Annotated in this window: 99 protein-coding genes (2 of these 99 only partly in view); 60 read left to right on the top strand and 39 right to left on the bottom strand. The window is 65.6% G+C overall.

Going from position 1 to position 115,343, the window contains the following annotated elements; genetic code table 11:
- The 7 genes from CKW37_RS16475 to CKW37_RS16445 all read right to left on the bottom strand — a co-directional run.
- Window positions 1–1,471 carry the 5' portion of a hydantoinase B/oxoprolinase family protein gene (locus tag CKW37_RS16475; RefSeq protein WP_095156761.1) on the bottom strand. It extends 218 nt beyond the left edge of the window, so 1,471 of the gene's 1,689 nt are visible here — the first part of the coding sequence; it begins with the start codon at window positions 1,469–1,471; the stop codon falls past the left edge of the window.
- Window positions 1,468–3,519 (bottom strand): hydantoinase/oxoprolinase family protein, encoded by a 2,052-nt coding sequence (locus tag CKW37_RS16470; protein ID WP_095156760.1) that lies wholly within the window; start codon window positions 3,517–3,519, stop codon window positions 1,468–1,470. The genes CKW37_RS16475 and CKW37_RS16470 overlap by 4 nt, the downstream gene beginning before the upstream one ends.
- 55 nt (window positions 3,520–3,574) lie before the next feature.
- A complete protein-coding gene (locus CKW37_RS16465; protein ID WP_159985264.1) occupies window positions 3,575–4,288 on the bottom strand; it encodes a TorF family putative porin in 714 nt (237 codons plus the stop codon).
- Between the two features lie 156 nt (window positions 4,289–4,444).
- A complete protein-coding gene (locus CKW37_RS16460) occupies window positions 4,445–5,740 on the bottom strand; it encodes a cytosine permease (RefSeq protein WP_095156758.1) in 1,296 nt (431 codons plus the stop codon).
- Between the two features lie 152 nt (window positions 5,741–5,892).
- Window positions 5,893–7,668, bottom strand: a complete 1,776-nt coding sequence (locus CKW37_RS16455) for an aminopeptidase P family protein (RefSeq protein ID WP_095156757.1) — start codon at window positions 7,666–7,668, stop codon at window positions 5,893–5,895.
- Window positions 7,668–8,207: a peptidylprolyl isomerase gene (locus CKW37_RS16450; RefSeq protein WP_095156756.1), complete on the bottom strand. Its 540-nt coding sequence runs from the start codon at window positions 8,205–8,207 to the stop codon at window positions 7,668–7,670. The genes CKW37_RS16455 and CKW37_RS16450 overlap by 1 nt, the downstream gene beginning before the upstream one ends.
- A gap of 133 nt (window positions 8,208–8,340) precedes the next feature.
- Entirely contained in the window at window positions 8,341–8,829 is a 489-nt protein-coding gene (locus CKW37_RS16445) for an Lrp/AsnC family transcriptional regulator (protein ID WP_095156755.1), read from the bottom strand.
- Between the two features lie 543 nt (window positions 8,830–9,372).
- Here CKW37_RS16445 and speB point away from each other — a divergent pair.
- Genes speB through CKW37_RS16415 form a run of 6 tightly spaced genes read left to right on the top strand, consistent with a single transcriptional unit; the run spans window position 9,373 to window position 15,226 of the window.
- Entirely contained in the window at window positions 9,373–10,329 is a 957-nt protein-coding gene (speB, locus tag CKW37_RS16440; RefSeq protein WP_095156754.1) for an agmatinase, read from the top strand.
- Window positions 10,330–10,346: 17 nt separating this feature from the next.
- Complete coding sequence (locus CKW37_RS16435; protein WP_095156753.1) at window positions 10,347–11,771, top strand: APC family permease; 1,425 nt, start codon at window positions 10,347–10,349, stop codon at window positions 11,769–11,771.
- Complete coding sequence (locus tag CKW37_RS16430; protein ID WP_095156752.1) at window positions 11,768–12,598, top strand: polysaccharide deacetylase; 831 nt, start codon at window positions 11,768–11,770, stop codon at window positions 12,596–12,598. The genes CKW37_RS16435 and CKW37_RS16430 overlap by 4 nt, the downstream gene beginning before the upstream one ends.
- Before the next feature lie 11 nt (window positions 12,599–12,609).
- A complete protein-coding gene (locus tag CKW37_RS16425) occupies window positions 12,610–13,527 on the top strand; it encodes an NAD(P)-dependent oxidoreductase (protein WP_095156751.1) in 918 nt (305 codons plus the stop codon).
- A 15-nt stretch (window positions 13,528–13,542) separates the two neighbouring features.
- Complete coding sequence (locus CKW37_RS16420; RefSeq protein ID WP_095156750.1) at window positions 13,543–14,268, top strand: SDR family oxidoreductase; 726 nt, start codon at window positions 13,543–13,545, stop codon at window positions 14,266–14,268.
- A gap of 58 nt (window positions 14,269–14,326) precedes the next feature.
- Complete coding sequence (locus CKW37_RS16415) at window positions 14,327–15,226, top strand: LysR family transcriptional regulator (protein WP_095156749.1); 900 nt, start codon at window positions 14,327–14,329, stop codon at window positions 15,224–15,226.
- Here the strand turns inward: CKW37_RS16415 and CKW37_RS16410 are convergent.
- From CKW37_RS16410 to CKW37_RS16400, 3 genes are all read right to left on the bottom strand, one after another.
- Complete coding sequence (locus CKW37_RS16410) at window positions 15,223–16,266, bottom strand: ABC transporter substrate-binding protein (RefSeq protein ID WP_095156748.1); 1,044 nt, start codon at window positions 16,264–16,266, stop codon at window positions 15,223–15,225. The genes CKW37_RS16415 and CKW37_RS16410 overlap by 4 nt on opposite strands.
- Window positions 16,267–16,688: 422 nt before the next feature.
- Window positions 16,689–17,639, bottom strand: coding sequence for a PDR/VanB family oxidoreductase (locus CKW37_RS16405; protein ID WP_095156747.1), 951 nt, complete (start codon window positions 17,637–17,639; stop codon window positions 16,689–16,691).
- Window positions 17,636–18,697 carry an aromatic ring-hydroxylating dioxygenase subunit alpha gene (locus CKW37_RS16400; RefSeq protein ID WP_095156746.1) on the bottom strand — a complete coding sequence of 354 codons (1,062 nt, stop codon included), beginning with the start codon at window positions 18,695–18,697 and terminating at the stop codon, window positions 17,636–17,638. The genes CKW37_RS16405 and CKW37_RS16400 overlap by 4 nt, the downstream gene beginning before the upstream one ends.
- A 194-nt stretch (window positions 18,698–18,891) precedes the next feature.
- Between CKW37_RS16400 and CKW37_RS16395 the strand changes: the two genes are divergently transcribed.
- The 3 genes from CKW37_RS16395 to CKW37_RS16385 all read left to right on the top strand — a co-directional run bounded on the left by CKW37_RS16395 (window position 18,892) and on the right by CKW37_RS16385 (window position 22,022).
- Window positions 18,892–19,593, top strand: a complete 702-nt coding sequence (locus tag CKW37_RS16395; protein WP_095156745.1) for a GntR family transcriptional regulator — start codon at window positions 18,892–18,894, stop codon at window positions 19,591–19,593.
- A gap of 134 nt (window positions 19,594–19,727) precedes the next feature.
- Entirely contained in the window at window positions 19,728–20,549 is an 822-nt protein-coding gene (locus tag CKW37_RS16390) for an NADPH-dependent oxidoreductase (RefSeq protein ID WP_095156744.1), read from the top strand.
- Window positions 20,550–20,690: 141 nt separating this feature from the next.
- Window positions 20,691–22,022 (top strand): MFS transporter, encoded by a 1,332-nt coding sequence (locus tag CKW37_RS16385; RefSeq protein ID WP_095156743.1) that lies wholly within the window; start codon window positions 20,691–20,693, stop codon window positions 22,020–22,022.
- 6 nt (window positions 22,023–22,028) lie between these two features.
- Here CKW37_RS16385 and CKW37_RS16380 read toward each other — a convergent pair whose 3' ends face one another.
- The 5 genes from CKW37_RS16380 to CKW37_RS16360 form a co-directional block, all read right to left on the bottom strand.
- Window positions 22,029–22,868: an alpha/beta hydrolase gene (locus tag CKW37_RS16380; protein ID WP_256587783.1), complete on the bottom strand. Its 840-nt coding sequence runs from the start codon at window positions 22,866–22,868 to the stop codon at window positions 22,029–22,031.
- Between the two features lie 14 nt (window positions 22,869–22,882).
- Window positions 22,883–25,252, bottom strand: coding sequence for a TonB-dependent siderophore receptor (locus tag CKW37_RS16375; protein ID WP_095156742.1), 2,370 nt, complete (start codon window positions 25,250–25,252; stop codon window positions 22,883–22,885).
- 75 nt (window positions 25,253–25,327) lie between these two features.
- Entirely contained in the window at window positions 25,328–26,248 is a 921-nt protein-coding gene (locus CKW37_RS16370; protein ID WP_095156741.1) for a DUF4880 domain-containing protein, read from the bottom strand.
- Complete coding sequence (locus CKW37_RS16365) at window positions 26,245–26,763, bottom strand: sigma-70 family RNA polymerase sigma factor (protein ID WP_095156740.1); 519 nt, start codon at window positions 26,761–26,763, stop codon at window positions 26,245–26,247. Before CKW37_RS16365 ends, CKW37_RS16370 begins: the two co-directional genes overlap by 4 nt.
- Window positions 26,764–26,918: 155 nt before the next feature.
- Complete coding sequence (locus tag CKW37_RS16360) at window positions 26,919–28,472, bottom strand: alkaline phosphatase D family protein (RefSeq protein WP_095156739.1); 1,554 nt, start codon at window positions 28,470–28,472, stop codon at window positions 26,919–26,921.
- Between the two features lie 254 nt (window positions 28,473–28,726).
- Between CKW37_RS16360 and CKW37_RS16355 the strand changes: the two genes are divergently transcribed.
- On the top strand, window positions 28,727–30,055 hold the full coding sequence (locus tag CKW37_RS16355) for an OprD family porin (protein ID WP_095156738.1): 1,329 nt from the start codon (window positions 28,727–28,729) through the stop codon (window positions 30,053–30,055).
- A gap of 84 nt (window positions 30,056–30,139) precedes the next feature.
- Here CKW37_RS16355 and CKW37_RS16350 read toward each other — a convergent pair whose 3' ends face one another.
- The 5 genes from CKW37_RS16350 to CKW37_RS16330 form a co-directional block, all read right to left on the bottom strand.
- Entirely contained in the window at window positions 30,140–31,654 is a 1,515-nt protein-coding gene (locus tag CKW37_RS16350) for an amidase (RefSeq protein ID WP_095156737.1), read from the bottom strand.
- Window positions 31,655–31,738: 84 nt separating this feature from the next.
- The gene (locus tag CKW37_RS16345) at window positions 31,739–32,371 is read right to left on the bottom strand and encodes an SH3-like domain-containing protein (protein ID WP_095156736.1); all 633 of its coding nucleotides are present in this window, start codon (window positions 32,369–32,371) and stop codon (window positions 31,739–31,741) included.
- A 1-nt stretch (window position 32,372) separates the two neighbouring features.
- Window positions 32,373–32,999, bottom strand: a complete 627-nt coding sequence (gene nthA / locus CKW37_RS16340) for a nitrile hydratase subunit alpha (protein WP_095156735.1) — start codon at window positions 32,997–32,999, stop codon at window positions 32,373–32,375.
- A 20-nt stretch (window positions 33,000–33,019) separates the two neighbouring features.
- Window positions 33,020–34,060: a phenylacetaldoxime dehydratase family protein gene (locus CKW37_RS16335; protein ID WP_095156734.1), complete on the bottom strand. Its 1,041-nt coding sequence runs from the start codon at window positions 34,058–34,060 to the stop codon at window positions 33,020–33,022.
- Between the two features lie 52 nt (window positions 34,061–34,112).
- Window positions 34,113–34,925 (bottom strand): transporter, encoded by an 813-nt coding sequence (locus tag CKW37_RS16330; RefSeq protein WP_256587789.1) that lies wholly within the window; start codon window positions 34,923–34,925, stop codon window positions 34,113–34,115.
- 419 nt (window positions 34,926–35,344) lie between these two features.
- Here CKW37_RS16330 and CKW37_RS16325 point away from each other — a divergent pair, with 419 nt between their 5' ends.
- The 3 genes from CKW37_RS16325 (at window position 35,345) to CKW37_RS16315 (ending at window position 39,045) form a co-directional block, all read left to right on the top strand.
- Window positions 35,345–36,349, top strand: a complete 1,005-nt coding sequence (locus CKW37_RS16325) for a helix-turn-helix domain-containing protein (RefSeq protein ID WP_256587782.1) — start codon at window positions 35,345–35,347, stop codon at window positions 36,347–36,349.
- Window positions 36,350–36,423: 74 nt separating this feature from the next.
- Window positions 36,424–36,819: a DUF2946 family protein gene (locus CKW37_RS16320; RefSeq protein ID WP_095156732.1), complete on the top strand. Its 396-nt coding sequence runs from the start codon at window positions 36,424–36,426 to the stop codon at window positions 36,817–36,819.
- 72 nt (window positions 36,820–36,891) lie between these two features.
- Complete coding sequence (locus CKW37_RS16315; protein WP_095156731.1) at window positions 36,892–39,045, top strand: TonB-dependent siderophore receptor; 2,154 nt, start codon at window positions 36,892–36,894, stop codon at window positions 39,043–39,045.
- A 6-nt stretch (window positions 39,046–39,051) separates the two neighbouring features.
- Here CKW37_RS16315 and CKW37_RS16310 read toward each other — a convergent pair whose 3' ends face one another.
- Window positions 39,052–39,954: a LysR family transcriptional regulator gene (locus tag CKW37_RS16310; protein WP_095156730.1), complete on the bottom strand. Its 903-nt coding sequence runs from the start codon at window positions 39,952–39,954 to the stop codon at window positions 39,052–39,054.
- 128 nt (window positions 39,955–40,082) lie between these two features.
- Here CKW37_RS16310 and CKW37_RS16305 point away from each other — a divergent pair, with 128 nt between their 5' ends.
- A complete protein-coding gene (locus tag CKW37_RS16305) occupies window positions 40,083–41,153 on the top strand; it encodes an AbrB family transcriptional regulator (RefSeq protein ID WP_095156729.1) in 1,071 nt (356 codons plus the stop codon).
- Window positions 41,154–41,778: 625 nt separating this feature from the next.
- Here CKW37_RS16305 and CKW37_RS16295 read toward each other — a convergent pair.
- The 4 genes from CKW37_RS16295 to CKW37_RS16280 all read right to left on the bottom strand — a co-directional run bounded on the left by CKW37_RS16295 (window position 41,779) and on the right by CKW37_RS16280 (window position 47,341).
- Window positions 41,779–44,271, bottom strand: a complete 2,493-nt coding sequence (locus CKW37_RS16295) for a TonB-dependent receptor (protein ID WP_095156728.1) — start codon at window positions 44,269–44,271, stop codon at window positions 41,779–41,781.
- A 96-nt stretch (window positions 44,272–44,367) separates the two neighbouring features.
- Window positions 44,368–45,366 carry a FecR domain-containing protein gene (locus CKW37_RS16290; protein WP_095156727.1) on the bottom strand — a complete coding sequence of 333 codons (999 nt, stop codon included), beginning with the start codon at window positions 45,364–45,366 and terminating at the stop codon, window positions 44,368–44,370.
- 5 nt (window positions 45,367–45,371) lie between these two features.
- On the bottom strand, window positions 45,372–45,881 hold the full coding sequence (locus tag CKW37_RS16285) for a sigma-70 family RNA polymerase sigma factor (protein ID WP_095156726.1): 510 nt from the start codon (window positions 45,879–45,881) through the stop codon (window positions 45,372–45,374).
- Between the two features lie 71 nt (window positions 45,882–45,952).
- Window positions 45,953–47,341 (bottom strand): PLP-dependent aminotransferase family protein, encoded by a 1,389-nt coding sequence (locus tag CKW37_RS16280; RefSeq protein WP_095156725.1) that lies wholly within the window; start codon window positions 47,339–47,341, stop codon window positions 45,953–45,955.
- A gap of 147 nt (window positions 47,342–47,488) precedes the next feature.
- On the opposite strand from CKW37_RS16280, the gene CKW37_RS16275 reads away from it, so the two are divergent.
- The 9 genes from CKW37_RS16275 to CKW37_RS16235 all read left to right on the top strand — a co-directional run bounded on the left by CKW37_RS16275 (window position 47,489) and on the right by CKW37_RS16235 (window position 57,728).
- Complete coding sequence (locus tag CKW37_RS16275) at window positions 47,489–48,775, top strand: hydroxymethylglutaryl-CoA reductase, degradative (RefSeq protein WP_095156724.1); 1,287 nt, start codon at window positions 47,489–47,491, stop codon at window positions 48,773–48,775.
- A 2-nt stretch (window positions 48,776–48,777) separates the two neighbouring features.
- Window positions 48,778–49,692: a hydroxymethylglutaryl-CoA lyase gene (locus tag CKW37_RS16270; protein WP_095156723.1), complete on the top strand. Its 915-nt coding sequence runs from the start codon at window positions 48,778–48,780 to the stop codon at window positions 49,690–49,692.
- Between the two features lie 100 nt (window positions 49,693–49,792).
- Window positions 49,793–50,251, top strand: coding sequence for a hypothetical protein (locus tag CKW37_RS16265; protein WP_095156722.1), 459 nt, complete (start codon window positions 49,793–49,795; stop codon window positions 50,249–50,251).
- Window positions 50,251–51,633, top strand: a complete 1,383-nt coding sequence (locus CKW37_RS16260; RefSeq protein WP_175650427.1) for a tripartite tricarboxylate transporter permease — start codon at window positions 50,251–50,253, stop codon at window positions 51,631–51,633. Before CKW37_RS16265 ends, CKW37_RS16260 begins: the two co-directional genes overlap by 1 nt.
- Window positions 51,634–51,710: 77 nt before the next feature.
- Window positions 51,711–52,961, top strand: coding sequence for an OprD family porin (locus CKW37_RS16255; RefSeq protein ID WP_095156720.1), 1,251 nt, complete (start codon window positions 51,711–51,713; stop codon window positions 52,959–52,961).
- 456 nt (window positions 52,962–53,417) lie between these two features.
- On the top strand, window positions 53,418–54,395 hold the full coding sequence (locus CKW37_RS16250; protein ID WP_095156719.1) for a helix-turn-helix transcriptional regulator: 978 nt from the start codon (window positions 53,418–53,420) through the stop codon (window positions 54,393–54,395).
- Window positions 54,396–54,528: 133 nt separating this feature from the next.
- The gene (locus CKW37_RS16245) at window positions 54,529–55,401 is read left to right on the top strand and encodes a transporter (protein WP_095156718.1); all 873 of its coding nucleotides are present in this window, start codon (window positions 54,529–54,531) and stop codon (window positions 55,399–55,401) included.
- Between the two features lie 22 nt (window positions 55,402–55,423).
- Window positions 55,424–56,587 carry an MFS transporter gene (locus CKW37_RS16240; protein ID WP_095156717.1) on the top strand — a complete coding sequence of 388 codons (1,164 nt, stop codon included), beginning with the start codon at window positions 55,424–55,426 and terminating at the stop codon, window positions 56,585–56,587.
- A 34-nt stretch (window positions 56,588–56,621) separates the two neighbouring features.
- On the top strand, window positions 56,622–57,728 hold the full coding sequence (locus CKW37_RS16235) for a class II histone deacetylase (protein ID WP_095156794.1): 1,107 nt from the start codon (window positions 56,622–56,624) through the stop codon (window positions 57,726–57,728).
- A gap of 2 nt (window positions 57,729–57,730) precedes the next feature.
- Here CKW37_RS16235 and CKW37_RS16230 read toward each other — a convergent pair whose 3' ends face one another.
- Window positions 57,731–58,378: a TetR/AcrR family transcriptional regulator gene (locus tag CKW37_RS16230; protein WP_095156716.1), complete on the bottom strand. Its 648-nt coding sequence runs from the start codon at window positions 58,376–58,378 to the stop codon at window positions 57,731–57,733.
- 129 nt (window positions 58,379–58,507) lie between these two features.
- Between CKW37_RS16230 and CKW37_RS16225 the strand changes: the two genes are divergently transcribed.
- Window positions 58,508–59,725, top strand: a complete 1,218-nt coding sequence (locus CKW37_RS16225) for an MFS transporter (RefSeq protein ID WP_095156715.1) — start codon at window positions 58,508–58,510, stop codon at window positions 59,723–59,725.
- 64 nt (window positions 59,726–59,789) lie between these two features.
- Here CKW37_RS16225 and CKW37_RS16220 read toward each other — a convergent pair whose 3' ends face one another.
- A complete protein-coding gene (locus tag CKW37_RS16220; protein ID WP_095156714.1) occupies window positions 59,790–60,269 on the bottom strand; it encodes an isochorismatase family protein in 480 nt (159 codons plus the stop codon).
- A gap of 140 nt (window positions 60,270–60,409) precedes the next feature.
- On the opposite strand from CKW37_RS16220, the gene CKW37_RS16215 reads away from it, so the two are divergent.
- The 3 genes from CKW37_RS16215 (at window position 60,410) to CKW37_RS16205 (ending at window position 63,251) form a co-directional block, all read left to right on the top strand.
- Window positions 60,410–61,027, top strand: a complete 618-nt coding sequence (locus CKW37_RS16215; RefSeq protein ID WP_095156713.1) for a LysE family transporter — start codon at window positions 60,410–60,412, stop codon at window positions 61,025–61,027.
- Between the two features lie 74 nt (window positions 61,028–61,101).
- On the top strand, window positions 61,102–61,632 hold the full coding sequence (locus CKW37_RS16210) for an AAA family ATPase (protein WP_095156712.1): 531 nt from the start codon (window positions 61,102–61,104) through the stop codon (window positions 61,630–61,632).
- Between the two features lie 29 nt (window positions 61,633–61,661).
- Complete coding sequence (locus tag CKW37_RS16205) at window positions 61,662–63,251, top strand: hypothetical protein (RefSeq protein ID WP_095156711.1); 1,590 nt, start codon at window positions 61,662–61,664, stop codon at window positions 63,249–63,251.
- 115 nt (window positions 63,252–63,366) lie between these two features.
- Here the strand turns inward: CKW37_RS16205 and CKW37_RS16200 are convergent, their stop codons facing one another.
- The gene (locus tag CKW37_RS16200) at window positions 63,367–64,062 is read right to left on the bottom strand and encodes a tRNA (adenine(22)-N(1))-methyltransferase TrmK (RefSeq protein WP_305885284.1); all 696 of its coding nucleotides are present in this window, start codon (window positions 64,060–64,062) and stop codon (window positions 63,367–63,369) included.
- A 265-nt stretch (window positions 64,063–64,327) separates the two neighbouring features.
- On the opposite strand from CKW37_RS16200, the gene CKW37_RS16195 reads away from it, so the two are divergent.
- From CKW37_RS16195 to CKW37_RS16170, 6 genes are all read left to right on the top strand, one after another.
- Window positions 64,328–65,191: a GGDEF domain-containing protein gene (locus CKW37_RS16195; protein WP_095156710.1), complete on the top strand. Its 864-nt coding sequence runs from the start codon at window positions 64,328–64,330 to the stop codon at window positions 65,189–65,191.
- Between the two features lie 1,625 nt (window positions 65,192–66,816).
- The gene (locus CKW37_RS16190; RefSeq protein ID WP_095156709.1) at window positions 66,817–68,412 is read left to right on the top strand and encodes a ShlB/FhaC/HecB family hemolysin secretion/activation protein; all 1,596 of its coding nucleotides are present in this window, start codon (window positions 66,817–66,819) and stop codon (window positions 68,410–68,412) included.
- Window positions 68,413–68,451: 39 nt separating this feature from the next.
- Complete coding sequence (locus CKW37_RS16185) at window positions 68,452–77,928, top strand: filamentous hemagglutinin N-terminal domain-containing protein (protein ID WP_095156708.1); 9,477 nt, start codon at window positions 68,452–68,454, stop codon at window positions 77,926–77,928.
- 290 nt (window positions 77,929–78,218) lie between these two features.
- Window positions 78,219–78,482 (top strand): hypothetical protein, encoded by a 264-nt coding sequence (locus CKW37_RS16180; RefSeq protein WP_095156707.1) that lies wholly within the window; start codon window positions 78,219–78,221, stop codon window positions 78,480–78,482.
- A 48-nt stretch (window positions 78,483–78,530) separates the two neighbouring features.
- The gene (locus CKW37_RS16175) at window positions 78,531–80,171 is read left to right on the top strand and encodes a hypothetical protein (protein ID WP_095156706.1); all 1,641 of its coding nucleotides are present in this window, start codon (window positions 78,531–78,533) and stop codon (window positions 80,169–80,171) included.
- Window positions 80,171–81,145: an endonuclease/exonuclease/phosphatase family protein gene (locus CKW37_RS16170; RefSeq protein WP_095156705.1), complete on the top strand. Its 975-nt coding sequence runs from the start codon at window positions 80,171–80,173 to the stop codon at window positions 81,143–81,145. Before CKW37_RS16175 ends, CKW37_RS16170 begins: the two co-directional genes overlap by 1 nt.
- 1 nt (window position 81,146) lies before the next feature.
- Here the strand turns inward: CKW37_RS16170 and CKW37_RS16165 are convergent, their stop codons facing one another.
- The 8 genes from CKW37_RS16165 to CKW37_RS16130 form a co-directional block, all read right to left on the bottom strand.
- A complete protein-coding gene (locus CKW37_RS16165; RefSeq protein ID WP_095156704.1) occupies window positions 81,147–81,623 on the bottom strand; it encodes a hypothetical protein in 477 nt (158 codons plus the stop codon).
- Window positions 81,620–81,988, bottom strand: coding sequence for a hypothetical protein (locus tag CKW37_RS16160; protein WP_095156703.1), 369 nt, complete (start codon window positions 81,986–81,988; stop codon window positions 81,620–81,622). Before CKW37_RS16160 ends, CKW37_RS16165 begins: the two co-directional genes overlap by 4 nt.
- Window positions 81,972–82,532, bottom strand: coding sequence for a DUF4123 domain-containing protein (locus CKW37_RS16155; protein WP_095156702.1), 561 nt, complete (start codon window positions 82,530–82,532; stop codon window positions 81,972–81,974). Before CKW37_RS16155 ends, CKW37_RS16160 begins: the two co-directional genes overlap by 17 nt.
- Window positions 82,529–83,374: a hypothetical protein gene (locus CKW37_RS16150; RefSeq protein ID WP_143502010.1), complete on the bottom strand. Its 846-nt coding sequence runs from the start codon at window positions 83,372–83,374 to the stop codon at window positions 82,529–82,531. Before CKW37_RS16150 ends, CKW37_RS16155 begins: the two co-directional genes overlap by 4 nt.
- A 103-nt stretch (window positions 83,375–83,477) precedes the next feature.
- Window positions 83,478–84,848 (bottom strand): APC family permease, encoded by a 1,371-nt coding sequence (locus CKW37_RS16145; RefSeq protein ID WP_095156700.1) that lies wholly within the window; start codon window positions 84,846–84,848, stop codon window positions 83,478–83,480.
- Window positions 84,849–84,972: 124 nt separating this feature from the next.
- Entirely contained in the window at window positions 84,973–86,355 is a 1,383-nt protein-coding gene (locus CKW37_RS16140) for an aspartate aminotransferase family protein (protein WP_095156699.1), read from the bottom strand.
- 38 nt (window positions 86,356–86,393) lie between these two features.
- Window positions 86,394–87,191, bottom strand: a complete 798-nt coding sequence (locus CKW37_RS16135; protein ID WP_095156792.1) for a response regulator transcription factor — start codon at window positions 87,189–87,191, stop codon at window positions 86,394–86,396.
- Between the two features lie 298 nt (window positions 87,192–87,489).
- A complete protein-coding gene (locus tag CKW37_RS16130) occupies window positions 87,490–88,980 on the bottom strand; it encodes an aldehyde dehydrogenase (protein WP_095156698.1) in 1,491 nt (496 codons plus the stop codon).
- A gap of 244 nt (window positions 88,981–89,224) precedes the next feature.
- Between CKW37_RS16130 and CKW37_RS16125 the strand changes: the two genes are divergently transcribed.
- The 26 genes from CKW37_RS16125 (at window position 89,225) to CKW37_RS16000 (ending at window position 112,497) form a co-directional block, all read left to right on the top strand.
- On the top strand, window positions 89,225–90,691 hold the full coding sequence (locus CKW37_RS16125) for a sigma-54 dependent transcriptional regulator (protein WP_177454432.1): 1,467 nt from the start codon (window positions 89,225–89,227) through the stop codon (window positions 90,689–90,691).
- The gene (locus tag CKW37_RS16120) at window positions 90,688–91,692 is read left to right on the top strand and encodes a HupU protein (protein WP_095156697.1); all 1,005 of its coding nucleotides are present in this window, start codon (window positions 90,688–90,690) and stop codon (window positions 91,690–91,692) included. Before CKW37_RS16125 ends, CKW37_RS16120 begins: the two co-directional genes overlap by 4 nt.
- A 12-nt stretch (window positions 91,693–91,704) precedes the next feature.
- A complete protein-coding gene (locus CKW37_RS16115) occupies window positions 91,705–93,162 on the top strand; it encodes a nickel-dependent hydrogenase large subunit (RefSeq protein ID WP_095156696.1) in 1,458 nt (485 codons plus the stop codon).
- Window positions 93,163–93,175: 13 nt separating this feature from the next.
- On the top strand, window positions 93,176–93,625 hold the full coding sequence (gene nikR, locus CKW37_RS16110; RefSeq protein ID WP_095156695.1) for a nickel-responsive transcriptional regulator NikR: 450 nt from the start codon (window positions 93,176–93,178) through the stop codon (window positions 93,623–93,625).
- A 5-nt stretch (window positions 93,626–93,630) separates the two neighbouring features.
- Window positions 93,631–94,965, top strand: a complete 1,335-nt coding sequence (locus tag CKW37_RS16105; RefSeq protein ID WP_095156694.1) for an ATP-binding protein — start codon at window positions 93,631–93,633, stop codon at window positions 94,963–94,965.
- A 176-nt stretch (window positions 94,966–95,141) separates the two neighbouring features.
- The gene (locus tag CKW37_RS16100) at window positions 95,142–96,161 is read left to right on the top strand and encodes a HoxN/HupN/NixA family nickel/cobalt transporter (protein ID WP_095156693.1); all 1,020 of its coding nucleotides are present in this window, start codon (window positions 95,142–95,144) and stop codon (window positions 96,159–96,161) included.
- 221 nt (window positions 96,162–96,382) lie between these two features.
- A complete protein-coding gene (locus CKW37_RS16095; protein ID WP_095156692.1) occupies window positions 96,383–97,465 on the top strand; it encodes a hydrogenase small subunit in 1,083 nt (360 codons plus the stop codon).
- Window positions 97,466–97,489: 24 nt separating this feature from the next.
- Complete coding sequence (locus CKW37_RS16090; protein ID WP_095156691.1) at window positions 97,490–99,346, top strand: nickel-dependent hydrogenase large subunit; 1,857 nt, start codon at window positions 97,490–97,492, stop codon at window positions 99,344–99,346.
- Window positions 99,347–99,405: 59 nt separating this feature from the next.
- Window positions 99,406–100,089, top strand: a complete 684-nt coding sequence (gene cybH / locus CKW37_RS16085) for a Ni/Fe-hydrogenase, b-type cytochrome subunit (RefSeq protein WP_095156690.1) — start codon at window positions 99,406–99,408, stop codon at window positions 100,087–100,089.
- A complete protein-coding gene (locus CKW37_RS16080; protein ID WP_095156689.1) occupies window positions 100,086–100,718 on the top strand; it encodes a HyaD/HybD family hydrogenase maturation endopeptidase in 633 nt (210 codons plus the stop codon). Before cybH ends, CKW37_RS16080 begins: the two co-directional genes overlap by 4 nt.
- Before the next feature lies 1 nt (window position 100,719).
- On the top strand, window positions 100,720–101,046 hold the full coding sequence (gene hypC, locus CKW37_RS16075; protein ID WP_095156688.1) for a HypC/HybG/HupF family hydrogenase formation chaperone: 327 nt from the start codon (window positions 100,720–100,722) through the stop codon (window positions 101,044–101,046).
- Entirely contained in the window at window positions 101,043–101,525 is a 483-nt protein-coding gene (locus tag CKW37_RS16070; protein ID WP_095156687.1) for a hydrogenase, read from the top strand. The genes hypC and CKW37_RS16070 overlap by 4 nt, the downstream gene beginning before the upstream one ends.
- Window positions 101,522–102,403 carry a hydrogenase expression/formation protein gene (locus CKW37_RS16065; protein ID WP_256587780.1) on the top strand — a complete coding sequence of 294 codons (882 nt, stop codon included), beginning with the start codon at window positions 101,522–101,524 and terminating at the stop codon, window positions 102,401–102,403. The genes CKW37_RS16070 and CKW37_RS16065 overlap by 4 nt, the downstream gene beginning before the upstream one ends.
- The gene (locus tag CKW37_RS16060; RefSeq protein WP_095156686.1) at window positions 102,400–102,624 is read left to right on the top strand and encodes a rubredoxin; all 225 of its coding nucleotides are present in this window, start codon (window positions 102,400–102,402) and stop codon (window positions 102,622–102,624) included. Before CKW37_RS16065 ends, CKW37_RS16060 begins: the two co-directional genes overlap by 4 nt.
- Complete coding sequence (hybE, locus tag CKW37_RS16055) at window positions 102,617–103,093, top strand: [NiFe]-hydrogenase assembly chaperone HybE (protein WP_095156685.1); 477 nt, start codon at window positions 102,617–102,619, stop codon at window positions 103,091–103,093. The genes CKW37_RS16060 and hybE overlap by 8 nt, the downstream gene beginning before the upstream one ends.
- Window positions 103,090–104,172, top strand: a complete 1,083-nt coding sequence (locus tag CKW37_RS16050; protein ID WP_095156684.1) for a HoxV — start codon at window positions 103,090–103,092, stop codon at window positions 104,170–104,172. Before hybE ends, CKW37_RS16050 begins: the two co-directional genes overlap by 4 nt.
- Window positions 104,165–104,512 (top strand): hydrogenase maturation nickel metallochaperone HypA, encoded by a 348-nt coding sequence (locus CKW37_RS16045; protein ID WP_095156683.1) that lies wholly within the window; start codon window positions 104,165–104,167, stop codon window positions 104,510–104,512. The genes CKW37_RS16050 and CKW37_RS16045 overlap by 8 nt, the downstream gene beginning before the upstream one ends.
- Window positions 104,513–104,533: 21 nt before the next feature.
- Window positions 104,534–105,442, top strand: a complete 909-nt coding sequence (gene hypB / locus CKW37_RS16040) for a hydrogenase nickel incorporation protein HypB (protein WP_095156682.1) — start codon at window positions 104,534–104,536, stop codon at window positions 105,440–105,442.
- Window positions 105,435–106,607 carry a hydrogenase maturation protein HypF gene (locus CKW37_RS16035; RefSeq protein WP_095156681.1) on the top strand — a complete coding sequence of 391 codons (1,173 nt, stop codon included), beginning with the start codon at window positions 105,435–105,437 and terminating at the stop codon, window positions 106,605–106,607. The genes hypB and CKW37_RS16035 overlap by 8 nt, the downstream gene beginning before the upstream one ends.
- A complete protein-coding gene (locus CKW37_RS16030; protein WP_095156680.1) occupies window positions 106,598–106,825 on the top strand; it encodes a HypC/HybG/HupF family hydrogenase formation chaperone in 228 nt (75 codons plus the stop codon). Before CKW37_RS16035 ends, CKW37_RS16030 begins: the two co-directional genes overlap by 10 nt.
- A complete protein-coding gene (hypD, locus tag CKW37_RS16025) occupies window positions 106,822–107,952 on the top strand; it encodes a hydrogenase formation protein HypD (protein ID WP_095156679.1) in 1,131 nt (376 codons plus the stop codon). Before CKW37_RS16030 ends, hypD begins: the two co-directional genes overlap by 4 nt.
- A complete protein-coding gene (hypE, locus tag CKW37_RS16020) occupies window positions 107,949–109,016 on the top strand; it encodes a hydrogenase expression/formation protein HypE (RefSeq protein ID WP_095156678.1) in 1,068 nt (355 codons plus the stop codon). The genes hypD and hypE overlap by 4 nt, the downstream gene beginning before the upstream one ends.
- A gap of 174 nt (window positions 109,017–109,190) precedes the next feature.
- Complete coding sequence (locus CKW37_RS16015; RefSeq protein ID WP_095156677.1) at window positions 109,191–109,676, top strand: Hcp family type VI secretion system effector; 486 nt, start codon at window positions 109,191–109,193, stop codon at window positions 109,674–109,676.
- A complete protein-coding gene (locus CKW37_RS16010; RefSeq protein ID WP_256587778.1) occupies window positions 109,676–110,377 on the top strand; it encodes a DUF4225 domain-containing protein in 702 nt (233 codons plus the stop codon). The genes CKW37_RS16015 and CKW37_RS16010 overlap by 1 nt, the downstream gene beginning before the upstream one ends.
- A 585-nt stretch (window positions 110,378–110,962) precedes the next feature.
- Entirely contained in the window at window positions 110,963–111,652 is a 690-nt protein-coding gene (locus tag CKW37_RS16005; protein ID WP_095156676.1) for a histidine phosphatase family protein, read from the top strand.
- A gap of 2 nt (window positions 111,653–111,654) precedes the next feature.
- Window positions 111,655–112,497, top strand: coding sequence for a phosphatase PAP2 family protein (locus CKW37_RS16000; protein WP_095156675.1), 843 nt, complete (start codon window positions 111,655–111,657; stop codon window positions 112,495–112,497).
- Between the two features lies 1 nt (window position 112,498).
- Here the strand turns inward: CKW37_RS16000 and CKW37_RS15995 are convergent, their stop codons facing one another.
- Complete coding sequence (locus CKW37_RS15995) at window positions 112,499–113,599, bottom strand: P1 family peptidase (protein ID WP_095156674.1); 1,101 nt, start codon at window positions 113,597–113,599, stop codon at window positions 112,499–112,501.
- 79 nt (window positions 113,600–113,678) lie between these two features.
- Window positions 113,679–114,719: a hypothetical protein gene (locus tag CKW37_RS15990; protein WP_218241290.1), complete on the bottom strand. Its 1,041-nt coding sequence runs from the start codon at window positions 114,717–114,719 to the stop codon at window positions 113,679–113,681.
- A gap of 128 nt (window positions 114,720–114,847) precedes the next feature.
- Between CKW37_RS15990 and CKW37_RS15985 the strand changes: the two genes are divergently transcribed.
- Window positions 114,848–115,162, top strand: coding sequence for a hypothetical protein (locus tag CKW37_RS15985; protein ID WP_095156673.1), 315 nt, complete (start codon window positions 114,848–114,850; stop codon window positions 115,160–115,162).
- Between the two features lie 26 nt (window positions 115,163–115,188).
- Here CKW37_RS15985 and CKW37_RS15980 read toward each other — a convergent pair whose 3' ends face one another.
- On the bottom strand, window positions 115,189–115,343 hold the end of the coding sequence (locus tag CKW37_RS15980; RefSeq protein WP_095156672.1) for a DUF4880 domain-containing protein. 268 nt of this gene lie beyond the right edge of the window; the window shows 155 of its 423 coding nt (coding positions 269–423); the start codon falls outside the window, past its right edge; the stop codon is at window positions 115,189–115,191.

The following is a 115,343-nucleotide window of genomic DNA, read 5'->3' as shown; positions in this document are numbered from 1 at the left end:
TGATTTCGGCGAAGTTGCACGATCCCTCGCCCCCGCCATCGATCCCCCACGGCGGGGTGATGCCGCGGCCGAAGAAGGTCGAGATCCAGGCTTTGCGCGAGAGGATCCGGTAGTCCAGCCGCACGCCGCGCCCGCCGGTGTGGCGCCCGGCGCCGCCGTCCTGGTCGTGGAAACCGTAGTGCTCCACCAGCACTTCGTAGCAGCGCTCGGTCAGTTCCACCGGGATGTTGCTGGTTTCGCCATTGCCCACGCAGAACTGGCCGCTCTCGCCGTCCTTGTCGTTACCCGCGCCCCAACCACCCACCAGCGGCTGCACCAGCAGGTATTCCTCGTTGGTGTGTGAATCGCGGCCGTTCAGCACCATCGAGCACACCGAGCCGAGCTGTCCGGCGATCAGCCGGTCCGGCAGCGCCAGGGCCAGCGCGCGGCGCACCACGTCGGCGGCGGTGACCATGGATTCGAAGTACGCCGACACCGGCGCCGGGCGCTGCGCGGTGCAGATGGTCCCCGGCGGGCAGATCACTTCGATGGGCCGGAAGCAGCCGGCATTGGCCGGGATGCCGGGGCGCACGACGCCCATGAACACTTCGCGTACCGCCGACTGCAAGCCGCACAGGGTGTTGTTGATCGGCCCCTGGGCTTGCAGGCTGGAACCGGTGAAGTCGGCGACGAAGCGCCCTTCGCCAATCTCGACCCGCACTTTCACGGTGAACGGCCCATTGCCCAAGCCATCTTCGTCGATCACGTCCTCGGCATGGAACACGCCCTTGGGCAAGCCCTCGAATGCCGCCAGCACCATGGATTCGCCGTGTTCAAGCAGGCGTTCGATGGCCTCCAGCGTGGTGGTTTCGCCGTACTTGCCGACGATGGACAACAGGCGCCGTTCGCCCACCCGCAAGGCGGCGGCGCAGGCGTGCAGGTCGCCGAGGGTCATCTGCGGCAGGCGCACGTTGGCGGCGATGATGTCCACCAGCGCCTGGTTGATGCGGCCCTGATCGTAGATGCGCACGGTGGGAAACTGCAGGCCCTCCTGGTAGATCTCCGAGGCGTCGGCGCTGAAGCTGCCGGGGTCCTTGCCGCCGACTTCGGTCCAGTGCGCCTTGTTCGCGGTCCAGGCCAGCAGGCGGCCTTCGTGGAACACCGGCATGATCATCGACACATCCGACAGGTGCGTGCCGCCACCGGCATACGGGTCGTTGGTGATGAACATGTCGCCGGGACGGATCTCGGTCAGCGGGAATTTGTCGAGCACGCTGCGCACGGCGCCATCGAGGGTGCCGATGAAACCGGGGATGCCGTTGCCCTGAGAGATCAACTGGCCGCGAGCGTCGGTCAGGCCGATGCCGTAGTCCAGCGCCTCGTAGATGATCGGGCTCATGCTGGTGCGCTTGAGCGCGAGGAACATTTCTTCGCCAATGGCCACCAGGGCGTTCTTGATGATTTCGCGGGTGAACGGATTGGCCGTGCTCATGGCGCCAGCTCCTGGACGTTGATGTGGATGTGAAGACCGCCGTAGGCATCGACTTCCAGCCGCTCGGCCGGGCCCATCACGGTGGTGGTGGTGGCTTCTTCGATGATTGCCGGGCCGTCGATGCGCATGCCGTGGAGCAAAGCCGAGCGCCGATACAGCGGCGTCTCCAGCGGTTGCCCCGGCTCGAGCTCGACGCGGCGATGACCGAACAGCGCCACGGCGGCCGACGGCTCGTCGGTGCGGCCAATGGGGTTCATCGGCGACTTCGGCACCGCGCCGAACGCCACCAGGTGCAGGTTGACCACTTCGATCGGCAGGTCGAGGCGGAAGGTGTAGGCCTGTTCGTGTTGGGTGTGGAAGCGTTCGAGGATCGCCTCCAGTTCAAGGCCGTCGAGCATCACCTTGACCGTGTGTTCCTGGCCGCTGTAGCGGGCGTCGATATGCCATTCGAAACGCAGGGTGTCGCGGGCCATGCCATCTTTGCCGAACTCGGCCACGGCCTCGCCCTGAAGGCGTTCGAAGGCGTCGGCGAGGCCGGCCAGGCGGGCTTCGTCGAGGCCTTGCAGGTAGGTCTGGATATAGTCGCGGCGGGCGTCGAGCATCAGCATGCCCCAGGCCGAGAACACCCCGGCGAACGGCGGGATGATCACCTTCGGAATGCCCAGTTCGGTGGCGAGGGCGCAGGCATGCAGCGCGCCGCCGCCGCCGAAGGCCATCAGCGCAAAGTCGCGGGGATCGTGACCACGGTTGACGGAAATCAGCTTCAGCGCGTTGACCATGTTGGCGTTGGCGATCTGCAGCACGCCATGGGCCAGCAGGCCCGGCGACACGCCGATCTGCTCGCCCAGCCGGGCGAAGGCCCGCTCCACGGCGTCGAGGTCGGGGGTGATATGGCCGCCGGCGAAGTCGTCCGGGTTGATCCGTCCGGTGTAGAGGTTGGCGTCGGTGGTGGTCGGCGCCTGGCCGCCACGGCCGTAAGCCACCGGGCCGGGCCGCGAACCGGCGCTTTGCGGGCCGACCCGTAGGCTGCCGGCGGCGTCGATCCAGGCCTGGCTACCGCCGCCATTGCCGATTTCAACGATGTCGACCACCGGGGTCATGATCGGGTAGCCGGCGCTGACCGCGTCTTTCTCGATCACGTAGTCATTGCTGATCTCCACCTTGCCCTGGTGGATCAACGAGCACTTGGCCGTGGTGCCACCGATGTCCAGCGCCAGCAATTGGCGCTCGCCAATCAACTCGCCATAGGCCTGGGCGCCGAGCATGCCGCCGACCGGACCGGATTCCACCAGGCTGATCGGGTCCTGGCGCGCGGCGCGGACCGGCGAGATACCGCCGTTGGATTTCATGATGAACGGCTCGGGCTGCAGGCCGCGCTCGCCGAGGTGCCGGGACAGGTTGTCGAGGTAGTCGCGGGTGGCCGGCATCACATAGGCCGAGAGCACGGTGGTGTTGGTTCGCTCGTATTCACGCAGCGCGCGGCTGACCTGGTGCGAAGCGATCACGGCCACCTGCGGCCAGTGCGCCTGCACCGCGGCCATCAGTTGCTGCTCGTGTTTCGGGTTGCAGTAGGCGTGCAGGAGACAAATGGCGATGGCCTCGACGCCCTCCTCGCGCAGGCGGTCGAGCATGGCCGGCAGCGGATCGAGGTCCAGCGGCGTGAGCACGTCGCCGTGATGGTTGAGGCGCTCGCTGACTTCGAGGCGCAGGTGGCGCGGCACGAAGGGCGGCGGCTTCTGGTAACGGGTGTTGAAAATGTCCGGGGTATTGCCGCGGGCGATCTCCAGCACATCACGGAAACCGCGGGTGGTGATGAGCGCGGTCTTGACGCCCTTGCGCTCGGTCAGGGTGTTGATCACCACGGTGGAGCCGTGGGCGAAGAAACTGATGTCGCGGTAGTCCACCCCGCTCTTGGCCACCGCATCGAGCAGGCCCTGTTCGAACTGCGGCGCGGTGGTGTCGGCCTTGACGGCGTTGATCACGCCGTCCTGCAGGTACACCAGGTCAGTGAAGGTGCCACCGATATCGGTAGCCACACGGATTGTCATAAGTCCTCCGGCAGTGCTGCAAAAGCCGGCAGCCCACGGGCCGCCGGGGCTGTTCTCAGAATGTGTGGGAAACCGCGAAGATCAGGCGGCCGTCGTTGCGCAGGTATTCACCGTCGTTGTAGAAGCGCCCGGACAGGTCGGTGTCGACCCAGCTCAGCTTGGTGTCGATGGGGCCGAAACTGCGCTTGAGAGCGACTTCCCAGGTGGTGTATTCGTGGCCGCCAGTCTCGTCGCGGCGGCGGTAGTAATCGCCATAGGCGTGCCCGGCGAGGAAGGTCAGGTTCACGTCCAGCGGCAGGTTGAAGGTGTAGTCGGCGGCGAGGTAGCGCGAGGCGCGGGACGAGCTGATCAGGTCGGGGGTGTAGTAGAAATAGCTGTTGAAATTGCCGTAGCCGAGGCTGGCGCCGACCTCGGTGTAGTTGATGTTGTAGTTCGTCGAGGGGAACGAGTAGTAGTAGCCGATCACCCCATAGCGCAGGCCGTTCTCCAGTTGGCCGTTGTAGCCACCGTAGAAATCCCATTCGATTTTGGCGCCGTCATCGTAGGGATCGCCGCTCTTGAAACTGTCGGTGCTCGACGCCCAGGAGCCAACGAAGGCGCCGCTGTCGCCGGTCCAGTCCAGGCTCAGGCTCAAGGCGGGTTTGTTGCCGGAGTAGCCGATGCCGCGGGTCTGGTATTCGCTGGTCAGGGCCAGGGTGCTGGAGATGTCGGCATGGGCCAGGCCGGCACATCCGAGGGTGCTCAGCAAGACGAAGGAAATGCGTTTCAAAGGATCTGCTCCTGAACTTCTTGAGGTTGTTATTGGCGTTGGGTTGGCAGAAAAAAGGTCGAATCAGGCCGCTAAACGTTGTTATGGGTATCTCGCGGGCATGGCTTCGCCCGCCGGGGAAAAATCCCCGGAATCAGCACGCTTGCAGGTCGGGTGTCAGCGGCTCGGGTGCGAGGCCGGCGCCAGGTTCACGGGAGCGAAGCGGTACAGCAGCAGGTAGGCGAGCAGCGCCACCAGCAGCGAATCCACGGTGGGTTGCGAGGTCAAGGTCCAGCCCTCGAACGAGGTCATCCAGGCGATCCCGCTGGCCAGCGCCCAGCTCGCCAGCGCCGGCCAGCCGAAGGCTTTCGAACGGGCCAGCTCATCGAGGTCATAACGCTGCCGGCGCACCACGAAGAAGTCGGCCACGTAGATGCTCGCCAGCGGTGGAATGACGATGCTCAGGGTCATGATGAAATCGAGGAAGTGACTCATGAAGCCGCCCACCGCCAGCGCCGTCGCCACCAGGCTGCCGGCCAGGGTGAGCTTCCAGCTCGCGGCGCGGTTGACCGTGGCCAGGGTCAGGGTCGCCGAATACAGGTTGGCGGTGTTGGTGATCCAGGTGGAGAACACCAGTACCGCGAGGGCCGGCAGCAGCACGCCGAGGGCCGCCATGACCAGCATGATTTCCGACTGGCCGGTGATGATCGACAGCACCCCGCCGACGCTCAGCACGAACGGAAAGCCCAGGGCCATGCCGAGAATGGCGATCAGCGCGTCCTTTTCTGTGCGCGCATAGCGGGTGAAGTCGGGCATCAGCACCGGGGTCAGGATCACCATGCCGATGGTGCTGGCGATCACCAGTGCCAGGCTGTCGCCCGCGCCGGCGAAGCCCGTCAGTTGCCCCGGCGCGGTACGCTGCAGGCCCAGGTACAAGGCGAACAACATGAACGCCGCCATCAGCGGCACCGACCAGATCGACAGCCGGTCCAGGCCGCGCAAGCCATAAATGGCCATCAGCGTCATCAGCACGCTGCCCCAGACGCAGTGCAACCAGGCCGGCGTGACAATGCCCCAGGCGCTTTGCAGTGCGCTGGCCACCGTGCTGCCGAAGATATCCGCGGTGGCGGCGTAGAAGCCCAGCAGGGTCACCGCCATGGTCAGGTTGATCAGCTTGGCGCCGTGGCGACCGAAGGAAAACTGCAACACCATGTAGGTGCTCAGGCGAGTCCGCACGCCCACCAGCGCCGTCAGCGCGCAGAGCACCCCGAGCAGCCCGCACACACCGATGAACACCGCCAGCGCGGCGGAAAAGCCGACTTTCTGGGTCACGTCCGCGCCCAGCCAGAACACCGGCAGGGTCATGCCGATGCCCAGGGTAATCAGCGCCAGCCCGACCCCGGAGACGGTTTCGGACTGGGGGACGGGCCGTCGATCGTAGCCCTCGGGAATCACTTCTTCATTGCTGCTCATGCTCGCCTCTAGACCGGCTGTGGTTCTCTCCCGAGTACGGGATGAACCGATTATTGGAATTGTGTCAGGCGCTCGCGAACGCAGGAAACATGTTGCCAGCCCGGCGGCGCGCTAACTGCGCTTTTGCCGGGCCGTGGAAAAACAATCGGCGGTTATCGGCCCTCAAACGGCAAATTGTTCACGCCGGTCTGCCGCGCCAGCCAGGCGCCGACCTCGGGCTCCAGCAACGGGCTCAGGCTGGCATGGACCTGGCGGTGATAGTCGTCCAGCCACTGCGCCTCGGCCTGCGTGAGCATGGCGCGATCGACCAGCTCGACGGCCAGCGGCGCCAGGGTCAGCACCCGGAACGCCAGGAATCCCGGATGCGCCTCGCACTCGACCACCTCGTAGAGGTTTTCGATGCGGATGCCCAACTCACCGTCCAGATAAACCCCGGGCTCGATCGAGGTGACCATGCCGACCTGCAAGGCCACGTCGCTGGCGTGGGGCGCGATGCGCTGCGGGCCTTCGTGAACATGGAGATAACTGCCGACCCCATGTCCGGTGCCATGGGCATAATCCAGGCCCTCGCGCCACAACGCCTGGCGCGCCACGCTGTCCAGGCGCTGGCCGCTGGTGCCGGCGGGAAAGCGGCAACTGGCCAAGGCAATATGCGCCTTCAACACCGTGGTGTAGAGAAAGCATTGCCGACCGCTGGGCGGACTGCACGCCAGCACCCGCGTCACGTCAGTAGTGCCCTGCAGGTACTGGCCACCGGAATCGATCAGCAGCAGTTCGCCCCAGGCCAGCTTCGCCGCCCTCCCCGGCTTCGGCAGGTAATGCGGCAGCGCGCCATTGGCGCCGGCGGCGGCAATGGTGTCGAAGCTCACGCCACGGTAGTCGGCATGCAATGAGCGCCAGCGCTCCAGCGATTCCACCACCGACAGCTCGCTCTGCCCGCGAAAACGCTCGCAACGGCAGTGGAACTCATAGAGAAACCGGCACAGCGCCACGCCATCGATGCGGTGCGCCTCGCGCATGCCGCGCAGTTCGGCGGGCTGCTTGCAGGCGCGCTGGAGCAACAGCGGGTTCGGCGCCTCATGAAGAACGCAGTCCGCCTGCTGGAACTGGCGGTACACGGCGGCGGTGCAGGATTGCCGGTCGATCCACAGCTTTTGCCCGGCGCGCCGGGCAATGGCCGGGTACAGACTGTCCGGCGACTGCACACTCACCGTCGCCGGCAAACCGTTGTCCGGCAGTTGCAGGCGCTCGGGCTCGATGAACCATTCCAGCCGACCCTCGGCGTCAAGCACGCCGCAACTGAACGGCAGCGGCGCGATGGCGATGTCCTGTCCACGGACGTTGAGCAGCCAGGCCAGCATGTCCGGCGCCGGCAGCCACAAAGCGTCGCAACCGGCCTCGCGAAGGGCGACCGCCAACCGCTCCAGCTTGGCCTCGGCGGTCATCCCCGCGTGTTCAAGCGCCCAGGCGACCACCGGGCTGTCGGGCGCTGCGGGCCGATAACGCCAGCACGCCTCCACGGGGTTTTCCGTCAGTTCCTGCCAGTGCAAGCCGGCCTGCCGTGCCAGCGCCTGCCAGCGCGTGCATTCGTCGATGCTGTGCAAGCGCGCATCACACGCGACGCGCGCCCCCGCCGCCAATTGTCCGCGCAACCAGGCAAACAGCTCGCCATCGTCCAGCGCAATCACCTCGAAGTGCTTGCCACATTCCTCTCGCGCCTGGCGGGTGTAGCGACCGTCCACCAGCAGCGCCGCCGCGGAAGCAGTAACCACCGCCAGCCCGACGCTGCCGGTAAAACCGCTCAACCAGTGCAGACGCTCATCGGCGGGGGCCAGGTCTTCATTGAGGAACGCATCGCTGCGCGGCACCAGAAAGGCGTCGATACGCCGCCGGGCCAAGTCGCCGCGCAACAGCTCAAGGCGCTCCATCACAAGCTCCGCGTCTGGCGGAACGCCCGAAGAATGGCGATTTCCTCGTCGGCCGCGAGATATTCCCGCGCCCCCGCGCTCGCCCAGATCGCCGCCACCACGTCCATCCCTGCGCACACCTGGCCGAACGCGGCGAAGCCCAGCCCATCGGGATGACGCGCGCCGCCGTGATCGAAATGCGGCTGATCGCCGATGCACACGAAGAAGTCGCCCTCGGCGCTGTCAGCAGCCTCCCGCCCCAGCGACAACGTGCCGTGACGGTGGCTCAAACCCGTCTGCACGGTGGTTTCCAGGGCGATCATCGGCAGGTTGTCCGCCGCCAGCGGCCGCGTGCCGCCATGGATCACGCTGATTCGCACCGGATCCTCGGCCTGCTGGTTGTCCGGGTTGACGATGCGGAAAATGCTGCTGCCGTCGTAGCGCCCACTGTCCACATAGGCCAGGAAGTTCGCCACGGAGAGCGGCGCACACTCAGCGAACAACTCGACGGTAAAGGCCCCGAGGGCGGTTTCCAGGGTGACGAACACAGAGGCGGACATCGCGGTTCTCCTTTGGGAAAAGACCGCTATTGTCCGTAGCCGCGACAATGCAAAAGGTCGAGTTGCCGCCCGTGGACGGCAGTTGCTGCGGGATATGCGCGGGTTTAGCGCAGATTGTGCAGGCGCAGCGAACTCACTCGCGCCAGATCAGGTTCTCCAGCGGGTAGCCGGCAAACCACTTGGTCTTGTCGAGGATGATGTTGCTGCTGATCTTGAGGATGTTGGGGTTCTCGTCCAACAGTTGCTCGCAGAGGGTGTTGAAATCCGCCACGGTGGAACAGGTCGCCAGCGCGATGTAGTCGTACTCGCCATCGACCTTCAGGCAGTCCACCAGCTCGCGGCGCTTGGCGACGAACCGCTCGAACTGCACACGCAGGTGCCCGGCGTGGTCGCGCAGGCTGAACATCACGTAGGCCATGACATTGATGCAAATGGCGTCGAGGTCGATGGAGGCCATGTAGGCCCGGATGTAACCGGCATCTTCCAGCGCCTTTGTCCGTTGCAGACAAGCGCTGGGCGACAGGTTGACCTTCTCCGCCAGCTCCAGGTTGCTGATGCGTGCGTTGTTCTGCAGGTTTTCCAGGATCGCCCGGTTGATGCGATCCAGCTTCACTTTTTTCATGCTGCCCCTGTGGTCATTCCAGGTTACCCCGGCGGGCGGGGTAAGAATTTGTGTCAGATTGGCACAGGGGCGGGGTTCTGAACAGATTGCGATTGGCGGCTCGGCCCAGCGTCCGTGTCGTTGCAAGCCCCCTCCGGGGCTTGCTATCGCGGCGGCGCCCCACACTTCCCCTTTTCCAAAACCCAACTTGCGCAATCCGGGATTTATCCCCGCCTCGTCTGTTCTTACTCTGGCGCCAGGCAATCCAAGAACAACAACAAGGTCCGATGCCATGCACTGCTCTCGCCGAGACCGCGTTCCATAAGCGCGGCTTGCTGACAGGCCGCCCCGCGCTAATGCCTGTCAGTCAAATCAATTGCGGCCCTTCGCGAGCAAGCTCGCTCCTACAGGCGCGTCGTTTTTGTAGGAGCGAGCTTGCTCGCGAAGCGCCCCAAGAGGTTTAACTGACTGGCATTACCCCGCGCGCTGTCTTTTCCCACTGCCCTCCCGAACGACAACCCTGACGATGTCGGCCCTTCCCTGCGGCCGATGCGGAGACTTGCGATGAGTACTGATAATCCTCAACCGATCGATGCAGCCGTGGTCCCACGCTTTGCCGGAATCCCGACGTTCATGCGCCTGCCGGCGTTCGAGGACCCGGCGCAGGTGCGCATTGGTCTGGTCGGCGTGCCCTGGGATGGCGGCACCACCAACCGGGCCGGCGCCCGGCACGGGCCGCGGGAGGTGCGCAATATGTCGAGCCTGATGCGCAAGGTGCACCATGTGAGCCGGATCGCGCCCTATGACTTGGTGCGGGTCGGCGACCTGGGCGATGCGCCGGTCAATCCGATCGACCTGCTGGATTCGTTGAAGCAGATCGAGGGCTTTTTCAGCAAGCTGCATCAGGCAGGCGTGGTGCCGTTGTCGGTGGGCGGCGACCATCTGGTGACGCTGCCGATCTTTCGCGCGCTGGCCCGTCATCGGCCGATCGGCATGGTGCATTTCGATGCGCACTCGGACACCAACGACCGTTACTTCGGCAACAACCCCTACACCCACGGCACGCCGTTTCGGCGGGCGATCGAAGAGGGTCTGCTGGACCCGCGCCGTACCGTGCAGATCGGTATCCGCGGCTCGATCTATTCCGCCGAGGATGAAGCCTTCGCCGAGGAATGCGGGATCCGGGTGATTCATATGGAGGAGTTCAACGACCTCGGCGTGGCCGGCACCCTGGCCGAGGTGCGTCGGGTGGTGGGCGACGAACCGACCTACATCACCTTCGATGTGGATGTGCTCGACCCGGCTTTCGCCCCCGGCACCGGCACCCCGGAAATCGGTGGCATGACCACCCTGGACGCCCAGCACCTGATCCGTGGCCTGCGCGGCCTGAACCTGGTGGGCGCCGATGTGGTGGAAGTCTCGCCGCCGTTCGACTTCGGCGGCGCCACCGCGCTGGTGGGCGCGACCATGATGTTCGAGCTGCTGTGCATCCTCGCCGACGCGCTGGCCGAACGCCGCTGAACCCAGGAGAAGCCATCATGCGATTCAGCGAATTCATCGGTTACGACCGCCACGGCGACGTGCGCGAAATCGACACCACCCTGTCCAAGGGCCGCCTCGGCACCCTCAATGTCTGCGCCAACACCCTGGCGTTCAACGGCCCGGCGTGGGTGGGGGTGTCGTCCATGCCGCTGCTCTATACCCTGTCCGGCGAGCTGGCGCCGCTGTCGATCCTGGTGGCGTATTTCTTCCCGATGATGGTCATCGCCTTCAGCCTGATCTACCTGGTCCGCCGCGCCCCGGCGGCAGGCGGCGTGTTTGTGTTCAGCAAACGCTACCTGCACCCGGGCGCCGCGACCATCCTCGGCTGGACCTACGTGATCATGTGTTTCAGCGTCACCGCCATGTGCGCGCTGGTCGGGGCGCAGTACGCGCAGAACCTGTTGGGGCTGGACAGTTCGCCGGCCACCGGCCAAGTGGTCGCCAGCGTCCTCTTGCTGGTGTTCATGGTGCTCAACCTGCGCGGTGTTGAGGCCACGGCCAAGGTTGCCGTGTGCCTGCTGGCGCTGGAGTTGACGGTGCTGCTGGGCCTCGGCCTGGCCGGGATCATCGATCCAAAGGTGCCGGACGTGGGCATTCTCAGTTCCTACCTGCCGACCTCCCTGGACAGCTTCTGGACGGCCATCGGCCCGGGCATGCTGTTCGGCATGTGGATGCTTGCCCAGTTCGATTCCTCGATCAATTTCATCGAGGAAGCCCGCACCCCGGTGCGCACCATCCAGCGCTCGTTCCTGCTCACGCTGACGGCGATGCTGGTGATCTATTCGATCGCCGCGATCGGCTGGAAGATGGCGGTGCCCGCCAGCACCCTGGCCGGTCTGTTCGCCGACAGCGCCCAGGCGATCGGCAGCATCGCCCGGCTGTACCTGCCGGAATGGCTGCTGTGGCTGCCGGTACTGGTGATCATCACCTCGGCCTGCAACTGCCTGAACATCTCGCTGAATGCCGGGGTCCGCGCCGGTTACCGGATGAGCCGCGAAGGTGATCTGCCGGCGCCGCTGGAACGCCTCAATCGGCGCCAGGTGCCGGCGCGGCTGACCATCATCGGCACCCTGTGCGGGCTGGCGATGGTCTGGGCGAAACCGGTCAGCGAGCTGCAGTGGTACTACGACGTGGTGTCGATCACCATGATGATTTCCTACGCCACCCTGCTGCTCTCGTTCATCCGCGCCGTGTTCCGCGAACAGGCCTTCAGCCGCGCCGTGCTGATGTCCGCCCTGCCGGCCCTGGCCCTGCTGACCCTGCTCTACATCGCCTGGACCGCCGGCACCCAGCCCGCCGACCCGGCCTACCTCTATCACGTCTGGTATTGCGGCGCGGTGATCATCGCCAGCGGCGCCGCCGTGCTGCTCTACAACCGCCTGCGTCGCCGGACGCCTTCGACGAGGATTGTTTCCCCATGATCATGTGGCCCGATCGCAAACGCTTCGCCGTCACCCTGAGTTTCGACCTCGACGCCGAAACCGCCTGGGATACCTCCAGCCTCGATGGGCGGCGCCTGACCCTGCTGTCGATGGGCGCCTACTGCCGCCGCGTGGGGGTGCCGCGCATTCTCGAACTGCTCGCCCGTCACGATATCCGCGCGCAGTTCTACATCCCCGCGCGGGTGGCCGAGATGGACCCCAACGTGGTGCGCGGCATCGCCGATGCCGGTCACGGCATCGGCTGCCACGGTTACTTCCACGAGCGCACCGACCAACAGACGCCCGCGCAAAACCGGCAAATCCTCGAAGACAGCAAGCGCTTGCTGGAACGCACCATCGGCCGCGAAGTGAGCCACTACCGCGCACCGACCTGGGAAATCACCCCGGATGTGGTCGAGGCGCTGGTGGAGCTTGGCTTCAAGAGCGACAGCAGCCTGATGGGCGACGACCGTCCTTATCTGGTGGGCGGCGAGCCTGGCCAGTTGCTGGAACTGCCGGTGAGCTGGGTGCTGGATGACTGGGAGCAGTTCGCCTATTCCGCCGAGCCGGCCATGGGCGGCGTGATCGAGACGCCGGACAAGGTCTTCGAGCTGTGGCGCGCCGAAGTCGACGGCATGCGCGCCTACGGCGGGCATTTCATGTTGACCATGCACCCGCAACTGATCGGCCGGCCCTCGCGAATGCTCATGCTGGAACGGCTGATCGAGTACATCAAAGGCTTCGACGACGCCTGGTGGTGCACACCGGACGACGTCCACGGCCAGTGGCGCAGCGGCGCACTCGACCTTCCCCTTTACCCTTATTGAGAGGCAACGCCATGCACGTTCTCGTCACCGGCAGCAACGGGTTTCTCGGCCAGGAAGTGGTGCGCCAGTTGCTGGAGCAAGGCCACAGCATCAGCGGTTTCGACCGCAGTGCCCCGCGCGAGGCACCCGACCATCCATTCCACCAGGGCGACCTGGTGGAGCTCGCCAACCTGATCGACACCGGCAACGCCACGCGCTTCGACGCAATCATCCACACCGCGGCGATCTCCCACCCGGTGGACTCCCGCGACATTCCGCTGCAGACCGTACTGACCAACGCCCTGGGCACCACCCATGTGCTGGAGATGGCGCGGCTGTTCGGCATTCCCCGGGTGGTCAACCTCAGTTCCGAGTGCGCCTACGGGCACAACCAGGACATGGGCGTGATCGACGAATCGGCGCCGCTGAACCCGACCACGCCTTACGGCTGCACCAAGGTCTTCACCGAAAAACTCGGCCAGGTCTACAGCGACCTCTACGGCGTCAGCGTGGTGTCGCTGCGTCCGGGCTGGATCTACGGCCCCGGCCAGTTCATGCAGTGCTACCTGAAAAGCCTGCTGCGCGCGGCCATCGATGGCGAGCCGCTGCAGGAGATCACGGGCGGTGACTACCGCCTGCAATACGTGCATGTCAGCGATGTCGCAGCCGCTTGCCTGCTGGCGATGACGGTCGACGACAGCCAGCTCGAACAGCGCGTGTTCAACGTCACCGCTGGCGAGCAGGAGCGTTATGCCGATGTCGCCGAGCGCGTGCGCCGGCTCTATCCCGCCGCGCGAATCAACATCGGCGCAGGCGGCATCGACGTTCTCGACGACAACGCCCAGTTCGATATCGGCGCCGCCCGCCGGCAACTCGGCTACCGCCCCGCCTACCTGCTGAGCGACGGCCTTGCCACCTACGCGCAATGGCTGGAAAACCACCCTTACTGATCCGGAGCCTCACGCATGAAGACTTTTCTGGTAACCGGTGCCGCCAACGGCATCGGCCGAGCGGTTGTCCTGGCCCTGGCTGAACAGGGTGACCTCGCGCTGCTCAATGACCTCGGCGACAGCCCGGCGCTGGCCGCGCTGGTGACGCACCTGCAAGCGGCCGGTGTCGAAACGCGGGTGGTGCTCGGCGATGTCTCGGCGCCGGAGACGGCGCGCAACGCGTTCAGCGGCCTTGAGCGCCTGGACGTACTGGTCAACAACGCCGGCATCCTCAACGAAGCGCCAATCACCGAGATGACCTTCGAACAGTGGGACCAGATGATCCGCGTCCACCTCTATGGCAGCTTTCTCTTCGCCCAGCAGGCGGCGCGGCTGATGACCCGGCAAGGCAGCGGCGCCATCGTCAATATCGCCTCCGACCTCGGCCAGCTCGGTTGCGCCAATCTTTGCCATTACTCGGCGGCAAAGGGTGGCATCATCGCCTTCACCAAGGCCCTGGCGAGGGAGCTGGCGGCGCACGGCGTGCGGGTCAACGCGGTGGCGCCGGGCGGCACGCTGACGCCGATGGTGGAACGGCTCGGGCCGGACTACATTCGCGAGGAATCCGCGCGCTACCCCTTGCAGCGCCTGGGCACGGCCGAGGAAATTGCCGCGACCGTGGCCTTCCTGGCCTCGGCGCAGGCCAGTTTCACCACCGGCCAGGTGCTCGGGGTCAACGGTGGTGGTGTGATGAACGGCTGAGGCGTCGCGGCAAGGCTGCCCGGCGCCGCCAGTGCAATCCGACAGTGACGAGGCAGCCATGCTGGGAAACCTGAACGACATCGACCTGCGCATGCTGCGCACCTTCTGCACCATCGTTGAGGCGGGCGGCTTCACCGCCGCCCAGGTCAGGCTGAACATGAGCCTGCCGCGCCTCAGCGTGGTGGTCCGCGACCTGGAAATCCGCGTCGGCTACTCGCTGTGCAAGCGCGGCAAAGCCGGCTTCCAACTTACCGACGAGGGCCTGGCCACCTACAGCGCGGCCCAGGAACTGTTCGCCGACATCGAGCGCTTCCGGCAGACGACCGTCGAAGTCAACGGCCGCACCCAGGAGCACCTGCGCATCGGCACCGTCGACAGCCTCGCGAGCATGCCCGACAGCCCGCTGCCCGCCGCCATCGCCCGGTTTCGCCCGGACAACGCGCGGGTGCGCCTGCAATTGCACGTGATGCGCCCGGACGAGCTGGAACAGGCGGTGCTGGAAGAGCGCCTGCACCTCGCCATCGGCGCCTTCCACCATCGGCTGTCGGGGCTGGATTACCGCGACCTGTTCGAAGAAGAACAGAACCTTTATTGCAGCCGCGAACACCCGTTCTTCAACCGCGCCGACGACAGCCTGGGCATCGAGGAAATCAGCAGCGCCGACTACGTCGACCGCGGCTACGTCGCGGAAAACCGTCGCCCTTACGAGCTGCGTTTCAGCAACATGATCAGCGCCTTCTCCATGGAAGCCATCGCCCTGCTGGTGTTTTCCGGCACCTACATCGGCTACTTGCCGACCCATTACGCCCGGCAATGGGTGGACCAGGGCCGGCTGCGGGCGATCCTGCCGCAGCGGCTGTCTTACGCCTCGGCGTTCCATTGCATCACCCGCCAGGGGCTGGAGATTCCGCCGGGCCTGGGCAACTTCCTCAAGGCGATGAAGCTGCCCGGTGCTTAACGGGCGGCCCAGGCGTTGAAACGCTCTTCAAGCTCCTCGCCGTGATCCACCCAGAAGGTCGAGTCCACCAGCAGGCCTTTGTCCATATTGGCCGGCGCGGTCGGCAACTGGGTCTGAATGGCCTCCGGCAGGTGCGACACCGTCTGTTTGTTCACCGGGCCATAAGGGATGTTCATCGAGAAGGTTTTCTGGTTGTCGGCCTGGCTGGCGAAGACGATGAAGCGCTCGGCCAGGGCCTTGTTCGGCGAGCCGCGGACGATGGCCCAGTGGTCCGGGTCATACAGCCCGCCGTTCCAGACGATGCCGAGGTTGGTGCCCTCTTTCTGCGCCACGGCGATGCGGCCGTTGTAGGCGGCGGACATCACCACGTCATTGGCTGCCAGCCATTGCGGCGGCTGGGCGCCGGCTTCCCACCACTGGATGTAGGGCTTGAGCTGATCGAGCTTGGCGAAGGCGCGGGCCACGCCGGCGGGGGTAGAGAGGACTTTATAGAGATCGTCGCGGGCGACACCGTCGGCCAGGAGCGCGGCTTCCAGGGTGTATTTGGCGCCCTTGCGCAGGCCGCGTTTTCCGGGGAAGCGCTGCACGTCCCAGAAGTCCGCCCAGGACGCCGGCGGGGTGTCGAGCTTGGTCGCGTTGTAGGCCAGCACCATCGACCACACGTAGCTGGCGACGCCGCATTCGCTGACGGTATTGGCGATGTAATTGTCGCTGCTACCCAACAGGGCCGGATCGAGCCGCTCGAACAGCCCTTCCTCGCAACCGCGCAGCAGTTCCGGGCTTTCCACCTCGACGATGTCCCAGGAAATCTGCCCGACGCTGACCATGGCTTTGACCTTGGACAGCTCGCCGTTGTAGTCGCCGGCCACCACCTTGCCCGCCCCGCTCTGCTCGAACGGTTTGAAATAGGCCTGGTCCTGCGCCGCCTTGGTGGCGCCGCCGAAGGAAATGATGGTCAGCCGGTCGGACGCCGCCATGGCCTGGTTTCCCGCCAGCAACGCTACCGCTGCGACGATGCACGCACGCAAATTCAAAGACATTGAAACACCCTCCCTACGCTCAAGATTAATGCCGGGGGCCGGTGTGAAATCCCGTGCGCACGCCGGCGGCGTTCGCGGGTTTCATGACCCCGACACGGTTGCAACACGACAGTCTTAAAAGGGCAGTAAGGCGGGTGCGCGATCGTTCTTGTGCATGCGGTCGTGGGATTGCCGCGAAGTTCGACACCTGCCGGAGAGCGAATCAGTTGGCCGCTCATTGTCGATCGCCGAAGCGATCATTTGTTATTGGCTTGACCCGATAATGCGTCAGTTGGGCCGGCAGGCAAATTATGAAAATTGTTATCGCTGGGCATGAAAAAGCTTTGCAGGCAAATGCCGTGGTGATGCGCAAGTCTGTAGGAGCGGCTTTAGCCGCTCCTACAGGTTCATCCGCGTCGGCTGTCAGATGTGTTCGGCGGGCATTACAGATCAAGCACCAGGCAGCCACTTCTGGCGCGTGAACAGCACGGCGTGAACTGGTCGTTACGCGCCCGTTCCTCGGCGGTGAGGAACTGGTCGCGGTGGTCCGGCTCGCCGTCGAGCACGCGGGTCAGGCAGGTGCCGCAGATGCCTTGCTCGCATGCCACCGGGATGATAATCCCGGCCTCGTCCAGCACGCGGGTGATCGACTGGTCCGCAGGCACCGCAAACACTTGCCCGGTGCTGTGGATGCGCACCTCGAAGGCGTCATCCTCGCCCTTGACCACCGGCGCGGCGCCGAAATACTCGCGGTGCAGCCGCGCCTCATACCAGCCCGCCGCCCGCGCGCCGGACAGCACATGTTCCATGAAGCCGCCCGGGCCGCAGACATACAACTGGCTGTCGCCGGGCTCCGCTTCCAGCACAGTCTGCAGATTCAATCGCTGTGCCGCCGCGCCGTCATCGAAGTGCAGTTGCACCTGCGCGGCGAACGGCATAGCCCGCAGCCGCTCGACGAACGCCGCGCTGTCCGGCGAGCGGGCGCAATAGTGCAACACAAAGTCGCCGCCCTGCCGCGCCAGGCTCTGGGCCATGGCCAGGATCGGCGTGATGCCGATACCACCGGCAAACAAGATCGAGCGCTTTGCCGGCTGCAACGGGAACAGGTTGCGCGGCTCGCCGACCGTGATCACCTGGCCGACTTTGAGCAACTGGTGCACCGCGCTGGAACCACCACGGGACGCGGGGTCACGTAGCACGCCGATGCAGTAGCGGTTACGTTCGTGCGGGCTGTTCCACAGCGAGTACTGACGGACCAGGCCGTTGGGCAAGTGCACGTCGATATGCGCACCGGCGTCAAACGCCGGCAGCTCGGCGCCACTGATGCTGGCCAGTTCCAGGCTGAGGATGTCGCGGGCGACCAGGCGCATCGCCTTGATCTGCACGTCCATCACGACGCACTCCGGGCAATCACCGGCGCCGCCGTCGCCTGCTCGGCGGCGATGATCCGTTCGATGATGCGCCGCGACTGCACCCCGCCGGCGTCGATATTGAGTTTGAGCAACGCGCGCTGCGGGTACTCCAGCAGGTTGCGCTGCTGGCGCTCGAGCATCTCCAGGTCTTCGGCGAAGATCTTGCCCTGGCCGACGCGGATGGTTTCGGTGAGGGCCGGATCATCGGCCTTGAAGTTGCGCGCCATGCCCCAGAAGTACCAGATCGAGGTGTCGCTCTCGGGGGTGATGAAATCGACCACGATGCTGCCGGCCTTGAGCGCGGCCGGGGCATCGTAGCCACCGCTGCCGGCATGGGCGACGCCGACTTCGATCAGCACATGGCTGGGCGGGCTGAAACGGCAGATCTGCCAGCGGTCCACCGGCACGTCATCGGCCAGGCCGTTGCCGCGCAGCGCCGCCTGCCAGAACGGCGGCGGCAGGATGTTCTCCATGAAGCGGCTGGTCACCACCGTGTCGCCTTCGACGCGGGTGGTCACCGGGGCTTCGTCGATTTCCTTCTGGCCGATGCTCGACGCATGCACGTAGGTCTCGTGGGTGAGGTCCATCAGGTTGTCGATCATCAGCCGGTAGTCGCAGGCGATGTGGTACAGCCCGCCGCCATAGGCCCACTCGGGGCTTTCGGCCCAGTGCAGGTGAGGAATCAGCGCGGTATCAGCCAGCCCCGGATCACCCGGCCAGACCCAGATAAAACCGTGGCGCTCCTGCACCGGAAAGCTGCGAATGGCCGGAAAGCCCTGCACCCGCTGGCAGGGCATGGCGGCGGTCTTGCCGTTGCAGTCCATGACCAGGCCGTGATAACCGCAGACCAGCTTGCCGTCGCGGACAAAACCCAGCGACAGCGGCGCGCCGCGATGGGGGCAGAAGTCTTCCACCGCCGCCACCTGCTGTTGGTGGCCACGGTAAAACACCATGTTCTCGTTGCAGATCTTGCGCCCCAACGGCTTGGTGGCGATTTCATCAGGCGTGCAGGCGACGTACCAGGCGTTCTTCGGATGCATGGGTGTGGCTCGTTTTGTTGTTGTGATGGATCCAGAGATTGAATATTCGGCGGATAAAACACAACAAAACAGCCGTTACTGGATCCAATAACAGTTCGATAATCGCACGGCATTTGCCGCGGACCTCCCTTCGCAGCCGCGCGCAAAGCGGGTAAAGTCCCGCGCTGGAAAGCCTTTGGCCCGTGGAGTCGCCCGTGAGTGGATCTGGACAGCGTGTATTGAACCTGCTTCGCAGGATGATCCTCGACGGGCGCTTCGCCCCCGGCGAGCGGATCGCCGAGATTCCTACCGCCGAATTGCTGGAAGTCTCGCGGATGCCGGTGCGCATGGCGTTCCGCGCGCTGGAGCAGGAGGGCTTGCTGGTACGCCAAGGCGCGCGGGGGTTCGCGGTCAAGCAGGTCACCGCGCAGACGCTGTCCGACGCGGTGGAAGTGCGCGCGGTGCTTGAAGGTCTGGCGGCGCGCCAGGCGGCGGAAAGCGGTCTGTCGAAAGCCGCCCGCGCGGTGTTGCTGGAATGCCTGGAACAGGCCGACCGGCTGTTCGACAAAGGCCATGTCACCGAGGACGACCTGGCGGCCTACCACGACATCAACAAGCGCTTCCACCAGACCATCATCGAGGCCAGCGGCAATACGGCGGTGGCTGAAGCCTTGTCGCGCAACGAGCACCTGCCGTTCGCCTCGGTCAGTTCGATTGCCGTGGACCGCAACAACCTCGACCAGGAATTCCGCCGCTTCAACTTCGCCAACATGCAGCACCACATGATCGTCGACGCCCTGCTGGCCGGGCAGAGCGCCCGCGCCGAAGCGATCATGCGCGAGCACGCCAACGTCACCATCCGCTACATGAAGATCTTCAGCGGGCCGCGCCAGGACGGGCTGAAAATCATCCAGTAGAAATGCCCTTCACGCATATTCATCGCTAAAAAATATGCGCCTTGTTATTAACAAAGCACCAACGGATATTTCACAAGCAGGCCGCTTGCCCCTACCGTGTTCGCCATCCCTTCCCGTGATGAAGAACGCCTGCCATGTCCAACGCCGCCACCACCGACCTCCTGCAACAACGCTACGGCGAGCAGCATGCCGCCAACGCCCTGAACAACCCGGTGATCGATCACCTGCTCAATCACCGCAGCGTGCGCAGCTACAGCGACCGCGCCCTGCCCGACGGCACCCTGGAAACCCTGATCGCCGCCGCCCAGTCGGCGGCCACCTCGTCCAATTTGCAGGCCTGGAGCGTCATCGAGGTTCGTGACCCGGCACGCCGCGCACGCCTGGCCAGGCTCGCCAACAACCAGCGGCATATCGAACAGGCGCCGCTGTTCCTGATCTGGCTGGCGGATTTCTCCCGCGCCCAGCGTATCGCCTCGCAGCACTACACCGAACTGCGCGCACCGTCCTATCTCGACAGCCTGTTGGTGGGCAGCGTCGATGCCGCGCTGGCGGCGCAAAACGCGGTGGTCGCCGCCGAAGCGCTAGGCCTCGGCACCGTCTACATCGGCGCGCTGCGCAACGACCTGCAAGCAGTGGTGGACGAGCTGGAATTGCCGCCGCTGGTCTATCCGGTGTTCGGCCTGTGCGTGGGCTACGCCGCCACCGACAGCGCCATCAAGCCGCGACTGCCGCAGGCGGTGACGCTGCACCACGAAACCTACCAGGTCGATGCGGCCCAGGAACAACGCCTGATCGGCGACTACGAAGCACTCGCCGCCGCGTTCAGCCGGGCCCAGGGCCAGAACACGCCGGGCTGGAGCGAACAGGTGATCAACCGCCTGAAAGACGAGTCGGCGCTGCATGGCCGCGAGCGCATCGGCAAGGTCCTCAACGACCAGCAACTGGCGCTGCGCTGAGCCGCACGCCCTGACCCTCTTGCATGGAAGTCCGCCCTGAACAGCATCGCCCAACCGACACACACCGAACGGCAAGCTGACCCTGCCCCACCACCGGGCAACGACGCCACACCCGAGGGCACCTTCCAGCGCAAGGTGCCGATGATCATCGGCTGCGCGCTGTTCATGGAACTGCTCGATTCCACTGCCGTGCTCACCGCGCTGCCGCAACTCGCGGCGGACTTCGGCGAGCCCAGCGTGCGCATGAACCTGGTGGTCACCCTGTACCTGCTGGCGGTGGCGATGTTCATCCCGCTCAGCGGCTGGCTGGCCGAACGGCTCGGGCCGCGGCGGGTATTTATCGCCTCGATCCTGTTGTTCGTTCTGAGTTCGCTGGCCTGCGCCGCCTCCAATGCCCTGTGGCAACTGGCGCTGGCGCGGTTCTTCCAGGGCATGGCCGGCGCGCTGATGGTGCCGGTGGGCCAGGTGATCCTGCTGCGCTGGTCGAGCAAAGGCGATCTGCTGCGGGCCATGGCCTACCTGACCATGCCCGCCCTGCTCGGCCCGGTGTTCGGGCCGCCACTGGGCGGCATGCTGGTGACCTGGCTGTCGTGGCACTGGATCTTCCTGCTCAACCTGCCCATCGGCCTGCTGGGGATTTATCTGGTGCTGCGCCATGTGCCGAACTATCCGGGACAAGCCAGCCAGACCCTCGACCTGCGCGGTTTCCTGCTCGGCAGCCCGGCCCTGGCCTGCCTGGTGCTGGCCTTCGAAACCCTTGGCCACGGTTCGCTGAACCGCACCTGGTCGTGCCTGCTATTGGCGATCGGCGTGCTGTTCGCCGGCCTTTACGTGCGCCATGCGCGGCGCGCCAAAGCGCCGCTGCTCGACCTGTCGCTGCTGCGCATCGCTACCTTCGGCCTGGTGCTGAACGGCGGTTTTCTGTTCCGCCTGGGCGCTGCGGCGCTGCCGTTCCTGCTGGTGCTGCTGTTTCAGGTCGGCTATGGGCTGAGTGCGTTGGAGGCGGGCTTGATGACCTTTGCCGGTGGCGCCGGCGCGCTGCTGATCAAGTTCATTTCGGTGCCGCTGGCGCGGCGTTTCGGCTTTCGCCGCCTGCTGGTCTACAACACCCTGCTGGCCAGCCTGTCGATGGCGGCTTGCGCGCTGTTGAGCGCCGACACCGCGCCGTTGCTGGTGATGCTGATGCTGTTCGCCGGCGGGCTGTCGCGGTCGTTGCAGATGACGGCGATGGGCGCCCTGACCTACGCCGATATCCCCGCCGAACGCTCCAGCAGCGCCGCCACCCTGTCGGCCACCAGCGTGCAGATCAGCATGAGCCTGGCGGTCTGCGTGGCCGCCATGCTGCTCGGTCTGATCCAGATGCTCGGCGGTCACGCCCAGCCCAGCGCCGGTGATATTCAGCTCACGTTGTTGGCGATGAGCCTGATCTGCCTGGCGTCGGTCCTGGTATTTCGCCGGCTGGAGGGTGACTGAGCGCCGTCAGTAGCGCCGCGTACTCATCAACTCGTCCAGCACCCGGTTCGGCACGCGAAACGGAATCGCCGCATGGTCCTCGCCCGCCTCGATCTGGAAATCGCTGCGCAGGCCGTACTGCGAGAGGTTTTCCAGACGCAGTTGCAGCGAGCGGACATCCTGGATTTCCTGCGGCATTTCCCGGTCGCCGGCGATCAGGGTCAGGCTGCGGTGGATCAGGTCCAGCTTGCCGGCGTGGGCCTGGCGGGTGAACGCCCGCTCGTGGGCCAGCAGGTAGCGATCCTGCCACCACAGGCTCGGGCTGATGGCGACGTAGTGCTGGAACAGCGCCGGACGGGTGAACAGCGTGTAAATGCCGAACATCCCGCCGAACGAATGCCCGACCAGACTGCGTTGGTCCTGGTCCACCTTGAAGCGCTCGTTGACCTTGGGCATCAGGCGCTTTTCGATGAAGTCGAGGAACACGTCCTGGCCACCCTGCGGCGGCTCGTTGCGCTCCGCCGGGGCTGGCGGCGACAGGTCGTAGGCGCGACGGACGAAGTCCAGCGGCGTATCGCTCGGATAGCCGATGCCCACCAGAATCGCCCCGCGCAAGCGATCCTGCGCCCGCTTGGCGGCATGGAACGCCGGGAAATAGGCGTTGCCGTCGAGCAGATAGATCACCGGATAGCCGCCGGTCCAGGGCACCTCGCCTTCCGGCAGGCTGATCATGATCCGGTACTCGCGGCCTTCGGCACTCTTCATCAGCCATTGCTCGGTGCCGTCCAGCGTCACCGGGTCGGCCTTGGCCAACGAGGCGGCGGCCAGCAAACAGGCGCCGGCCATTTTCAGAATTGACTTGAACATGCGCTTCCCTCCCCTTACCAGCGGTAGCTCAGGCTGGTGACCACGCTGCGCGCTTCACCGCGGTAGCAGTAACCGTCCTGGCAGTTGATGAAGCGCTCGTCGAACAGGTTGCGCGCGTTGACGCCCAGGCGCACACCGTCCAGGCCGCCGCCGAAGTCGTAATGAATGCCGGCGTCGACCAGGGTGTAGGCCTCGTTCTTCACTTCGTTGCTCGGGTCGCCGTAGGTGCTGCCGGTGTAGCGCACGCCGCCGGAGAGACCCAGGCCGAACGGCAGCTTGTAGTCCAACCACAGCGACGCGAGATGGCGCGGCACGTTTTTCGGCACCTTGCCCTGGTCGCCGTTGTTGCCGCGGGTGACTTCGGCGTCGTTGAAGCTGTAGCTGGCGGTCATGCGCAGGTGCTCGCCGAGGTCAGACACGGCTTCCAGCTCCAGGCCACGGGAAACTTGCTCGCCGGTCTGCACGTTGTTCAACGGATTGAGCAGATCGCGGGTCTGCACGTTGGTCTGGGTCAGGTGATAGAGCGACCCGGTCAGCAACGTGCTGCTGCCCGGCGGCTGGTATTTCAAGCCGATTTCGTACTGCTCGCCTTCGGTGGGCTTGTAGGGCTGGCCGCTGGCGTTGTTGCCGGTCACCGGCAGGAACGACTGCGCGTAGCTGGCGTAAGGCGCCAGACCGTTGTCGAACAGGTAGAGCACGCCCGCCTGCCAGGTGGTGGCCGAGTCGCTGGTCTTGCTGTTGATACCGGTCAGGTTGTCGTCGCGGCGCACATGCACCCAATCGCGGCGCAGGCCGGCGGACAGGCGCCAGCGGTCCACTTCGATCTGGTCTTGCAGGTAGAGGCCGCTGCGCTGCTCGATGCCGTCCTGGTCGGCGAGCGCGTCGGTCGGGCGGGTCACCGGCTGGTGATAGTCCGGCGCCCAGCGGTCGATGCTCGGCGCCGCGCCCCAGGCGTACAGCAGCGAAGTGTCCAGCCAGGCGTAATCCACGCCGCTGATCAGGGTGTGCTGCACGTCGCCGGTGGCGAAGCGGCTGACCAGCCGGGTGTCGGTGGTCACCGAGCGCATGTCTTCGTAGAGCCCCACCGCATAGCGGTCGAGGGTGTGGCCGTCACTGGAGCCGGTGGGTTGCAAGTACTGGTTGGTGGTGCCGACCTCGCCGTAGCGCAGGTTCTGCTGGAGGCTGAAGGTTTCGTTGAAGGCGTGCTCGAACTCGTAGCCGAAGGTCCACTGCCGCTGGTGGAGCTTGTCGTAGTACTCGTCGCCCTGCCAGAAGTTGGTGAGGTGATCGCCCTCCTGATAGAGCATCGGCGAGGCGGCGGTCTGGCGTTCCTGGTACTGCGCCAGCAGGGTCAGGCTGGTGTCGGGATCGATCTGCCAGCTCAACGACGGCGCCAGCAGGCGCGACTGGTTGTCCATCTGCTCGACCGAGTAGCCGGAATCGCGGTACAGGCCAACGGTGCGGAACAGCACATCGCCCGCCTCGTCGAGCTTGCCGCCGATGTCGAACTGGCCTTGCTCGTGACCGTAATTGCCACCCTGCACCTGCACCTCGTTCTTGGCCAGCAGGCTCGGCCGCTTGCTCACCCGGTTGACCATGCCGCCGGGGCTGATCTGCCCGTACAGCACCGAGGCCGGGCCCTTGAGCACTTCGATGCGCTCAAGGTTGTACGCCTCGGTGGAATACAACGACAGCCAGCCGCTGCCCGGCTGGCGCAGGCCGTCGAGGAAGTCGGCGGCAATGGTGGTCTCGAAGCCGCGCACCTGGATGTTGTCGAAACGCGGGTCCAGGCCCGAACTGCCAACCCGCACACCGGCGGCGTAGGCCACGGCGTCCTCGACCTTGTTGACCTTGCGGTCGGCGATCTGCTCGGCGGTGACCACGCTGATGCTCTGGGCGGTTTCGAGGATCGGCCGGTCGCTCTTGGTGGCGCTGCTGGCATTGCTGGCGAAGTAGCCCGGCACCGGGGCAAAGGCACTTTGCAGCGCGGTGGTCTCGATGCTGGTGGGCGCCAGTTGCAGGCTGGCATCGGCATCGCGCAGCACCACATAGCCGGAAGCGGTCTTGTGGGCGACCAGGCCGCTGCCTTTGAGCAGGGTCGCCAGGCCGTCTTCCAGCGAGCCGCCTTGCGCCAGGCCGGCGGTGTTGAGGCCGCGCACGTCTTGCGGCGAGTACGACAGGATAATCCCCGCCCGCTCGGCAAAGGTACTCAACGCCGCGCCCAGCGGACCGGCCGCGATGGCCGGGGCGACCGTGGCCGGCGCCGCGGTTTGCGCCAGCACGGGCAGGCTGGCGACGCCGCCGCCCAGGGCGATCGCCAGGCACACGGCGCGGGGCAGATGACGGGGCTGGAACGGCAATGGCTGGGGTCGGGCAGAACGCATGACGGAGTCCAAATGAGGGAGTGATCTTCCCTAACCGGACGAGTCCTTGAAGTCCGACAGAAATTTTTCGATTTTTTAAACCGCGACCACGCGCACCCACCAGCGGGTGCGTTCGACCACCTTCACCGGCAGCAAATGGGTGATGTTGTCCAGCATCGACGCTGGCTCGTCCAGGCGAAACACCCCGGACAGGCGCAGGTCCGCCACCGCCGCGTCACAGCCCAGCCAACCCTGGCGATAGCGCCCGGCTTCGGCGAGGAAGTCGGCCAGGCGGATGTCGCTGACCACCAGCAGGCCGCGGGTCCAGGCGAACGGGTCGAAGGCGCCCTTGTCCAGCGCGGTCATGCTGGTCGCCGAGACGCCTAGCCCCTCGCCCGCGCGCAACAGGCGTTGCCCGGCGGCGGCGGAGACCTGGACCTCGCCACGGTCGACGCGGATCTCGCTGTAGCCGTCGCGCTCGCGCAACAGCACCCGCGCCTCCTGCCCGGTGCACTGGGCAAAGCGGCAACGTGCGCGCCAGTGCGCACCTTCCACCAGCACCTCGCCGGAACGCAGCAGCAGTTCGCCGCCCTGCACGTCGGCCGAACTGTCGGTGTTGAGCAGGACCTCGGCGCCGTTGCCCAGGCCGACCCGGCGACGCTCGCCCGTGAAGGTCGCGTAGTCGGCGCGCCAGCCCGGAGGCGAACTGACCGCCACCAGCGCCGTACCGCCGACCAGCAGGCCAAGCAGCTTCAACGTGCGGCGACGGCCGACGTCGGCTTCGGCGCGGCGCAGCAGCGGGATGGTCTGCCCGGCGTCGGGCAACTGGCTGGCCTGGAACAGCCCGGCCATCTGCTGCAGGCGTTGCCAGGCCAGTTGGTGCCGGGGATCGCGGCGCAGCCAGTCCTGCAACTGCTCGTTCAATTCAGTATTGCCGGCATTGCCGCGCAGGCGCATCTGCCACTCGATGGCCTTGTGCACGATGGCTTGCGGAACTGGCTGACCGGACGCGCTCATGACGCGTCCTCGAAGCACACCTGATAGCAGTGCCACAGGGCGCTGGCGACATGGCGCTCGACCGTGCGGCTGGAGACGCCCAGTTGCCGCGCAACCTGGTCGTGGGTCAGGCCGCCGAGCTGGTACAGCAGAAAGGCCTCGCGCACCACAGGCTTCAGGCCATCCAGCAGACGGGCGATGCGCTCAAGGCATTGCAAGGCTTCATGGCGCACGTCCGGCGCGGGATGGCTGGCTTCCGGCAACTGCGCCAGGGCTTCGAGATACGCGCGTTCCAGCGCGTCGCGGCGCCAGTGGTCGATCACCAGCCCGCGGGCGATACGCGCCAGCAAGGCCCGCGGCGCCCGGTCACTGACCGGCTGACCGCGCACCAACAGGCGCACGAAGGTGTCCTGGGCGAGGTCCGCCGCCTGCTGCGAACACCCGACCGAACGCCGCAGCCAGCCATTCAGCCAGCCGTGGTGAGTGCCATAGAGCACCTCGAAAGGAACGATCGAATCCGCTTCATGTAGCGACATGCCAAACCCCGCAGCAGGAAAACGCCACGGGTTGGCGTGGCGAACGCGGGCACATTAATAGCGAATCATTCTTATTTCAACTTTTTACAATCGTTACCCGCCAGACGTATTGCCACAGTGCCCGGCGATGGGTCCAAGTCACGATAATGATTTTTTCAAGGGCCTACCGGATCGATCACCTGGGTCAACAGGTGTTCATGCCCCTCGACATGCCAGTTGGCCCAGATACGGTGCTTCGAGTCCGGGATCAGGCTTAGCCAGTTGCGTTCCGGCACCAGGTAATGCCCCTTGAAGCCGATCGGCAGCATCCGGGCGCTGACGCCGTATTCGATGGTTTCCTGGCCAGCGCCGAATTTTTCCATGAAGTACACCGCCACTGCCGGCGGCGGTGTATGGACGATGCCGGTCGAGACCAACTGGAAAATCACCCCGGCACCGTTGCCGTGCTGTGGCAGGCTGGATTCGATCACCGCAGCCGCGGCGACGTGCACATCGCCGGAAATAATCGTGACCCGGGTGCCCAGCGCGGAGAAGTTGAGCAGGCGCTTGATCAGCCGCTGTCGCTCATCGCGGTGAGGTTTGCTGCGCCAGTGGTCTCGCAGGTCGTCTTCCAGTTCCCAGGTTCCCGGCAAAGCATTCAGGGCCACTTCGGCGGCATTCAGATCGAGGTAGGCCACCGGCAGGCTGGTGCACACCAGCAAATGCCTGGGCCGGTTCTTCGCCAGCCCGTCGAGCCAGGCGAAGATGGAATCCCAAGTCGCTTCGGAGGCGATCTGCGTGGGCTGGAAGCCGGTGCTGCTGTGCAAGTCGGGATGCCGTTCGCTGCGCAGGTCCGGCACCAGGATCGCCAGTTCGCCGAGGCCGCCATACACCAGGCTGAAGCCCTGGGCAGGCGCTGGCTTGCCAGGGATGATCGGCAACGCGCCGGGGTGATTTGCGCCACTCCCCAGATGCTGCTGAAAAAGGCGGTAATACCGGGACGCCAGCCTGAAAAGATTCTGATAGACCGGACTCTCGTGCAGGTCCTGGGGATGAGAGCCCCAGCCATCAGTGATGTCATGGTCATCCCACATGGCGATGTAGGGGATCGAATGGAGGATCTGCCTGATGCCCTCCTGACTCCATCGCGACACGTACAAATCCGCCAGGAACTTGTCCACCTGGGCTTCGAGTCTCTTGTTCCAGGGCGCTTTGACCTGCGCCTTGTGCCCAAGGTCGGACCACTCCTTCATCGGGCCGTCCAGCACCATCAACGAGTCGGTGTAGACCTGATCCCCGCCCATCACCAGCAGGTGGAATTCCTTCTCCGGAATCTGGTGCCGCGTGTGCATATCGAGCCAACGCTCGTTCGGGCGGTCGATGACCTTCTTGCGGTACTTGTCCGCGGAGAATCCATTGCACGACCCGTAGGCGATGCGCGGTGACTCGCCCTTGCGGGGCACGAAAAAGCTTGCGCTACCGCCGCTGGCCTCAAGGGTGCACTGCAGCGGGGCATTGCCCTGCGTCGCGGTGACCTGGATACGCCAGACATCCTTGGTCGGCTTGTCGAAGGGTATCGAGGCGATGCAGAGCACATCGACCTGAGTGCAGTTCGCCAATTTCGGGACCGGGACCGGGTCGCCCTTGTCGACGACCAGAAGCGCCGAAACGCAGTATTTTCCGGCGTGAATGCCTTGGAAATGCACTATCGGGCCGAGTAACAGGCTCATGGACGATCCTCCCTGATCAGGCGTGCTTTTTATGGGGCCAGTGAGCGCTGGCCAAGTGATGTTAGCCGCGCTTCGACAATTTGCATGGCGATCCCCCTGCCGGCCGCACGCGGAATCACCCACCTTTCAGAATCGTAATACCCCCCTCACCTCCCCGTTAGTTTCCCCCGGCCATGATGCCGCGCGGTCACTCGATCAATAACAACCGACCGTGCCATCCCAACAATAAAAACTGCCAGGACTACGGAGCAATCATGAACAGACGTACCCGGTTTTCCCTGGCGGCCTTTACGGCCGCCGCGGGTTTCAGCAGCGTGGTCGGTGCCGCGCAAACCGACGAACCGCAAGGCTTTGTCGAAGGCAGCCAGTTGACGCTGCTGAACCGCAACTTCTACTTCAACCGCGACGACCGCAACGGCGCGCAGGCCCCCGGCGGCGCCGGCTATTCCGAGGCGTGGGCGCACGCGATCATTGCCCGTTTCGAATCGGGCTTCACCCAGGGCACCGTGGGCGTCGGCGTCGATGCCTTCGCCATGCTCGGCCTGAAACTCGATACCGGCGGCGGCCGCAACGGTGCGCGCAGCTCGTTCGACGTGCTGCCAGTGGATAGCGACGGCAATGCCCGGGACGACTACAGCAAGGTCGGCGGCGCGCTGAAAGCCCGGGCGTTCGACACGATAATCAAGGTCGGCGACGTGTTCCCGACCACGCCCGTGGTGTCCTACGGCGACTCGCGCCTGCTGCCGGAATCCTTCCGCGGGGTGACGCTGGCCAACACCAGCCTCGACGGCCTGACCCTGCAGGGCGGCCGGCTGCACGCCATGAGCCAGCCGGTGTCGAGCAACCTGCGTGACAACTTCGTGACCTTCTATGGTGGGCCGGTCAACGCGCCGTGGGTCGGCTACGTCGGTGGCGACTACCAACTGACCGAGCACGCCAGCGTCAGTCTGTACACCAGCCGCCTGAAAGACGCCTGGAACCAGCACTACCTCGGCACCTCCGTCAGCTATCCGCTCAGCAACGACTTCACGTTGCTGGCGGGCTTCAACTACTACCGCGCGGTGGACGAAGGCAAGCAACTGCTCGGCGAGTTCACCAACGACATCTGGAGCGGCAAGCTGGGCCTGCGCTTCGGCGCCCACACCGTCGCACTGACCCACCAGCGCAACAACGGCGATGACGACTTCGACTACCTGCGCCAGTCGGACTCCATCTACCTCGACAACTCGATCCAGTACAGCGACTTCAACTCGCCTGGGGAGCGTTCGTGGATGCTGCGCTACGACCTCGACATGGCGTCGTATGGCGTACCGGGCCTGAGCTTCATGACCCGTTATGGCAAGGGCACCGACGCCGACTACTCGAATGCCAACACCACCTACATGCGCCGCGACGCCAACGGCAACCCGCTGACAGACCAGAAGCGCTGGGAGCGGGATATCGAGGTGAAATACGTGGTGCAGAGCGGGTCGCTGAAGGACCTGTCGCTGCGTGTGCGCCAGGCGACGACCCGGGCGACGCAGTTCGAATCGGATCTGGATGAGACCCGGGTGATCGTGGAGTATCCGTTGAGTCTGTTGTGATATTTGAGGGCCTCATCGCTGGCAAGCCATCTCCCACCGGACCTGTGGGACCCGGCTTGCCGGCGATGAAGCCCTCAAACCCAGCTACTCACCCAAGCCGAGGCCCTGCTCAAACGCATAAGCCGCCCGATAGATCTCCCGCTCGCCAAAGTACCGTCCCACCAGTTGCAGGCCGATGGGCAAGCCGTCACTTTCGCCGCACGGAATCGATATCGCCGGGTGCCCGGTGGCATCGAAGCCGCAGGTGTTGCCCAGCATCTCGAACGCCCGCCCCAGCGTATCTTCCAGCCCGGCGTCCGGCCCCGGCAGTGGCGTGGCGCGCAGGGGCAGTGTCGGCATCAGCAGCAGGTCGAAATCCTCGAACAGTTCGTCATAGGCCGCGCGCAGCGCACGCGCCAGGTTCTGCGCCTTGCCGTACAAGCGGCCCTGGTACTGCCGGTTGATGTATTCGCCGAGAATCATCGTGGTTTTCACCGTGTCCGGTAATTCGTCGGCGCGCTCGCGCCAACTGGCGTGGTGCCCGATCATGCCGTTGAGGTACAGCCCGCGCCAGTTGAAGCCATGGCTGTTGCCTTTCATCATTTGCTGCGTGGCGCCCTCGGCGGCGATCGCCAGCCAGATCGCCGGCCCCTGCGCATGCATCGGCAACGACACCTCCGCAACGCTGGCGCCCAGCCGACGCAACACCTGCGCCGCCTCCCGCACCGCCTCGTCCACCACCGCCTCGGAATTGGCCTGGCCAAAGCCTTCGCGCAGTACGCCGATACGCAGGCCCGCCACACCAAGGCTCAGCGCCTCGACATAGCCACCGGTAGCGCCGACGAGCGCCTGCCGCGGGTCCAGGCCATCGACACCCGCCAGCACGTCGAGCATCAGCGCGTTGTCACGCACAGTGGCGGTGATCGGCCCGAGGTGGTCGAGGGTGCTTTCGATCGGCATGGCGCCGGTATAGGGCACCAGGCCGTGGGTCGGTTTCATGCCGCAGACGCCGCAGTACGCCGCGGGAATCCGCACCGAACCGCCCTGGTCGCTGCCCACTGCCATCTCGACTTCACCCGCCGCCACCAGCGCAGCGGAGCCGGAAGACGAGCCGCCCGCCGAGTAGCCATGGCGGCGCGGGTTGTGCACCGGGCCGCTGGCCGAGGTGTGCGAGCCGCCTGAGAAGCACAGCGCTTCGCAGACCGCCTTGCCGGCGATGGTAGCCCCGGCGTCGAGCAGGCGGGTGACCACCGTGGCATCCACTTCCGGCGTGTAGCCGTCGAGGGTGAAAGTGCCGTTGAGCATCGGCAGGCCGGCCACGGCAATGTTGTCCTTGATCGCCACCCGCTTGCCGGCCAGCGGCCCGGCGCCCTGGCCGCGGATCAGCGCCTTGCATTGCCAGGCCCCCAGCGGGTTATCGGCGGCCGCGGGTTGATGAACGTCCTGGCGCGGATAACGCACCGCGGGAAGATAGTCAGGCAACGCCTCGAGCTGGTCGTAGGCGTCGAAGTTGGCCTGCAACGCGGCGTGATAGCCCGCCAGTTGCGCGGGCGTGAGGGTGATGCCGAAGTCGGCGGCAATCTCATCGAGTTCGGTCGGATCGGGTCTGCGAATGGCCATGCGGGTATCTCGCTGAAAAGAAGAAAAACGGTGCGGCGAGGGGCTGAACGTCCATGCGGGGACTCGCCACACCAAAACTGTCCGTCAGGCCTGGAGCAGGTAGCCGCCGAACAGATCGACCACCACCGTGCCGTCATCGGCGGCATCGCCCCACAGCTCCCGGGTGGTGAACAGAACGTGGTAGGTCGGCTCGTTCGGGCTCGGCTGGCCGTGGCCCACCGCATCCGGGAACGGCCAGGCGTGGGTGGTGCGGTGCAGCACCACGCCGCGTTTGCCGCGCACATAACCGGGCATGCGGATATGGCCGCTGACGAATTCGTCGCGCACCCGCACCTCGTCGCCCACCTCGAAAGGCTCGCGCGGCGGCTGCGCTTCGCGTCCCGGCCCGAGCGGCAGGGCCAACGGGTAACGGCCGCCCGCCAGTTGCTCCAGGCGCTGCTGCTGCAACGCGCCCTTCTCGACGAACAGCGAGGCGGTGCCGACCACGATCCGGTCGTAGTAGCTGGACGTCAGGTACTGCCGCGGCTCCATGCGCTCGATGGCATGGCGCAGTTCATCGACATTGAACAGCCCCAGCTCACCGGCGCCGAGGAACAGCAGGCTGTAGCCGAGGTGCTCCCAGTCTTCGTGGAACACCGGCTTGTAGCTCAGTGAATTGGCGGTGTGCGCCACCGGGCCGAAGCCCTGCACGCCGCCCAGGTCATGAATGCCGTCCATTTCACTGCCCTCCCTTGCCGTGGTCGGCCAGCACACCGACCTCGGGCCGGGCGATGCCGATCAGCACGTCCTTGGTCACCAGGCGGGCGAGCTGTTCTTCGCTCCAGCCTTCGGTGCCTTCGGGGCGAAACGGCAGGACCATGTAGCGGGTTTCGGCGCTGGTGTCCCAGACCCGGATCGCCACTTCGTGCGGTAGGTCCAGGCCCATTTCCCGCAGCACGCTGCGCGACTCGCGCACTACCCGGGCGCGGTATTCGAAGCTCTTGTACCAGTCCGGCGGCAGCCCGAGCACCGGCCAGGCGGTGCACGAACAGAGGGTGCAGACGATGACGTTCTGCAGCGTCGGGGTATTTTCCAGGGCGACGATGTACTCGCCCTGCACCCCGGTGTAGCCGAACTGCGCGCAGGCGGCGGTGCCGTCGCGCAGCAGCAGCTCGCGGTAGGCCGGATCGACCCAGGCGCGAGCCACCACGCGGGCGCCGTTGGCCGGGTCGAAATCGTTTTCCATCACCTCGGTGAATTGCTCGACGTAGCTTTCGGGCAACAGGCCCTGTTCTTCCAGGGCCTGCTTCAGGGCAAAGGCGCGATCAGCCGCGGACGCTGCCACGGCGCTGTTGTGCTTGTTCATGCGGTTCTCCTTCGATGCGCTCAGACGCCGCGCAACAGGCCGGTGCCAGGGTGGCAGTTGATGTATTCGTAGTGCTGGTCGGCGGCGCGCAGCACGCTCACTTCGTGATAGCCCTTCCACTTCAGCTCGCCCTGCAGGCGCTGAACCATGCGCATGAAAGTGCCGAAAATCTCGATATGGGTCGGGTGCGATTCGGACCAGCGCTCCAGGTGCGACATGGAGCGCCAATGGCTGACGGAAAAACTCTTTTCCTCGCGCTGGCCACGGGCGTCGATGTGCTGCATGTAGCGGTTGCTGTAGCAGCCCACCGGCAAACCTTCGTCACGCAGGAAGTCCATGCCGGCGCGCAGCACCGGCTCCATCTCGCCAAGGTAGAGGCCGCGTTCCTCCTCCACGGTTTCGCTCCAGTCCTGGCCGGAGCGGATGATCACCAGGTTTTCATGCCCGCCGACCTTGACCCGCGCCGGTGCGCGGCTGGCCTGGAGGTCACCGCTGGGCTGCATGGCGTCGGTCTGCGACAGCGGCACGCGGTCGCGCATCGAGCCCCAGTAGCCGTGCTCCTGGATTTCGCCGCTGCGGGTGCCCATCGCCAGGCCCACGCCCTCCATGCCGACGGGCATGGCATACAGGGTTTCGAAGCGTTCGACGCCGGGGCTGGCGATTTCGCGGAAGTAGCCCAGGCCGTCCTGCTCGCGCTGCGCAGCGTTCCACCAGCCGGCGACGCGCTCGTCCGTCTCCCAGCGCTGGAAGGTCGCCGGGTCGTCCCAATAGGCGATGGCGATCATGTTGTCGTAGCCGGCGGCATCGACGTAGTGGGCCATGTCGTAGTGCCGCGGGGCGTTGTCCAGGCCGAAGTGCTGGACGATCTGGCGCAGCGCGGCGCAGACCGCGCCCAACTGGCTTTCGCCCTTGCCCTGCACGCCAAGGTAGGCCATCACGTATTGGCTGACCTCGGCGTCGGCCCGGCCGACCCAGGCCGGGAACGGGGGGGTGTAGTCATCGTCGATGCGGCGCGGGCGCAGGCGCGGACACATCAGGTGCTTGTCGATTGCGGATTCCATCAGGCTGACCTCATTTCTAGTTGTCGGTGTGTGGCAGCGGAAATCGGGCGCCCTAGAAGATGTGGGCGTAGCGCAGGTTCAGGCGGAAGTCTTCGCGCGGCCCGTTTTCCACCACGAGGTCGCGGCCCAGTTGCAGTTGCAACTGGTCCTTGGGGGTGAAGAAGCGGGTCGCGGTGAAGCGCAGGTTGGTGGTGCGCTGGCGGTTGTCCTGGTCAACGTCATCGACGCGGGTTTCGCCGCCCCAGAGCTGGCCGACGCCCACCGCCAGCGCGGTGGCCGGGTCGGGCATGTAGCGGCCCATCAGTTGCGCGGCGTAGGAGACTTTCTGCTTGAGGGTCGCGGAGGTCGGGCCGTAGGCGTCGTTGTCGCCGTACCAGATGGCATCGCCGATCACGTCCAGCGCCCACTTGTCGCCGAAGTGCTTGATGTAGGCGCCCTGGAAATCCACCTTCCAGCGGTTCTCGCCGAGGTTGAGCGCGTCGTTTTTGTCGTAGCTGCCGCTGGGCACGTAGAGGTAGGCGTTGGCGCTGAGGGTGTCGCGGGCGCTGTTGAGCAGCAGCTTGATCGGCGCGGTGAGGATCAGGTCGCCGACGCCGCTGGTGCTGCCCAGCGCCGAGGCGTCGGCACTGCCGGCGACATGGCCGAAGGGCAACAGGAATTGCGGATCGATGGTGACCTTGTCGTTGACCTGAACGACGTGAAGCAAACGCAGGATGCCGATATCGGAGGTGAGGTTGAAGTCGGAGCTGGCCGAATGGCCGTCGGCGCGCAAGGCGTCGGTGGTCGCGTGCTGGTAGTAGATCGCGCCGATGGTGGCGCCTGCCGGGTACTGCTCGTAGTCGCCGGGCGCCACCTCCACCGCCATGCTGGAAAACGACACGCCAATCAGCACCAGGCCACAGATCACGGAGTGTTTCAGTTCGCAAAACGAAAGGCTTGTTCTTTTCATGTTGTTTGCCTTGAGTCAGGGGCCCTCTTTGGGGCATTCGAATGACCGGCTGTCCTGGCCAGATTCCTGCACGGAGACAGGTCCGGCGAACCTCCCCGCCGCCGGTGACTCAAGGATGAGAGCCCGGGCGCCGTGGTTCTTGGCTGAAACGGAACAAAAACTGTGCTTGGTCGGCCCTTGCGTCCGATGCGCTGGCGGGAGGGGGTTTGCGGGTGTATGAATGAACCTGCAGCTCCTTCGCGGCGGTTCGTCGCGATGAGCGCCACCGAGGACCGGACCGCGGCGGGCTGAGGATTCATCCTGAGAACAAATTCGATAACAGGGGTGCGTCGACGATGGTCAACGATTTCTGCGCGGGCATTCCGTCGCCCGCCAACTGGGCGAGCGACAGCATCGAGCTGGCGACACTGAGCAACAGCTTCAACGACCGGGTGGACTACTGGCGCGAGATGATCCTGCGGCTGTTCGCCGACGTGGAAATCGGCGCCCTGCCCAATCCAGCCTTCTACGGCAAGGTGCGCTCGCAGAAGTGCGAGCTGCTGCGGGTCAGCGACGTCGGCGCCGCCGCGCAGGCGGTCAACCGTCGCCACCTGCAACCGCGCTGCCGCGACGAGGACAAATACTTCGCCGTGCTCATGCTCGAAGGCCACGAATGCCTGGAGCAAGGCGGCAGCCGCGCGCGGATCGGCCCCGGCGAATTTTCCATCTACGACGCCACCCGCCCCCACCACCTGACGTTCGACAGCGACTGGCGGCAGATCATCATCAGCGTGCCGCGAGCGAGCCTCAACCAGATGGTGGTGGACATGGAATCGCGCACCGCCACCCGGGTGTCGCTGGACACGCCCATGGGCCGGGTGCTGCGCGCCTTCCTGGAAACCCTGTCGACCCAGATCGGCCAGTTCACCCCTACCGAAATGGCGCGGCTGTCGGAGTCGGCCACCCACCTGATTGCCCTGACCCTGGGCAACCTGCAGGTCATGGACCCGGAGCACTCGCGCTCGCAGGCGCTGACCCTGACGCGGATCAAGCTGTACATCAACGACCACCTGCGCGACCCCGGCCTCAACGCCCAGCAGGTCGCCCAGGCCAATGGCCTGTCGAGCCGCTACATCGGCAAGTTGTTCGAACGCGAGGGCAGCTCGCTGATGCGCTATGTGCTGCGGCGGCGCCTGGAGCGCTGCGGTGCCGAACTGACTCACCCGCTCAATGCCGGTGCACGCATCTCCGAACTGGCCTTCAGTTGGGGCTTCAACGACCTGTCGCATTTCAGCCGTGTGTTTCGCGAGTTCTACGGGGTGTCACCGAAGGAGTGGCGGGAGGCGGGCCTTGTGCGCTGACCCTCTGTTCAGATAACGCAAAATCGGTATGATTGCCGCGCCCTTCATTTCCTGCCCTGAGCGCCACCGCCGCAATGACCCTGGCCCGTCCCCACAAATCGCTTATCGCCTGGGCGCTGTATTTCAGCGTGCTGCTCAGCTCCGTGCTGTGCGCGATCGGCCACGGGCAGATGGCCGGGTTGCAGCTCAGTGGCCTCGATGGCGCGTTCTGTTCGGTCAGCAATGACCACGGCGTGCACACCAACCTCGATGATGCCGGCGGCTTGCCCATGAGCATGACCGGCGACACCGGCTGCGCCGTGACCAGCCTGTTCAGCGCGATCATCCTCGCCGCGTTCTTCGGCCTGCTCGGGCTGCTGGCCGGTGAAGCGGTCCGGCCGCTGCCGGTGCTGGATATTTCCCGTTCACCGCGTTATCGCTGGCCGCTGATAAACCCTCGCGCCTCCCCCGCCCTGCTGACTTCGCACTGACATCGCCGCGTACGGCGGGCCGCCCTGTGCCCGCCCGCCGCGGCCTATCGAAGACAAGCCAGGAAGCACCCTATGTTTCGCCTGACCACCTTGGCGCTGCTGATCAGCAGCGCAACCTGCGCGTGGGCGCAGGGCGACAGCCTGACCCTGCCCGCCAGCACCATCACCGCCGACGCCGACGAACCTCGCGAAGGCACCCGCCTCGACCTGGATACGCCCATCGCCAGCGGCTCGCGCCTGAACCTGAGCGCCCGCGAGAATCCCGCGTCGGTCAGCGTCGCCGACCGCAAGACCCTGGAACGCATCGGCGCGCGCAACTTCCAGGACGCCGCCAACGCGCTGCCCGGCGTCAACGCCTCGGCGCCGCCCGGCTGGGGCGGATTCGTCTCCTATCGGGGCTTCAACGGCGCGCAGATCGGCCAGTTGTTCAACGGCATCAACCTGCAATACGGCGCCGCCGGCAGACCGGTCGGGGCCTGGATCTACGACCGCGTCGAGCTGCTGGGCGGCCCGTCGTCCTTCCTCAACGGCAGCGGCGCGGTGGGCGGCAGCCTGAACTTCATCACCCGCCTGGCCAGCCGCGATGAAGACAGTTTCGAAGGCCGCGTCAGCTACGGCCGCTACGACACCTGGGAAACCGCCATCGGCGTCAACAAGGCGCTGAACGACGGCGACGGACCACGCCACTACGCGCGCCTGGACTACAGCCGGACCGCCAGCAACGGCTACATCGACCGCCAGGAAAACGGTGCCGGCAACCTGGCCTTCTCGCTGCTCAGCGACATCAACGACCAGCTCTCCCACACCCTGGCGATCGAGTACCTGGAAGAACAAGAAGACAGCCCGTACTGGGGCGCGCCGGTGCTGCGGCCACTCGGCGGCACGCTGCATATCGACAAGCACGACCGCTTCGCCAACTACAACGTCGAGGACGGTCGCTACGAGCAGCGCACCCGCTGGCTGCGCTCGATCACCGACTACCGCTTCAACGACACCACCCAACTGCGCAACACCTTCTACCACTACAACGGCCAGCGCGATTACCGCAACCTGGAGACCTACCGCTACAGCGACGACAACCGCCAGATCCTGCGTTCCGGCGGCTACCGCCAGCGCCACGACCAGGAAGTCAACGGCGACCGTATCGAGCTGACCCACGCCAGCGAACTGTTCGGTCTGACCAGCGACTGGGCCTTCGGCCTCGACTACAACCGCAACCAGCAGACCAACTACCCGCTGTCCAAGGGCGCCTTCGACACGGTGACGCCGGGCAACTTCGACCCCGACCACTTCCTCGACATCCCCGGCATGGACGCTCCGCGCAGCAAGGGCCGCAGCACCGGGACCGACACCTCGTCAGCCTTCGTCGAGAACCGCACGCGCCTGACCGACCGCCTCGCCCTGGTCACCGCGCTGCGCTACGACCATATCGACTTCGAGGTGGTGGACCATGTGGCCCGGACCAATCTCGACCGCCGCTGGGATGCCGTGACCGGCCGCCTCGGCCTGGTTTACGACATCAACGAAGACATCAGCCTCTACAGCCAATACAGCACCTCCGCCGAACCACCGGGCGGCAGCCTGACCGGCGCCTCCATCGCCCAGGTCGGCGACCTTGACCTGAGCACTGGCCGGCAGGTCGAAGTGGGCAGCAAGTTCGACTTTGCCGACGGTCGCGGCAGCGCTACGGCGGCGGCGTATCGCATCGTGCGCAAGAACATTTCGGTGCCCTCGTCCACCGTGCCCAACACCACCGATCAGGCGGGCCAACAGACCTCCACCGGCCTCGAACTGGCAGCGTCGTTCAAGGTCACCCCGACCTTGCTGGCGGCGGGCAACTTCGCCTGGGTGCGGGCCGAGTACGACGAATTCAACGAAACCATCGGCGGCGTGCTGTATTCGCGCAAAGGCAAGAACCCGGTCAACATCCCCGACCGCGTGGCGAACCTGTGGCTGACCTGGGACGTCGCGCCGGGCTGGCAGACCGGCGCGGATGCGCGCTACGTGTCGTCGGTGTACGCCAACACCGCGAACACGATGTGGGTGCCGTCCTATACGGTGTACGGACTGTTCGTCAGCCACGACCTGGACCAACACACCCAAGTCAGCGCCCGCGTGCGCAACCTCACCGACGAGGTCTACGCCCGCTTCATCCACCAGAGCAACACCCAGTACTACCTGGGTGAACCGCGGAGCCTGGAGCTGGCGGTGAACTGGAAGTACTGAGGCCGTTCACTCTCCGCGAAAAAACCTGCGCCCGTTTTCCTTGAGCAGCGCCACCATCGCCTCGGCGGCGGGCGGCAGGTAAGCCCCGGCCCGCACCGAGACCGCCACGGTGCGGCGCATGGTGGTTTGCGCCAGCGGCACTTCCCGCAGCCAGGCGGTGCCGTGGCCATGCTCCAGGGTTTCTCGCGCGGCGAAGCTGAGCAGCCGGGTCTGGGCGATCAGGCGCGGCAGCAGCGAAATGGAATTGGTCTCCACCTGCACCACCGGCGGCGGTAGCTGGTTGGAGGTGAAGGCGTTGTCGATCCAGCGCCGCGCGGTCACCGTCGGCCCGGCCAGTACCCAACGGTACTGGCACAGGTCCTTGAGGGTGATCGGGCCGGAGAACACCGGGTGATCGACGCTGGCCACCACCACCGCCTCGTCTTCGAGAATGGGCCAGGTCTCGAAGTCCGGATCATTGACGATCAGCGGGCGGATGATCGCGTCCAGTTGCCCGGCCCGCAGTGACGCCTTGAGCACATCGTCCTGGGCGATGGACAGGGTCAGGGTCAGCTCCGGCGCACGCTCCAGCAACGAGGCGGTGAGTTGCGGCAGCAGGTGCTCGGCCATGCTCGCGGCGCAGCCCAGGCGCAGGGTGCCCACCAGGCCGCTGGCAAAATCGCGGACCTCGCGCTCGGTCTCGGCGATGCTGCGTTGCAGCTCCCGGCCACGGGCCAGCAGCAGTTCGCCAACGTCCGTCAGCTTGATTCGCCGGCCATCGCGCTGGAACAGCTTGGTGCCGAGGGACTCTTCCAGGCGCTGGATGCTCTTGCTCAGCGCCGGCTGGCTGCGGTTGAGCTTTTCCGCGGCCCGGCCGAGATGGCCCAAGTCGGCGATGGTTTCAAAGTAAGTGAGATCGCGTAGGTCCATGATTCATGAATTTCAGTTATGGATTCATCAAAAGTAGAAAATAGACTTGATGAATCGTGGCGTCGATAATTTTCTCCGCCAGCCGCACGTTCCTTCGCGCGGCCCCTCTGTCTCGGAGGATTCAGACGTTGCAAACCCCTCTCGCTGTTCGCCCTTACCGTTTCCCTGTCCTTCAATGGCTCGCGCTTGTCATCTGCGCGGGCGCTGCCGGCCAGTCGCTGCACGCGCTCTCGGTGCCGGCCGGTCTGTTTCTCGGCCCCATGCTGGTGGCGATTGTCTTCGCCGTCTCCGGTGCGCGCCTGCAACTGCACCGCCAGGTGTTTCGCTTCGGCCAGGGCTGCGTCGGCCTGCTGGTGGCCCATTCGGTGAGCTGGTCGGTTCTGGCCGCCCTCGGCCAGTCGTGGCAGGTCATGCTGTTCGCGACCTTCCTGACGGTGGCGCTCAGCGCACTGGTCGGGCTCGGCACCGTGCGCTTTGGCGGCATCCCTGGCAGCACCGCAGCCTGGGGCACCGCGCCGGGCGCGGCGTCGGCGATGGTGTCGATGGCCGAGGACAACGGTGCCGACGCCCGGGTCGTGGCGACCATGCAATACGTGCGGGTGGTATGCGTGGTGATGATCGGCTCGCTGGTCAGCCATCTGCTGGGTGCCGACGAAGTCACCGGCGCCGCCGCCAGCGCACCGGACGTGGTCGACGCCAGCCAGTGGGGCGACCTGCTGCTCAGCCTCGCGGTCATCCTGCTTGGGGTGGCTGCGGGGTCGAAGATGCCGGCGGGGGCGTTGCTGATGCCGCTGCTGCTGGGCGCCGCGCTGCAGCTTGGCGGTGTACTGACGATCACCCTGCCGAGCGGCGTGCTGGCGTTCGCCTACGGCGCCATCGGTTGCTACATCGGCCTGCGCTTTGATCGCCAGACCGTGCGCTACGTGTGGAAGCGCCTGCCGACCATGATCGCCGGCGCGGTGGCGCTGATCCTGCTGTGCGCCGCGGGTGCCTGGCTGCTGGCCAAGGCGGTGGGTAGCGACTTCCTGTCGATGTACCTGGCTACGAGCCCCGGCGGGCTGGACGCCATGGCCATTATCGCGGTGGAAACCCATGCCGACGTCGGCATGGTTTTGGCGATGCAGACCCTGCGCCTGTTCGGCGTCATCCTCACCGGCGCCTGGTGTGCGCGGCAGATCATTCGGCTGACGCGGGCGTGAGCGGGATGGTCCGCTTGCGCGGCACATCGCCTGTGGGAGCCGGTCTTGCCGGCGATGGCGCCGGGCCAGGCGACAGCGTCGTTTCGGTCGGGCCTCATCGCTGTATGGGTATCTACACATCTCGCGGTCATTTGGTGGCTGGAAGGTGCCAGTCAAAAAACCGAGTAGTGGCCACCATGCGCATGTCGGAAGTTTTCCAGCGCTCTCAAGATCGAGCGCCGCGCGGGCGGCGCTCGATCTTGAGAGCGCTGGAAAACTTTCGGCATGCGTCTGGTCGCCATTACTCGGTTTCCTGACTGGAAAAGCTTGTTCCCGATCCGCCCCAAACCTCCGCCCTCTGCACCATCCACACCCCATTCGGCTCCCCCGCCGGCCACCCACCGCTCTTCGCCGTCTGCGCGGGCGCCGACTTCCGCGACGCGCTGGCGCATCTGTCGGCATCACTGACCTCGGCCGCCGAAACCAATCTCCAGCTCAGCGAACTGGTCGACAAGCAATTCGGCGACCTGGTCTGGGCCACCCAGCAGTCGCTGGAAATGAGCCAGGCGCTGGTGGCGTCGATGTTGAAGAGCGTCGATGGCATGCAGTCAGGCTGATATCTGACAAGCATGCCGACCGGGTTACCTCAGAACCGCGTGCGCACGGTGAACATCAGGTTGCGCGGGTTGCCGAAGTAGGTGCTGTTTTCGACGGTGCCGGTCTGCGAGTAGTAGGTGCGGTCGAAGAGGTTTTCCAGGTTCAACGACAGGTTGACGTTCTGGCTCAGGTCATAGCCGACCCGGGCGTTGTAGATGGCATAGCCACCTGTCTCGTTCTTCACGCCCTTGCCCGGGATGCTGTCGATATAACGGCCATACACGCCGCTCTGGATGTTGCCGCCCGCGCCGATCTGCCACTTCGACAGGTCGCCCTGCAACTGGTAGTTGGCCCACAGGCGCAGCATGTGTTCCGGCATGGCACTCAGGAAGGCGGTGCCTTCCAGCGCGACGTTGTCAGGGTTACGCACGTATTTGCTGCGGTTATAGGTGTAGCCGGCGCTCAGTTCCAGGCCGGGCAGGACCTTGCCCGACATTTCCGCTTCGAAGCCTTCCGAACGCACTTTGCCGCCCGCGACGTAACAACGGCAGGTGGCGGGTTGGGTCTGGTCGGTCTGGGCGCGGCCGGAGTAGTTGGTGCGGAAGATGGCGAAGGCGGTGTTCAGCGCGCCGTCATACAACTCGCCCTTGAGGCCCAGCTCGTAGCTTTCGCCGGAGCGCGGCGCCAGCGGGTTGCCGGCCGCGGTTTCGTAGCTGAGCTGCGGGGTGAAGATTTCCGAGTAGCTGGTGTACGCCGACCATTCAGGCGTCAGCGCGTAGACCAGGCCATAGAACGGCACCACTTTGGCGTTGGTCTGCTGACCTGTGAGGGTGTGGCGGCCATTGAGTTCGTTGAACTGGTCCTGGGCGTAGTCCCACCAACTCACACGGGCGCCGACGATGACGTCCAGCGGGTCGATCACGTTGACCCGCAACGAGCCGTACACCCCCTGCTGATCGAGGGTCGCGGTGGTGGTGCGGTATTTGTCGGTGGTGTCGTATTTCGGCGGTTGGAACTGGGTGATGTCGGGAATGAAGTCGAAGGCGCCGTCGTACCAGGTCACGTCGTAGCGCGCCGCGACCCGTTTGCTGTGGGAGACGTTGCTCCCCAGGATGACTTCGCTGCGCCGGCCCATCAGGTCGAAGTTGCCGGTGATAAACAGGTCGGTGTTGTACTGGTAGTTGTTTTCGCCCCGCCCTTCGGCCCAGTTGTAGGCGCCGGAGTTGTCCGCCGGATCGATCAGGCCACCGGTGTTGCTGTACAGCGCGTCGAGGTTGAGACGTGTGTAGTTGCTGGCGAGGGTGACCTTCCAGTCGTCGTTGATCTGATGTTTGGCTTCGATGAAGAACTGCGTCGATTCGACGTCGTTGTAGTCCGACGGCGAGCTGAGGTTGGTGGAGCGCTTGAAGTCGATCTTCGCGCCGTTGCTGTAGCTCGGCAGGCCCCAGTCCATGGTCGCGTGGTTGTTGGCATTCTGGTAGTTGAAGCCGACGCTGAGCAAGGTGTCGGGCGTCAGGTCGAACTCGATCACGCCGTAGGTCGACGCCCGCTCGCTCTTGCCCTCGTCGTAGAAGTAGTGGCGCGAGCCATAGGCGGTGGCCAGGCGTCCGCGCACGGTCTTTTCTTCGTTCAGCGCGCCCTGCAGGTCCACTTCCTGGCGATAGTTGTCCCAGGTGCCGGCCTGGGTCGTGGTGTTGAGCTGGAAGTCAGCCCCGGCGCGCTTGCGCACCAGATTGATCGCGCCGCCCGGCGAGCCCGCGCCCTGGAACAGGCCGGCCGAGCCCTTGAGCACTTCCACGCGCTCATAGGCGATCAGGTCGGTCCAGTTCAGCGAGGTGATGCCGGTGCTGCTGCCGGCCGGAATCGGGATGCTGTTGATCTGGAAGTTGTCGATTTCGAAGCCGCGGGCATAAGGCTGGTTGTCGCCGTTCAACGCACCGTAGGCGACCACGCCCTGGACGTTGTTGTAGACGTCGTTGAGGGTGGTGATGTTCTGGTCCTTGAGGCGTTGGGCGGTGAGCACCGTGATCGTCTGCGGGATTTCCTTGAGGCTGCGCTCGCTCTTGCCGATGGTCACCGCGCCAGTGGTGTAGGACCGGGTGTACTCGGTGTTAACGCCGAGGGTCTGGCCGTTGATGCTGGTCGGCGCGAGTTGCAGGGCGTCGCTTCTGTCGGCGGCGGGCACCAGCAGGTAGTTGCCCTGGGCGTTTTGCACCACGCTCAGGCCGGTGCCGGCGAGGATCCGCGCAAAACCCTGCTCCACGCTGAACTGGCCTTGCAGCCCTGCACTGGTTTTACCGGTGGTCAGGCGCGCATCGGCGGACAGCGGAATCGCCGCCTGCCGACCGAACTGGCTGAGCGCCTGGTCCAGCGGGCCGGCGGCAACGCTGAACGCCCGCACCGCGCTGGCCGCCTGCACCGTGCTGTCGGCCTGCGCCGTCAGGTTGAAACCGAGCAGCAGGCTGCCCGCGAGCGCGAGGGGCAAGGCCGAGGTGCGGGTGTCGTGAATGGCACGGGCCAGCGGGTGGAGGCGATACGTCATGAGCAACTTCCGAGAGGGTCAAGGGGCCGCGTCAGCAGCGGGATTACCCCTAAGCCAATCGAGCGCGAAAAATCTGCCAGCCCGTCGAAAAAATAATTAGGCGACCCGCCGTGGCGTCACCGTGACCCAATAGCGAGTGCGGCGCTGGACGCTCACCGGCAGGCTGTCCTGGAGCAGCGAGAAGATCCGCTCCGGGTCGTCCAGCGGATAGGAGCCGGTGAGTTGCAGGTCGGCCACCGCCGGATCGCAGCGCAGGATGCCGCGACGATAACGTGCCAGTTGCGCGACGAAATCCTCCAGACGCATGCGCTCGGCAACGATGAAGCCGTCGATCCACGCGGTGCTGCCCGGGTCCGCCGGCCGTACGTGCGACACCCCGCGGGAATCGATGAGCGCCTGCGTCCCGGCCTCGACCACCGGCTGCCCCGGGCGTCCCGGAATCGACACTGCCACCCGCCCACTGCTCACCGCCAGCCGCGTGCCGCTGCCGGCCTCGTCGCAGCGCACGCAGAAGCGCGTGCCCAGTGGCTGCAACAGCGCGTCGGCGGTCTGCACCCGGAGTGGTCGGCGCGCGGGATCGTTGCCGGTGAGGATGTCCACCTCGCCGAAGCGCAGTACGATCAGTCGTTCATTGGCACTGAAACGGATGTCCACCGCGCTGCCGGTGTTCAGCCACAACCGGGTGCCGTCCGCCAGGGTGTGCTGCAAGCGTTCGCCGGTGGCGGTGCTGAGGTCGGCCAGTTCACCCTGAACCCAGTGGCTGTCCTTGCCGCGCCAGGCCGCGGCGCCGAGCACGCCGACGCCGAACAGCAATTTCAGCACCTGGCGACGGTCGCCACTGACATAACGGGTGTGCTGCAAGGCGCTGCGGGCCACCGGGTTGTCCAGCACCTGCGCGTGATTGTGCAGCATTCCCGGCAGCCGGGCCATGCGCTGCCAGGCGCGCTCGTGCTCGCTGTCGCTCTGGCGCCAGCGCTGCAATTGCTGCAGCTCGGCCTCGCTGATATCGCCGGACTGGGTCAGGCTCAACCAGGCCAGCGCCTGGTCGCGAACGCGGGCGCTGATGGGCGGTTCGGCGTGCTTGGCGGAAGGCATGACGATCACTCGAACAGGCTGGCGTAGCAGCGGCTGAAGGCCTTGAGCATGGCTTTCTGCACCTGATTGACGCTCAACCCTAATTGGACCGCGATCTGCTTGTAGGTCAGGCCATCGAGCTGCGAGAGCAGGAAAATCTCCCGCACCCGCGGCGACAGGCCATGCAGCAGCGCGTCGATCTCGGTCAGGGTTTCGATCAGCAGGTAACGCGCCTCGGCGGAGAGTTCGACGTGCTCCGGCTGCGCGGCCAGGGCCTCGGCGTAAGCCCGTTCCACCGCGAGGCGGCGCCAGCGGTTGATCAGCAGGCTGTTAGCGATGGTGGCGAGGTACGCCAGGGGTTGCTTGAGTTCGTTAACCGGACTGCGGGCGCGGATGATGCGCACGAAGGTGTCATGGGCCAGATCATCCGCGTCCGCCGCCTCGCCCAGGCGCCGCTGCAACCAGCCTTTGAGCCAACTGTGATGCTGCAGATAAAGGACTTCGACATCCTGCTCGAATGAGTTGTGCGTGCCCATGGGCCAGAACGCCTGCGTAGATGATAACGATTCGCAATCTTAGCGATTCGTCCGATCACGGCGCAACTGTCTTAATCTCGGGCCGCCTCAATCCCTCGGCGAATACAGTCAGCAAACACCGGCTCCTCCAGGTACGCCACATTCAACCGCGTCCATGGCGTCACGCCTTTCTGGTTGGTCTGGAAGATCGCCCCCGGCGCGAGCATCACGCCCTTGCCTTGCACCTCGCGGGTGAACGACGCCGTGTCGTCGATCCCCGGAAAACGCGCCCACAGGTACAGGCTCTGCTCGGGCCGGCAGAACACCTCGGCGCCCAGCTCATCGAGCACTTCCAGGCCACGGAACGTCGCTTCGCGGGCCCGGTCCTGCAGGCGCATCAGGTGCCGCAGGAAATGCCCCTCGCCAAGAATCACATCCACGGTGCGCTCGCACAGTTCCGAGCAACTGGTGTGCAGCATCATTTTCAGATCGGCCAGTTCATCGATCATGTCCTTGCTGCCGGCGATGTAGCCGACCCGCAGCGCTGCCGACACTGACTTGGAGAAGCTGCCGATGTACAGCGAGCGGCGCAGTTGATCGAGCGCCGCGACCTTGAGCGCGGAGCTGGGCTTGAAGTCGGCCAGGGCGTCGTCTTCCACCAGGATCAGGTCGTGCCGCTCGGCCAGTTGCAGCAACTGGTGGGCCTTGGCCGGGGAGATATCGGAGCCGGTGGGGTTGTGGCTGATGGACTGGATGAAGAACAGCTTTGGCCGCTCGCTGCGCAGCAACGCTTCGAGGGCAGCCATGTCCGGGCCGTCGGCCAGGCGCGGGACGCTGAGCAGGCGCGCGCCCTGCAATTGCAGCTTGCCGAACAGCGGGTAGTAACCGGGGTTCTCCACCAGCACCGCGTCGCCGGGGACGACGAAGCGGCGGATGATCAGGTCCAGCGCGTGGTTGGCGCCGTGGGTGGTGACGATCTGCCGAGGCGTGGCGCTGATGGCGTAGCTCGCCAGCTTGCGCACCAGGCTCTGGCGCAGCGCCGGGTTGCCAAGGCGGTTGCCGTAGCGGAACAGGTTGCCGGCGCCGCTGCGCATCACTTGCCGGGTGAATTTGTCGAGGCGCATGTCCTGCAGCCAGGACACCGGCGCGAAGCCCTCGCCCAGCGGCGCCAAGCCGGGTTCGCGAACGAACTGCTGGCGCATCATCCAGATGGTGTCCATGGCGCGGGTGTAGGGCGGGGTTTCATCCACTTCCGCCGCCTGGAGCAAGGCGCCGACGAAAAAGCCCTGGCCGTGGCGCGCTTCCACCAGGCCCTTGGAGGCGAGGATTTCGTAGGCGGTGATCACCGTGTTCTTCGAGTGCCCGTGCAAGCGCATGTACTCGCGCAGCGACGGCAGGCGCTCGCCGGCCTTGAGCACACCGCTGCGGATCTGCTGTTCCACCGCGTCGGCGACCTGCTGGGCAAGGGTGATACGGGCCATCGTCGGGCTCCTGTCCTGGGTACAGTCTGGGTACTGTTGGGCGAAACTGTACCTTTATTCAAGGGCACAGTGGCTGCACATTTAGCACCACGCCGGCGACGCGCTCAAGCCGCCGCCCCAACAACAATGACTCCAACGGAGCCCCCCATGAGCCTCGACTCGCGCCTGCCCGATTTCCGCAACCTGTCCCCTGAAGCCCGCCTGGACCATATCGGCCAACTGCTCAACCTGAGCAGCGACGACGTGCGCCTGCTCGCCGAAACCGGCGCCCTGCCGATGGACATCGCCAATGGCATGATCGAAAACGTCATCGGCAAATTCGAACTGCCCTACGCCGTGGCCAGCAATTTCCAGCTCAACGGCCGCGACGTGCTGGTGCCGCTGGTGGTGGAAGAGCCGTCGATCGTTGCCGCTGCCTCGTACATGGCCAAGCTGGCCCGCGCCAACGGCGGCTTCATCACGTCCAGCAGCGCCCCGCTGATGCGCGCCCAGGTGCAGATCGTCGGCGTGCAGGACCCGCTTAATGCACGCCTGAGCCTGCTGCGCCGCAAAGACGAAATCATCGAACTGGCCAACCGCAAGGACCAGTTGCTGAACACCCTCGGCGGCGGCTGCCGCGATATCGAAGTGCACACTTTCGCCGACACCCCGCGCGGCCCGATGCTGGTGGCGCACCTGATCGTCGACGTGCGCGACGCGATGGGCGCCAACACCGTCAACACCATGGCCGAAGCGGTGGCGCCGCTGATGGAACAGATCACCGGCGGCAAGGTGCGCCTGCGCATCCTCTCCAACCTCGCCGACCTGCGCCTGGCCCGCGCCCAGGTGCGGATTACCCCGGAGCAGTTGAAGTCCGCCGCGTTCAGCGGTGAAGAGGTGATCGAAGGCATCCTCGACGCTTACTCCTTCGCCGCCATCGACCCCTACCGCGCCGCGACCCACAACAAAGGGATCATGAACGGCATCGACCCGCTGATCGTCGCCACCGGCAACGACTGGCGCGCCGTGGAAGCCGGCGCCCACGCCTACGCCTGTCGCAGCGGCCATTACGGCTCGCTGACCACCTGGGAAAAGGACGGCAACGGCCATCTGGTCGGCACCCTGGAAATGCCGATGCCGGTCGGCCTGGTCGGCGGCGCCACCAAGACCCACCCGCTGGCGCAACTGTCGCTGCGCATCCTCGGCGTCAAGACCGCCCAGGAACTGGCGGAAATCGCCGTGGCCGTGGGCCTGGCGCAAAACCTCGGGGCCATGCGCGCCCTGGCGACCGAAGGCATCCAGCGCGGACACATGGCGCTGCACGCCCGCAACATCGCCCTGGTCGCAGGTGCGCGCGGCGACGAAGTGGACTGGGTCGCCCAACGCCTGGTGCAGGCCCATGACGTACGCACCGACCGCGCCGTCGAACTGCTCAAAGAAAAGCGCGGCGAGTGATCATGGCCACGTCCGAGAAGGTGAAAATCGTCGAGATGGCGGCCCGCGACGGCCTGCAGAACGAGCCTCGGCACCTGTCGGTAGAGGCCCGCCTGAGCCTGATCCGCGACCTGGCGGCCACCGGCCTGCGGCATATCGAGGGCGGCGCCTTCGTGTCGCCGCGCTGGGTGCCGCAGATGGCCGGCGCCGAAGAACTGTTCCGCCAGTTGCCGAGCGACGATGGCGTCACCTATTCCGCCCTGGTGCCCAACCTCCAGGGCCTGGAAGCCGCGCTGCGGGCGGGCTGTCGCGAGGTGGCGGTGTTCGCCGCCGCCTCCGAGGCGTTCTCGCGCAGCAACATCAATTGCTCCATCGACGAGAGTTTCGAACGCTTCGCGCCGGTGCTGCACACCGCGCGTGAAGCGGGCGTGCCGGTGCGCGGCTATGTATCCTGCGTGCTCGGCTGTCCGTTCAGCGGCCCGGTCGCCACCGACGCCGTGGTGCGGGTCGCCAGCCGCCTGTACCAGATGGGCTGCCATGAAATCAGCCTGGGCGACACCATCGGTGCAGGCCGGCCGGACGAGACGGCGCGACTGATTGAACACTGTGCCCGGGCGCTACCGATAACGGCGCTGGCCGGCCACTTCCATGACACCTACGGCATGGCCATCGCCAATATCCACGTGGCATTGGGCCTGGGTATGCGCACCTTCGACAGCTCGGTGGCGGGCCTCGGCGGTTGCCCCTATTCACCCGGCGCCAGCGGCAACGTCGCCACCGAAGACGTGCTGTACCTGCTGCACGGCATGGGCTTCGAAACCGGTATCGACCTGGACGCCGTGGCCCGGGTCGGCGCGCGGATCAGCGCCGAACTGGGCCAGCCGTCGCGCTCCCGCGTCGGCCTGGCCCTGGCCGCGAGGGACGCTCGCCACCTGTGACCCGACGTTGCTCCCGAACAAAAACAACAAGCCCGCAAGGGCAGGAGAATTCCAATGAAACCTGAATGCCGCCTGCACCGCCTCCGCCCGGAGGCCAACCATGGCTGACGACAACCTCTATGAAGTCTGGGGCGACACCGTCGACAGCCGCCACCTGATGGCGTCCATCGCCGTCGGCGCCGTGTGCAGCCTGGGTGCGTTCTTTCTGGCTGAACACCTGCTGACCGGCTGGGTCGAGTCCGACCAGATGGCCCGCGCCTACGCCATGTTGCTGGGCATCCTCGGCTCGCTGGTCGGCGGCGCCGTCAGCGCCTGCCTGTTCAAGCCCAAGCGCCATGTGGTGGAACACGTCACCGACCCGGCGTGGCGCCTGCAGGTCATCGAAGAGTTGCGCGCCGAATACGGCGGCCTTGGCCAGATGTCCGACCTGCCGCCGGAAGTGCTCGCCGAGTTGCGTGAACTGGGCCTGGATCGCCTCTTCGAAGACGCCGAAACCCCTGCGCCGCAGCAACCCCAATCGCGCCAGCACGGCGCGGCCCTGAAGGGAGGTGTCGCCTGATGGACGCCCTGTTCGACCAGATCCTGATTGCCGCCCTGATGGGCGTGATTGGCGCCGTGGTGTTCTCGGCCATCGGCCTGATTTCCGGCAGCGACGAAACCACCACCCTGGCGCCGCTGACCCTGTTGGTGGTGCTGCTGGGCGTGCCCGCCGCCGGGGTGTTCACCTTCTTCCTCGCCGGCGCGGTGGCCAAGCACATGACCCACGCGGTGCCGACGGCGCTGCTGGGGATTCCCGGCGACACCATGGCCACGCCGCTGATGCGCGAGGCGAATTTCCTGCGCAACCTGGGCGTGCCGCACATTGCCCTGCGCAAGATGATTTCCGGCGCGGTGATCGCCGCGCTGGTCGCGGTGCCGCTGGCGGTGCTGTTCGCCGTGCTGCTGGCGCCGTTCGGCAGCGCGATCAAACAGGCCGCGCCGTGGGTGTTCCTCGCTGCCGCCACCACCATCGCCTACTTCTCGGCGGGCCGCTGGGCCTCGGTGCTGGCGCTGCTGCCGTTCGTGCTGGTGATCATCGCCTTGCAGACCCTCACCGGTCAGCACGGGGTCAAACTCAGCGTCAGCTACTTCCTCGGCATCGCCATCGGCCCGCTGATCGCTGCACTGTTCGCCATGCTCGCCCCGGCGGAACGGGCGCGGATGAAGCGCAACGAACCGCGGACCTTCTCGCTGTCGCCGGACGTGAAAGGCTGGGGCGGCTGGTTCCCCAACCCGCTGAAAGTCCTCGACCGCCGCCAGGCCGGCTGGACCCTGGCCACCGCCACCGTGTCGAGCGCCACCTTCGTGTTCAGCCCGGTGGCGATGACGGTGATCCTCGGTGAAGTGGTCGGTGCGCGCATCAAGCACGCCTACCACCGCCTGACCTCGGTAATCACCGTGCGCAACGGCGTCACCGAATCCACCTACATTGCCGAGGCGCTGATCCCGCTGATTGCCTTCGGCCTGCCGCTGAGCCCGGTGGCCGCCGGCCCCGCCGCGCCGCTGTTCAACGCACCGCCGCGGTTCACCGTGGACACCGCCACCGGCCAGGTGAACAACCTGCACAACCTGCTCAGCGCGGGCGAATTCCTCGCCTTTGGCATGCTCGCGGTGGTCATCGCCATCCTCATCGCGTACCCGTTCTCGATGAACTTCGCCCACCGCGCCGCCTCGTTCGTGTCGCGGCGCATCAGCCACGAGGCGGTGATCGCCACCTTCGTCGGCCTGATCCTGGTGATCGGCCTGTGGGAAGGCGGCCTGCTCGGTTTGCTGGTGATCCTCACCATCGGCCTGCTGGGCGGATTCCTCTACCGCTTCATCGGCTTCAACATCGGTGTGCAGTTCATGGGCTACTACACCGCCGTGCTCAGCGTGCCGGCCATCGTCGCGCTGTTCGCCTGAGCTGATCCTCCCTTACGACCCACGCAGCCCGGGCTGGCTGCGTGGCTTTACTCGCCCGCAAAAAAGGAACAACAACAATGAATATCCTTTGCACCCCTCGCCGCGTGCCGACCGCCTGCGCCTGCCTGCTGCTGAGCTCCGGCGCCGTCCAGGCCCAGGGTTTCGTCGAAGACGCCAAGGCCGGCCTCACCCTGCGCAACTTCTACATCAACCGTAACTTCGTCGACCCGGCGTTCCCGCAAAGCAAGGCCGAGGAATGGACCCAGAGCTTCATCCTCGACGCCAAATCCGGCTTCACCCAAGGCACCGTCGGCTTCGGCGTGGACGTGCTGGGGCTGTATTCGGTCAAGCTGGACGGCGGCCGCGGCACGGCCAATACGCAATTGCTGCCGGTGCATGACGATGGCCGCCCGGCCGATGACTTCGGCCGCCTGGGCGTGGCGCTCAAGGCGAAGGTGTCCGCGACTGAACTGAAGGTCGGCGAATGGTCGCCGATGCTGCCGGTGCTGCGTTCCGACGACGGCCGCTCGCTGCCGCAGACCTTCCAGGGCGCGCAGATCACCTCCCGCGAGATCACCGACCTGACCCTCTACGGCGCCCGCTTCCGCGGCAACAGCCCGCGCAACGACGCGAGCATGGACGACATGTTCATGGCCGGTCGGCCCGCTGCGACGTCGGACCGGCTGGACATCGTCGGCGCTGAATACCTGTTCAACGACAAGGCGACCCAGGTCGGAGTCTGGCACTCGGACCTCGAAGACATCTACCGCCAGCAGTACTACAACCTGATTCATCGCCAGGCCGTGGGCAACTGGACCCTGGGCGCCAACCTCGGCTGGTTCGTTGGTCAGGACAGCGGCCGCTCGCTGGCGGGTGACATGGACAACCGCACCGGCTCGCTGATGTTGTCGGCGCGGACCGGCGCGCACACCTTTTATCTCGGCCTGCAACGGGTCAGCGGCGATGCCGGCTGGATGCGCGTCAACGGCACCGCGGGCACCAGCCTGGCCAACGACAGCTTCAACTCCAGCTACGACAACGCCCGCGAGCGTTCCTGGCAACTGCGCTACGACCACGACTTCGCCGCCGAAGGCCTGCCGGGGCTGCAACTGATGACCCGCTACATCAGCGGCGACAACGTGCGCATCGGCACAGTGCGCGACGGCAAGGAATGGGGCCGCGAGACCGAGCTGGCCTACACCCTCCAGAGTGGTGCCTTGCGCGACCTGACCATCAAATGGCGCAGCTCCACCTTGCGCCGGGACTTCAGCAGCAACGAGTTCGACGAGCATCGGGTGATCGTGAGTTATCCGCTTTCGGTGTTGTGATTCAGCGTTGGTATCTGCATATCTCACAGGCAACACGCGGAACCTGTAGGAGCGGCCATTAGCCGCGATGGGCCGCAACGCGGCCCCAAAACCATCCCGCACGAGGTGGCTGTCTATATCCGGTCTCACTTTCGACGCTCAGGCGCCCTGAATGTGAGACCCCAACCCGCCAGAAACAGTGTGCTGGATGGATTCAGGGCCGCTTTGCGGCCCATCGCGGCTAACGGCCGCTCCTACAGGTTCTGCGTCTTGCCGGCGAGATGTGTAGATACCCACAACAAATCTCCCGCCCCGACCAACAACCTTCCCCCTCCATCCTGCATCTGTAGGATAGTGATCCCGCCCCAATCCACCGACACTCTCCCCCAGGCCCTGCCAACGTCCACGCGGCGCTCCGGTCCTCCCTGACTCCGTGACGAAACCAATAAGAAAAGTCGCACAGAGGTAATAAAACCCATGAGCGGTCATGAACACAGCCTTGCCAGCCTCCTCGGGGCATTCAGCGCGATGACGCTGGAGCTGCAACGCCTGGCGCAAAACAACGATATCGAACATTTCCACCAGCCCGCCCTGGCGAGCATCAGCCAGGTGCTGCCGTTCACCAGCGCCTGGTGGGGCCGCGCGGCGTTGATCGACGGGATGCCGGAAGAGCACAGCTCGTACCTCTACAACCTGGCGCCAAGCTACCTGCCGGACTGGCAATCCATTCGCCACACCGACGTGACCATCCACCGCGTCCACGAACGTCCGGGGCAAACGGTCATCGTCGACATGCGCGACCCCGCCAACGGCGCCGGGCTCAACTGGCTCGGGGAAACCTACGGCATCGGCGAGTTGCTGTGCGTGGTCTACATCGACCCGCAAACCCACCTCAGCGACCACCTCGCCCTGTACCGCGTCCCCGGCGCACCGCGCTTCACCGAGCAGGACTGCCGAATCCTCGACAACATCATGCTGCACCTGGTGGCGGCGGTGTCGGCCAACCATATACGCACGCTGGTCGCCAAGCGCGAAATGCTCACGCCTTCGCGCAACCTCGCCCTGGCGGTGTGCGACCAGCGCGGCACCTTGCATTGCGCCGAGCGCGGCTTCGTCGATCTGCTGCTGAACGAGTGGCCGGACTGGAGCGGCCCCTTGCTGCCGGTGCCCATGGACGCCCGTGGCTACGACGGCAAGCGCTTGCAGGTAGAAGCCTCGGCGGTCGGCGACCTGTTCCTGCTGGCTGCCCGTGGGCGCAATGCCTTCGACCAGCTCAGCCCCCGTGAAAACGCCGTGGCCCAGGGCTTCGGCGAAGGCCGGACGTACAAGGAAATCGCCCGCGACCTGGGCATGTCGCCCAACACCGTGCGCCATCACATCCGCGCCATCTACAGCAAGCTCGGGGTCAACGACAAAACCCGCATCGCCCACCTGCTGCACACGCCACCTGACTGATCCACAGCGCTGACCCGCACTGACCGATTCGCCGGTTTTACCGGCGACGGCACCCCTTTGCCTTTTTTTTGCCACTGCCCGGCACCGGCGAGCCGTTCGCCACACAACCACTCGAAGAAGAGACGAAAAGAGCATGAGCACCCCCCTCCTCCGCACCCTCGCCGCTTTCACCGGCGGCCTGTTGAGCCTCCAGGCCAGCGCCGCCGACCTCAACGCCCGGGACTTTTTCGGCGCGCCGTCCGGCACCAGCCTCGGCGTGCTGTACCTGCCGGCCACCCGCGCCAATGACTTCCACGGCCCGGCCGACAGCACCGGCAAGGCCGAGCTGAAGGTCAACGCCGTGGCCTATCGTCAGGTGTTCTTCACCGACCTCTGCGGCACCCTGTGCACGCCGCAATTCATCGTGCCCTTCGCCGACATCGACGCCCGCCTGCCCGGCGCCAGCGGTCACACCGGCGAAAGCGGCTTCGGCGACCCGCAAGTCGGCGGCACGCTGTTCTTCATCAACGACCCGGCCTCGCGCACCTACAGCGGCCTGCTGACCCTGGTCACCCTGCCGGTCGGCGAGTACCACGGACAAAACCCCGACGTGTCGCCGGGCGCCAACCGCTGGGGCACCACCTTCGTTTACAACTACACCCAGGGCATCGGTGAAAAGTGGGTGCTGGAAGCCAACCTCGAAGCGCAGCTCTACGGCAAGAACGACGACTATTTCGGCGCCGAACTGAAACAGGATCCGCTCTACCGCCTGCAAGCCTTCGCCTCCTACGACTTCACCCCCGCCACCTACGGCGCGCTGCGGCTGATCCACGCCGATGGCGGCGAGCTGCGGATCAACGACCAGCGCATCGACGACACCCACAAGCGCTACACCCAGGTCGGTTTCGAGGTCGGCCACTGGCTCGATCCGCAGAACCAACTGATGTTCAGCCTCTCGCAGAACGTCGCCACCGATAACGGCTACCACGGCGCGGACGCCTTGCTGCGTCTGGTCCACGTGTTCTGATCGACTGTCCCGGAGCTTGCCCATGACCACCCAGACCAGGCCGCTGTCCGGCGGCAACCTGTTCGCCTCCTCGCAACTGGCGCTGCTCGCGGCCATCGTGCTGTTTGCCGCGATCACCCCGACCATCCTCATGACCGCGCCGGCCGTCGCCGCGCAACTGGCCACGCAATGGCAACTGAGCCCGTCGCAGATCGGCGACCTGTTTTCCACCGAACTGGGCGCCATGAGCCTTGCCACCCTGCCCGCGTTCTGGTGGCTCAAGCGGGTCAACTGGCGCACGGCGGCGGTGCTCGCCGGCCTGCTGTTCATCGGCGCCAACCTGCTGTCGATCTGGGCCCAGGATTACAGCGCGCTGCTGGCCCTGCGTTTTTGCAGCGCGCTGGCCGGGGGCTCGCTGATGATCATCTGCCTGTCCAGTGCCGCGTCCACGGCCAATCCCAGCCGGGTCTACGGCTTGTGGGTGATGGGCCAACTGGTGGTCGGCGCCATCGGCCTGAGCGTGCTGCCACGCCTGTTCGAACACTACGGGCTGGCGGCCTGCTACCTGATCCTCGCGGTGCTGATGACGCTGTTCCTGCCGCTGGCGCGTTACTTCCCCCAAGGCGCGCCGACCGCGCAGCAGAGCGTCGATGAACGTCCGCGGGCGGCGAAGTGGAAGGTCGCGCTGGGCATTCTTGGCATCCTCAGCTTCTACATCAGCCTCAGCGGCGTCTGGACCTTTATCGGCGCCATCAGCGCCAACGCCGGCATCTCCGCCGACGCCAGCGGCGAAGTGCTCGCCATCGCCACCGTGATGGGCATCGTCGGTGCCGGCTGCGCCTCGCTGATCGGTGACCGCCTGCCGCGCGTGCTGCTGTTGCTGCTGGGCTACGGCCTGATGGCCGGCGCGGTGCTGTTGCTGCTCGGTCAGCCACCGCTGGCCCGGCTCGCCCTAGCCGCGCTGGCCTTCAAGTTCACCTGGACCTTCATCCTGCCGCTGATCCTCGCCTGCCTGGCGGACCTGGACCGCTCCGGAAAACTGATGAATGCCTCCAACCTGGTGATCGGTGGCGGCCTGGCGATAGGCCCGGCCATCGCCGGCCGCCTGATCGAAAGCAGCGCCGGTTTCCAGCCGCTGCTGATCAGCGCCGCCGTTGTCACCCTCCTATCCCTGTTGCTGATTCTTGGCTGCCGCACAAAAGCCTGAGCCGCCCCCATTACCCTGAAAGAACGGAATGACCATGAGCCGAACCACTGCTTTTTTCTTCGATGAACTCAGCCTCTGGCACAGCGCCGGCCTGCACGCCCTGACCCTGCCGGTCGGCGGCTGGGTGCAACCGCCCGCCGCCGCCGGCCACGCCGAATCGCCGGAAACCAAGCGCCGCCTGAAAAGCCTGCTGGACGTCTCCGGCCTGACCCGCCAGTTGCAGGTGCGCAGTGCCGCCAGCGCCACGGACGAGGATCTTTTGCGCGTCCACACCGCCGAGTACCTGCAACGCTTCAAAGCCCTGAGCGACGCCGGTGGCGGCGAACTCGGGCCGCACGCGCCCATCGGCCCGGGCAGCTACGAGATCTCCCAACTGTCCGCCGGCCTGGCCATGGCCGCGGTCGACGCCGTGCTGGCCGGCGAAGTGGACAACGCCTACTCGCTGTCGCGACCACCGGGCCACCACTGCCTGGCCGACAGCGCCATGGGCTTCTGCTTCCTGGCGAACATCGCCATCGCCGTCGAGGCGGCCAAGGCCAAACGCGGCCTGGGCAAGGTCGCGGTCATCGACTGGGACGTGCACCACGGCAACGGCACCCAGTCCATCTTCGAGGAGCGCGGCGATGTACTGACCATTTCCCTGCACCAGGACGGCTGCTTCCCGGCCGGCTACAGCGGCGAAGAGGACCGCGGTCGCGGCGCGGGGTTGGGAGCGAACATCAACATCCCGCTGCCACCGGGCAGCGGCCATGACGCCTACCTGCACGCCATGCAGCGCATCGTGATCCCGGCGCTGGAGCGTTTCGAGCCGGAGCTGATCATCGTCGCCTGCGGCTATGACGCCAACGCCGTCGACCCGCTGGCGCGGATGCTGCTGCACAGCGACTCGTTCCGGCAGATGACCCGTCTGGTGCGCGAAGCGGCCGAACGCCTGTGCCAGGGGCGCTTGGTGCTGGTCCACGAAGGCGGGTATTCCGAAGCCTACGTGCCGTTCTGCGGGCTGGCGGCGATCGAGGAACTGGCGGGCATCAGGACCAAGGTCAACGACCCGATGCTGGAGTTCGTGCAGTTGCAGCAACCGAGCGCCACCGTGACGGCCTTCCAGCGGCGGCTGGTGGACGAGATGGCTGAAAAGCGCTGACTTCAGGCTGGACGGGGCCTGCCTTGCAGGCCCTTGCTGGACTGCGCTGCCGCGTCCCAGGTGGCCATCACCTGGGGGATCGCCGCCTCGATCAGCGCATGCGGCACCTCGTCCCGGGCGAGGATCGAAACCCCTTGCAGAAAACTGTCGAACACCGTCGCCATCACCCGCGCGTCAGTGACCTCCGGCAGCAACCCGTCGCGAATCCCTCGCTCGACGCAGGCCACGAACCCCGCCCGCGTTCGCAGCCGCGACTGCGTCAGCGCTTCCGTCACCCGCGTATTTTCCGGGCTCGGCGCACTCATCACGCCGAGCGCCACCATGCAGCCTTTGGGATGGCCGTCCTCGCACTGCATGCAGGTTGACTGGCGCAGCGCCGTCTCGATGGCCTCGCGCGGCGGCAGGCATTCATCCCACAGGCATTCGGTGACCTGGGCGTAGCTCGTCAGGTAACGCTGCACGCACTCGTTGAACAGCGCCTCCTTCGAACCGAACGCCGCGTAGAAGCTCGGGGCGGAGATCCCACCGCCGAGCCCGGCTTTCAACTGGGTGAGCGAGGTCGCGTCATAACCGTGCTGCCAGAACAGGTGCAGCGCCTGGTCAACCGCCTGGTCGCGATCGAATGTGCGGGGACGGCCCATTTTCGCCATGTCGGAAAATCCTCTGGAAAACGAGTTAGATACTATTCGATACATAAATCATTGACAACGCACGGGAGCGACCGCCAACATTTGTATCGATTGGTATCCAAATCGAAATACTTGTTCAAGGAGTTCTCCGTGACCACCTCACTTCCCTCGCCGGCAGCGCCCGAGCGCTTGCCCGTCGGCGCCCTGCTCGCCCTGGCCATGACCGGCTTTCTCTGCATCGTCACCGAAACCCTGCCCGCCGGGCTGTTGCCGCTGATCAGCGAGGGCCTGGCGATTTCCCCGTCGATGGCCGGGCAGATGGTCACCGCCTACGCGCTGGGTTCGGTGCTGGCGGTGATTCCCATGACCATCGCCACCCGTGGCTGGCGCCGGCGCAATGTGCTGTTGCTGACCATCGTCGGCTTCCTGCTGTTCAACTCGATCACCGCGCTGTCGTCGCACTACGGCGTGACGCTGGTGGCGCGCTTCTTCGCCGGTGTCTCGGCGGGTCTGGCCTGGAGCCTGCTGGCCGGTTATGCGCGGCGCATGGTCGCGCCGCAGCAACAGGGCAAGGCGCTGGCATTGGCGATGGTCGGCACGCCGATCGCCCTGTCCCTCGGCGTGCCTCTCGGCACCTGGCTCGGCGGGCTGGTGGGCTGGCGCAGCACCTTTGGCCTGATTTCGGCGCTGACCCTGGCGTTGATCGTCTGGGTGCTGGTGAAAGTCCCCGACTACCCGCCGCAGCCGGCGCACCAGCGCCGGTCGCTGCGCGCGGTGCTGACCACGCCGGGGGTGCGGCCGGTGCTGGCGGTGGTGATCAGTTGGATGCTGGCGCACAACATCCTCTACACCTACATCGCCCCGTTCGTGGCGCCGGCGGGGCTGGCGGAACGGGTGGACCTGGTGCTGCTGGTGTTCGGCATCTTCGCGCTGGCCGGGATCTGGATGACCGCCCGGCTGGTCGAGCCGCTGCTACGCGTGACCACCCTGGTCAGCCTGGCGACCTTCGCGTTGGTGTCGCTGGTATTTGGCGTGCTCGGCAGCGTGCCTGAAGTGATCTACCTCGGCGTGGCGGTCTGGGGCCTGAGCTTCGGCGGCGCGGCGACACTCCTGCAGACCGCCCTGGCGGACGCCGCGGGCGACGGCGCGGATGTGGCGTTGTCACTCAATGTGGTGGCGTGGAACAGCGCGATTGCGGGGAGCGGCGTGGCCGGTGGGGTGTTGCTGGATCGCTGGGGCGTCGAGGCGTTTCCGTGGGCGATGCTGGTGTTGCTGGGACTCGCTTTCGCCATCGCCCGCGGGGCCCGGGCCCATGGGTTTACGCCGGGGCCGAGGCGGGCTGAGGCTGGGGTGGTTGCGGGGCATTGAGATCGCTGTCGCGCGGTAGGAGCGAGCTTGCTCGCGAAAACCTGTCGGACATGCCCGGCGCACCTCACCCAGCCAACTCCTCCATCACCTGCGCGGTCGTAATGACCTCGCGAAAATGATGGGTCCAAAGGTCAATCCCCAACCGCCCCGAACGGTCCAGCGAGGAGCCCACGGTCAGGTCGGTGACCAGCGTCGGGCTCAGGCCGGCATCGAACAGCGCGAACCCGGCGGCGAGCACGCAGGTCTCGGTCTGCATGCCGCAGACCAGCACCCGCTCCACCCCAAGCTGCTTGATGTACTCGAGGGCTTCGGCGCTCTGGCCGTAGCCGTGCTTGACGAACACCCGGTCAACCTCGACCAGGCACTCGTCTTCCGCCGCCGGGTGCCAGCCAAGCTGGCGTTGAAACGGCGTGACCTGCTCATCATGCAGTTCGACCGAGGCGATCGCCGGCAACCGTGCCGACAGCCACCGCGCCCGGTCGACCAGCCACTCGGGCGGGCTGAAGGTGGACTGGATGTCAACGATGAGTAGCACCTGGCGCATGGACGGCCCTCGAAGGTGAATGAAGGGCGCGGAGTATATCGCCAGTGGCGTGCCACACACACTGGGCCCCCTCGATACCAGCAGCGGATGATAGGCTACGCCCCACTCGGCTTTTTCCATCCGCTACAGGAGATTCCCCCATGCTCGGCGTGACCGACTACGGCGCTTTCGTGATCGCGTTCATCATCGTCCTGGCCATTCCCGGCCCCGGCAACTTCGCCCTGATCACGGCCACCGGCAAGGGCGGCATCAAGGCGGGCATGGCGGCGACCTGCGGGGTGATTCTCGGTGACCAGGTGCTGCTGTGGCTGGCGGTCGCCGGTGTCGCAACGCTGCTGGCCGCCTACCCGGCTGCCTTCCACCTGGTGCAATGGGTAGGCGCGGCCTACCTGGCGTACCTCGGCCTGCGCATGCTGCTAAGCAAACCCGGCGCCGCACCGCGCAAGAGCCGCATGGACAACGGCCACTACTTGCGCCAGACCATGATGATCACCCTGCTCAACCCCAAGGCGATCATGTTCTACATGGCCTTCTTCCCGCTGTTCGTCGATCCGGTGAAGCACCAGGGCCTGGTGACGTTCGGCTTCCTCGCCGCGACCGTCGCGGTGGTGACCTTCCTCTACGGCCTGATCGCCGTGGTCCTGACCCACAAATTGGCCGAACGCATGCGCGCCAACCCGCGCATCAGCAACCTGTTCGAACGCGCGGCAGGCGCCTGCCTGGTGGGCTTCGGGATCAAGCTGGCGGCCATGCGCTAATAACGTTCACCGTCGTTGACAGTCCCGCAGAAAACGGCAGAATCGCCGGCCTTTTTCGTGACAGGACGGCTCCCATGCAACGGATTGTGATTCTCGGCAATGCCGGCAGTGGCAAATCCACCCTCGCCCGCGCCCTGGGCAAACGCCTCGACCTGCCGGTGGTGCACCTGGACCAACTGTTCTGGGAGCCCGGTTGGGTCGAGCCCGATGCCGAGCAGTTTCGCAAGCGGGTCCGCAACGCCGTCGCATCCGATAGCTGGGTCTGCGAAGGCAACTACGCCCGACGCACCTTCGACCTGCGTCTGCCCCGCGCCGACCTGATCATCTGGCTCGATACGCCGCGGCTCATCTGCTTGCCGCGAGTGCTCCTGCGCAGCCTGATGAGCCGTCCGCGCCTCGACCTTGCAAAAGGCTGCAGCGAAAAGCTCGACCGGGAATTCCTCACTTTCCTCAAGTTCATCTGGCAATTCGATCGCGGCTACCGGCCCGGCATCGAACGCGTGCGCCTGGCCGTCGGCCCGCAGGTGCCGGTGGTGCACCTGCGCGGCAACCGGCAGGTCGACGAATTTCTTCAAGCTCTGGGGATCGCCGCCGATACAGCCTGAACCAGTATGGAAACTAAAGGCTACCGATCATGAGCCCAACCATCGCGGGATTGCGCATTTCCCCCGTGTACATTGCGCCCCAGCCGGCACCCGTCAGTACCGAGAGCATCAACGCGGTCGAGGCGGTCACGGCCATCCCCAGCACCACCGTCAGCCTGGGGCAGAGCCCCAACAGCAACGAGGACGCACGCCTCTACACCTCGCGAGGCACCCTCGGCGCGTCGCAGGTCCGCTACGCGCTGGAGCAAGACAACCTCGACAAACTCAGCATCAGCCTGATCAGCAGCATCCAGTCGTCCTCCATCGGCGCCCGCTTCCAGGGCATCGGCGCGGCCTTGCTGGAGCAACTGGCGGCCAATGGCGGGCAATCCGTTTCGCAATCGGTGTTCACCTTTACCGAAGGCACCCAGCCCAGCGCCGAGGCACTGAAACTGCAAGGCAACGGCCTGCGCGAGAACCCGACCAACGCCGTCAGCCTGACCCTGACCAGCGCCTCCGGCGCCACCGTCACCCTGTCCCTGGCCAGCAACGAGAAAGGCCTGGCGGTCAGCGCCCAGGTTGAGGGCGGCCAGCTCACTGACAATGAACTCAAGGGCCTGGCTGCGCTGGCTGACAGTTTCCAGGGCGCCATCAATGGCCTGACCGAAGATCCGCCGCGCCTGGACCTCGGTAACCTGGTCAAGCTCGACCCGAGCCTGTTCAGCTCCTTGCAGATGAGCGCCCAGCTGGAAACCGCCAGCGGCGAACCGCAGCGCTTCAACCTGAGCCTGAACGACAGCGCCCGCACCCTGAGCCTGCAAGGCCCTTCCGGCAACGTGCAGTTGAACCTCGATACCCGCGACAAGACGCTGCTGGGTAACGACGCCCAGCGCCAGGCGGCGATCCAGAACTACCTGACCCAGTTCGACACGGCGCAGCGCCGGGGCAAGGGTGATGAAAACCTGACGAACCTGTTCAAGGCCGCCTTCGTTCAGCTCAACAGCGCCGACGATGGCAGCAAGACCTCCACCGAACGCACCTCGGTGCTGGGCAAGAACGACCGCGTGCTGCTCAGCGGCCTGGCCGACTTCAGCGCCTCGATCAGCCAGGAGGTCAAGCAGGTCAACCCGATGCGGCTGTCGGAGACTGACTACTTCGACTACAAGGTTTCCCAGTCGACCACGGCTCGTGGCACTGCTGAGGCCGCCCGCTCGGTCCAACAGGACCAGCAGGCCAGCCTGAAAGCCGCCTACCACGCAAGCCTCAACCCGGAAGTGGCGCTGGCGCTTGGCACTGATAACGCGTCGCAGAACTACCGCTATCACGAGATCAACGATCAATCGAGCAGCAGCACTCGCCTGGCCTACGACAAGAAAGACCGGCTGATCGAGGCTACCGCGACTCAGCAGGCTAGCCAGAACGAGCGTGTTCGTACCTTTATCAATGGTGCGGTGGAAGCGGATGTGAGCACGCCGACGTCGGTGTCCGAGTCGCGTAACCTGCTGGGTCTGCTCAATGACGCGTTCACTCAGGAACGGGCGTCGTTGAGGGATCGCGGGGTTTCGATTCTCGAAGCACAGTTGGCGTCGAAACGCAGTGAGTGGGGATTGCAGTCCAACACGTCGGAGATCCGCGGCTAGCAACATGCGGCGGTTGAACGTGCCTACAGGTGTAGGAGCGAGCTTGCTCGCGAAACGCCGCGACCCTAAATCGTCCAACATGCACCCGCTCGCAATGGCGCTGGATGCTTGACCCTCAGCCCAGCAGGTCAGTGATCCACTGAACCTGCCGGGCCAAATCCCGCACTTTCTCTTCCGGCACGGCCTGCCGGGCCTGGGCGAAGTTGACCAGCGTGCGCTGCTTCAACCGCAACAACCGCTGCCACTTGGCCAGGAACGCCGGGCTGCGCGCCTGCATCTGCAACGGCCCGAAGTACAGTTCCTCGGGGCTGTACAGCACCGGCCCGCTGCGCTCGGCGACGATGATTTCGTAGTCGAAGCGATTTTCCCGCAGCACTTCTTCGCTGAGGATGCGGTAGTCGTTGTCCATCAGCCATTGCCGTAGCGGCTGCTCGCCGCCGTTGGGCTGCAGGACCAAGCGTTCCTCGCCGCTCAGGTGGGCCTTGCCGCTGGCGAGGATGTCGCGAATCGTCTCGCCGCCCATGCCGCACAGGCTGACCGCCGTGATCCCGTCCCCCGCCTCGATCGCCGCCAGGCCGTTGGCCAGGCGCACGGTGATGCCGTGTTGCAGGTCGTTCTCGCGAACCGTGCGCTCGGCCGCACGAAACGGCGTCAACGCGACCTCGCCCGCCACCGCCGCCGCAATGGCGCCACGGCGCATCAACGCCACCGGCAGATAGGCGTGATCCGAGCCGATATCGGCCAGCCGCGCCCCGGCTGGCACCTGCGCCGCCACGCGCTCCAGGCGCTTGGACAATGTCTGTTCGTTCACTACCGCCCCTTTTTCACCACAAGCGTCCGGCGCGCTTGGCCGGATCGGGGGGCAATTCTGTCGGGCAATGCCGGGTATTTCAAATGGTCGGTGCTGGTTTGGCGGCGATCGGCGCGCGGGTTGCAACCGGCGACGCTGGCCAACCCATTCCAAATGGCCAGCCGATAGGCGACACTCGCCACTTCATGGACGTCTGCAACAACGCTCGGGGCCTGATTGCACGGCCGGGCCATGATCAAGTTGTATCAATCGGACGCCATGAACCATGCCCGTTGACCTGAAAGCGCTCTACCCCAAACTGATCCACCTGATGCTGGACACGGTCTTCGTGGTCGACCGGGACAACCGGATCGTCTTTGTCAGCGACGCCTGCGAGGCACTGTTGGGCTACCGCGCCGACGAACTGACCGGCACCCTGATCACCCAATACATGCACCCCGACGACCTGCCGGCCACGCGGGCTTCGATCATCCGGGTGATGAACGGGCAACCCCACTTCGATTTCCGCAACCGCTATATCCGCAAGGACGGCGGCGTGGTGAATATTCTCTGGGCGGCCTTCTGGTCCGACGAGGTAGAGGCGCGGATCGGTGTCGCGCGCAACGTCACGGCCCTGACCCGGGCCGAAGATGAGCTTCGGTTTCTCGCCCATCACGACCCGCTGACCAAACTGACCAACCGCTCGGTGTTCAATGACCGCCTGGAATCGGCCCTGCGCACGGCGCAGCGCCACAACAGCACGGCGGCCTTGCTGTTTCTGGATATCAATGACTTCAAGCTGATCAACGATGTCCACGGGCATGCCGCCGGTGATCGCGTGCTGTGCGCCATTGCCCGGCGCCTGGAACGCTGCGTGCGCGAGACGGACACGGTGGCGAGGATGGGCGGTGATGAGTTCACCGTGCTGCTGAGCGATATCCCGTCGGAGGAAGCCGTTGCCGAAAAGGTGGCGCAGATTCTCGCGGTCATGGCCGAACCGCTGGGTGACGACTTCGACGGGCTTTCCATGCCGTCCTGCAGCATCGGTGTGGCCTGCTATCCCGCTGACGGCGAGGATGCCGATACCCTGCTCAGCCATGCGGACAGCGATATGTACCGGGTAAAAAGGCGTCGTTCGGCGGCGGGATAAGACATACGGAATGTATTTCCACGCGTCCTGTGTAATGGCTCAGGCCTTGAATTACGCTGTATACCGTATTCGCCTGACACCCCCATAAAATGTCTACTGCGTCACATTTTTCCTGATGGTTTCACGGGCAATAAAAACAATGCCCGGACGCGTTTTGGCTCAAACATAAGTGGAAATATTCAGCCACTCATTCAGATGCCAAGCACCCCATTTGAACCGTTTTCCGGACCCAGTTCCAACGTCAGAACGGGCGTAATCAGAGCTGATAAATGACGTCGATTTTTCATTTTTCACGAACAGGCCATCGCCCACTTTCCCGTTGAACAGCGGACACTTTTACTCCGTTCCACCACGCACGCCTTCGTCGCTATCTCACCCCGGGATTGCTCCATGTTTTCGGGGGCGAGACACCCTTACGACTATAAAAATCATCAAACTCCACTTAATACCGCCCGCACTTCCGATGCGTGCACGTTGAATACGACCTTGCAACTTCCCCACCCACAACCTAACTGCAAAAAATAAACAACAACTAAAATTCGCCCTTCATCCACCGCCAAGAATCCAGAAAAAATAGCAACACAACAACCCCAACAATAAAACAACAAACAACGCCGCTAAACCTAAACAACCATCTGAACGCAAGCTCAACAACTTCCCGCAAACTAAAATTAACTTACCAAACTACTAGCCCAACTAATAAATCCTTATTTAAAAATCACACGACTACCAACCCGGCCGGCCTTACCAACTATTTCTTGCAAACAAAAGACATTCGCGCAAACTTTTCGAGTTCACCCGAGCCATTCCTCAGCCGCGCCACGCGCAGCAAAAAGTTACCGCTTTACAAATAGTTAGCGCGTTAACAAATCGCGCGCTCGCCCCGCCCCACCTGCCCTGCAGGCGATCAAGAGACAACCTGCCCCTCGCTTCGCCATTAGCGCACTTACAATACTTACACTTCCTGACGTCAATTAATCCGCGTCAAAAAAAATGATGTCACATTGCCATTGACCGCCGGTCGCAACAGCGCTATTAATGCGGTCGTACTACCTCTGACCCTGCTATGGGTCATCGCTGCGACGGAATGCGGGGGGGAGCATAAAATCAAACGGACGATGGTTTTCACCATTAAAGAATCCGTTTTTTAAAACGCGCCACGCAGACCGGGGGGGCTGTTCAAGCCCAGCAGAAATAGGGGAGCGCTCCTTCGAGCAAAGGAGCAGATATCAAGAAAACCTAGAAAAACATCCATCTTGGAGCCTGACAAAGAACAGGCGCGATGGGGTGTCGACGCAGTTCACCTGCGCGACGGTGCAAGCGGTATCACGCCGCTGAATGCTGTTCTATTTTTTCGAGAATCAAACTAATTACACGCCTGCGCATGCGCCTCAACCGAGGCCGCTTGTCTGTGCCTGCGTAAAACTTTTTTGGCTGATCTTTTTTCGGCCCGGGCGCCCTTGCGCCTGAAAAATGCCAACGGTTTACCAAGGATGTTCGGCTCCGTCAGGACGCCGGCTCGAGTGTGCTCAATCGCTAGAGAAACAAAGATGCTGGATGTATCCCGACGATCGAATGACCTGCCTCTAAAAACCTCCTCGCCAATCACTGACAGCAAGGTTCCCATGCTCTATTCCCACGTACCGGCGAAGGCGCTGCTGTGCGCCCTCGGTTTTGCCGTGATGACCGCCAACGCAGCATTGGCCAACGAATCCGCCACCCAGGTCCCGCAATCCCAGGCTTCGCAAGCCCAGGTGATGGTCAAGGCCGTGGAATTCAGCGGTAACCGCACCTTCACCACCGAGCAGCTCAGCGCGCAGATCGCCGGCGATATCGGCCGCCCGATGAGCCTGGTCGAAATGAAAGCCCTGGCCGCCAAGGTCGAGGCCTACTACCAGGCCTCCGGCTACCGCCTGGTCAAGGTGGTGGTGCCCGCCCAGGACTTCGCCAACCAGAACGCCCTCAAGCTGGTGGTTCTCGAAGGCTGGTTGGGTAACGTGCAAGTCACGGGTGCCAAACGTTTCTCCAACGAGCAGGTGCTTGACGCCCTGACTGCGGGCGGCGTGGTCGCCGGCAAGCCGTTCACCCTGGAACAGGTCGAGCGCTCGCTGACTCACCTCAATCGTCTGTCCGGCATCGAGGTCAGCTCGACCCTGCAGCCAGGCGTGGAAACCGGTTCCACCGACCTGGTGGTCGATGTCACCGAGGCAGCCCGCGTCCAGGGCGCCGTTGAAGTCAACAACTACGGCAGCAAGGACACCGGCGAAACCCGCGTGATCCCGAGCCTGAAGTTCGCCAACCTGAGCGGCCACGGCGACGAAGCCAACGTCATGGCGCTGACCTCCATCGGCGACGGCGACTTGTGGTACGGCTACGTCGACTACAGCCTGCCGCTCAACGCCCAAGGCACCAAGGCCCGCGCCTACTTCTCGAAAGGTAACGTCGACGTCGGCAACACCTACCGCGTGCTGGAAATCGAAGGTGACAACCAGAGCTGGGGCCTGGGCGTGTCGCAAGACTTCGTGCGCTCGGCGCGCAGCATCATCACCGCCGAGGCCTGGCTGGAATCGCAAGACCTGGAGCAAAGCATCCTTGGCGTGCGTACCGCCGAAGACAAGATCCGCAAACTGCGCTTCAGCCTGAACCTGGACAACTCCGACCTGTACGGCCGCACCCTCGCCACCGCCGGCCTGCACTACGGCCTGGGCGAAGCGTTGGGCGGCATGGACGACGAGTCGATCATGTCCAGCCGCGCCGCCGCCAAAGCGGACAACACGTTCACCAAATTCACCTTCGACATCGCTCGCCTGCAACAGATCACCCCGCGTTTCCTGGTGATCCCGCGCATCGCCGGCCAGTACTCCCTCGATTCGCTGGTGTCCAGCGAGCAGTGGGGTGTCGGCGGCTTCAACTCGGTGGTCGGCCACGCGCCGTCGACCTGGTCGGGTGACCACGGTTTCACCGCCAGCCTGGAAGGTCGCTACTCACTGTTCAAGGACAACGACCGCTACCAGGCCACCGCGCGTATCGACCACGGCCAGGTCTGGCTGAAGGAAACCCTGGTTGGCCAGGACGATCATCAGGACCTGACCGGCGCCGCCATCGGCCTGCTGGCCCGTCCGATCGACAGCGTCGACCTGCGCGTAGACATCGGTGTGCCCCTCAGTGAGAAAACCGAGGACAGCACCTACGTCTACGCCCAGGCCCGCTATCGCTTCTGAGCCACGGAAACCACACCCAATTCGCACAGGTAAGTACTCATGTCCCGCAAGAAAAAAGGCACGAAGACATTCATCAAGGCGGTCTCGGTTTCCGTGATCGGCGCCAGCAGTTCGGTTGCATTCGCAGCACCCACAGGCGGCGTGGCCGTGTCCGGTGGCATCTCCATCGGCACCATGAACAACAACGAACTGGTCATCACCCAGGCGTTGCAGAAAGGCATCATCAACTGGACCGACTTCAGCATCGACGCTGGCGAGCTGGTGCGTTTCGCACAGAACGCCGGTAACGACTCGATCACCCTGAACCGGGTGCTGGGCAGCCAGGTCTCGCAGATCCAGGGCGCCCTCCAGGCCAACGGCAACATCTTCCTGATCAACCCCAACGGCATCGTTTTCGGCGCCGGTTCCCAGGTCGACGTGGCCGGCCTGCTGGCGACCACCTTCGACGTCACCGACCAGAGCTTCCTCAACGGTGGCCAACTGAACTTCACCCAAGTCGCCGGCAAAGACCTGGCCAGCATCGCCAACCAGGGCCAGATCACCACCGGCAGCGGTGGCTTCGTCTATCTGGTGGCACCGAAGGTCGACAACTCCGGCTACGTGATCGCCAACGTCGGCCGCGTGACCATGGCTGCCGGTGACCGCTTCACCGTCAACCTGCAAGGCAGCAACCTGATCAACTTCAGCGTGTCCGCCGACACCCTGGCCGCCGCCACCGGCAACGACCTCACCGGCGTCAACAACAGCGGTACCGTTTCGGCCCAGACCGTCCTGCTGCAGGGCAACTCCGCCAGCGGCCTGATGAGCTCGGTGGTCAACAACGGCGGCATCATCGAAGCCACCGACCTGACCATCAACGCGGGCGATATCGTCCAGGCGGGCACCATCAAGGGTGTCGGCGTCGCCGCGGCCACCACCGCGACCCTGGCCGCGACCAACACCATCACCACCGCCGACAACAGCGCCACCCGCGCCAACACCCTGAACCTCTCGGTCACCGGCGCCGGTGCTTCCATCGGCGCCGAAGGCGCGGCCCTGCGCGTCGACGCCGACGTGCTCAACGCCAATGCCGCCAACGGCCACGTGCTGGTCACCGACGTCAACGGCGGCGTGGCACTGGGCGAAGTCAACGCCGGCACCGCGACCGAAGGCGGCAGCGTGGTGATCACCGCCCAGAACGGCAGCATCACCTCGGCCGACACCAGCAAAACCAACGTTTCCGGCTACTCGGCCAAGTTCGTCGCCGACGGCGCCGTGGGCACCGACAGCGACGCGGTCAACACCAAGGTCGGCGTGCTCTCCGCCTCGACCCAGAACGGCGGCATCAACGTCAAGAACCAGGGCGCCGTGATTCTCGGCGACGTCGTCGCTCGCGAGCAGATCACCATCAATGGCCAGCCCGCGGTTTCCGGCGCCATCGACAACAGCGGTTCGATCACCCTGAGCAACGGCAACACCGGCAGCAAGAACGTCAAGGTGCAGGCCACCGAAGGCGTGGTCCTCACCGGCACCGTCTCGGCCACCAACAGCCTGACCGTGACCTCCGACACCGGCAGCATCCTGGCCGCCCAGGCGGGCACCTCGCTGGTCGGCCGCACCGTCAACCTCAACGCCGGCACCGAAGTCGGCGACGCCTCCCAGGCCCTGAGCACCCAGAGCAACACCGTCAACGCCGCGGCCGGCAACGGTGGCGTGTACCTGAGCGAAAGCCAGGGCCTGACCATCGGCACCCTCACCGCCGCCGGCACCGACAACAACGTCGTGCTCAACGCGACCCAGGGCAACATCACCGTCGGCAGCATCACCGCCACCGGCGGCAAGGTCGACCTCACCGCGGGCAACGGCGGCATCACGGCCACCGGTTCCGGTACCAACGTCACCGCGGGCGAGCTGACCGCGTCGAGCAAATCCGCTATCGGTGCCGCCAACAAGGCGCTGAGCACCAGCGTCGACAAGATCACCGCCACCACCACCGCGGCCCAGTCCGGCGTGTACCTGTCCAACGGCAAGGCGCTGAACAGCCTGTCGGTGACCACGCCGAACGGTGACACCAACGTCGCCTTCACCGGTGGTTCGCTGGTCTACAGCCGCAACCTCAACAGCCTGACCCTGAACCGCACCCAGGCGCTGGACCTGTCGTTCTCCAACACCGCCAGCGGCTTCAAGCTGAACGGCATCGATGCCGGCGCCGACAAGAGCGTCTCGCTGACCGCCGCCGGTGACATCACCCAGGGCAGCGGCAGCATCGTCGGTAAAGACGTGGTCATCGACGCCTCGGGTAACGTCGGCGCCGTCGGTACTGCCCTGCAGACCCAGGCCAGCACGCTGAACCTGACCAGCCGCAACGGCATCGCCAACGTCGCCAACACCTCCGCCGACCTGACCGTGACCGCCAAGGCCAACTCCACCAACGGTGCCGTCACCGTCGGCCAGAGCGGCAACCTGGCGGTCAACTCGATCGTCGCCAAGAAAGCCGTCGAGCTGACCGCCGGTGGCGCTGTCACCACCGCCGCCGACGCCGTTGGCACGCCGATCTCCGCCGGCTCGCTGAACGTCACCGGCGCCTCCATCGGCACCAGCAGCAAAGCGCTGTCCAGCCAAGTGGCCGGTGGCGCGGTCAACCTGACCGCTACCGGCGGCGACATCAACTACGCCAACATCGGCGCCATCAGCCTGCTGGACGTCCTCGCCACCCAAGGCAAGATCGCCTTCCAGAACTCCGGTGACGTGGTCGTCGGCCAGGTCAAGGCCGGCGGCACCGTCGACTTCAAGGTCTCCGGCAACGTCACCGACGGCAACGGCTCGGCCGCCAACTTCATCACCAGCGGCCTGACCGCGGCGGTGAAATCGTTCGGCACCTCGGGCGACGCCATTGAAATCCAGGTCGACGAACTGGTGATCGACGCCGCCAACGGCGGTATCTACGCCCGCCAGAGCAACGGCAACCTGCTGTCCCTGGTGCAGGCCACCAGCGGCGGCACCGGCAGCGACATCCAGATCGCCGCGGACGGCAGCATCAAGCTGGGCAACGTCGACGCCGGCGGCAACAACGTCAAGCTGAGCGCCGGCGGCACCATCGAAGATGGCCGCAGCAACAAGACCAAAGCCAACGTCGTCGCCCGCGAACTGGACATGAGCGCACCCGGCGGCATCGGCAAACAGGGCCAACTGGACCTGGATGTCAGCTTCCTCTCCGCCGCCGGCGGCAGCGGTGGCGTGACCGCCACCAACGCCGGTGCCGTGGCCGTGAACAGCAGCTCGCTGACCGGCAAGGGCGCGAGCGCGATCACCATCGTCGCCACCGCGATCACCGTGCTGGACAACAGCGGCGGCACCATCACCATGGATGGCGGCTCGCTGACCCTGACCGCGACCTCGGGCAACATCGTCTTCCTCAACCAGACCGACACCATCTACCTGCCAGGTGGCGGCAGCATCACCCTGACCGCGATGAACAAGGCCAGCTCGCAGGTGCCGGGTTATGACGGCGTGATCATCGCCGGCAACCTGAAGACCGACGGCGGCAACATCACCCTGCAAGCGCAGTCCAACATCACCATCGGCATGCTCGATGCCGGCACCACCGGTAACGTCACCGTCGCTTCGGCCGGCGGCGTGATCCTCGACGGCAACGGCACCGCGCAGAACATTCGCGGCAACAACGTCAGCCTGACCGCCAGCACCCCGAGCAAGTACACCGCCGAGCTGACCCGCGACACCGCCATCGCCGAATACTCGGCGCGCGATGCCGAAGCGGCCGCCAAGCTGCTGCAACTGAACATCCTGATCCAGCAGCTCAAGGACTACGAGGCCCTGGTCACCTCTGCCACCGTGCAGAACAGCCTGGCCGAGCTGACCCAGCGCCTGGCGGATATCTCCGCGACCGCGCAGTCGAACAAAGTCGACAGCATGTCCAAGGTCGCCGACGGCCTGAACACCGCACTCAACGCCGCCAGCGTGGTCCGCAACGCCGCCGCGGTCATCGCCGGCGCCGCCCAGGCCATTCCGTTCTCCGGTGACGCCGGTGCCGACGCGGCGTTCGCCGTGGTCGACCTGGTGTTGTCCGCCGCCACCCTGGCGCTGGACAGCTACGAGCGCTACAGCCTGGCCCCGCAACAAGACCTGCTGGTCGAGCTGAACAACACCCTGGACGTGGCCAACGCCGCGGTCTACACCGCCGCGACCAACCTGGCGACCACCACCGCCATCCGCGACACCACCGCCACCTCCAAGGCCACCGCCGACCTCGCGGTGTTCAAGGCCAACACCGCCCGCGACGCCTCCTTGCAAGTGCGCAAGCAAGCCGTGGCCGCGTACAACCTGAACCAGCAGATCGACAGCTCCGCCGACAAGCCGCTGGGCATCACCGCCAACCGTCTGGACATCAACAACGGCGGCGTCATCGACTCCAGCCTGTACCTGGACTCCGCCGGCAGCCTGGGCCTGGGTGACATCACCGTCGCCGCCGGCCAGAAGATCGTCGCCGAAGCCAACAACAACATCGGTGTGGTCGGCAGCGTCAACAGCGACACCTCCATCAGCCTCAAGGCTGGCCAGGCCATCCTCGGCCAGGGCGGCACGCTGGCAACGCCAGACCTGAAAATGGTCGCCGGCAACGGCATCGGCGCCAACCAGGCCGTCAACACCAGGACCGACCGCGTGGCGGCCGACGCCGGCAACGGCGGCGTGGCCATCGTCAACGCCAACGGCGGCGCCCTGCTGACCATCGGCACCCAAGGCGCGGTCAAAGGCATCACCGGCGCGGGCGACATCAGCGTCACCACCGACGGCTCGCTGAAAATCGACCAACTGGTAAAAGACAGCACTCACACCCACACCGTGAGCCTGACCAGCACCAACGGCTCGATCATTGACGGCAACACCGTCGAGCGCAACGTCCAGGGCGGCACCCTGGTAGCCACGGCTGCCGGCGCCATCGACCTGGACACCGACGTCGACACCCTCAACGCCGAAGTCACCCACGCGGGCAACATCACCCTGCGTGAAGCCAACGCCGTGACCGCGAACCGCCTGCAAACCGCCAGCGGCAACATCGACCTGACGGCCGGTGGCGCAGTGCTGGTCCGCAACCTGGACGCCGGCACCGGCACCATCAACCTGCGCGCCGATGGCGCGGTGGACGATGACCAAGACAACAGCACCCTGATCGTCGCCGACACCCTGAACATCAACGCGGCAGGCAGCGTCGGCGCCACCGGCGGCAACGCCAACCGTGCGCTGGACACCCAGGTCAACACCGTCAACGTCACCGCCGCTGGCGAGGTCAACCTGGCCGACGTCGATGACCTGACCATCGGCACCCTGGAAACCGACCACGGCAACGTCACCGTCACCACCGGTGGTTCGCTGAACGTCGGCACCCTGAGCACCGGCACCACCAGCGACACGGTCACCCTGGTCGCCGGCAACCAGATCACCAACACCAAGACCGACGGCACCAGCAACATCGATGCCGCCAACCTGACCCTGCGTGCAGAGAACGGTATCGGCGCGGCCAACGCGCTGAACGTCAAGGTCGGCAACCTCGCCGGCAAAACCACAACGGGCAGCCTCAAGCTCAACGATCTGGACGGTGACCTGGTCATCGGCACCCTCGCCCAGAACCTGGGCCTCGGCACGCTCTCCGGCCTGAACAGCACCGACGGCGCTATCGAAGTCGGCACCGCCGGCAACCTGACCGTCAACGAATCCGTGACGGCCACTACCTCTGGCGCGGTACGTCTGGGCGCGGGCGGTGACGTCCAGCAGAACGCTCAGATCGAAACCGAGAACGGCGATATTTCGGTCAACGCTGGCGGCAACGTCCAGCAGGACGAGCAGATCGTGGCGGACACCGGCAACATTGCGGTGAAGGCTGGCGGCAACATTCAACAAAACGCCGATACCAAGACCAAGGCCGGCAACATCGCGGTGACCGCCGACGGCGACATCACGATGGACGCGAATGCCCAGACCGCCTCGTCGGTTTCCGGCAACGTCACCGTCGCCGCAGGCGGCAATGCCTCGCTGCAAGACGTGGGCGCCTACGCTGGCGACGTCAATGTGAGCGCGCAACAGGGCAACCTGGTCCAGAACGGCCAGTTGCTGACCGGCTCGGGCAACATCACCGCTCACGCCGGCCGCGACCTGACCACCCTGGCCCTTACAGGCGCAATGTTCGCAGGCAACATCGACCTCAGCGCTGGCGGCAACATCAGCCTGCAGCACGTGGGCACCAACGGCGGCAACATCAAACTGAACGCAGGCGGTGACCTGACTCAGCACCAACAGGTGCTGACCGCTGCAGGCAACATCACCGCGCACGCCGGTGGCGACCTGACCACCCAGGGTGATACCACCGTGGTGGGTACCGGCAACATCGACTACAGCGCTGGCGGCAACGCCAATCTGCAGCAGGTGACCACCGGTAACGGCAACGTTGATCTGGCGGCCAAAGGCAATCTGACCCAGAACGCTCTGGTGCAAACCGGCGCGGGCAACATCACCGCGCACGCCGATGGCGACCTGACCACCCAGACCGACACCACCGTCGTCGGCACCGGCAACATCAACTACAGCGCTGGCGACAACGCCAACCTGCAGCAGGTGACCACCGGCAACGGCAACGTCGATCTGGCGGCCAAAGGCAATCTGACCCAGAACGCCCTGGTGCAAACCGGCGCGGGCAACATCAACGCGCACGCCGATGGCAACCTGACCCAGAACGCTCTGGTGCAGACCGGCGCAGGCAACATCACCGCCAAGGCCGGTCGTGACCTGCTGATGGCGTCCGGCGTGCACAGCGTGGTTACCGGCAACGGCGACATCGTCTACAACGCCGCGCACAACGCCAGCCTGGAGAACCTGTCCACCGGCAACGGCGCCATCACGCTCGGCGCCGAGCAGGGCAACCTGACCCAGAACGGCCTGGTCCACTCCGGCGCGGGCAACATCACGACCTCCGCGGGTCGCGACGTCACCCTCAACGGCGAAACCAGCACCGCTCAAGGCAACATCGCGCTGAGTGCGGGCCAGAACCTGACCCAGAATGCGCTGGTGCACACCGATGCCGGCGACGTCACGACCTTCGCGGGTAACGATGTCACCCTCAACGGCGCAACCAGCACCTTCAACGGCAATGTCAGCCTGAACGCGGGCCGCGACCTGACTCAGAACGCCCTGGTCAACGCCGCTCAAGGCAACGTCGGCGCCAACGCCGGCCGTGACCTGCTGATGACCTCCGTCGCCAGCACCACAACCACGACCGGCAATGTCGACTACAGCGCGGCGGGCAACGCCACCGTGCAGGAAATCGGCGTCGATAGCGGCAACGTGAGCGTGACCGCCCAGGGCAACCTGGTGCAGAACGGCACCCTCGGGGTCAACAACGGCAACGTCTCGGCGGACGCCAAAGGCGACCTGACCATGAGCGTCGGCGCGCTGACCAACGTCAACAGCCAGGGCAACGTGGCCTACACCGCGGGCGGCAACCTGCTGATCGACCAGATCCGCACCGCCGACGGCAACGCCACGCTGACGGCCAAGGCCGGCGACATCCAGGTCCAGGGCAACGCGGCGCGTAACGTCACCGCCAAGCAACTGACCGCGACCGCGTCGGGCAACATCGGCAGCAACGATGCCCTGCGCACCGACATCGACACCCTGGTGGCCAAGGCCGACAGCGGCTCGATCGTGGTCGACGAAGCCAACGCCATCACCCTCGACAACGTCGCGGCCGCCAACGGCCAGGTGTCGGTCAACGCGGGCGACATCACCATCAAGCAACTGCAGGGCGACAGCATCGCGCTGACCTCCAGCGGCAAGGTCGAAACCCTGGCCGGCGGCCTGGTCAAAGGCGGCGACCTGAACGTCGACGCTGAAACCGGCGTCAACCTGCACACCGCTGTCGACAGCGCCACGGTATGGGTCAACGGCAGCGGCAATATCGCCCTGACCGAAGACGACGCCATCACCCTCACCCGCCTGAACACTGCGGACGGCAACATCCGCGTGACCGCTGGCGGCGACATCGGCGTGAACACCGTGAACGCCGGCAGCCAGAATGTCAGCCTGACCTCCACCGGCGGCGCCATCGTGACCCAGCAGCCGAGCTTCTTCGCTCGCATGCTGGCTCGCGTGGCACAAGCCACCGGCATCACCGGCGACCGCATCGAACTCGACGCGGCCAACGGCCTGGGCAACGGCTCGCAAGGCGCTCTGAAACTGACCGGCAACACCCTCGACGCCAGCACCACCCGCGGCGACGTGAACCTGGCTCAGTCGCAGGCGGCAACCCTGGAGAACGTCAGCACCGGCAACGGTAACGTGCAGGTCGTGGTCGCCGATGGCAACGCCGTGGTGGGCAACGTCAGCGGCACCGGCTCGGTAGCGCTGACCGCCGAAAACGGCCAACTGGTCGACGATGGCAACAGCACCACCCGCGTCCAGGGCAACGCCCTGAACCTGAGCGCCACCGACGGTATCGGCGCCAACGGTGCCCTGCAGACCAAGGCAACCAGCATCAACGCCCAGGTCAGCAACAGCGGCAACATCGCCATCAACGAAGCGGATGGCCTGGATCGCCTGACCGTCAACAGCGCCAATGGCGACGTTGCCGTCAACAGCGCGACCGGCAACCTCAACGTCGACGTGATCAATGCCACTGGCCACGCCGTCACCCTGAACGCCAACGCCGGCGCCATCCGCGACGTCAACAACAACACGGTGAGCAACGTCAACGCGCAGAGCGCCAACCTGACCGCCGCCAACGGCGTCGGCCAGAGCGGCAATGCCTTCGACGTCAACGTGCGTAACCTGGCGTCCACCGGCGGCAACGGTGGCGCGGTGCTGAACAGCACCTCGACCTCGGCGCTGAACCTGACGGCGCTGACCGCGTCCCAGGGCGACATCGTACTGACCAGCGCGGGCGACCTGAACGTCAACGGCGGTGTCTCGCACACCGGCGGCGGCAACATCACCCTCAACGGCGGCAACATCAACCAGAACGCCAACATCACCACCAGTGGTCGCGGCAACGTCAACGTCAACGGCAGCGGCAACGTCGTCATGGCGCCGACCTCCACCACCAGCACCGGCAACGGCACCGTCAGCTACACCGGCGGTCGCAGCATCAGCGTTGCGTCGATCCAGACCTCCAACGATGTCGGTGGTGGTCGCGTGGTGTTCGTCGCACCGCAGGTACTGGACAACATGCCGGGCGTCGCCAACGTCCGTGCCTGGTCGGTATCGCTCAAGGCGGACAACGGCACCAACGCGCTGATCCAGGAACTGATGGGCGACGTCAACGACTCGTCGCAGGTCGACCTGGGCAACCGCGTGATCGGTGGCAGCCTGGCTGAAAGCCGTCGCTTCATGGAAGCGCTGCTGCAGCCGGCGGTGGTTCAGCAGACCGGTCCGGAGAAACTCTTCGACGCGGGTCTGTTGAACGCTTCGCAGGTCAGCCCGTTCCGTGGTTTTGTCGAAGGTGAAGATGGCGTGATGACTTACAACAAGTAAGTCGTAACGCGGTAAACAGAAAGGCCGCCGGGGGGATTCCCCCGGCGGCCTTTTTTTTGGTTTTTCACGGGGTCCTGGGGACGATGATCTTTGGCTTTGCGGACTTATCCGTTCGATGCGGCGAGGCTGCCGGCGCCTTTCGGCCTCCTGTAGGAGCGAGCTTGCTCGCGAAACCCCCTTGAGCGCCGCACGATTTTGAGTCTGCGCGAAACACCCTCCCCCCTTCCCTCCACCCCGCAAAATGTGAATGATGGCGGGATGCCACAAACATCCCCTCAAGGAGAAACGAGATGTTCGATCTGAGTGACGTTGGCTACGTCAAACGTATCGTGATCGGCAACACGGATCCGACCAATCCACTCTCGCAGGCCGCTATCGATGACCAGACAGACCTGCTCAACCGCTGCCTGAACAACACCCCCAAGGGCCGGATCATCGGTATCGAGAAAACCCTGGTGTCGGTCGAGGTCGCGGGCCGCCAGGAAGCCCTGCAGGCGCTGGTCTACCACGTCGGCTTCACCCGCAAGCCCCATTGGCTGAACGAGCATGAATAAGGTGCGCCGCGCCAGCCCGGCCAAACCTCAGCTGCAGCCGAGGCCGTAATGGGAAAGGAGCTCATCGAAATTGCCGGCGTTTACTACCAGCGTATCTGGGGTGCCCGTGGAACAGGGGACCGCGATCATCTGGGCGACCTTGAACGGTCATCCTTGATCTGGCGAAACACCGGCGCGTGGAAGGTCAAGACCAGCGACGTTCGATGGGCGCACAGCGGGGAAAGCAAATACACCGGCTCACAACGCACCCTGAGGAAGAACAAGCTCAAGCACAAGTGGGACAGCGCGCGCCTGGGCGTGCGCTATCGCGACAAGGCCCGCGAAGAGAAGCTGCTCCAGTACAAGATCAAAGTCCTCAAGCGGATCATGGCCAAGGTGAAATCCCGTGGTGCGAAGGCGTCGGCGACCTATACCGAAGAGCTGGCATCGACCTCGGACAACACGATGTTCGTCGAAGGCGTGCTTGACGACCAATCGCCCTTTCAGGCGGCGGCCTGGTTCCAGCGCAGCGGGAACGATTGGACTCCGCAGGCGGTGTGTATCGTCAACGTCCAGGACATCTCCGGCCATCCCGCGCTCTACCCACTGTGCCCGGAACAAAAGGCGCAAACCGTGGACAGTGGCCTGGCCAGCCTGCGCTTCGATTCGACACCGGTGTACGTCGAGTCGGCCATCGCCATTGAAGGCAGCGAAACAGCGATGCCGATTCTGCAGGGCGCGCATTACTACCAGGCCTTCCAGTTCGGCCCCAACTTACAGCAGGCGGTCCGCAGCCAGATGCCGCTGGTGTTGATCTGTGAGCAGTCCAATGGGTGCGATTGGCGCTCCACGCCCTTCGATCTCGAGTTCACCAACGTCCGCCTGTCCCACTGCGTGCTCAACATGATCACGCAAACGCTGGAGGGCGCCACGCACAGCACCTGCTACCTCGTCGGCGTCGGCCTGGATGGCCGCCGCTACTACACGGACCTCGGCCGCGACGACTGGGTACTGCGCTGGAACCTCTACCTGGAAGACGGGTTCGAGCCTTCCGAGGTCGATGACGACGACCCGGACACCAACGCGTCGATGGCCGGTGAGGAAGATGACTTCTTCCTGAGCTGCGAAAACGAGTTTCCGCCGCTGGGAGAGCTGGCCCATCTGGATACCTGGCTGGGTGGCGAAACCTGGCGCAAGGGCGCGATTTCGTCCGCCCTGTACAACGCCCTCACCGACGCCCAGTTGCTGCACCTGCAATTCGGCATTGCCCTGACCACCTTCGGCATGACGGATGTCGCACTGCTGTTTCGCGGCACACCGACAGCCACGGTGACGAATGAGCATTTTTCCTTTGGCCGATCGCTGTTCCGGGTAGTGCTGGGCCAGCCTTTCAACGGTGGCTCGGGCGGCATCATCCATGAGTCGCACCTGCGGGCGACGGTCTGCGGTGTCGCCTGCGAAGGCTACAGGGAGGAAAGCGAGCAAACCGCCATTGTCAACTTGCGCCCCCTGGATGACGCCGATATCCCCGCACTGATCCACGCCATGGAAATCAACCTGCCAAGCGACCCGCAGCCGCCGATTACCCAGTTCGCCCTGCGCCTGGAACTGACCACCGGACGCTGGTCGATCCAGGCCAGCAACGACGAGAACCTCGACTTCACTTTCTACAACCCGGCACTCAATCCGATCCCCGCGGAGCAAGGCTAATGGCGATCCGCATTATCAGTTGGAACATTTTCAATTTCGCGGCCGGCACGTCCGGGGTCATGAGCAGGACCGACAGCACCAACCGGATGATGGATGTGGTTCACCCGCCCGCCGGGGCCGCCGAATGCGACATTTTCGTGATCATCGAACCAACAACGAAGAAAGGTAAAGTCGGCACCGCCGCTACCGGTGGCGGCCCCAGCGGCGGCACGCAGATTCTCGCGATACTCAACGCCCGGGCCAATGGCGGCGCGGACTGGGCAATGGTGGCGCCGCAGATTATCTACTGCAAAAAGAAAGGCGGAGGCGAAACCGTGCTGGTGTTCCACCGCACGCCGGTCGTCACGTTCCAGGCGGGGACATTGCTGACGAACTCGACGAAGACCATCATCCCCAACTGGGAAATTCTGGGTGTACGGGAAAGTTGCCCGTTCCATGTCACCTTCCGCGACGTGGCAACCAATACCGATTTCGAACTGATCGCACAGCACGCCCCGAGCCCGAGCTACGGCGCCGACCAAAACCGCAAGGCCAACCTGGGCGTGGCGGCGGTGGGCGCACACGCCAGCGTCACCGGCAAGCCCAGGGTCGTGTACCTGGGCGACCTGAACCTGTGCGCCGTGCCGTCGCCTCCCGTGCCGGACTGTGACCTGACGGGGCACAATGACGACCGCACCACCCTGGGCAACCTGGGCTTGACCCTGGTTTCCGATCGGACGCGCTCCAGCCTCAAATCGGGCGCCGCGGTCTGGAACAACTACCGCGAACACGCCTACGACAACATTCTGGTCAAAGGCCATACCGCGGCGAACTTGCCCGGCGTGATCGACCTGGTCGCCCCGCTGGTCGCCACCAAACCCACACCGATCGCGGCGAATGTGTTCCGCAGCGGCACGGTGTTCCACAAGATCCGCATCATCAAAAAAGGCGGGATCAGCGACCACCTGCCGATCAAGGTGACGCTCACTTTCTGACTTACCGCCAGGCGTAAGGGGGGTCCAGGAACGGCGGCCAGCGCTCTTCCTCGATCTCGCCTTCGTCTTCTTCCGCCTCTTCAGCGGCCGGCGGCGTCGCGGTCAGCAGGATGTCGGCGCGCTCCACGACCTGGGTCGATTCGTTGCGTTGCAAGGTGATCTCGATGTTCCAGTCCCCTGCCGGCAGCTCCTTTTCCTCAATGGCGACGAAGCCGGTGCCGTCGAGGGTGCCCTCGGCCAGCAACGACCCTTCCAGCAGCAAGCGATAAGGCGTGTCGGCCAGTGGCGTGTTGTCCTCGTCCATCACCGTCACTTCGATGCACGGTTTCTGGCAAGGCAGAATCGGGTCGCCCAGTTCGGTGGACGACGCCAGCGCCACCACTTCCTTGTCCATGGCGGCATAGGCGGCGACGGGATCGTCGTCGGGCGGCACGATCACCGGTGGCACCACCGCGAAGATCAGCGGTTCGAACTTCATCCCCGCGCCCTCTTCTCCAGCAGCCAGTCGCGCACCTGCGCATCGAGCACATCAAGCCGGTCACCCGGCCGCAGGCGTATGTCGCCAAGCGTCTCGCGTACCCAGGTATTGGGCGACTCCGCGCCCAGGTCGTCGTCCAGGGCCATGGCCACGTTCGCCAGGCGCAACATGTCTGGCCGGTCGCGCACGCCGCAGTCTTGCGCCAGCGTGTAGACGGCGCGCAAGCGCGTCTCCAGTGCAGCCGGGCCCAGGCGCTCGACCCGCCGCGGCCAATGCTGGGCCACCCGCGCGGCGGCCTGCTTGAGGAACAGCGCGTCGGCGGACTGGCCCAACTGGCGCAGTTGCTCGCTACTGATCACCAGCATCATCGCCCCCGGTGCTGAACACCTGCCAGTCCTTGCCCTCTTCCAGCTCTACCACCAGGCGCTTCATCGGCCCGAGCAGCGCCTGGTATTGCGCCGCGTCGCAGGAGGGCAGAAACACGCCGAGCACTCGCGGGTCATAGAAGCGGAACATCAGCACGCGGTGGTCCTCGGTGCGCACCCGCAAGAACTTCTTGCAGTGACGGCGCAACTGATCGATCGACACCTGCGCCGGGACCTCGATGAAAATCCCCCAGGCCTTGCCCCACCCGCGCCGCAGCAGGTCCAGGCTGGCCGGCGAGCCGGGCGTGAGCTTGACCAGCCACGGCGCGGCGGCTTTCAGCCGGGGGATCAACGGGCCGGAGTACAGGCAACTGGATTCAAGTCCGCTGCGTTCGAGCAAAGCCACGATGCCGGGGTCGCGAGCGCCGTCGAGCAGCCAATAGATCTGGTCGTCGGGCGACTCGCTGTCCTCGGGCCAGAGCAGCGCGGGCAAGCGTTCCAGCGCCGACAGTGGCGGGACGTTCTCGGTGTTCTCTTCGCTCATGCGTTGCGCTCGCAAATTTCACAGAAAGGGGTGCCGGTAACGGCGGCCTGTTCCAGCGCAGCCGCTTGCGCACCCTGCACGGCGTCGACCGGTTGCGGCGGTACTGGCGCTGATGCCGTGTTGCTTGCGGCTACGCGGGATTGCTTCGCTTGCTCGCACGCCTCGCAGAAGGGCGTGCCCTCCTCGGCCGCCTGTTCCAGCACCGCCGCCTGGGCATCCTGCACGGCCGCGGCCTCTGGCGAGGGCACTGGGTCAGCAGCGGCCCGGGCCTGCTCGCACACTTCACAGAACGGCGTCGCCTCTTGCGCGCCCTGCTCCAGCATGGCTGCGAGGGTTTCCTGGGCGGCGGCCACTTCAGCCGTCGGCTGCTCGACCACCGCCGCCACCACGGCAGGAGCCGGCGCGGGCGCTGGTGCAGCGGCGGCTTCAACGGGCGGAGGTGGGCTGGCCGGGGCGGCAGCGGCAACAGCGGCGGGTCGCTCGCTGGGGGCGACCACCGCCGGGCTGGCGAAGGTATCGACGCGGGGCCACACGCGCGGCCGGTGGACGTAGACATCAGCGCGCAAACTGCCGAAGCGCAGTTCATTGGCGACCTGCTGCAGCACCTGATCGTCGCTGAGCTGGTGGATCATCAGGGTTTGCCGGGCCAGCACCCGGCGCAATTCGAACAATTGGCCGGTGCCGCGCAGGTGACGTTGCACGAAGGCGTCGGCCTGCCAGGAGTCGTGCAATTCGACCCGGCGCTGCCAGGCGAGCGCCCCGCTGTCGGGGCGGCTGGCGCTGAATTCAGCCTGTTCGCACAGCTCGATCTGCTCTGCGCCGTCCGCCACCCATAACCGCATGTTCCGTCCCTGGACGTTTGTCGTAGCGAGCCATATACGAAATGGCCAGCCCCGTGTCAATACGCCACTACTTGCGCTGCCCCTCAGCCGGGGTAAACCGCACTCACTCGGCCATCTGCAACTCCGGCAGCTTGACCCGGAACGCCCGGGTCGCCACCAGCAGGCAAATCAACCCCAGGCCCATCCAGATCAGGCCGATGGTGAACGACAGGCTCGACAGGCTGCTCCACAACCACAAGGTGATAAAGAAGCCCGACACCGGCAGCGCGCCGTACAGCAGGCCGTTGCGCAGGCCACGGCGTTTCTGGTCGATCAGGTAATGCTTGACCACCGCCAGGTTGACCGCCGAGAAGGCGAACAGCGCGCCGAAGCTGATCATGTTGGCGACGGTGTCGAGAGTGATGAACAGCGCCACCAGCGACAACACGCTGACCAGCATGATCGCGCTGGCCGGCACCCGTTTCTTCGACACCAGGCGACCGAACACGCGGGGCAGCGCGCCGTCCCGGCCCATGGCGAACAGCACCCGCGACACGCTGGCCTGGGACACCATCGCCGAGGCGAAGCAGCCAGCCACATAGGTGGCGGTAAACGCCGAGCCGAGCAGATCACCGCCCACCCGGCGCATGACCTCCACCGAGGCCGAGTCGGGATCATTGAAGGTGCTCCACTCCGGGTAGACCATCTGCGCGCACCAGGACACCACGACGAACAATACGCCGCCCAGCAGCGTGACCAGCATGATCGCCAGCGGGATGCGGAATTTCGGGTTGGCGGTTTCCTCGGCCATGGTCGAAACCGCATCGAAGCCGACGAAGGAAACGCAGAGCACAGCCGCGCCGGTCATGATCAGCGGGAAGCTGAAGCCCTCATGATGAAACGGCGCCAGCAACGACACCGGCTCAGCCTGCGCCGACAGGCTTTGCACCGACAAGCCGACGAATACCGCGATGAAAATCAGTTGGGCGACCACCAGCACGCAATTGACCCGGGTGATGGACTCGATGCCGATCAGGTTGAAGAAGGTCACCAGGGCAATGGAACCGAGCACCCACACCCACGGGTGAATCGCCGGGAAGTATTCGGACATGTAGATGCCGATCAGCAGGTAGCTGAGCATCGGCAGGAAGATGTAGTCGAGCAGCAGGGTCCAGCCGGCCATAAAGCCGAAACAGGGCCCGAACGCCTTGCGCGTATAGGTGTAGACCGAGCCCGAAAAAGGATGGGCGCGGACCATGCAGCCGTAGCTGTAGGCGGTGAACAGCATGGCCGCGAGGGTCAACAGGTAGGCGGTGGGCAGGTGCCCCTTGGTCATCTCGGTGACCAGCCCGTAGGTGGTGAACACCGCCAGCGGAACCATGTAGGCGAGGCCGAACAGCACCAGCGCGGTGAAGCCCAGGGACTGGCGAAAACGCCCGGTGTGCGAGGTTGAAGGGTGAGACGGCGTATCGGCCACGTTTGTTGTTGTATTCATTGCAGACTCCTGGAATCGGGATGCAGGACGCCGCGGCAGGCGAAAGGCTTCGCCGCCGTTGTGACTCTTGTTATGGAAGGGCACGCAAGGCGGCCACCCCGGCCGGGGTGGCGCGCCGTTCAACTCAGCGCTTGCCGACGATCCCCGCGGTGCGGTCGACGGCGATGCGGGTCTTGTCGACCAGTTCGTCCAGCTCGGCGCGGGTCGCTACCAGCGCCGGCGCCATGATCATGCGACCCAGTGTGGAACGGATGATCAGGCCCTCTTCGAAGCCGAAGGTGCGGCATTGCCAGGCCAGGTCGTTTTCGTTGGCGAAGCGCTTGCGCGTGGCCTTGTCCTCGGCGAACTGCAAGGCCGCCACCAGGCCCGCGCCCTGGATCTCGCCGATCAGCGGATGGTCGGCGAACACCTCACGCAGGATCTTCTGCAGGTACGGGCCGGTGTCGTCCTTGACCTGGCGGACGATGCCTTCATCGCGCAGCGCCTTGAGGTTGGCCAGCGCCACCGCGGCGGCGACCGGGTGACCGGAATAGGTCAGGCCGTGGGCAAACACCCCGCCCTGCTCCACCAGCGCATCGGCAATGCGCTTGCCCAGCACCAGGCCGCCCATGGGCACGTAGCCGGACGTCAGGCCCTTGGCGATCGACAGGGTGTCCGGCTCGAAGCCGAAGTATTCATGGGCGAACCACTCGCCGGTGCGGCCGAAGCCGCCGATCACTTCATCGGCGCACAGCAGCACATCGTACTGGCGGCAGATGCGCTGGATTTCCGGCCAGTAGCTTTCCGGCGGGAAGATCATGCCGCCCGCGCCCTGGAAAGGCTCGGCGATAAAGCCGGCGACGTTCTCCGCGCCCAGTTCGAGAATCTTCTCCTCCAGTTGCAGAGCACAGCGCCGACCGAACTCGGCCGGGGTCAGTTCGCCGCCCTGGGCGTACCAGTACGGCTCGTCGATGTGCGCGACGTCGGGAATCAGGCCGCCCATCTCGTGCATGAACTTCATGCCGCCCAGCGCGGTGGCCGCCAGGGTCGAGCCGTGGTAGCCGTTCCAGCGGCCGATCATGATTTTCTTCTGCGGCTTGCCGACCACCTGCCAGTAACGGCGCACGGTACGGATCAGCACCTCGTTCGCTTCGGAACCGGAGTTGGTATAGATGACGTGGCTGTAGTGGCCCGGCAGCAGGCTGAACAGCAGCTCGGACAGCTCGATCACCGCCGGGTGGGTGGTGTGGAAGAACAGGTTGTAGTACGGCAGTTGGTCCATCTGCGCGGCGGCGGCGGCGGTCAGGTCCTTGCGCCCGTAACCGAGCTGGGTGCACCACAGGCCGGACATGCCGTCCAGGTAGCGGTTGCCATCGTTGTCCCACAGATACAGGCCCTCGCCGCGGACGATCACCCGAGGCCCTTCGGCATTGAGCGCCTTCTGATCCAGAAACGCATGGATATGGTGGGCGGCATCGGCCTTCTGGTAGTCGCGGGTCTGGCGTTGCGGTGCGAAGGGTGCATTCATGGCGTTTTTCTCTCTTGTTGGTAGGCGAGCGGGTGCGTTCAGCGACGCTTGCTCATGTAGCTTTCCAGCGGGTCCTTGCTGAGTACGCCCTGGGCGGCCGCCAGGGAATCGATGAACAGGGAAAACAGCTCCGACTGCGTGCCGATATCGAGCTTGCTGTAGACGTTTTTGCGGTGCGATTTGATGGTGTCTTCCGAGACCGCGAGGCGCTCGGCCAGCGAGCGGGTCGAGTGACCGCGCAGGATCAACTGGGCGATGCGGCACTCGCGCTCGGTGAGGATCGACGAGCCGAAATTGTTCAGCGCCGTGTGGATGCGCTGCTCCAACTGGTTCTCGAAGCGCGTGCCGCGCACGTCGAAACCGACAAAATGCTTGCCGAGCAAGGCCAGGCCCCACGGCGCGATGCGCTTGAACTGCGCGGTGGTGGCCGCGTCGAGTTTCTCGGTGAAGGCCAGCGACACCGCCAGGCTCAGCCCGGGGGACGGTTGCAGGATGTAGTTCAGTTCGTCCTGCAGGTGCGAGTGGCGGTAGAACGACTGGTAATACTCACTCAGCTCGAAATGATCGGGGGCAACCTCGGCCAGCTCGAAGCACCCGGACACCGCGTTCTCCACGCAGGCGCCGTAGAACGGGTCGAGCAGGTAGAAACCGGACAGGTAGTGACGCACGTTGCCTTGTGGCAGCCAGGGACCGTCCAGCTCGAACAACGCGCTGGGCATGCCGCCGTGGGGGTAGAGATAGAGCGTGGTGGCCTGGATCGGCTGGATGCAGCCGAGGGTTTCGAACAGCGTCGCGGCGAATCCCGGATGGCCGATGCTCTCGGTCACCTTGGCCATCTGTTCGAACCATTGCGCAGAAACAAGCTGGTCGTTTTCCACTTCAAAGACTCGCCGAAAGAACGCTGGGGACGGCACCCGCCTGATCGGCGGCGCCGGGGTTGAAAGGATGTTCCCACGTGGTGGGAGGGACCGAAATCACCCGTTGGGGTGAGTTGATGGATGGTGCAGGTATTGTGTTTTGGGGTGGCGCGGAATCGCGAGCAAGCTCGCTCCTACAGTGGTTTGAGCTGCGCCTCCAAACGTCGGCCTGACGCAACGCCCGTAGGAGCGAGCTTGCTCGCGATGGGCCTAGAACTCAGCGCAACTGAAACCAGGTCGTCTTCAACTGCGTGTACTTGTCAAACGAATGCAGCGACAAATCGCGCCCGAACCCGGACTGTTTACCACCACCAAACGGCACGGAAACATCCAGCGCATCCAGGGTATTGACCGACACCGTCCCCGCCTTCAACGCCCGCGCCACGCGGTGGGCGCGGTTCAGGTCGTCGCTCCACACCGACGCTGCCAACCCGTAAATGCTGTCGTTGGCCAGGCGCACCGCCTCCTCCTCGCTGTCGAACGCCTTGATCGCCAGCACCGGCCCGAAAATCTCATCCCGGGCCAAGCTGGAATCGCTGTCAACGTCGGTAAAAATCGTCGGCTGAATGAAGTTGGACGAGCCGTTGATACGCAACTGCTCACCCCCCGCCAACAACCGAGCGCCCTGCCCTTGTGCCTGCTCGATGGCACGCATGATCCGCGCGGTCTGCTCGCTGTCGACAATCGCCCCGGCACCACTCGCAGGATTCAGCGGATCGCCGGGCAGCCAGGCCTTGGCCTTCTCGATCAAGCGCTCGACAAACTCGTCATGAATGGACCGCTGCACATACAACCGCGAGTTGGCCGAACACACCTCACCCTGGTTGAAGAAGATGCCAAACGCCGCTTTCTCCGCCGCCAGATCAAGGTCCTGGCAATCCTCGAACACCAGGTTCGGGCTCTTGCCGCCGCACTCCAGCCAGACCTGTTTGAGGTTCGACTGCGCCGCGTACTGCATGAAGTATTTGCCGACCTGGGTCGAGCCGGTGAACACCAGGCAATCCACGTCGGGGTGCAGGCCCAGGGCCTTGCCGGCGCTTTCGCCGAGGCCCGGCACGACGTTCAGCACGCCTTCGGGAATCCCGGCCTCCAGCGCCAGTTGCCCCAGGCGCAAGGCGGAAAACGGCGACTGCTCGGCGGGTTTGAGCACCACGCTGTTGCCAGCGGCGAGCGCCGGGGCGAGTTTCCAGGCGGCCATGTCCAGCGGGAAGTTCCACGGCACCACCGCCGCCACCACGCCCAGCGCTTCGCGGGTGATGGTGGCCAGCGCGTTGCGCGCGGTGGGCGCGACCTGGTCGTAAACCTTGTCCAGCGCCTCGCCGTACCAGGCGAACACGTGCGCGGCGCCGGGCACGTCGATGGTGTAGGCGTCCATCACCGGCTTGCCCATGTTCAGCGAGTCGAGCAGCGCCAGTTCTTCACGGTTGGCCAGCAGCAGTTCGGAGAGCCGGAGCAGGATTTTCTTGCGCTCCACCGGCGCCATCCGCGCCCAGGGCCCTTCTTCGAACGCCCGCCGCGCCGAACGCACGGCCAGGTTCACCTCGTCCTCGCCGCACGCCGCGACGCGCGCCAGCAACTGGTTGGTGGCCGGATTGATCGCCTCGAAGGTCGCGCCCGAAGCGCTCGCGATCTGCTGGCCGCCGATCAGCGCCGTGTCGAGGAATGTTTGCCGGGCAGCCCGCTGCTGCCAGTAGTTGAGATCGAGCACACGCTACTCCCTGACCGACCGTGGAACGGTCGGTTGTTATGGTTTCGGCGGATGGTGCGCCAGTCTCGTGGCGAGGAAAAATAGTAAAAATATGCTCGGGCGCAATGAAAAAGCTCGGCAGCGCGACGCCGCTCAAGCACTGCCGGATTCGTCACTTAGTAGTGTTCTCTTCCTACACCTCGCGGCGAATGTCATGATTCGCGCTCAGCCCGCCCCGGCCTTGTGACTCTCGAAAACGGCTTCCATGTCCTCTCACGAAAGCATTGATTCCACCGTCCGCACCATCCTGGTCATCGACGACGAACTGCGCTCCCGCGAATCCCTGTCGCGGGTGCTCGCCGACGAGTTCGACGTGCTGCTCGCCGATTCGGCTGAGCAGGCCCGCGAACTGCTCGAACGCCACCCGGTGGCGGTGATCCTCTGCGACCAGCGCATGCCGGGCATGCAGGGCATCGACTTCCTCAAGGAAAGCCGCGAGCGCTGGCCCGAGGTGGTGCGCATCGTGCTCTCCGGCTACACCGATTCCGAAGACATCATCGCCGGGGTCAACGAAGCCGGGATCTACCAGTACCTGCTCAAGCCCTGGCTGCCCGAGCACCTGCTCAACACGGTGCGCAACGCCGTGGAAAGCCGCGCCTTGCACAACCACATGCAGCGCCTCGATGTCGAACTGCGCGCCGCCACCCCGGTGCTGCGCCGGCGCAACCAGCAGGCGCTGGAAAAAGTCCGCGATGCCTTCGACTTCGCACGCATCGTGCGCGCTCCCGGCAGCCCGCTGGACGCGCTCTGCGAGTTGGCGGCGCGGGTCGCGCGCTTCGACCTGTCGGTGTTGCTGCTGGGCGAGTCCGGCACCGGCAAGGAACTGCTGGCCCGCGCCATCCACTACGCCAGCCCGCGTGCCGGCAACGCCTTCATCGTCGAAAACTGCGCGGCGCTGCCGGACTCGCTGCTGGAATCGGAGTTGTTCGGGCACAAGCGCGGCGCCTTTACCGGCGCCCATCAGGACCATGTCGGCCTGATCCAGCGCGCCCACGGCGGCACGCTGTTTCTCGACGAGATCGGCGACACCTCGCCGGCCTTCCAGGTCAAGCTGCTGCGGGTGCTGCAGGAAGGCGAGCTGCGCCCGGTCGGCGCCACCACGGCGGTGCGGGTGGACGTGCGGATCATCGCCGCCACCCACCGCGACCTGGAGGCGGACGTGCAGGCCGGGCGTTTTCGCAGCGACCTCTATTACCGCCTCGCCGGGGTATCGCTGGCCTTGCCGCCGCTGCGCGAACGCAGCGGCGATTTGATCCCGATCGCCAGCAAACTGCTCGTCGACGCCAGCAAGGAACTCGACCTGCCCGGCCTGCACTTCGCCGCCGACGCTCTCGGCAGCCTGCTCGGCTACCCTTGGCCGGGCAATATCCGCGAGCTGCGCAACGAGGTTTACCGCGCCGCCGCGCTCTCCGACAGCGCCGAAGTCAGCGCCCGGGCGTTTTCCTGGAAGGTCTTGCAAGGACAGGCCGGCGCCGCGCTGCCCGGCCTCGCCGCCGACGGCCGCACGGCCGGCACCCTGCAGGAACAGCTCGACGCCATCGAGGCGACACTGCTGAAAGAAGCCCTGCTGCGCCACCGCTGGAACAAGACCCACACCGCCCGCGAACTGGGCCTGTCGCGAGTCGGCCTGCGCCAGAAACTACGCCGCTTCGGCCTGGAGGAATCGCCATGAGTGCCCCGTTCCGCGTGCTGTGGCTGCAGTCTGGCGGCTGCGGCGGCTGCAACATGTCGCTGCTGTGCGCCGACACCCAGGACTTCGCCGGCCTCTGGCGCAGCGCCGGGATCGAGTTGCTGTGGCACCCGTCGCTGTCGCTGGAAAGCGGTGACGAAGTGCTGGCGATCCTCGACGACTGCCTCACCGGCCGCACCCACCTCGACGCGCTGTGCATCGAAGGCTCGCTGCTGCGCGGGCCCAACGGCACCGGGCGGTTCCACCTGCTGGCCGGCACCGGGGTGGCGATGATCGACTGGGTCAGCCGCCTCGCCGCGGTCGCCGACTACACCCTCGGCATCGGCACCTGCGCCGCCTATGGCGGCATCACCGCGGCCGGCCACAACCCCACCGACGCCTGCGGCCTGCAATACGACGGCGACCGCCCCGGCGGCCTGCTCGGCGCCGGCTACCGTTCGCGCAAGGGCTTGCCGGTGATCAACGTCGCCGGCTGCCCGACCCACCCGGGCTGGGTCACCGACACGCTGATGGCGCTGGCCGCCGGGCTGTTCGCCGACAGCGACCTGGACGCCCTCGGCCGCCCGCGTTTCTACGCCGACCAACTGGTCCACCACGGCTGCACACGCAACGAGTTCTACGAGTACAAGGCCAGCGCGATGAAGCCCTCGGACCTCGGCTGCATGATGGAAAACCTCGGCTGCAAAGGCACCCAGGCCCACGGCGACTGCAACAACCGCCTGTGGAACGGCGAAGGCTCGTGCACCCGCGGCGGCTACGCCTGCATCAACTGCACGGCGCCGGGTTTCGAGGAGCCGGGCCACGGATTCCACCTCACGCCCAAGCGCGCCGGCATTCCCATTGGCCTGCCCACCGACATGCCCAAGGCCTGGTTCGTCGCCCTCGCCGCGCTGTCCAAGTCGGCCACCCCGGACCGTGTCCGCCAGAACGCCACCGCCGACCATGCGCTGATCGCGCCGACCATCCGCCCCACGCGGCGCTAGGGAGTTGCCAACATGACCCGTCTATTGGTCGGCCCGTTCAACCGCGTCGAAGGCGACCTCGAAGTCCAGTTGGACATCGAGGACGGCCAGGTGCGCTCGGCGCAGGTCAACGCCACCATGTACCGTGGCTTCGAACAGATCCTCCGCGATCACCCGCCCCTCGATGCGCTGGTCTACGCGCCACGGGTGTGCGGCATCTGCTCGGTGTCGCAATCGGTGGCCGCGGCCCGCGCCCTCGCCGGCCTGGCCGGGGTCGAGCCGCCGGCCAACGGCCTGATCGCGATCAACCTGATGGCGGCGACGGAAAACCTCGCCGACCACCTCAGCCACTTCTACCTGTTCTTCATGCCCGACTTCGTCCGCCCGCTCTATGCCGAGCGGCCCTGGTACGCCGACGCGGTGGCCCGCTTCACCCCGCACAGCGGTAGCCAGCAGCGCCTGGCCCTGGCGGCGCGCAAGCGCTGGCTGGACCTGATCGGCACCCTCGGCGGCAAGTGGCCGCACACCGGCTCGGTGCATCCCGGTGGCTCGACCCGCGCCATCGATCCGGCCGAGCGCCTGCGCCTGCTGACGCGGGTTCGCGAGTTCCGCCAGTTCCTCGAAAGCGAGCTGTTCGCCGCGCCGCTGGAGCTCATCGCCGGGCTCGCCAGCGAAGAACAGTTGTGGGCTTGGTACGCCGAAGCGCCGGAGCGCGGCGACCTGCGGCATTTTCTCCGCATCGTGCTGGACAGCGGGCTGGAACACCTGGGCCAGGGCCCCGGCTTGTACCTGTCTTACGGCGCCTACCCGCAAGCCGACGGTTCGCTGGCCTTCGACCGCGGCCTGTGGGACGCCCGCCTCGGCCAGTTGCGCCCGCTGCACCTGGACGGCATTCGCGAAGACGCCAGCCACGCCTGGCTCGACGACCGCGGCGGCCCGCTGCACCCGGCGCAAGGAATAACCGAACCGACCCTGGACAAGCCCGCCGCCTACACCTGGAACAAAGCCCCGCGCCTGGCTGGCGAAGTACTGGAAACCGGCGCCCTGGCGCGTCAGTTGATCAGCGGCCAGCCGTTGCTGCGCGACGCCGCCGCGCGTTGCGGCGCCAGCGTCTACACCCGCCTGCTGGCGCGGCTGGTGGAACTGGCGCGGGTGGTGCCGATGATGGAAACCTGGCTGTTGGCGCTGCGTCCCGGCGAACCCTATTACACCGCCTGCGAACTGCCCGACAGCGGCAGCGCGGTCGGCCTCACCGAAGCCGCGCGCGGCGCGCTGGGCCATTGGTTGCGGGTCGAACAGGGGCGCATCGCCAGTTACCAGATCATCGCGCCGACCACCTGGAACTTTTCTCCGCGCGATGCCCAGGGTCGTCCCGGCGCCCTGGAGCGCGCGCTGGAAGGCGCGCCGGTGCGGCCCGGCGAAAAAACCCCGGTGGCGGTGCAACACATCGTGCGCTCGTTCGACCCCTGCATGGTCTGTACTGTGCATTGACCCGGAGAACCCCATGCAACGCCTGACCATCTCCCTCGACGACGGCCTCGCCGAAGCGCTCGACCAACTGATCCGCGCCCAGGGCTACGACAACCGTTCCGAAGCCCTGCGCGACATCCTGCGCCGGCATATCGAGGAACAGCGCCTGCGCGAACAAGCCGAGTCGCTGCAATGCGTGGCCAACCTCAGCTTCGTCTACGACCACCATGCGCGCACCCTCGCCGAACGGGTGATGACCCTGCAACACGACCACCATGACCTGACCATCGCCAGCCAGCATGTCCACCTGGACCACGACCACTGCCTGGAAAGCCTGATGCTCCGCGGCCCGGTGCAACAGGTGCGGGCCTTCGCCGAACGGCTGAGCGCCGAACGCGGCGTGCGCCACGGCCAGCTCAACCTGATTCCGGTGGCGGCGAGCGCCGGCGGTCACGCCCACGCGCACCTGCACCCCACGAGCTGAAATCCATGGCCCGCAAACCGCCACCGCCGCCCATCGACGAAGATGCCTGGCTCGAAGTCATCGGCAAAATGGACGAGGTGTACTCGCAACTGGTCCAGGACGAAATCGCCCTGGAGCAGAAAAACGCCGAGCTGGAACAGTCGCAACAGTTCATCAGCGGCCTGCTCGGGGCAATGTCCGACATTCTCCTGGCCTGCGACCCGCAAGGCCTGATCGAGCAGTCCAACGATTCCCTGCGCGAGCTGGTCGGCGGCGACGAACAGCAACTGCTGGGCAGCCCGGTGTATGCGCTGCTCGGCGACGACGACAGCACCGCGCACCTGCGCAACGTCCTCGGTGGCCTGCGCCAGGCCAACGCCTGCGCCAACCTCGAAGTGAATTTTCGCGACGCACAAGGCGCGCTGTTGCCGGTGGAGCTGAGTTGCACCGTGCGCAGCGGTCCTCACGGGCGTTGCCTCGGGCATGTGCTGGTGGGCCGGCCGCTGGGCGAGTTGAAACACGCTTACCGGCAACTGCACGAAGCCCACGAAGCGCTCAAACGCACCCAGCAGCAACTGCTGCACGCCGAGAAAATGGCCGCCCTCGGCCGGCTGGTGGCGGGGGTCGCGCATGAACTGAACAACCCGATCAGCTTCGTCCTGGCCAACGCCCATGTGCTCGGCGGCTACGGCAAGCGCCTGCAGGACTACCTCGGCGCGGTGCACGACGGCGTCCTCGGCGACGAACGCGAAGCCCTGCGCCGGCAACTGCGCATCGACCCGCTGCTGGCCGACCTGCCCTCGCTGATCGACGGCACCCTGGAAGGCGCCCAGCGCACCGCCGATATCGTCAGCGCGCTGAAGCGGTTTTCCGCGATGGACCGTGGGCAATCGGGAGAAATGTCGCTGAACGATGTCATCGAACGCGCCATCCACTGGATCACCCGCGGCACCGCGCCGGACCTGCTCATGCACTGGCAGCCGGGCGAAGACGTGACGGTTCACGGCAACAGCGGGCAACTGCTGCAAGTGCTGATGAACCTCATGCAGAACGCCTACGACGCCGCCCGCAGCGCCGCCAGCGTGCCGCCGCAAATCTGGATCGAACTGACCCATGAGCCCGGCTGGGCCAACCTGACCTTGCGCGACAACGGCGCGGGAATCGCCCCCGAGCACCTGAGCCAGGTGTTCGAGCCGTTCTTCACCACCAAACCGGTGGGCCAGGGCACGGGGCTGGGGTTGTCGATCAGCTACGGCATCATCGAGCGCGCGGGCGGCACGCTGGAGGCGGGGAATCATCCGCAGGGGGGCGCGGTGTTCCGGTTGCGGTTGCCGGCGGTGGTTGCGGGGCTTCCGGTTTGAGGGGGCGGGTGCAAATGGGGTTGTCAGTTGGATCGCAAATCGCCAGCCACTTGCAATTCGCTCCCACAGAATGGCAATTGGCTGACCGTTAACGATGAGGCCCTAAAACTCATCCCCCTCTCTTGGCACACCCCTTGTATGAAGACTTTGAAATTCTTCATACAACCGGACTGCCCATGCCTCGCCTTTCCTCCATCACCACCCTCTTCACCGGCCTGATCGCCGTCAATCTGCTGGCCTGGTTCTGGGCCTTGGTGGCCTTCCACGATTACCCACTGCTGCTCGGCACCGCCGTACTGGCCTACAGTTTCGGCCTGCGCCACGCGGTGGACGCCGACCATATCGCCGCCATCGACAACGCGACCCGCAAGCTGATCCAGGAAGGCCAGCCCACCGCCAGCGTCGGCCTGTTTTTCTCCCTCGGCCACAGCAGCGTGGTGATCATCGCCTCGGCGCTGATCGCCTTCAGCGCCGCCAGCCTGCAAGACGAACTGGAAGCCTTCCACGGCGTCGGCGCGGTGATCGGCACCTCGGTTTCCGCCGGGTTCCTGTTGCTGGTGGCATTGATCAACCTGGTCATCCTGCGTTCGGTCTACCGCGCCTTCCGCCGCGTGCGCCAGGGCGAGCGCATCGGTGAGGCCGAGCTGCACGGCATGCTGGCCGGCGGCGGGCTGATCGCGCGGCTGGCACGGCCGTTGTTCCGCTTGGTGCGCCGCAGTTGGCACCTTTACCCGCTGGGCTTTCTGTTCGGCCTGGGCTTCGACACCGCCACCGAAATCGGCCTGCTGGGCATCGCCGCCAGCCAGGCGGTGCAGAACCTGCCGGTGCTGTCGATCATGGTGTTTCCGGCACTGTTCACCGCCGGCATGGCGCTGGTCGACAGCGCCGACAGCGTGCTGATGACCGGCGCCTATCGCTGGGCCGAAGTGCGCCCGGCGCGCAAGCTCTACTACAACCTGACCATCACCTCGGCGTCGGTACTGGTGGCGCTGCTGATCGGCAGCATGGAAGCCCTCAACCTGCTCGCCGACCAGCTCGGGCTGCAAGGCGCGGCGTGGGATTTCATCGCCCAGGTAAACGAAAACTTCGGCCTGCTCGGCTACTTGATCGTCGGCCTGTTCATCGCCACCTGGGCGCTGTCCTGGGCGTTCTATCGCTACAAGGGGTATGACCGCCTGGACCTGACGCCGGCCTGATCACGACCTTTCCACTTGCGCCAACCAACTGATCACAGGCTTTCCACCGCGCCTGCGCCCCGCCCGTCCGCCTTCGCCGCGGACCGGGGCGAAACCCCGCAATTCAGGGGTTCGCCAGTCTAGACCAAGGTCGAAAAGGCGCCTGCGACGTAATGGCACAGCTCTTGAAGTAAGTCCTTGGCCACTCGAAAGAAAAAGACCGCCTGGCCGAGGAAAACCAATTGACCGAAACCTTTTATGAAGTGATGCGCCGGCAGGGCATCTCGCGGCGCAGCTTCGTCAAGTTCTGCTCGCTGACCGCCACCTCGCTGGGCCTGGGCCCGGCCTTCATGCCGAAAATCGCCTGGGCCATGGAAAACAAGCCGCGCACGCCAGTGCTGTGGCTGCATGGCCTGGAATGCACCTGTTGCTCGGAGTCGTTCATCCGTTCCGCGCACCCGCTGGCCAAGGACGTGGTGCTGTCGATGATCTCGCTGGACTACGACGACACCCTGATGGCCTCGGCCGGGCACCAGGCCGAAGCGATCCTCGAAGAGGTGATGACCAAGTACAAGGGCAACTACATCCTCGCCGTGGAAGGCAACCCGCCGCTGAACCAGGACGGCATGAGCTGCATCATCGGCGGCAAGCCGTTCATCGAGCAGCTCAAGCGCGTGTCCCGCGATGCCAAGGCGATCATTTCCTGGGGCTCCTGCGCCAGTTGGGGCTGCGTCCAGGCGGCCAAGCCGAACCCGACCCAGGCGGTGCCGATCCACAAAGTGATCACCGACAAACCCATCATCAAGGTGCCCGGCTGCCCGCCGATCGCCGAGGTGATGACCGGCGTGATCACCTACATGCTGACCTTCGACCGCATCCCCGAGCTGGACCGCCAGGGCCGGCCGAAGATGTTCTACAGCCAGCGCATCCACGACAAGTGCTACCGCCGGCCGCACTTCGACGCCGGTCAGTTCGTCGAGGCCTGGGACGACGACTCGGCGCGTAAGGGTTACTGCCTGTACAAGGTCGGCTGCAAAGGCCCGACCACCTACAACGCCTGTTCCACCGTGCGCTGGAACGGCGGCACCAGTTTCCCGATCCAGTCCGGCCACGGTTGCATCGGCTGTTCCGAAGAAGGCTTCTGGGACAAGGGCTCGTTCTACCAGCACCTGAGCGACGTCAACGCCTTCGGCGTCGAGGCCAACGCCGACCAGATCGGCCTGGCCGCCGCCGGCACCGTCGGCGCGGCCATCACCGCCCACGCCGCGGTCACCGCCATCAAGCGCGCCAGCAATGGCAAGGCGCACGCCACCCACGAAGCCTGAATGACGTACGGGAAAACCTGATCCATGAGCAATTACTCCACCCAGGGCTTCGACCTGGACAACAGCGGCCGGCGCATCGTCGTCGACCCGGTGACCCGCATCGAGGGCCATATGCGCGTCGAGGTCAACCTCGACGCCAACAACGTGATCCGCAACGCCGTGTCCACCGGGACCATGTGGCGCGGCCTCGAAGTCATCCTCAAGGGCCGCGACCCGCGTGATGCCTGGGCTTTCGTCGAGCGCATCTGCGGCGTCTGCACCGGCTGCCACGCCCTGGCCTCGGTGCGTGCGGTCGAGGACGCGCTGGATATCCGCATCCCGCCCAACGCCCACCTGATCCGCGAAATGATGGCCAAGACCCTGCAGGTCCACGATCACGCAGTGCACTTCTATCACCTGCACGCGCTGGACTGGGTCGATGTGATCTCGGCGCTGAAGGCCGACCCCAAGGCCACCTCGGCGCTGCAACAGAAGGTCTCGCCGGCGCACCCGAAATCCTCGCCGGGCTATTTCCGCGACGTGCAGAACCGCCTGAAGAAGTTCGTCGAAAGCGGCCAGCTCGGCCCGTTCATGAATGGCTACTGGGGCAACCCGGCCTACCAGTTGCCGCCTGAAGCCAACCTGATGGCGGTCACCCATTACCTCGAAGCCCTCGACCTGCAAAAAGAGTGGGTGAAGATCCACACCATCTTCGGCGGCAAGAACCCGCACCCGAACTACCTGGTCGGCGGCGTACCTTGCGCGATCAATATCGACGGCGACCTCGCCGCCGGCGCGCCGCTGAATATGGAACGGCTGAATTTCGTGCGGGCGCGGATCGACGAAGCGCTGGAGTTCTGCCGCAACGTCTATGTGCCTGACGTGCTGGCCATCGGCACCCTGTACAAGGACAAAGGCTGGCTGCACGGCGGCGGCCTGGCGGCGACCAACGTCATGGACTACGGCACCTACGCCAAGGTCAATTACGACGACAGCACCAACCAGTTGCCCGGCGGCGCCATCCTCAACGGCAACTGGGACGAGATCCTGCCGGTGGACGTGCGCGACCCGGAACAGGTACAGGAATTCGTCACCCACTCCTGGTACCAATACCCGGACAACGACAAGGGCCTGCATCCCTGGGACGGCATCACCGACCCCCACTACGAGCTGGGCGCGAAAACCAAGGGCACCCGCACCGCCATCGAAGAAGTCGACGAAAGCGCCAAGTATTCGTGGGTCAAGTCACCGCGCTGGCGCGGTCACGCCATGGAAGTCGGGCCGCTGGCCCGCTATATCCTCGGCTACGCCCATGCGCAGCAAGGCAACCCGCATTGCCAGCGGGTCAAGGAGCAACTGGAAGGTTCGCTGCGGGCGGTCAACCACGACCTGCCCAAGGCGCTCGGCCTGGCCAGCACCGACTACAGCGCCAAACAATTGCTGCCGAGCACCATCGGCCGCACCCTGACCCGCGCCCTCGAAGCCGAGTACTGCGCGGAGATGATGGTCGATGACTGGAACGAGTTGATGCTCAACATCCGCAACGGCGACCGCGCCACCGCCAACGTCGACAAATGGGACCCGAAAACCTGGCCCGCCGAAGCCAAAGGCGTCGGCAGCGTCGCCGCCCCGCGTGGCGCCCTCGGTCACTGGATCCGCATCAAGGACGGGCGCATCGAAAACTACCAGTGCGTGGTGCCGAGCACCTGGAACGGCAGCCCGCGTGACAGCAAGGGCCAGATCGGCGCCTTCGAAGCGGCGCTGATGAACACCCCGGTAGCGGTCGCCGACCAGCCGGTGGAAATCCTCCGCACGCTGCACTCCTTCGACCCCTGCATGGCCTGCGCCACCCACGTGATGAGCGAGGATGGCGTCGAGCTGAGCACGGTCACCGTGCGTTGAACCCGCCCGCAGCCAGCCGCCGGGCGCCAACGCGCGCCCGGCGCATTCGAGGTGACGACATGTCCGAACCCCACGCCCCCGAGAGCGGGCACAGCGAATACGTCTACGAAGCGCCCGTGCGCCTGTGGCACTGGATCAACGCCGCCTGCATCGTCGTGCTGTCGGTGACCGGCTACTTCATCGGCGTGCCGCCGCCGACCCAGCCCGGCGAGGCCAGCGCCAGCTTTCTGATGGGCTACATCCGCTTCGCCCATTTCGCCGCGGCCTACCTGTTCGCCATCGGCATCCTCGGCCGCGCCTACTGGGCGCTGGTGGGCAACCACCATGCCCGCGAGCTGTTCTGGATACCGATTACGCGCAAAGCCTACTGGCGCGATTTCGCCTGCTGGCTGCGCTACTACCTGTTCATCGGCCCGGTGCCGGAACCGATCTTCGGCCACAACCCGCTGTCGCGTTTCGCCATGGTCTTCGTCTTCCTGCTCACCTCGCTGTTCATGCTGGTGACCGGCTTCGCGCTGTACGGCGAAGGCGCGCAGATGGGCTCGTGGCAGGAGCAACTGTTCGGCTGGGCGCTGCCGCTGCTGGGCCAGTCGAACAACGTCCACGTCCTGCACCGCCTCGGCATGTGGCTGATGATCCTGTTCATCCTGCTGCACGTGTACGCCGCCGTGCGCGAAGAAATCTGCGGCCGCCTGCACCTGATCGGCGGCATCGTCTCGGGCTACAAGAGCTTCAAGAAATGAGCACATCCACCCCCGCTCCGCGCATCACCGTGCTCGGCATCGGCAACCTGCTGTGGGCCGACGAAGGCTTCGGCGTGCGCTGCGTCGAGGCCCTGCAACAACGCTACGAATTCGCCGACAACGTCACCCTGATCGACGGCGGCACCCAGGGCCTGTACCTGATCCAGCACGTGCAGCAGGCCGATTACCTGCTCATCTTCGACGCCGTCGACTACAGCCTGGCGCCGGGCACCCTCAAGTTCGTCGCCGACGACGAGGTGCCGCGTTTTCTCGGCGTGAAGAAGCTCAGCCTGCACCAGACCGGTTTCCAGGAAGTGCTGATGCTCGCCCAGCTCACCGGCCATTACCCCGAGCGCGTGCTGCTGATGGGTTGCCAGCCGGAGCGCATGGACGACTACGGCGGTAGCCTGCGGCCCTGCGTCAAGGCGGCGCTGGAGCAGGTCATCGACGCCGCGCTGGAGGTGCTGGCGGACTGGGGCGGCGAACCGCGCCCGCGCACCAGCGCCCTGCCCGACGACGAGGCGGTGACCCTGTTGCACCTGGAGCTGCAGCGTTATGAAAACGAGCGGCCCAGTGAAGCAGTCGCCTGCCGTATCGGCGACGAACGCATCCTCGCGCGGCGTAACTGAGATGTGCATCGGCCTGCCCATGCACGTGCTCGGCACGCGGCCCGGCGCGGCGCTGTGCGTCGACCGCCACGCCCGCCAGCGCTGGATCGACACCGCGCTGGTCGGTGATTGCGCGGCCGGCGACTGGTTGCTGGTGTTTATCGACGCCGCGCGCGAGCGCCTGAGCGCCGAACGCGCCGCCGAGATCGACGCCACCCTGGCGCTGCTCGATGCCGCGCTGCTCGGTGAACCCGTGGGCGCGGACGCCGCGTTCGCCCTGCCCTCGGCCATGAGCGCCGACGACCTGGCCCGCCTGCTTGGCCAGCCCACTTCCAAGGAATCCTTATGAGCGAATCCGCCGCCTTCCTGGCGCCCCTGCCCGCCACCCCCGCTGTCCCGCCGCTGATCAGCCGCCTGGTCGAGCAGTTCGCCGCCGACTGGGTCGACCTCGACAATGTAGAGGCCTGGCTGGCGCAGCCCGGCGACGCCTTGCTGCTGCTTTGCGGCGACCCGGTGCGCCACCCGGAATGCCTCGACGTCGCGGTGATCCTGCCGGAATTGTGCAAGGCCCTGACCGCCCGCCACGGCTGCCACCTGCGCCTGGGCGTCGGCCGGCGCGCCGATGAAGAAGCCCTGGCCGAACGCTTCGCCCTGCGCCGCTGGCCGAGCATCATCTGGCTGCGCGACGGCGGCTATGTGACCCAGATCGACGGCATGCGCGACTGGGACGTGTACTTGCGCATGGCCGAAAGCGCCCTGCAGCAGAGCAACGCGCTGATCCCCGTGCGCAGCGACGCGCCCCACCCCGCCCCCGGAGGTTGCCAGTGAACGGTGCCCACCCCATGGACCCGCTGCACTACATTCCGCTGATGGACATCGGCCCCGGCTCGCAACCCGAGGACGACGCTCCCCTGGAATACATCAACATGCCCCAGGGCATGTACACCCACAGCCTGCCGCAACTGCCCGAGCCCGAGGCGCTGGACGCCGCGCCCGGCGCCCGCCAGGCCCTCGGCGAAATCCTCGAACGGCTGCAGCGCCGCTGCGCCGGCGACACGCCGGCGATCCTCGACCTGCGCGGCTACAGCGAGGCCGACCGGCGCCTGCTCGACCAGTTGCTCGGCGAAGGCGAAGTCAGCGCGCGCATCGGCGGCGCCGCCGGCGTGCGTATCCAGGAGTCGATCTTCGCCGGCGTGTGGCGGGTGTTCGGCGTGGGCCGCGACCATATCGAAGTGGCGCCAGCCCCTTCGCTGCTCAGCCACGCGGCGCGCATCGACGCCGCCGCCGACGCCCTGACCCCGACGCTGCCATTGCCCGCCGGGGTGATGAACGCGCCAGCGATCCTCACCGAGCTGCAAGACCGCACCGGCAACTGGCAGCCCGGCAGCGCCGCCCATGTGATCAACCTCACGCTGCTGCCGCTGTCGGAACAGGACGTGCCCTTCCTCGACGCCTGCCTCGGCGACGGCGCGGTGCTGGTGCTGGCCCGCGGCTACGGCAACTGCCGCATCAGCAACACCCGCGTGCCGAACTGCTGGCGGGTGCGCTACTTCAACTCCCAGGACGCGCTGATCCTCGACACCCTCGAAGTCACCGACCTGCCGGAAGTGGTGCTCGCCGCCCCCGAGGACCTCACCGACTCGCTGGAGCGCTTCGCCGACATCATTCAGTGGTTCGAAGACGAATGCGCGGAGGTCGGCGCATGAGCGACTTTTGCGGTTTCGAAGGCAGCTACCTCGGCGACCGCAGCCGCCTGGCCGACGCCACCCGCCTGGAATGCAAGATCTGCTGGTGGATCTACGACCCGGCGCAGGGCGACCCGGTCTGGCAGATCGCCGCGGGCACGCCGTTCTCGCGCCTGCCCGAACACTGGCGCTGCCCCAATTGCGACGGCGACGCCGAACAGTTCATGGTGCTCGATGACTGAACCGAACCCGAGAGCCGAAGCACTGGCCCGGCGTTTCCGTGAAATCGCCGACACCCGCATGCGCGGCCTGCCGTTGTTGCACCCGGCGCTGGACGTTGAAGTCGTCGGCTTCGCCTGGCAGCACGTCGGCCCGCAGGCCAACCCCGGGCTGCTCGGCATCCTCATCACGCCGTGGTGCATGAACCTGATCTGGCTGCCGGACGGCAACGACGCGCCCGCCGAGGGCGAGGTGCGCGAGTACCTGATCGGTGACGAACGCATGGACTTCATCAGCGTCCACGACGACGTATTCGGCGCGTACCAGAGCTGCTCGCTGTTCTCGCCGATGTTCGACTTCGCCGACGCCAACGGCGCCCGCAAGACCGCCGTGCACGTGCTCTCCGTGTTGCGCCGCCCGCCCGTTGAAGTACCGGCCAACCCGAGCCGGCGTGGCCTGCTGTTCGGCCGCCTGACGGGAGACCGGCCATGACCGTCGACGATCCGCTGGCCCGGCTGGCCGGCTCGTTGCGAGTGCGTCCGGCGCAGCGTCCCGCGCTAATCGGCGGCCGTCCGCCGCTGGCCGGACGCCTGTTGCGCGGGCAACCGGCGCAGGCGGCGGTGCAACGCCTGCCGTTGCTCTACAGCCTGTGCGGCCAGGCCCATCGGCTGACCGCCGAGCTGGCGCTGCGTGCCGCCGTCGAGGGTGATGTCGCGCCCAGCGACGAAGCGCGGCGAATCCTCCACGGCGAAAACCGCCGCGAGCACTTGCGGCACATCCTGCTCGACTGGCCGCGGCTGCTGGCCGACGTCGCGAGCGACACGCCGATGTCACCGCCCGGGCTGGACATGCGGATCGACGCCTGGTTCGAAGGTTCGGCCCACGACTGGTTGCGGCACTGGCACGCCGACCCGCGCCAGGCGCTGCTGGACTGGAGCGGCCGTGGCCGCCACGCCGTCGCCCGCCTGCTGCACGGCTGCCGTGAACGCGCCGAGGCGCTGGTGCTGCCGCTCGACGCGCTGCCAGGCGACCGCGCCAGCCTGTTCGCCATCGGCGCCAGCCTGGCCGTTCAGGCGGATTTTCTCAGCGCACCGGAACTCGCCGGCGCGCCCCGCGAAACCGGCGCCTGGAGCCGCGCGGGCGACAGCGGCGCGCAGCGTTACGACAGCGCCTGGCTGCGCCTCGGCGCGCGGCTGGCGGACCTGGTCGAGCTGAGCCAGGCGCAACCGCGAGCGCTGGCCCTCGGTGCGATCGCGCTCGGCGAGGGTCAAGCGCTTGCCTGGAGCGAAACCGCCCGCGGCCTGCTGCTGCACCGTGTGCAGCTCGACGTCGCGAGCGAAGATCGGCGTATATACGACTACCAGGTACTGGCGCCCACCGAATGGAATCTGCATCCTCGCGGCACACTGGCCCGCGCCCTCGAAGCACTGCCCAACGACGGCACCGCGCGGCGCCAGGCCGAACTGCTGCTGGCGGTATTCGACCCCTGTCTGGCGTACCGACTGGAGAGTCCCGCGCAGCGCCACCCCGATCACCCGGCGAACGAGTCAGGAGCGCCGCGCTATGCATGAAGTGAGTCTGGCCGGCGGCATTCTCGCCGCCGTGGAAGACGCCGCGCGCAAGGACCCGTTCGCGCGGGTCAGCCGCCTGCGCCTGGAGGCCGGTAAGCTCGCCGGGGTGGAAGTCGAGGCGCTGCGTTTCGCCCTCGAAGCCCTCGCCCCCGGCAGCCTGCTCGCCGGCGCCCATATCGAGATCGAACAACCCGACGGCCAGGCCTGGTGCCTGGACTGCGCCAGCAACGTGCCGCTGCTCCAGCGCGGCGCGCCCTGCCCCCAGTGCGGCGGTTTCTGGCTGCAAGCCAACGGCGGTACTGAACTGCGCATCCTCGACCTGCAGGTCGAGGATCACTGAACCCGCAACAGGAGAAACGCCATGTGCGTCGTCTGCGGCTGCTCCAGCGGCCATTCCCATAATCCCGCGCCATCCGCCGCCACCGATGCGGTGATCGATGCCGGTGGCGCCCTGCATTACGGCCTCGGCAGCGCCGGTGTGTCGCTGCCCGGCGTGAGCCAGTCGCGCACCATCCGCATCGAGCAGGACGTGCTGGGCGCCAACGACCAGCACGCCGCGCGCAATCGCCAGGACTTCGACAGCCACGGCGTGCTGGCGCTGAATCTGGTGTCCAGCCCCGGCTCGGGCAAGACCACCCTGCTCTGCGCCACCCTCGACGCCCTGCACCAGCGCCGGCCGCACCTGCCACTGGCAGTGATCGAAGGCGACCAGCAGACCAGCCACGACGCCGAGCGCATCCGCGCCACCGGCGTGCCGGCGATCCAGGTCAATACCGGCAAGGGCTGCCACCTGGATGCGCGGATGGTCGCCGACGCCTACGCGCGCCTGCCGCTGCACGCTGCGGTGCACGCCCAAGGCCACGCGCACAGCCACGCCGCCACGCGCCTGGCGCCCGCCAGCGCCGCGCCGGTCATCGGTGCGTTGCGCCCGTTGGCGGCCCGCGGGCCGGCCGGCATCCTGTTTATCGAAAACGTCGGCAATCTGGTGTGCCCGGCCCTGTGGGACCTGGGCGAAGCGGCCAAGGTGGCGATCCTCTCGGTCACCGAGGGCGAGGACAAACCGTTGAAGTACCCGGACATGTTCGCTGCCGCCGGCCTGATGCTGCTGACCAAGACCGACCTGCTGCCGCACCTGGACTTCGACGTGCAGCGTTGCCTCGACTACGCCCACCGGGTCAACCCCGGACTGCGCGTGATCCAGCTCAGCGCCCGCGACGGCAGCGGCATGCAGGCATGGCTGGACTGGCTGCTGGGCGACCGCCATGGGTGAGCTGCGCACGCAAACCCTGCCCGGCGCGGCGGTCTGGCCGCCGGTGCTGGCCTGTGGCGCCTGGTTGAAAAACAGCGCCTGCCTGCTGCAGGGCGACCAGGTGATCTGGTCGCCGGTGCACGGCGACCTCGGCGAAACAGCGAACTGCCTGGCCCTGGAAGATTCGCTGCAGCGTTTGCTGGCCCGCGCCGAAGCGCCGCTGCGGGCCATCGCCCATGACCTGCACCCGGATTTCCACAGCACCCGCCTGGCCCTCGACACCGCCGCGCAACGGGGCGTGCCGGCGCTCGGCGTGCAGCATCACCACGCCCATATCGCCGCGCTGCAAGCCGAACATGGGCTGCGCGGCCCGGTGCTTGGCCTGGCGCTGGATGGCGTCGGCCTGGGCAGCGACGGCGCGGCCTGGGGCGGCGAACTGCTGTGGGCCGACGACCGCGCCTGGCGCCGCCTCGGCGCATTGCTGCCACTGCCGCTGCCCGGTGGCGATATCGCCGCCCGCGAGCCCTGGCGGTTGATGGCCGCGGCCTTGCATTTGCTGGGCCGCGATGCCGAGATCGGCCCGCGCCTGAATGCGCTGGTCGGCGCGCCCGCCGCCAGCACCGTGGCGCGCATGCTCGAACGCCGTCTCAACTGCCCGTTGAGCAGCGGCGCCGGACGCTGGTTCGACGCCGCCGCCGGCATCCTCGGCCTGAGCGTTCGCCAGGCGTTCGAAGCCGAAGCCGCGATCGCCCTGGAACAACGCGCCAGCGAGTATTTGCAACAGGCGCCAGCGCCCCGCGTCGATGGCCTCTGGTGGCTGCGCGACGATGGCCGCCTCGACCTGCTGCCGCTGCTGGCGCGGCTGTTCGACCTGGCCGATCAAGGCCGGGTCGGCGAAGGCGCCGCGCTGTTCCACCTGACCCTCGCCGCGGCCCTGGCCGATCAGGTCGGGCGCCAGTCCCGCGAGTTGCCGGTGCTGCTGGGCGGCGGCTGCTTCGCCAACCGCCTGCTCAGCGCGCGCCTCGAACAGCACCTCAGCGCCCAGGGCCGCCAGGTGTTCAGCGCCCAAAGCATTTCCTGCGGCGACGCCGGTCTGGCCGTCGGCCAGGCCTGGGTCGCCGCGCACTGGGCCGACCTCACCGGTCACAGCGCCCTGCCACTGGAGGACCTCCCCGCATGTGCCTAGCCATCCCCGCCCGCGTGGTGGAACTGCGCGACAACGATCAGGCGCTGGTCGACCTCGGCGGCATCCGCAAGGAAATCTCCCTGGCGCTGGTCAGCGGCGCGCAGATCGGCGACTACGTGATCGTCCACGTCGGCTACGCCCTCGGCCTGATCGACCCGGAAGAAGCCCGGCGCACCCTGGAAATGTTCAACGAACTCGATCAGGCGCAACAGCCATGAAGTACATCGACGAATACCGCGACGGCGACCTCGCCCGGCAGATCGCCGGACGCATCCGCGAAGCCGCCCGCACCGACCGCGAATACCGCTTCATGGAATTCTGCGGCGGGCACACCCACGCCATTTCGCGCTACGGCGTGAGCGACCTGCTGCCGGGCAACGTGCGCATGATCCACGGTCCCGGTTGCCCGGTGTGCGTGCTGCCGATCGGACGCATCGACCTGGCGATCCGCCTGGCCCTGGAACAGCGGGTGATCCTCTGCAGCTACGGCGACACGATGCGCGTGCCGGCCTCCGACGGGCTCTCGCTGCTGCGGGCCAAGGCCCGTGGCGCCGACATCCGGATGATCTACTCGCCGCAAGACGCGCTGAAAATCGCCGAGGCCAACCCCGGCCGCGAGGTGGTGTTCTTCGCCGTCGGCTTCGAAACCACCACGCCGCCCACCGCCCTGGTGATCCGCGAAGCCGCCCGGCGCGGCCTCGACAACTTCAGCGTACTCTGTTGCCACGTCCTCACCCCGCCGGCCATCGCCCACATCCTCGACACCCCCGCCGAACAGGCGGTGGCGCTGGACGGTTTCATTGGTCCGGCGCATGTCAGCGTGGTGATCGGCGCGGCGCCCTACGGCGAATTCGCCCGCCGCTACCAAAAGCCGGTGGTGATCGCCGGCTTCGAACCGCTGGACGTGCTGCAGGCCATTCTCATGCTGGTACAGCAGGTCAACGACGGCCGCGCCGAGGTGGAAAACGAATTCATCCGCGCCGTCAGCGACCACGGCAGCCGGCCGATGCAGGCGCTGATGGAAGAAGTCTTCGAGCTGCGCGACAGCTTCGAATGGCGCGGCCTGGGCGAGATGCCCGCCAGCGCCCGGCGGATCCGCCCGGCCTTCGCCCGCCACGACGCCGAAGCGCGCTTCGCCCTGCGCTACCAGTCGGTGCCCGACCACAAGGCCTGCGACTGCGGGCCGATCCTGCGCGGGCAGAAACAGCCCATCGACTGCCGCCTGTTCGGCACGGTGTGCACCCCGGAAAACCCGGTCGGCTCGTGCATGGTTTCCAACGAAGGCGCGTGCGCCGCGCATTACGCCTACGGGCGCTACAAAGACATTGAGGTTCACGCCGTATGAACGCCCGCTCCACGGTCAAACGCGGCTACGTACGCCCGCTCAACCTGCGCGACGGCCAGATCGAAATGGCCCACGGCGCCGGCGGCCGCGCCTCGGCGCAACTGATCGACGAGATCTTCCTGCGCGCCTTCGACAACCCCTGGCTGCGCAAGGGCAACGACGGCGCGACGCTGGCGCCGATGCTCAACCCCGGCGAGCGGCTGGTGATGGCCACCGACGCCCACGTCATCTCGCCGCTGTTCTTCCCCGGTGGCGACATCGGCAGCCTGGCGGTGCACGGCACCGTCAACGACGTCGCCATGAGCGGCGCGCAGCCGCTGTACCTGTCGGCCAGCTTCATCCTCGAAGAAGGCTTCCCCCTCGGCGACCTCAAGCGCATCGCCGACGCCATGGGCGACGCCGCCCGCCAGGCCGGCGTGGCCATCGTCACCGGCGACACCAAGGTGGTCGAGCGTGGCAAGGGCGACGGCGTCTTCATCAGCACCACCGGCATCGGCGTGGTCGCCGCCGGCATCGACACCAGCGGCCACCGCGCCCGGCCGGGGGACGTGATCCTGCTCTCCGGCAGCATCGGCGAGCATGGCGTGGCCATTCTTTCGCAGCGCGAGTCACTGGAGTTCGAGACCCAGATCCGCTCCGACAGCGCGGCGCTGCACGAACTGGTCGCCGCCCTGCTGGCCGTCGCCCCCGGCCTGCGCGTACTGCGCGACCCGACCCGTGGCGGCCTGGCCACCACCCTCAACGAAATCGCCGGACAGTCGGGTGTCGGCATGCTCCTCGACGAAGCCGCCATCCCCGTCCAGGCCCAGGTCGAAGCCGCCTGCGAACTGCTTGGCCTCGACCCGCTGTACGTGGCCAACGAAGGCAAGCTGGTGGCGATCTGCGCCGAACAGGACGCCGACGCCCTGCTCCGCACCCTCCGCGCCCATCCCCTCGGCCAGCACGCCGCCCGCATCGGCACCGTCATCGCCGATGAACACGGGTTCGTGCAGATGCATACGCGGTTTGGCGGGCGGCGGGTGGTGGATTGGCTGGTGGGGGAGCAGTTGCCGCGGATTTGTTAGTGCCGTGCGCCTGTCGTGCCGGCTGAAACCACCCGGCACGACAGGGACGTCATGAGTCTTACCGGGCCACACGACAAACCATAAACTTTTCGCGATTAACTTTAGGAAACATCCCACAGACGCACCCCGTGTTCGGTCTCTAGGCTGCGAACTCCGCCTACAAGGAGTTCGACCATGGCTACCCACAGCTACCTGTCCATCAAGGGCAACACAATGGGCCTCATCTCGGCCGGCTGCTCCACCCAGGATTCCATCGGCAACAAATGCCAGGCCGGGCACACCGACCAGATCCTGGTGCTGTCGGTGGACCATCAGATGACCAGCATCAGCAACACCGCCCACGCCACCCACAATCCCCTCATCATCACCAAGCCGATCGACAAGGCCTCGCCACTGCTGGCCGAAGCGCTGACAACCCGGGAAGTGCTGACCTGTGAGCTACATCTCTACCGAACCACGTCGACAGGCGGGATGGAGAAGTACTACAGCATCAGGATCGACGGCGCCCGGATCGTGGCCCTGACCTTCGATGTACCGCACGCGGTATTGCTGAATGACGTCGACGCCACCGAACAGATCGCCCTGCGCTACGACAACATTAGCTGGACCCACCACAGCGCCAGCACCCAAGGCTATGCCTCCTGGGGGGATGAACAATAATGCGACGCCCTTCCCCCTACCCACTTGAAACCCACGACTACTGGATCGTCAGCGACGCCGCGGCAAAGCTGACGCAATACGCCTCGATAGTTGGCTCACGGTATATCGCCGATATGGCGCTACGAGGGCGCTTCAAGCGGGAGATGGCGTATTACGCGAAGCAGGTGGTGGATGCGGTTGGGCGGGGGGAGATTAGTAGTGAAGAAGGGTTGCGGGTAATTGAGGCGGAGCGAAAAAGTCTGGGGCTTAAGGTCGTTGAGATCGGAAGAAAAGGACTTGGGCTTGTTGCCGGGAGCGTTCAGATAGTTACTGGAGCAGGTCTATGTGCTACATGGGCAGGCTGCGTTGTCGGACTGCCCTTGGCGTTGCACGGAGCCAATAATTTCTATGAAAACGGTGACAATCTGCTCACAGGGCAGTCTGACTCACAAGGGCCTGTAAAGAAAATCTATCAAACGACCGCTAGAGCTTTAGGTGGTAGTACCAGCCATGGAAATATCGCATATGGCTTGGCAGATATCGGGTTTTCTGGCTATGGCGTTTTCAAGAAAGTCTTAAAGCCTGGGGCGTGGTCGCTGTTCAGACCCATCAATAGTGACTATATAAGGGCCTATCAAGGCATGGGGGCTGGAGCACTTTCACTTGAGGCCATATTCAACGTACTCACCGTATGGCAAATCTATGAAGATTCAAGAAAATGATGAGCGCAACTTATATCTTGGGTGCCTTTGTTGGAGTGGTTGCCGCTTACTTACTAAGAATCCGTCTCTCCGGTGAAAATTTAAAAAACAGGTATTTACTGGCCTCCATGATTTTTAATCTGAGCTTCGGCGTATTCCATCTGAGACTTGTACAGACACAATGCATAGCTTTCTATAATTGCTTTCCCAGGTTGGATATTGATCACCCCGAAATAATCTGGACCGCCGTCTTCTGTCTATTTTTTCATGCGTTTGCTAACCCTATGCCTTGGACACCAAAGCGCTGGTTCAAAAAAAGAACCAAGGACGTTCATCTGTAAGCAATCGATATCGCGCTCTGAAACATGGGCATCTACACATCTCATGTGTTCTATTGAAGACCATGAGATGTGTAAATACCCATGCTGACTCCGGGGCGCAATTCACTCCCTTGCGCGCCCTTCCTGAACACCAAACCACCTCCCCCCACCTCAAGGCATTTTTCACATCCGCTTCACTCCCGCTCAACACCCCGCTCCCTACAGTGCCGTCATTCCCAGGGCCTGCTCTTCGGCGGTGCCCGGTCTTTTTGTCCGGAGTGACCTCATGTTGCAAGGCGCAATCACCCATCCCGACCTTCCCCACCCGGCCAACCGACGCCGACGACTGTCCACGAGGGCGTTGGCCGTGGTGACGGGCATGCTGGTCGTGCTCGCCGGTTTCTCTACCTGGTATGCAACTCGGACACGGGTCATGGACTTTCGCAGTGAGCAACAGATGAACAGCAGCGGCCTTTTGAGCGAATGGGCCAAAGGCGCGGTGATCGTGCTGATCCGCCACGCCGAGCGCTGCGACCGCTCGGACAATACCTGCCTGAGCGATCCCGCCGGGATTACCGTGGCCGGCAGCCAGTCAGCCACCGAGGTCGGCAAGGGCATTGCGCAACTCGGTCTGCAGCATGCCGAGTTGCTGAGCAGCCCCGAGGTGCGCACGCAACAGACCGCGCATTTCCTGTTCGGCAAGGCCATCGCTACCCAGGACTGGCTCGGTCAGTGCGACCGCGACTTCGCGAAAAGCGCCTTCAGCCACAAGGAGGCCGGCTATAACCTGGTCCTGGTGACCCACAGCGGTTGCATCGACCGCGTCGAACGGCAGTTGAACGTGCCAGGCGGGGAACGCTCCAGCGAGTACGCGAGTGCGCTGTTCGTCTCGATGGGCAACAACGGCAAGGCGCGGATTCTCGGGCAGATGAATGCCGAGCAGTGGAAAAAACTCGTTACCCGTGCCGGGAGTTGAGCATGTCGTCTTCGTCCCGTAGCCGTTTCTATCTGCTCAACCTGGGTGTTCCGCTGGCACTGGCGCTGGCGGTATTCCTGTTGTTCGACCTGACCAACCTCGATCGCTGGATCAGTAACCTGCTGATCGACCCGGCCACTGGCCAGTTCCTGTTCTTTCACGATCAACTGTTCGAGAAACTGACCCACAAATGGCCGCGCATCCTGCCGGACTGGACGGGCGAGGCGGCCATCATCGGGATGCTGCTGTCGGTGCTCTGGCCGGGCCTTGCGAAGTTTTCCCATACGGCGCCGGTGCGCCTGCTGGAAACCGCGCGGATCGCCCCGGTGTTGCGCTTCACTGCGCGACATCGCCGCGATTTCGTTTTCGTGGTGGTGGCCTTCGCCCTGTGCACCGGGGTCATCCACTTCCTGAAGAGCCACACCGGCGTGTATTGCCCGGTGGAAACCACGCTGTACGGCGGCGCCCAGCCGCACCTCGAATGGTTCAACCAGTTCAGCCTGCTGAGCAAGGCCGGCGACGGTCGTTGCTGGCCAGCCGGGCACGCGTCCAGCGGTTTCACCCTGCTGGCCCTGTACTTCGTCGCACGGCGGTACCGCTGGGTTCACGCGCGCAAGTTGCTGGTGGCGATTCTGGTGGTCGGGTTCATCTACGGCACCACACGCGTGCTGCAGGGTTGGCACTACATGTCGCACACCTTCTGGGCCGGGATATTCGTCTGGCTGACCAGTTGGGCAACGGCGCTGGTGTTCTATGGCCGGCCAGCCTTGCAGGCGGCGCCAAACCGCGCCGCACGCCGCGCACCGTCACCTGCCGAAGGCTTCGCTCGCGCCGACGCTGCCTGATTCAGCCGCGCCAACCCACCTCGCGCAGCGCCTTGAGCAGGCGCTCGCCACCCAGCCCCGGCACGAGCACGCCATCGGCGCTGCGCATGTCAGTGCCGGCCAGCAGTGCATTGACGATGGCCTCTTCCACCGCCTCCGCCGCGGCCAGGAACAGCGGGCTGATATGGTCGTTGTTGACCATCTGCACCGCCTGGGAAAAGGCGATGCCCTTGCGTCCGTAACCGGCCGGGGGCAGGTGTTGATCGGCGCTGGAAAAAGCGATGAACAGGTCGCCACTGGAGTCCTCGGTGCCACCGCCGGTGCGGGCAATGCCGATGGCGGCGCGCTGCGCCAGGCGCTGGCATTGATGGGGCAGCAGAGGCGCGTCGGTGGCGATGACCACTACGATCGAGCCCATGCCCGGCTCGCCACCCGTGGCGAACGGCGACGGCAGGTCATCCAGCACCCGCCCCACCGGATAACCATCGACCCGCAATTGCTGGCGCTGACCATGATTGGCCTGGACCAGCGCGCCGACCGTCCAGCCGCCCTGCGCCGCCGGTAACTTGCGCGAAGCACTGCCGATACCGCCCTTGAACTCATGACAGATCATCCCGGTGCCACCGCCCACCGCGCCTTCGCTCACCGGCCCGGTTTTCGCGTCGGCCAGCGCCTCGCGGACATGCTCGGGGCGCACATGCTGCCCCCAGATATCGTTGAGCACGCCGTCGTAGGTTTCCATCACCACCGGCATGCACCAGTACACCGACGGGTCGGCCAGCGCATCGCGTTCGGCCGCCACCAGCGCATCCCGCACCACGCCGACACTGTGGGTGTTGGTGATGGCGATGGGCGTGCTCAGCAGGCCGGCCTCGCGAATCCACTCCAGGCCGGTGGCGTCGCCATTGCCGTTCAGCACATGCACGCCGGCGAAGCACGGCTGCAAACGCGCCTCGCCGGCCCGCGGTTGCACCACCGTGACGCCGGTGCGGACCTGCTTGCCGTCGGCGGCGTCGGCCAGCACGGTGCTGTGGCCGACACGAACACCGGGCACATCGGTGATGGCATTGAATTCGCCGGGCGTACCGACACCGACGCGGATACCGAGTTGACGAGCGCGCATGAAAACTCCCTGGAAATGATCGGACCTGTAGCCAATCTAGCCGGCCCACAGCAGTGAGCCAATGACCGCGGACGTCGGCCTAGCGCCCGAACAACACCGCCCGCGCCGCCTCGGAAGGCAACACACACGTCACATCGTGCCCGCACCCCGGCACCACGATCATTCGCCGGGCCAGTTGCGGTTTAAGCAGTGTTTGCTCGTAGGCCGTATAGGCCAGGCCCCTTTGCAAACGGAAAGGGCCTTGCGCCATGGCCGCGCAGGATGTGTCGAGAATCGGGTAGAACGCGCCTTTCGCGCGGCTGCTGTCCAGCGCGCCCTCAAGATAATCCACCTGCGTCGCCCCATAGCGCGCCCGCGCCTGCTCCGCGCTGCGGCCGAGATAGCCAGGCAAGGCCTGAACGCCGTATTTCCAGTGGTCATAGCCGGGGCACGCCTGGGGCACCTGAAAGGTGAAACGACAGCCAGCAGCGCACGCCGCCCATCCGCCCTCGGGCAAAGGCCGCACGGGATCGAAATAGAGCCAACTGCCCGGATCGGCGATCACATAACGCACCGCGATACCCGCCGGCGGATCGGCGGCGAACCCAATGCTGTGCTGCAACATCTGCGCCCCCGCCGAAAACCCGGCCAGGGTCACGCTGCGCACGCTCGGCCACTGCCTGTGCAGTTCCACCAGCAGCGCGTCGAGGGCGGCGAAGGCGCCGATCGGCTGAGGGCCCAGCGAAGGTTCGCCCGCGAGCCATCCGGCGCAGGTCCACAGCGCGTCGCCCGCTTGCGCAAGCGGTACGCCACGGGTGTGGCAACGGTTGGCGTCGGCCACCTGGTACAGCGGCGCGACCACCAGGGTGTCGGCCAATCGTCCCGCCCCACGCACTGCCTGCAAGCCGGCCTCGAAACTGCGATTGGCGTCCCGTGGGTGACCATGCATCACCACCAGCACCGACTGCGGCGCAGGGGCGGAATCCGATGCGTAGAAACTCATGCGCCCCGCCTGCTCCGGCAGTTCGAATGACCGCAAACAGGCGGAACCGGCGCGTTCGGCGCAAGCGCCGTCCTCGGCAGCCAACACCCGCAGCGGCGCCAGCATCAACAGCAACGCCCACAGCACTAACCTCATCATCACTTCACACCCTTCGCGACCAGGCTTTCATCGTAGCCTCGACTGGGCCACAGAATCGCCTCGCGAACTGGAAACCGCACAAAGCCCTCCTGTAACCTTCCGCAAAATCCCCCGGATAGCAGCCCAACGTGACGACCCCGACCCTGAAACCCCGCGAGGCCTACCAGATTCTTCGAGACATCGCCCAGGGCATTCGGCCGATGCGCCGGATCGGTGAGCAAGGCTGGCTGGAGAGTGGCGGCGGGCTGCTGACCGTGGAGGTCGATGGCTGGGTGTTCACCCTGCACAACGACGGCGACCGGCTGAGCCACTGCGATCGCTGCTACGACCCCGAAGGCGCCGCCTATCTGTACGACACCGCGCACCCATACGGCACCAACCCGGTGGAGTTCATGAGCCAGTGGGAAGTGCAGCAGGTGGAGCGGATGTTGAGGGCGCTTTAGAGGCCTACACCTTCTGCGCTAGCCAGTCACTTGCACGACGTTGAGCGGCGGGCTCTGCTGGAGGATCTCCAGCGTCTGCCGGCAATCATCCCACGAAAGGTGCTGGGCTCGCGGCCGTCGCACCAGGCGTCCTGGGGCGAACTGGCCAGCCAGCCCGCGCCCCCCAGCAGCAGGCTGAGAC

This window comes from Pseudomonas sp. Irchel 3E13 (genome assembly GCF_900187455.1).
Lineage (GTDB): Bacteria > Pseudomonadota > Gammaproteobacteria > Pseudomonadales > Pseudomonadaceae > Aquipseudomonas.
Note: the sequence above shows the minus strand (reverse complement) of the source record. Positions and strands in the feature narration are given on the sequence as shown.

Excerpts from the sequence above, each read along its gene's own strand:
- CKW37_RS16470 (WP_095156760.1), bottom strand. The coding sequence starts at position 3,519 with ATGACAATCCGTGTGGCTACCGATATCGGTGGCACCTTCACTGACCTG.
- CKW37_RS16460 (WP_095156758.1), bottom strand. The coding sequence starts at position 5,740 with ATGAGCAGCAATGAAGAAGTGATTCCCGAGGGCTACGATCGACGGCCC.
- CKW37_RS16455 (WP_095156757.1), bottom strand. The coding sequence starts at position 7,668 with ATGGAGCGCCTTGAGCTGTTGCGCGGCGACTTGGCCCGGCGGCGTATC.
- CKW37_RS16450 (WP_095156756.1), bottom strand. The coding sequence starts at position 8,207 with ATGTCCGCCTCTGTGTTCGTCACCCTGGAAACCGCCCTCGGGGCCTTT.
- CKW37_RS16445 (WP_095156755.1), bottom strand. The coding sequence starts at position 8,829 with ATGAAAAAAGTGAAGCTGGATCGCATCAACCGGGCGATCCTGGAAAAC.
- speB (WP_095156754.1), top strand. The coding sequence starts at position 9,373 with ATGAGTACTGATAATCCTCAACCGATCGATGCAGCCGTGGTCCCACGC.
- CKW37_RS16435 (WP_095156753.1), top strand. The coding sequence starts at position 10,347 with ATGCGATTCAGCGAATTCATCGGTTACGACCGCCACGGCGACGTGCGC.
- CKW37_RS16430 (WP_095156752.1), top strand. The coding sequence starts at position 11,768 with ATGATCATGTGGCCCGATCGCAAACGCTTCGCCGTCACCCTGAGTTTC.
- CKW37_RS16425 (WP_095156751.1), top strand. The coding sequence starts at position 12,610 with ATGCACGTTCTCGTCACCGGCAGCAACGGGTTTCTCGGCCAGGAAGTG.
- CKW37_RS16420 (WP_095156750.1), top strand. The coding sequence starts at position 13,543 with ATGAAGACTTTTCTGGTAACCGGTGCCGCCAACGGCATCGGCCGAGCG.
- CKW37_RS16415 (WP_095156749.1), top strand. The coding sequence starts at position 14,327 with ATGCTGGGAAACCTGAACGACATCGACCTGCGCATGCTGCGCACCTTC.
- CKW37_RS16410 (WP_095156748.1), bottom strand. The coding sequence starts at position 16,266 with ATGTCTTTGAATTTGCGTGCGTGCATCGTCGCAGCGGTAGCGTTGCTG.
- CKW37_RS16400 (WP_095156746.1), bottom strand. The coding sequence starts at position 18,697 with ATGCATCCGAAGAACGCCTGGTACGTCGCCTGCACGCCTGATGAAATC.
- CKW37_RS16390 (WP_095156744.1), top strand. The coding sequence starts at position 19,728 with ATGTCCAACGCCGCCACCACCGACCTCCTGCAACAACGCTACGGCGAG.
- CKW37_RS16385 (WP_095156743.1), top strand. The coding sequence starts at position 20,691 with ATGATCATCGGCTGCGCGCTGTTCATGGAACTGCTCGATTCCACTGCC.
- CKW37_RS16380 (WP_256587783.1), bottom strand. The coding sequence starts at position 22,868 with ATGTTCAAGTCAATTCTGAAAATGGCCGGCGCCTGTTTGCTGGCCGCC.
- CKW37_RS16375 (WP_095156742.1), bottom strand. The coding sequence starts at position 25,252 with ATGCGTTCTGCCCGACCCCAGCCATTGCCGTTCCAGCCCCGTCATCTG.
- CKW37_RS16370 (WP_095156741.1), bottom strand. The coding sequence starts at position 26,248 with ATGAGCGCGTCCGGTCAGCCAGTTCCGCAAGCCATCGTGCACAAGGCC.
- CKW37_RS16365 (WP_095156740.1), bottom strand. The coding sequence starts at position 26,763 with ATGTCGCTACATGAAGCGGATTCGATCGTTCCTTTCGAGGTGCTCTAT.
- CKW37_RS16360 (WP_095156739.1), bottom strand. The coding sequence starts at position 28,472 with ATGAGCCTGTTACTCGGCCCGATAGTGCATTTCCAAGGCATTCACGCC.
- CKW37_RS16355 (WP_095156738.1), top strand. The coding sequence starts at position 28,727 with ATGAACAGACGTACCCGGTTTTCCCTGGCGGCCTTTACGGCCGCCGCG.
- CKW37_RS16350 (WP_095156737.1), bottom strand. The coding sequence starts at position 31,654 with ATGGCCATTCGCAGACCCGATCCGACCGAACTCGATGAGATTGCCGCC.
- CKW37_RS16345 (WP_095156736.1), bottom strand. The coding sequence starts at position 32,371 with ATGGACGGCATTCATGACCTGGGCGGCGTGCAGGGCTTCGGCCCGGTG.
- nthA (WP_095156735.1), bottom strand. The coding sequence starts at position 32,999 with ATGAACAAGCACAACAGCGCCGTGGCAGCGTCCGCGGCTGATCGCGCC.
- CKW37_RS16335 (WP_095156734.1), bottom strand. The coding sequence starts at position 34,060 with ATGGAATCCGCAATCGACAAGCACCTGATGTGTCCGCGCCTGCGCCCG.
- CKW37_RS16330 (WP_256587789.1), bottom strand. The coding sequence starts at position 34,925 with ATGGCGGTGGAGGTGGCGCCCGGCGACTACGAGCAGTACCCGGCAGGC.
- CKW37_RS16325 (WP_256587782.1), top strand. The coding sequence starts at position 35,345 with ATGGTCAACGATTTCTGCGCGGGCATTCCGTCGCCCGCCAACTGGGCG.
- CKW37_RS16320 (WP_095156732.1), top strand. The coding sequence starts at position 36,424 with ATGACCCTGGCCCGTCCCCACAAATCGCTTATCGCCTGGGCGCTGTAT.
- CKW37_RS16315 (WP_095156731.1), top strand. The coding sequence starts at position 36,892 with ATGTTTCGCCTGACCACCTTGGCGCTGCTGATCAGCAGCGCAACCTGC.
- CKW37_RS16310 (WP_095156730.1), bottom strand. The coding sequence starts at position 39,954 with ATGGACCTACGCGATCTCACTTACTTTGAAACCATCGCCGACTTGGGC.
- CKW37_RS16295 (WP_095156728.1), bottom strand. The coding sequence starts at position 44,271 with ATGACGTATCGCCTCCACCCGCTGGCCCGTGCCATTCACGACACCCGC.
- CKW37_RS16290 (WP_095156727.1), bottom strand. The coding sequence starts at position 45,366 with ATGCCTTCCGCCAAGCACGCCGAACCGCCCATCAGCGCCCGCGTTCGC.
- CKW37_RS16285 (WP_095156726.1), bottom strand. The coding sequence starts at position 45,881 with ATGGGCACGCACAACTCATTCGAGCAGGATGTCGAAGTCCTTTATCTG.
- CKW37_RS16280 (WP_095156725.1), bottom strand. The coding sequence starts at position 47,341 with ATGGCCCGTATCACCCTTGCCCAGCAGGTCGCCGACGCGGTGGAACAG.
- CKW37_RS16275 (WP_095156724.1), top strand. The coding sequence starts at position 47,489 with ATGAGCCTCGACTCGCGCCTGCCCGATTTCCGCAACCTGTCCCCTGAA.
- CKW37_RS16270 (WP_095156723.1), top strand. The coding sequence starts at position 48,778 with ATGGCCACGTCCGAGAAGGTGAAAATCGTCGAGATGGCGGCCCGCGAC.
- CKW37_RS16265 (WP_095156722.1), top strand. The coding sequence starts at position 49,793 with ATGGCTGACGACAACCTCTATGAAGTCTGGGGCGACACCGTCGACAGC.
- CKW37_RS16260 (WP_175650427.1), top strand. The coding sequence starts at position 50,251 with ATGGACGCCCTGTTCGACCAGATCCTGATTGCCGCCCTGATGGGCGTG.
- CKW37_RS16255 (WP_095156720.1), top strand. The coding sequence starts at position 51,711 with ATGAATATCCTTTGCACCCCTCGCCGCGTGCCGACCGCCTGCGCCTGC.
- CKW37_RS16250 (WP_095156719.1), top strand. The coding sequence starts at position 53,418 with ATGAGCGGTCATGAACACAGCCTTGCCAGCCTCCTCGGGGCATTCAGC.
- CKW37_RS16245 (WP_095156718.1), top strand. The coding sequence starts at position 54,529 with ATGAGCACCCCCCTCCTCCGCACCCTCGCCGCTTTCACCGGCGGCCTG.
- CKW37_RS16240 (WP_095156717.1), top strand. The coding sequence starts at position 55,424 with ATGACCACCCAGACCAGGCCGCTGTCCGGCGGCAACCTGTTCGCCTCC.
- CKW37_RS16235 (WP_095156794.1), top strand. The coding sequence starts at position 56,622 with ATGAGCCGAACCACTGCTTTTTTCTTCGATGAACTCAGCCTCTGGCAC.
- CKW37_RS16230 (WP_095156716.1), bottom strand. The coding sequence starts at position 58,378 with ATGGCGAAAATGGGCCGTCCCCGCACATTCGATCGCGACCAGGCGGTT.
- CKW37_RS16220 (WP_095156714.1), bottom strand. The coding sequence starts at position 60,269 with ATGCGCCAGGTGCTACTCATCGTTGACATCCAGTCCACCTTCAGCCCG.
- CKW37_RS16215 (WP_095156713.1), top strand. The coding sequence starts at position 60,410 with ATGCTCGGCGTGACCGACTACGGCGCTTTCGTGATCGCGTTCATCATC.
- CKW37_RS16210 (WP_095156712.1), top strand. The coding sequence starts at position 61,102 with ATGCAACGGATTGTGATTCTCGGCAATGCCGGCAGTGGCAAATCCACC.
- CKW37_RS16205 (WP_095156711.1), top strand. The coding sequence starts at position 61,662 with ATGAGCCCAACCATCGCGGGATTGCGCATTTCCCCCGTGTACATTGCG.
- CKW37_RS16195 (WP_095156710.1), top strand. The coding sequence starts at position 64,328 with ATGCCCGTTGACCTGAAAGCGCTCTACCCCAAACTGATCCACCTGATG.
- CKW37_RS16190 (WP_095156709.1), top strand. The coding sequence starts at position 66,817 with ATGCTCTATTCCCACGTACCGGCGAAGGCGCTGCTGTGCGCCCTCGGT.
- CKW37_RS16185 (WP_095156708.1), top strand. The coding sequence starts at position 68,452 with ATGTCCCGCAAGAAAAAAGGCACGAAGACATTCATCAAGGCGGTCTCG.
- CKW37_RS16180 (WP_095156707.1), top strand. The coding sequence starts at position 78,219 with ATGTTCGATCTGAGTGACGTTGGCTACGTCAAACGTATCGTGATCGGC.
- CKW37_RS16175 (WP_095156706.1), top strand. The coding sequence starts at position 78,531 with ATGGGAAAGGAGCTCATCGAAATTGCCGGCGTTTACTACCAGCGTATC.
- CKW37_RS16170 (WP_095156705.1), top strand. The coding sequence starts at position 80,171 with ATGGCGATCCGCATTATCAGTTGGAACATTTTCAATTTCGCGGCCGGC.
- CKW37_RS16165 (WP_095156704.1), bottom strand. The coding sequence starts at position 81,623 with ATGAAGTTCGAACCGCTGATCTTCGCGGTGGTGCCACCGGTGATCGTG.
- CKW37_RS16160 (WP_095156703.1), bottom strand. The coding sequence starts at position 81,988 with ATGCTGGTGATCAGTAGCGAGCAACTGCGCCAGTTGGGCCAGTCCGCC.
- CKW37_RS16155 (WP_095156702.1), bottom strand. The coding sequence starts at position 82,532 with ATGAGCGAAGAGAACACCGAGAACGTCCCGCCACTGTCGGCGCTGGAA.
- CKW37_RS16150 (WP_143502010.1), bottom strand. The coding sequence starts at position 83,374 with ATGCGGTTATGGGTGGCGGACGGCGCAGAGCAGATCGAGCTGTGCGAA.
- CKW37_RS16145 (WP_095156700.1), bottom strand. The coding sequence starts at position 84,848 with ATGAATACAACAACAAACGTGGCCGATACGCCGTCTCACCCTTCAACC.
- CKW37_RS16140 (WP_095156699.1), bottom strand. The coding sequence starts at position 86,355 with ATGAATGCACCCTTCGCACCGCAACGCCAGACCCGCGACTACCAGAAG.
- CKW37_RS16135 (WP_095156792.1), bottom strand. The coding sequence starts at position 87,191 with ATGGCCAAGGTGACCGAGAGCATCGGCCATCCGGGATTCGCCGCGACG.
- CKW37_RS16125 (WP_177454432.1), top strand. The coding sequence starts at position 89,225 with ATGTCCTCTCACGAAAGCATTGATTCCACCGTCCGCACCATCCTGGTC.
- CKW37_RS16120 (WP_095156697.1), top strand. The coding sequence starts at position 90,688 with ATGAGTGCCCCGTTCCGCGTGCTGTGGCTGCAGTCTGGCGGCTGCGGC.
- CKW37_RS16115 (WP_095156696.1), top strand. The coding sequence starts at position 91,705 with ATGACCCGTCTATTGGTCGGCCCGTTCAACCGCGTCGAAGGCGACCTC.
- nikR (WP_095156695.1), top strand. The coding sequence starts at position 93,176 with ATGCAACGCCTGACCATCTCCCTCGACGACGGCCTCGCCGAAGCGCTC.
- CKW37_RS16105 (WP_095156694.1), top strand. The coding sequence starts at position 93,631 with ATGGCCCGCAAACCGCCACCGCCGCCCATCGACGAAGATGCCTGGCTC.
- CKW37_RS16100 (WP_095156693.1), top strand. The coding sequence starts at position 95,142 with ATGCCTCGCCTTTCCTCCATCACCACCCTCTTCACCGGCCTGATCGCC.
- CKW37_RS16090 (WP_095156691.1), top strand. The coding sequence starts at position 97,490 with ATGAGCAATTACTCCACCCAGGGCTTCGACCTGGACAACAGCGGCCGG.
- cybH (WP_095156690.1), top strand. The coding sequence starts at position 99,406 with ATGTCCGAACCCCACGCCCCCGAGAGCGGGCACAGCGAATACGTCTAC.
- CKW37_RS16080 (WP_095156689.1), top strand. The coding sequence starts at position 100,086 with ATGAGCACATCCACCCCCGCTCCGCGCATCACCGTGCTCGGCATCGGC.
- hypC (WP_095156688.1), top strand. The coding sequence starts at position 100,720 with ATGTGCATCGGCCTGCCCATGCACGTGCTCGGCACGCGGCCCGGCGCG.
- CKW37_RS16070 (WP_095156687.1), top strand. The coding sequence starts at position 101,043 with ATGAGCGAATCCGCCGCCTTCCTGGCGCCCCTGCCCGCCACCCCCGCT.
- CKW37_RS16060 (WP_095156686.1), top strand. The coding sequence starts at position 102,400 with ATGAGCGACTTTTGCGGTTTCGAAGGCAGCTACCTCGGCGACCGCAGC.
- hybE (WP_095156685.1), top strand. The coding sequence starts at position 102,617 with ATGACTGAACCGAACCCGAGAGCCGAAGCACTGGCCCGGCGTTTCCGT.
- CKW37_RS16050 (WP_095156684.1), top strand. The coding sequence starts at position 103,090 with ATGACCGTCGACGATCCGCTGGCCCGGCTGGCCGGCTCGTTGCGAGTG.
- CKW37_RS16045 (WP_095156683.1), top strand. The coding sequence starts at position 104,165 with ATGCATGAAGTGAGTCTGGCCGGCGGCATTCTCGCCGCCGTGGAAGAC.
- hypB (WP_095156682.1), top strand. The coding sequence starts at position 104,534 with ATGTGCGTCGTCTGCGGCTGCTCCAGCGGCCATTCCCATAATCCCGCG.
- CKW37_RS16035 (WP_095156681.1), top strand. The coding sequence starts at position 105,435 with ATGGGTGAGCTGCGCACGCAAACCCTGCCCGGCGCGGCGGTCTGGCCG.
- CKW37_RS16030 (WP_095156680.1), top strand. The coding sequence starts at position 106,598 with ATGTGCCTAGCCATCCCCGCCCGCGTGGTGGAACTGCGCGACAACGAT.
- hypD (WP_095156679.1), top strand. The coding sequence starts at position 106,822 with ATGAAGTACATCGACGAATACCGCGACGGCGACCTCGCCCGGCAGATC.
- hypE (WP_095156678.1), top strand. The coding sequence starts at position 107,949 with ATGAACGCCCGCTCCACGGTCAAACGCGGCTACGTACGCCCGCTCAAC.
- CKW37_RS16015 (WP_095156677.1), top strand. The coding sequence starts at position 109,191 with ATGGCTACCCACAGCTACCTGTCCATCAAGGGCAACACAATGGGCCTC.
- CKW37_RS16010 (WP_256587778.1), top strand. The coding sequence starts at position 109,676 with ATGCGACGCCCTTCCCCCTACCCACTTGAAACCCACGACTACTGGATC.
- CKW37_RS16005 (WP_095156676.1), top strand. The coding sequence starts at position 110,963 with ATGTTGCAAGGCGCAATCACCCATCCCGACCTTCCCCACCCGGCCAAC.
- CKW37_RS16000 (WP_095156675.1), top strand. The coding sequence starts at position 111,655 with ATGTCGTCTTCGTCCCGTAGCCGTTTCTATCTGCTCAACCTGGGTGTT.
- CKW37_RS15995 (WP_095156674.1), bottom strand. The coding sequence starts at position 113,599 with ATGCGCGCTCGTCAACTCGGTATCCGCGTCGGTGTCGGTACGCCCGGC.
- CKW37_RS15990 (WP_218241290.1), bottom strand. The coding sequence starts at position 114,719 with ATGATGAGGTTAGTGCTGTGGGCGTTGCTGTTGATGCTGGCGCCGCTG.